The 114,733-nt window shown below is 69.7% G+C and carries 108 protein-coding genes, 3 pseudogenes and 1 riboswitch (2 of these 112 cut by a window edge); of the genes and pseudogenes, 34 read left to right on the top strand and 77 right to left on the bottom strand.

The annotated features are described in order from the left end of the window. A protein-coding gene (gene pyk / locus SSPN_RS0103330) for a pyruvate kinase (protein WP_010306848.1) crosses the window boundary here: on the bottom strand, positions 1-223 show its start. The gene continues 1,199 nt to the left of window position 1, outside the view; 223 of the gene's 1,422 nt are visible here — the first part of the coding sequence; the start codon lies at positions 221-223; the stop codon falls past the left edge of the window. 74 nt (positions 224-297) lie between these two features. Here pyk and SSPN_RS0103325 point away from each other — a divergent pair, with 74 nt between their 5' ends. Beyond that, positions 298-669 (top strand): VanZ family protein, encoded by a 372-nt coding sequence (locus SSPN_RS0103325; RefSeq protein WP_010306845.1) that lies wholly within the window; start codon positions 298-300, stop codon positions 667-669. Here SSPN_RS0103325 and SSPN_RS0103320 read toward each other — a convergent pair. After that, entirely contained in the window at positions 647-1,312 is a 666-nt protein-coding gene (locus SSPN_RS0103320; RefSeq protein ID WP_010306841.1) for a DUF2461 domain-containing protein, read from the bottom strand. The genes SSPN_RS0103325 and SSPN_RS0103320 overlap by 23 nt on opposite strands. A gap of 385 nt (positions 1,313-1,697) precedes the next feature. Here SSPN_RS0103320 and SSPN_RS57500 point away from each other — a divergent pair, with 385 nt between their 5' ends. The 5 genes from SSPN_RS57500 (at position 1,698) to SSPN_RS0103290 (ending at position 8,591) form a co-directional block, all read left to right on the top strand. Further along, positions 1,698-2,564: a lamin tail domain-containing protein gene (locus SSPN_RS57500; RefSeq protein WP_010306838.1), complete on the top strand. Its 867-nt coding sequence runs from the start codon at positions 1,698-1,700 to the stop codon at positions 2,562-2,564. 69 nt (positions 2,565-2,633) lie between these two features. Further along, a complete protein-coding gene (locus SSPN_RS0103305; RefSeq protein WP_010306836.1) occupies positions 2,634-2,822 on the top strand; it encodes a hypothetical protein in 189 nt (62 codons plus the stop codon). Positions 2,823-2,897: 75 nt separating this feature from the next. After that, positions 2,898-5,246, top strand: coding sequence for a LuxR C-terminal-related transcriptional regulator (locus SSPN_RS0103300; protein ID WP_237710432.1), 2,349 nt, complete (start codon positions 2,898-2,900; stop codon positions 5,244-5,246). Positions 5,247-5,347: 101 nt separating this feature from the next. Continuing rightward, positions 5,348-6,064 carry a transglycosylase SLT domain-containing protein gene (locus tag SSPN_RS0103295; protein WP_010306831.1) on the top strand — a complete coding sequence of 239 codons (717 nt, stop codon included), beginning with the start codon at positions 5,348-5,350 and terminating at the stop codon, positions 6,062-6,064. 238 nt (positions 6,065-6,302) lie between these two features. Next, positions 6,303-8,591, top strand: a complete 2,289-nt coding sequence (locus SSPN_RS0103290) for a HelD family protein (protein WP_010306828.1) — start codon at positions 6,303-6,305, stop codon at positions 8,589-8,591. Positions 8,592-8,724: 133 nt separating this feature from the next. Here the strand turns inward: SSPN_RS0103290 and SSPN_RS48595 are convergent, their stop codons facing one another. After that, the gene (locus tag SSPN_RS48595) at positions 8,725-10,266 is read right to left on the bottom strand and encodes a hypothetical protein (RefSeq protein ID WP_237710431.1); all 1,542 of its coding nucleotides are present in this window, start codon (positions 10,264-10,266) and stop codon (positions 8,725-8,727) included. A gap of 4 nt (positions 10,267-10,270) precedes the next feature. On the opposite strand from SSPN_RS48595, the gene SSPN_RS0103280 reads away from it, so the two are divergent. After that, the gene (locus tag SSPN_RS0103280; RefSeq protein ID WP_010306823.1) at positions 10,271-11,020 is read left to right on the top strand and encodes a WYL domain-containing protein; all 750 of its coding nucleotides are present in this window, start codon (positions 10,271-10,273) and stop codon (positions 11,018-11,020) included. A 160-nt stretch (positions 11,021-11,180) separates the two neighbouring features. Here SSPN_RS0103280 and SSPN_RS0103275 read toward each other — a convergent pair whose 3' ends face one another. Continuing rightward, complete coding sequence (locus tag SSPN_RS0103275; RefSeq protein WP_010306820.1) at positions 11,181-12,683, bottom strand: glutamate synthase subunit beta; 1,503 nt, start codon at positions 12,681-12,683, stop codon at positions 11,181-11,183. After that, positions 12,676-17,226: a glutamate synthase large subunit gene (gltB, locus tag SSPN_RS0103270; protein WP_010306815.1), complete on the bottom strand. Its 4,551-nt coding sequence runs from the start codon at positions 17,224-17,226 to the stop codon at positions 12,676-12,678. The genes SSPN_RS0103275 and gltB overlap by 8 nt, the downstream gene beginning before the upstream one ends. 518 nt (positions 17,227-17,744) lie before the next feature. Between gltB and SSPN_RS0103265 the strand changes: the two genes are divergently transcribed. The 5 genes from SSPN_RS0103265 to SSPN_RS42250 all read left to right on the top strand — a co-directional run bounded on the left by SSPN_RS0103265 (position 17,745) and on the right by SSPN_RS42250 (position 21,397). Further along, positions 17,745-18,770: an ABC transporter substrate-binding protein gene (locus SSPN_RS0103265; protein WP_337466312.1), complete on the top strand. Its 1,026-nt coding sequence runs from the start codon at positions 17,745-17,747 to the stop codon at positions 18,768-18,770. Beyond that, positions 18,767-19,798: a FecCD family ABC transporter permease gene (locus SSPN_RS0103260; protein WP_010306808.1), complete on the top strand. Its 1,032-nt coding sequence runs from the start codon at positions 18,767-18,769 to the stop codon at positions 19,796-19,798. The genes SSPN_RS0103265 and SSPN_RS0103260 overlap by 4 nt, the downstream gene beginning before the upstream one ends. After that, entirely contained in the window at positions 19,795-20,568 is a 774-nt protein-coding gene (locus tag SSPN_RS0103255) for an ABC transporter ATP-binding protein (RefSeq protein ID WP_010306803.1), read from the top strand. Before SSPN_RS0103260 ends, SSPN_RS0103255 begins: the two co-directional genes overlap by 4 nt. 178 nt (positions 20,569-20,746) lie before the next feature. Next, entirely contained in the window at positions 20,747-21,025 is a 279-nt protein-coding gene (locus SSPN_RS0103250) for a type II toxin-antitoxin system RelE/ParE family toxin (RefSeq protein ID WP_237710430.1), read from the top strand. A gap of 27 nt (positions 21,026-21,052) precedes the next feature. Further along, positions 21,053-21,397 carry a helix-turn-helix domain-containing protein gene (locus SSPN_RS42250; protein ID WP_010306795.1) on the top strand — a complete coding sequence of 115 codons (345 nt, stop codon included), beginning with the start codon at positions 21,053-21,055 and terminating at the stop codon, positions 21,395-21,397. A gap of 36 nt (positions 21,398-21,433) precedes the next feature. Here SSPN_RS42250 and lgt read toward each other — a convergent pair whose 3' ends face one another. From lgt to SSPN_RS0103210, 6 genes are all read right to left on the bottom strand, one after another. Further along, entirely contained in the window at positions 21,434-22,513 is a 1,080-nt protein-coding gene (gene lgt / locus SSPN_RS42245) for a prolipoprotein diacylglyceryl transferase (RefSeq protein WP_010306791.1), read from the bottom strand. 145 nt (positions 22,514-22,658) lie between these two features. Next, positions 22,659-23,450, bottom strand: a complete 792-nt coding sequence (trpA, locus tag SSPN_RS0103235) for a tryptophan synthase subunit alpha (protein WP_010306788.1) — start codon at positions 23,448-23,450, stop codon at positions 22,659-22,661. Next, positions 23,447-24,715, bottom strand: a complete 1,269-nt coding sequence (gene trpB, locus SSPN_RS0103230; RefSeq protein ID WP_010306784.1) for a tryptophan synthase subunit beta — start codon at positions 24,713-24,715, stop codon at positions 23,447-23,449. The genes trpA and trpB overlap by 4 nt, the downstream gene beginning before the upstream one ends. A 51-nt stretch (positions 24,716-24,766) precedes the next feature. Next, entirely contained in the window at positions 24,767-25,576 is an 810-nt protein-coding gene (gene trpC / locus SSPN_RS0103225; protein WP_010306780.1) for an indole-3-glycerol phosphate synthase TrpC, read from the bottom strand. A 277-nt stretch (positions 25,577-25,853) separates the two neighbouring features. Continuing rightward, positions 25,854-26,474 (bottom strand): Trp biosynthesis-associated membrane protein, encoded by a 621-nt coding sequence (locus tag SSPN_RS0103215; protein ID WP_010306771.1) that lies wholly within the window; start codon positions 26,472-26,474, stop codon positions 25,854-25,856. Then, a complete protein-coding gene (locus tag SSPN_RS0103210; protein ID WP_010306769.1) occupies positions 26,452-28,029 on the bottom strand; it encodes an anthranilate synthase component I in 1,578 nt (525 codons plus the stop codon). Before SSPN_RS0103210 ends, SSPN_RS0103215 begins: the two co-directional genes overlap by 23 nt. An 89-nt stretch (positions 28,030-28,118) precedes the next feature. Here SSPN_RS0103210 and SSPN_RS42240 point away from each other — a divergent pair, with 89 nt between their 5' ends. Continuing rightward, positions 28,119-28,742: a TetR/AcrR family transcriptional regulator gene (locus tag SSPN_RS42240; RefSeq protein WP_010306766.1), complete on the top strand. Its 624-nt coding sequence runs from the start codon at positions 28,119-28,121 to the stop codon at positions 28,740-28,742. A gap of 3 nt (positions 28,743-28,745) precedes the next feature. Here the strand turns inward: SSPN_RS42240 and hisI are convergent, their stop codons facing one another. From hisI to SSPN_RS0103165, 7 genes are read right to left on the bottom strand one after another with little or no spacing between them, the layout of a single operon-like run. Continuing rightward, entirely contained in the window at positions 28,746-29,096 is a 351-nt protein-coding gene (hisI, locus tag SSPN_RS0103195) for a phosphoribosyl-AMP cyclohydrolase (protein WP_010306762.1), read from the bottom strand. Next, positions 29,093-29,848: an imidazole glycerol phosphate synthase subunit HisF gene (gene hisF, locus SSPN_RS0103190; protein WP_010306759.1), complete on the bottom strand. Its 756-nt coding sequence runs from the start codon at positions 29,846-29,848 to the stop codon at positions 29,093-29,095. The genes hisI and hisF overlap by 4 nt, the downstream gene beginning before the upstream one ends. Positions 29,849-29,903: 55 nt before the next feature. Further along, positions 29,904-30,635 carry a bifunctional 1-(5-phosphoribosyl)-5-((5-phosphoribosylamino)methylideneamino)imidazole-4-carboxamide isomerase/phosphoribosylanthranilate isomerase PriA gene (priA, locus tag SSPN_RS0103185; protein WP_010306756.1) on the bottom strand — a complete coding sequence of 244 codons (732 nt, stop codon included), beginning with the start codon at positions 30,633-30,635 and terminating at the stop codon, positions 29,904-29,906. Between the two features lie 32 nt (positions 30,636-30,667). After that, positions 30,668-30,868, bottom strand: a complete 201-nt coding sequence (locus SSPN_RS0103180) for a hypothetical protein (RefSeq protein WP_010306755.1) — start codon at positions 30,866-30,868, stop codon at positions 30,668-30,670. Beyond that, the gene (gene hisH, locus SSPN_RS0103175) at positions 30,865-31,494 is read right to left on the bottom strand and encodes an imidazole glycerol phosphate synthase subunit HisH (protein WP_029534925.1); all 630 of its coding nucleotides are present in this window, start codon (positions 31,492-31,494) and stop codon (positions 30,865-30,867) included. Before hisH ends, SSPN_RS0103180 begins: the two co-directional genes overlap by 4 nt. 51 nt (positions 31,495-31,545) lie before the next feature. Beyond that, positions 31,546-32,478: a transketolase family protein gene (locus SSPN_RS0103170; protein ID WP_010306749.1), complete on the bottom strand. Its 933-nt coding sequence runs from the start codon at positions 32,476-32,478 to the stop codon at positions 31,546-31,548. After that, entirely contained in the window at positions 32,475-33,182 is a 708-nt protein-coding gene (locus SSPN_RS0103165) for a thiamine pyrophosphate-dependent enzyme (RefSeq protein ID WP_010306745.1), read from the bottom strand. The genes SSPN_RS0103170 and SSPN_RS0103165 overlap by 4 nt, the downstream gene beginning before the upstream one ends. A 95-nt stretch (positions 33,183-33,277) precedes the next feature. On the opposite strand from SSPN_RS0103165, the gene soxR reads away from it, so the two are divergent. Beyond that, positions 33,278-33,736 (top strand): redox-sensitive transcriptional activator SoxR, encoded by a 459-nt coding sequence (gene soxR, locus SSPN_RS0103160; RefSeq protein WP_010306742.1) that lies wholly within the window; start codon positions 33,278-33,280, stop codon positions 33,734-33,736. A gap of 16 nt (positions 33,737-33,752) precedes the next feature. Here soxR and SSPN_RS0103155 read toward each other — a convergent pair whose 3' ends face one another. Then, positions 33,753-34,433 (bottom strand): response regulator, encoded by a 681-nt coding sequence (locus tag SSPN_RS0103155; protein ID WP_010306740.1) that lies wholly within the window; start codon positions 34,431-34,433, stop codon positions 33,753-33,755. After that, complete coding sequence (locus tag SSPN_RS0103150) at positions 34,430-36,055, bottom strand: sensor histidine kinase (protein ID WP_010306734.1); 1,626 nt, start codon at positions 36,053-36,055, stop codon at positions 34,430-34,432. Before SSPN_RS0103150 ends, SSPN_RS0103155 begins: the two co-directional genes overlap by 4 nt. 142 nt (positions 36,056-36,197) lie before the next feature. On the opposite strand from SSPN_RS0103150, the pseudogene SSPN_RS42235 reads away from it, so the two are divergent. Then, positions 36,198-37,557, top strand: a pseudogene (locus SSPN_RS42235) (cation:dicarboxylate symporter family transporter). 307 nt (positions 37,558-37,864) lie between these two features. On the opposite strand, the gene SSPN_RS62430 reads toward SSPN_RS42235, so the two are convergent. The 6 genes from SSPN_RS62430 to hisD all read right to left on the bottom strand — a co-directional run bounded on the left by SSPN_RS62430 (position 37,865) and on the right by hisD (position 42,114). After that, the gene (locus SSPN_RS62430; protein ID WP_010306725.1) at positions 37,865-38,194 is read right to left on the bottom strand and encodes an alkaline phosphatase family protein; all 330 of its coding nucleotides are present in this window, start codon (positions 38,192-38,194) and stop codon (positions 37,865-37,867) included. Positions 38,195-38,257: 63 nt separating this feature from the next. Further along, positions 38,258-38,449, bottom strand: coding sequence for a hypothetical protein (locus SSPN_RS62425; RefSeq protein WP_029534923.1), 192 nt, complete (start codon positions 38,447-38,449; stop codon positions 38,258-38,260). Positions 38,450-38,470: 21 nt separating this feature from the next. Then, positions 38,471-38,938 carry an alkaline phosphatase family protein gene (locus tag SSPN_RS62420; RefSeq protein ID WP_029534922.1) on the bottom strand — a complete coding sequence of 156 codons (468 nt, stop codon included), beginning with the start codon at positions 38,936-38,938 and terminating at the stop codon, positions 38,471-38,473. Positions 38,939-39,059: 121 nt separating this feature from the next. Continuing rightward, positions 39,060-39,677 carry an imidazoleglycerol-phosphate dehydratase HisB gene (hisB, locus tag SSPN_RS0103120; RefSeq protein ID WP_010306722.1) on the bottom strand — a complete coding sequence of 206 codons (618 nt, stop codon included), beginning with the start codon at positions 39,675-39,677 and terminating at the stop codon, positions 39,060-39,062. Further along, positions 39,674-40,762 (bottom strand): histidinol-phosphate transaminase, encoded by a 1,089-nt coding sequence (locus SSPN_RS0103115; RefSeq protein ID WP_029534921.1) that lies wholly within the window; start codon positions 40,760-40,762, stop codon positions 39,674-39,676. Before SSPN_RS0103115 ends, hisB begins: the two co-directional genes overlap by 4 nt. Before the next feature lie 35 nt (positions 40,763-40,797). Further along, positions 40,798-42,114 (bottom strand): histidinol dehydrogenase, encoded by a 1,317-nt coding sequence (hisD, locus tag SSPN_RS0103110; RefSeq protein WP_010306714.1) that lies wholly within the window; start codon positions 42,112-42,114, stop codon positions 40,798-40,800. A gap of 205 nt (positions 42,115-42,319) precedes the next feature. On the opposite strand from hisD, the gene SSPN_RS0103105 reads away from it, so the two are divergent. Beyond that, on the top strand, positions 42,320-43,585 hold the full coding sequence (locus tag SSPN_RS0103105; RefSeq protein ID WP_010306710.1) for a M14 family metallopeptidase: 1,266 nt from the start codon (positions 42,320-42,322) through the stop codon (positions 43,583-43,585). Positions 43,586-43,683: 98 nt separating this feature from the next. Next, positions 43,684-44,367: a YqeB family protein gene (locus SSPN_RS42225; protein WP_010306706.1), complete on the top strand. Its 684-nt coding sequence runs from the start codon at positions 43,684-43,686 to the stop codon at positions 44,365-44,367. Positions 44,368-44,434: 67 nt separating this feature from the next. On the opposite strand, the gene SSPN_RS0103095 is transcribed toward SSPN_RS42225, so the two are convergent. Continuing rightward, positions 44,435-44,827, bottom strand: a complete 393-nt coding sequence (locus SSPN_RS0103095; protein ID WP_010306702.1) for a VOC family protein — start codon at positions 44,825-44,827, stop codon at positions 44,435-44,437. Between the two features lie 130 nt (positions 44,828-44,957). Here SSPN_RS0103095 and SSPN_RS0103090 point away from each other — a divergent pair, with 130 nt between their 5' ends. Then, positions 44,958-46,250 (top strand): hemolysin family protein, encoded by a 1,293-nt coding sequence (locus SSPN_RS0103090; protein WP_010306700.1) that lies wholly within the window; start codon positions 44,958-44,960, stop codon positions 46,248-46,250. A 147-nt stretch (positions 46,251-46,397) separates the two neighbouring features. Here the strand turns inward: SSPN_RS0103090 and SSPN_RS57495 are convergent, their stop codons facing one another. The 7 genes from SSPN_RS57495 to SSPN_RS0103055 form a co-directional block, all read right to left on the bottom strand. Continuing rightward, positions 46,398-46,556, bottom strand: a complete 159-nt coding sequence (locus tag SSPN_RS57495; RefSeq protein ID WP_010306696.1) for a hypothetical protein — start codon at positions 46,554-46,556, stop codon at positions 46,398-46,400. Positions 46,557-46,623: 67 nt separating this feature from the next. Continuing rightward, positions 46,624-47,265, bottom strand: a complete 642-nt coding sequence (locus SSPN_RS0103080; RefSeq protein WP_029534920.1) for an ABC transporter ATP-binding protein — start codon at positions 47,263-47,265, stop codon at positions 46,624-46,626. Further along, positions 47,259-48,203: an ABC transporter ATP-binding protein gene (locus SSPN_RS0103075; RefSeq protein WP_010306690.1), complete on the bottom strand. Its 945-nt coding sequence runs from the start codon at positions 48,201-48,203 to the stop codon at positions 47,259-47,261. Before SSPN_RS0103075 ends, SSPN_RS0103080 begins: the two co-directional genes overlap by 7 nt. Next, positions 48,200-48,994: an ABC transporter permease gene (locus tag SSPN_RS0103070; RefSeq protein WP_237710429.1), complete on the bottom strand. Its 795-nt coding sequence runs from the start codon at positions 48,992-48,994 to the stop codon at positions 48,200-48,202. The genes SSPN_RS0103075 and SSPN_RS0103070 overlap by 4 nt, the downstream gene beginning before the upstream one ends. A 277-nt stretch (positions 48,995-49,271) precedes the next feature. After that, positions 49,272-50,246, bottom strand: a complete 975-nt coding sequence (locus tag SSPN_RS0103065; RefSeq protein WP_010306683.1) for an ABC transporter permease — start codon at positions 50,244-50,246, stop codon at positions 49,272-49,274. Further along, entirely contained in the window at positions 50,243-51,832 is a 1,590-nt protein-coding gene (locus SSPN_RS0103060; protein ID WP_010306680.1) for an ABC transporter substrate-binding protein, read from the bottom strand. The genes SSPN_RS0103065 and SSPN_RS0103060 overlap by 4 nt, the downstream gene beginning before the upstream one ends. 156 nt (positions 51,833-51,988) lie before the next feature. After that, positions 51,989-52,666, bottom strand: a complete 678-nt coding sequence (locus tag SSPN_RS0103055; protein WP_029534919.1) for a DUF2848 domain-containing protein — start codon at positions 52,664-52,666, stop codon at positions 51,989-51,991. Between the two features lie 105 nt (positions 52,667-52,771). On the opposite strand from SSPN_RS0103055, the gene SSPN_RS0103050 reads away from it, so the two are divergent. After that, on the top strand, positions 52,772-54,061 hold the full coding sequence (locus tag SSPN_RS0103050) for an MFS transporter (RefSeq protein WP_010306674.1): 1,290 nt from the start codon (positions 52,772-52,774) through the stop codon (positions 54,059-54,061). A gap of 62 nt (positions 54,062-54,123) precedes the next feature. On the opposite strand, the gene SSPN_RS0103045 is transcribed toward SSPN_RS0103050, so the two are convergent. After that, on the bottom strand, positions 54,124-54,750 hold the full coding sequence (locus SSPN_RS0103045; protein WP_029534917.1) for a GntR family transcriptional regulator: 627 nt from the start codon (positions 54,748-54,750) through the stop codon (positions 54,124-54,126). Between the two features lie 231 nt (positions 54,751-54,981). Between SSPN_RS0103045 and SSPN_RS0103040 the strand changes: the two genes are divergently transcribed. Then, positions 54,982-55,773 carry a carbon-nitrogen hydrolase family protein gene (locus SSPN_RS0103040; protein WP_010306668.1) on the top strand — a complete coding sequence of 264 codons (792 nt, stop codon included), beginning with the start codon at positions 54,982-54,984 and terminating at the stop codon, positions 55,771-55,773. Between the two features lie 74 nt (positions 55,774-55,847). Here the strand turns inward: SSPN_RS0103040 and SSPN_RS0103035 are convergent, their stop codons facing one another. Beyond that, entirely contained in the window at positions 55,848-56,768 is a 921-nt protein-coding gene (locus SSPN_RS0103035) for a CPBP family intramembrane glutamic endopeptidase (RefSeq protein WP_044572504.1), read from the bottom strand. 382 nt (positions 56,769-57,150) lie between these two features. Here SSPN_RS0103035 and SSPN_RS54220 point away from each other — a divergent pair, with 382 nt between their 5' ends. Further along, positions 57,151-57,450, top strand: coding sequence for a hypothetical protein (locus SSPN_RS54220; RefSeq protein ID WP_044572501.1), 300 nt, complete (start codon positions 57,151-57,153; stop codon positions 57,448-57,450). Between the two features lie 218 nt (positions 57,451-57,668). Continuing rightward, positions 57,669-58,244, top strand: a complete 576-nt coding sequence (locus SSPN_RS0103025; RefSeq protein ID WP_029534915.1) for a Uma2 family endonuclease — start codon at positions 57,669-57,671, stop codon at positions 58,242-58,244. Positions 58,245-58,373: 129 nt separating this feature from the next. Here SSPN_RS0103025 and nadC read toward each other — a convergent pair whose 3' ends face one another. From nadC to nadA, 3 genes are read right to left on the bottom strand one after another with little or no spacing between them, the layout of a single operon-like run. Next, entirely contained in the window at positions 58,374-59,222 is an 849-nt protein-coding gene (gene nadC / locus SSPN_RS0103020; protein ID WP_010306650.1) for a carboxylating nicotinate-nucleotide diphosphorylase, read from the bottom strand. Further along, positions 59,219-60,823, bottom strand: a complete 1,605-nt coding sequence (locus SSPN_RS0103015) for an L-aspartate oxidase (RefSeq protein WP_010306647.1) — start codon at positions 60,821-60,823, stop codon at positions 59,219-59,221. The genes nadC and SSPN_RS0103015 overlap by 4 nt, the downstream gene beginning before the upstream one ends. Beyond that, positions 60,820-61,836, bottom strand: a complete 1,017-nt coding sequence (gene nadA, locus SSPN_RS0103010; RefSeq protein ID WP_010306643.1) for a quinolinate synthase NadA — start codon at positions 61,834-61,836, stop codon at positions 60,820-60,822. The genes SSPN_RS0103015 and nadA overlap by 4 nt, the downstream gene beginning before the upstream one ends. A 151-nt stretch (positions 61,837-61,987) precedes the next feature. Between nadA and SSPN_RS0103005 the strand changes: the two genes are divergently transcribed. From SSPN_RS0103005 to SSPN_RS0102995, 3 genes are all read left to right on the top strand, one after another. Next, a complete protein-coding gene (locus tag SSPN_RS0103005; RefSeq protein ID WP_010306639.1) occupies positions 61,988-62,638 on the top strand; it encodes an NUDIX hydrolase in 651 nt (216 codons plus the stop codon). Positions 62,639-62,815: 177 nt separating this feature from the next. Further along, positions 62,816-63,493: an LON peptidase substrate-binding domain-containing protein gene (locus tag SSPN_RS0103000; RefSeq protein WP_010306635.1), complete on the top strand. Its 678-nt coding sequence runs from the start codon at positions 62,816-62,818 to the stop codon at positions 63,491-63,493. Positions 63,494-63,607: 114 nt separating this feature from the next. Then, entirely contained in the window at positions 63,608-64,603 is a 996-nt protein-coding gene (locus tag SSPN_RS0102995; protein WP_029534914.1) for a DUF8017 domain-containing protein, read from the top strand. Between the two features lie 145 nt (positions 64,604-64,748). On the opposite strand, the gene SSPN_RS0102990 is transcribed toward SSPN_RS0102995, so the two are convergent. Beyond that, positions 64,749-65,369, bottom strand: coding sequence for a DUF2567 domain-containing protein (locus tag SSPN_RS0102990; RefSeq protein WP_010306626.1), 621 nt, complete (start codon positions 65,367-65,369; stop codon positions 64,749-64,751). On the opposite strand from SSPN_RS0102990, the pseudogene SSPN_RS62055 reads away from it, so the two are divergent. Then, positions 65,338-66,072, top strand: a pseudogene (locus tag SSPN_RS62055) (arabinofuranosyltransferase); the annotation flags it as partial. The gene SSPN_RS0102990 and the pseudogene SSPN_RS62055 sit on opposite strands and share 32 nt — an antisense overlap. Before the next feature lie 59 nt (positions 66,073-66,131). Further along, on the top strand, positions 66,132-67,514 hold the full coding sequence (locus SSPN_RS42205) for an arabinofuranosyltransferase (protein WP_237710428.1): 1,383 nt from the start codon (positions 66,132-66,134) through the stop codon (positions 67,512-67,514). A gap of 36 nt (positions 67,515-67,550) precedes the next feature. Here the strand turns inward: SSPN_RS42205 and SSPN_RS0102980 are convergent, their stop codons facing one another. The 3 genes from SSPN_RS0102980 to dnaE all read right to left on the bottom strand — a co-directional run bounded on the left by SSPN_RS0102980 (position 67,551) and on the right by dnaE (position 71,278). Beyond that, positions 67,551-67,793, bottom strand: coding sequence for a hypothetical protein (locus tag SSPN_RS0102980; RefSeq protein ID WP_010306622.1), 243 nt, complete (start codon positions 67,791-67,793; stop codon positions 67,551-67,553). Between the two features lie 45 nt (positions 67,794-67,838). Then, positions 67,839-69,059, bottom strand: coding sequence for a cytochrome P450 family protein (locus tag SSPN_RS0102975; protein WP_010306617.1), 1,221 nt, complete (start codon positions 69,057-69,059; stop codon positions 67,839-67,841). A gap of 383 nt (positions 69,060-69,442) precedes the next feature. Continuing rightward, the gene (gene dnaE / locus SSPN_RS42200; protein ID WP_420187325.1) at positions 69,443-71,278 is read right to left on the bottom strand and encodes a DNA polymerase III subunit alpha; all 1,836 of its coding nucleotides are present in this window, start codon (positions 71,276-71,278) and stop codon (positions 69,443-69,445) included. Positions 71,279-71,397: 119 nt separating this feature from the next. Here dnaE and SSPN_RS0102965 point away from each other — a divergent pair, with 119 nt between their 5' ends. The 4 genes from SSPN_RS0102965 to SSPN_RS0102950 all read left to right on the top strand — a co-directional run bounded on the left by SSPN_RS0102965 (position 71,398) and on the right by SSPN_RS0102950 (position 75,475). After that, entirely contained in the window at positions 71,398-72,366 is a 969-nt protein-coding gene (locus SSPN_RS0102965) for an AsnC family protein (protein WP_029534913.1), read from the top strand. Between the two features lie 229 nt (positions 72,367-72,595). Next, positions 72,596-73,696 (top strand): NAD(P) transhydrogenase subunit alpha, encoded by a 1,101-nt coding sequence (locus SSPN_RS0102960; RefSeq protein WP_010306605.1) that lies wholly within the window; start codon positions 72,596-72,598, stop codon positions 73,694-73,696. Between the two features lie 94 nt (positions 73,697-73,790). Further along, positions 73,791-74,096 (top strand): NAD(P) transhydrogenase subunit alpha part 2, encoded by a 306-nt coding sequence (locus SSPN_RS0102955; RefSeq protein WP_010306600.1) that lies wholly within the window; start codon positions 73,791-73,793, stop codon positions 74,094-74,096. Continuing rightward, on the top strand, positions 74,093-75,475 hold the full coding sequence (locus SSPN_RS0102950) for an NAD(P)(+) transhydrogenase (Re/Si-specific) subunit beta (protein WP_010306598.1): 1,383 nt from the start codon (positions 74,093-74,095) through the stop codon (positions 75,473-75,475). Before SSPN_RS0102955 ends, SSPN_RS0102950 begins: the two co-directional genes overlap by 4 nt. Before the next feature lie 48 nt (positions 75,476-75,523). Here the strand turns inward: SSPN_RS0102950 and SSPN_RS0102945 are convergent, their stop codons facing one another. From SSPN_RS0102945 to ftsZ, 12 genes are all read right to left on the bottom strand, one after another. Then, a complete protein-coding gene (locus tag SSPN_RS0102945; RefSeq protein ID WP_010306595.1) occupies positions 75,524-75,823 on the bottom strand; it encodes a hypothetical protein in 300 nt (99 codons plus the stop codon). Between the two features lie 45 nt (positions 75,824-75,868). Then, positions 75,869-76,753, bottom strand: a complete 885-nt coding sequence (locus SSPN_RS0102940; RefSeq protein ID WP_044573269.1) for an RluA family pseudouridine synthase — start codon at positions 76,751-76,753, stop codon at positions 75,869-75,871. Between the two features lie 41 nt (positions 76,754-76,794). Further along, positions 76,795-77,445 (bottom strand): signal peptidase II, encoded by a 651-nt coding sequence (lspA, locus tag SSPN_RS42195; protein ID WP_083821817.1) that lies wholly within the window; start codon positions 77,443-77,445, stop codon positions 76,795-76,797. Between the two features lie 354 nt (positions 77,446-77,799). After that, complete coding sequence (locus SSPN_RS0102930; protein ID WP_010306588.1) at positions 77,800-79,137, bottom strand: aminotransferase class V-fold PLP-dependent enzyme; 1,338 nt, start codon at positions 79,135-79,137, stop codon at positions 77,800-77,802. Positions 79,138-79,176: 39 nt separating this feature from the next. After that, a riboswitch (SAM riboswitch) is annotated at positions 79,177-79,292 on the bottom strand. Between the two features lie 296 nt (positions 79,293-79,588). Continuing rightward, positions 79,589-82,741, bottom strand: a complete 3,153-nt coding sequence (ileS, locus tag SSPN_RS0102925; protein ID WP_010306586.1) for an isoleucine--tRNA ligase — start codon at positions 82,739-82,741, stop codon at positions 79,589-79,591. A 355-nt stretch (positions 82,742-83,096) separates the two neighbouring features. Further along, positions 83,097-83,519, bottom strand: a complete 423-nt coding sequence (locus tag SSPN_RS0102920; protein WP_010306583.1) for a hypothetical protein — start codon at positions 83,517-83,519, stop codon at positions 83,097-83,099. 89 nt (positions 83,520-83,608) lie between these two features. Further along, positions 83,609-84,442: a DivIVA-like cell division protein Wag31 gene (gene wag31 / locus SSPN_RS0102915; RefSeq protein WP_010306579.1), complete on the bottom strand. Its 834-nt coding sequence runs from the start codon at positions 84,440-84,442 to the stop codon at positions 83,609-83,611. A 48-nt stretch (positions 84,443-84,490) separates the two neighbouring features. After that, a complete protein-coding gene (locus SSPN_RS0102910; protein WP_010306574.1) occupies positions 84,491-84,775 on the bottom strand; it encodes a YggT family protein in 285 nt (94 codons plus the stop codon). 19 nt (positions 84,776-84,794) lie between these two features. Next, the gene (locus tag SSPN_RS0102905; protein ID WP_029534911.1) at positions 84,795-85,424 is read right to left on the bottom strand and encodes a cell division protein SepF; all 630 of its coding nucleotides are present in this window, start codon (positions 85,422-85,424) and stop codon (positions 84,795-84,797) included. Positions 85,425-85,492: 68 nt separating this feature from the next. After that, positions 85,493-86,227 carry a YggS family pyridoxal phosphate-dependent enzyme gene (locus SSPN_RS0102900; protein ID WP_010306567.1) on the bottom strand — a complete coding sequence of 245 codons (735 nt, stop codon included), beginning with the start codon at positions 86,225-86,227 and terminating at the stop codon, positions 85,493-85,495. After that, the gene (gene pgeF, locus SSPN_RS0102895; RefSeq protein ID WP_083821584.1) at positions 86,224-86,943 is read right to left on the bottom strand and encodes a peptidoglycan editing factor PgeF; all 720 of its coding nucleotides are present in this window, start codon (positions 86,941-86,943) and stop codon (positions 86,224-86,226) included. Before pgeF ends, SSPN_RS0102900 begins: the two co-directional genes overlap by 4 nt. 107 nt (positions 86,944-87,050) lie before the next feature. Beyond that, entirely contained in the window at positions 87,051-88,481 is a 1,431-nt protein-coding gene (gene ftsZ / locus SSPN_RS0102890; RefSeq protein ID WP_010306556.1) for a cell division protein FtsZ, read from the bottom strand. A gap of 563 nt (positions 88,482-89,044) precedes the next feature. On the opposite strand from ftsZ, the gene SSPN_RS0102885 reads away from it, so the two are divergent. Next, a complete protein-coding gene (locus tag SSPN_RS0102885; protein ID WP_010306552.1) occupies positions 89,045-89,962 on the top strand; it encodes an SDR family oxidoreductase in 918 nt (305 codons plus the stop codon). Between the two features lie 41 nt (positions 89,963-90,003). On the opposite strand, the gene SSPN_RS0102880 is transcribed toward SSPN_RS0102885, so the two are convergent. The 16 genes from SSPN_RS0102880 to SSPN_RS42185 form a co-directional block, all read right to left on the bottom strand. Continuing rightward, a complete protein-coding gene (locus tag SSPN_RS0102880) occupies positions 90,004-90,996 on the bottom strand; it encodes a helix-turn-helix transcriptional regulator (protein WP_083821583.1) in 993 nt (330 codons plus the stop codon). Positions 90,997-91,077: 81 nt separating this feature from the next. Continuing rightward, positions 91,078-91,878, bottom strand: coding sequence for a carbohydrate ABC transporter permease (locus SSPN_RS0102875; RefSeq protein WP_010306544.1), 801 nt, complete (start codon positions 91,876-91,878; stop codon positions 91,078-91,080). Further along, positions 91,871-92,761, bottom strand: a complete 891-nt coding sequence (locus SSPN_RS0102870) for a carbohydrate ABC transporter permease (protein ID WP_010306540.1) — start codon at positions 92,759-92,761, stop codon at positions 91,871-91,873. Before SSPN_RS0102870 ends, SSPN_RS0102875 begins: the two co-directional genes overlap by 8 nt. Beyond that, positions 92,758-94,098 carry an ABC transporter substrate-binding protein gene (locus SSPN_RS0102865; RefSeq protein ID WP_044573264.1) on the bottom strand — a complete coding sequence of 447 codons (1,341 nt, stop codon included), beginning with the start codon at positions 94,096-94,098 and terminating at the stop codon, positions 92,758-92,760. The genes SSPN_RS0102870 and SSPN_RS0102865 overlap by 4 nt, the downstream gene beginning before the upstream one ends. A 161-nt stretch (positions 94,099-94,259) precedes the next feature. Next, positions 94,260-95,432, bottom strand: coding sequence for a nitric oxide synthase oxygenase (locus tag SSPN_RS0102860; RefSeq protein WP_010306534.1), 1,173 nt, complete (start codon positions 95,430-95,432; stop codon positions 94,260-94,262). Then, positions 95,386-96,954 (bottom strand): FtsK/SpoIIIE domain-containing protein, encoded by a 1,569-nt coding sequence (locus SSPN_RS0102855; protein WP_010306530.1) that lies wholly within the window; start codon positions 96,952-96,954, stop codon positions 95,386-95,388. Before SSPN_RS0102855 ends, SSPN_RS0102860 begins: the two co-directional genes overlap by 47 nt. Before the next feature lie 25 nt (positions 96,955-96,979). Further along, the gene (locus SSPN_RS0102850) at positions 96,980-97,588 is read right to left on the bottom strand and encodes an FtsK/SpoIIIE domain-containing protein (protein ID WP_237710426.1); all 609 of its coding nucleotides are present in this window, start codon (positions 97,586-97,588) and stop codon (positions 96,980-96,982) included. 244 nt (positions 97,589-97,832) lie between these two features. Then, the gene (locus tag SSPN_RS0102845; RefSeq protein ID WP_010306522.1) at positions 97,833-98,579 is read right to left on the bottom strand and encodes a cell division protein FtsQ/DivIB; all 747 of its coding nucleotides are present in this window, start codon (positions 98,577-98,579) and stop codon (positions 97,833-97,835) included. Then, positions 98,576-100,015, bottom strand: coding sequence for a UDP-N-acetylmuramate--L-alanine ligase (gene murC / locus SSPN_RS0102840; protein ID WP_010306518.1), 1,440 nt, complete (start codon positions 100,013-100,015; stop codon positions 98,576-98,578). The genes SSPN_RS0102845 and murC overlap by 4 nt, the downstream gene beginning before the upstream one ends. After that, positions 100,012-101,127, bottom strand: coding sequence for an undecaprenyldiphospho-muramoylpentapeptide beta-N-acetylglucosaminyltransferase (gene murG, locus SSPN_RS0102835; protein WP_044573260.1), 1,116 nt, complete (start codon positions 101,125-101,127; stop codon positions 100,012-100,014). The genes murC and murG overlap by 4 nt, the downstream gene beginning before the upstream one ends. Before the next feature lie 35 nt (positions 101,128-101,162). Continuing rightward, entirely contained in the window at positions 101,163-102,578 is a 1,416-nt protein-coding gene (ftsW, locus tag SSPN_RS0102830; RefSeq protein WP_010306511.1) for a putative lipid II flippase FtsW, read from the bottom strand. Between the two features lie 6 nt (positions 102,579-102,584). Continuing rightward, positions 102,585-103,985: a UDP-N-acetylmuramoyl-L-alanine--D-glutamate ligase gene (gene murD / locus SSPN_RS0102825; protein ID WP_010306507.1), complete on the bottom strand. Its 1,401-nt coding sequence runs from the start codon at positions 103,983-103,985 to the stop codon at positions 102,585-102,587. 76 nt (positions 103,986-104,061) lie between these two features. Continuing rightward, positions 104,062-105,135: a phospho-N-acetylmuramoyl-pentapeptide-transferase gene (gene mraY, locus SSPN_RS0102820; protein WP_010306504.1), complete on the bottom strand. Its 1,074-nt coding sequence runs from the start codon at positions 105,133-105,135 to the stop codon at positions 104,062-104,064. Next, a complete protein-coding gene (locus SSPN_RS0102815; protein WP_010306501.1) occupies positions 105,132-106,598 on the bottom strand; it encodes a UDP-N-acetylmuramoyl-tripeptide--D-alanyl-D-alanine ligase in 1,467 nt (488 codons plus the stop codon). Before SSPN_RS0102815 ends, mraY begins: the two co-directional genes overlap by 4 nt. Continuing rightward, positions 106,595-108,163, bottom strand: a complete 1,569-nt coding sequence (locus tag SSPN_RS42190; protein ID WP_010306498.1) for a UDP-N-acetylmuramoyl-L-alanyl-D-glutamate--2,6-diaminopimelate ligase — start codon at positions 108,161-108,163, stop codon at positions 106,595-106,597. Before SSPN_RS42190 ends, SSPN_RS0102815 begins: the two co-directional genes overlap by 4 nt. A 489-nt stretch (positions 108,164-108,652) precedes the next feature. Beyond that, positions 108,653-108,907, bottom strand: a complete 255-nt coding sequence (locus SSPN_RS42185) for a hypothetical protein (RefSeq protein ID WP_010306494.1) — start codon at positions 108,905-108,907, stop codon at positions 108,653-108,655. Between the two features lie 704 nt (positions 108,908-109,611). On the opposite strand from SSPN_RS42185, the gene SSPN_RS50290 reads away from it, so the two are divergent. Both SSPN_RS50290 and SSPN_RS50285 read left to right on the top strand, forming a co-directional pair. Beyond that, positions 109,612-110,463 carry a helix-turn-helix domain-containing protein gene (locus SSPN_RS50290; protein ID WP_010306491.1) on the top strand — a complete coding sequence of 284 codons (852 nt, stop codon included), beginning with the start codon at positions 109,612-109,614 and terminating at the stop codon, positions 110,461-110,463. Then, on the top strand, positions 110,441-110,626 hold the full coding sequence (locus tag SSPN_RS50285) for a DUF397 domain-containing protein (protein ID WP_083821581.1): 186 nt from the start codon (positions 110,441-110,443) through the stop codon (positions 110,624-110,626). Before SSPN_RS50290 ends, SSPN_RS50285 begins: the two co-directional genes overlap by 23 nt. Before the next feature lie 210 nt (positions 110,627-110,836). Here SSPN_RS50285 and SSPN_RS49885 read toward each other — a convergent pair whose 3' ends face one another. The 6 genes and pseudogenes from SSPN_RS49885 to ftsL all read right to left on the bottom strand — a co-directional run. Beyond that, positions 110,837-111,358, bottom strand: coding sequence for a DUF3558 domain-containing protein (locus SSPN_RS49885; RefSeq protein ID WP_143539745.1), 522 nt, complete (start codon positions 111,356-111,358; stop codon positions 110,837-110,839). Next, positions 111,355-111,789: a hypothetical protein gene (locus tag SSPN_RS0102790; protein ID WP_010306485.1), complete on the bottom strand. Its 435-nt coding sequence runs from the start codon at positions 111,787-111,789 to the stop codon at positions 111,355-111,357. The genes SSPN_RS49885 and SSPN_RS0102790 overlap by 4 nt, the downstream gene beginning before the upstream one ends. A 105-nt stretch (positions 111,790-111,894) precedes the next feature. Continuing rightward, complete coding sequence (locus tag SSPN_RS62415) at positions 111,895-112,017, bottom strand: DUF397 domain-containing protein (protein ID WP_394378943.1); 123 nt, start codon at positions 112,015-112,017, stop codon at positions 111,895-111,897. Further along, a pseudogene (locus SSPN_RS62410) lies at positions 111,990-112,058 on the bottom strand (DUF397 domain-containing protein); the annotation flags it as partial. The pseudogene SSPN_RS62410 and the gene SSPN_RS62415, both read right to left, overlap by 28 nt. 237 nt (positions 112,059-112,295) lie before the next feature. After that, positions 112,296-114,149, bottom strand: coding sequence for a peptidoglycan D,D-transpeptidase FtsI family protein (locus SSPN_RS0102785; RefSeq protein ID WP_029534906.1), 1,854 nt, complete (start codon positions 114,147-114,149; stop codon positions 112,296-112,298). After that, positions 114,149-114,733: the 3' portion of a cell division protein FtsL gene (gene ftsL, locus SSPN_RS54215; RefSeq protein WP_010306481.1), read on the bottom strand. It continues 201 nt past the right edge of the window; only the last 585 of its 786 coding nucleotides appear in the window; its start codon lies off the right edge, out of view; the stop codon is at positions 114,149-114,151. The genes SSPN_RS0102785 and ftsL overlap by 1 nt, the downstream gene beginning before the upstream one ends.

Below are 114,733 nucleotides of genomic sequence, written 5' to 3'. Positions count from 1 at the left end.
GGCGGATCTTCGGCCCCTGCAGGTCACCGAGGATGCCGACGGCGCGACCGGTCTCCTTGGCCGCGGCCCGCACCATCTCGTAGACCTGCTGGTGGTCGGCGTGGCTGCCGTGGCTGAAATTCAGCCGGGCGACGTCCATTCCGCTGCTGACGAGCTCGGCCACCTTGTCCGGCGTGGCGGTGGCTGGGCCCATAGTACAAACGATCTTGGCTCGTCGACTCACGTTATGCCAGCGTAGTCTGTTGACCGACGCGCGCAGCACTCAGCCGTGCCTGTCGACGTCGATCGGGGAGATCGTTGCTGGATCATTACAGAACGCAGCTCACCCGGCTGCCGTTCGGGATCGCGGCGCTGGCCAGCCTGGTGATCATCTTCATGCCGGCGTCGGGAGTACCGACCGCGCCGCCGGGCACCGACAAGGTGGTGCACTTCGTGCTGTTCGGCACGCTGGCGGCCACCGGCCGCATCGCCGGATTCCGGACCTCGAGGCTGCTGCCTGGCGTGGTGGGCTATGCGGCCGCCTCGGAGATCCTGCAGGGGCTGCTGCCGATCGGCCGCAGCTGCGAGGTGGCCGACGCGCTCGTCGACGTGGCGGGTGCGGTGGCGGGCTGGGCGGTCGTGGCGGCCGTGCGGCGGATGCGGCAGGTCAGCGGCGCTTCTTCTCGGTGACTCCGATGTGGTCGGCGCACCACTGGTTCAGTTCGCACACCGCCACCCAGGACTGCCGAACCCGGTCCAGGCAAGCGCGCTCGTAGAGGATGTCGTCGGACTCCCAGGCGCGGAACGCGTAGAGCGTGCGGTGCCGCAGCAGGTCCAGCCGGGGATGGTCGGTGGCGAAGCCGCGCGGCCGGCTCTTGAGGGTCTCCCCCGCGATCTCAAACCCCTGCCCGACGAGCGCGGCCAGCAACGCCCGCAGCCGCTCGCCGTGGATGTCGGCGTCGACCGCGGTGCGGAACCTGGCCAGCTGGTCGGACTCGGTGTGGTAGCAGCCCCCGGCGACGAGCATCCCGTCCGCGCCGACCTCGACGTAGTAGGCGCCGCTCCCGCGCCCCTGCTCGATCACGGCGCCGCAGTGCGTCTTGTAGGGCGACTTGTCGGCGCTGAAACGCACGTCCCGGTAAGGCCGGAAGACCTTGCCCTTCCCGAACCCGGTCGCGAACTCGGGCTCCAGCTCAGCGAGCAACGCCTCCATCGGAGCCCGAACGTGCTCCTGGTAAAGAGCGAGGTTGTCGCCCCAATAAGCCTTGGAGTTGTCGGCCCGGAGACCGTCGAAGAACTCCAGCGCACCTTCCCCGAAACCTTCGAACCGCACACCGCCACCCTATGACCGGCGGATGGCAGAACGCGGAGCGGTGTGCGGAAAACCCGCGTGACTGCGGCGTTAGCTTCGATGCATGGACGACGATGCGGAGGCGGTCATCAGCAGCGAGCTCGCCTTGCTCACCCCCGACGTCCGCACGCGGCTGCCGTCGGGGCGTGACCAGTTTCGGGCTCTTGCAGGTTGGCTTCATGCGGTTGTGCGCTCTCGGAGCCACGTTCGTGGGCAAGCAGTGGTGACCATGAAGCTGTGACCAGACCGTAGATGACGAGCCTGTCGAGAACCGTCCAACACGTGCGCCGCCGGAATCAACGAGAACTCGGCGCTTCTCTTCAGGTCGCTTCTCAACGAATTCTGCTCGCATTTAGGAGATGCACCTATGAGCACGGCTACTACTTCGGGCACCTGGTCGTCGATCAGCCTCCCCGCCACGGAAGCATCAGGCCTGGACACCGAGCACGTGACGTGGGGCGATGGCGGGAGCGGATACGAGTTCCGCGGCGGCAGGGTCGACATGCGGCTCGACGGTCAAGAGTTCACGTTGGGCATCTTCACCCACCAGAACTTCCCGACCACACCCATGTCATCGAACCAGTTCGACGTGGATCTCAAGGTCGAAGTCGAATTCGACGACGGAACCAAGGGGGACTTCAGCTTCCGCTTCCACCACTTCGAAACGCCGAACGACTCGGCGGCCCCGGCGGACTTGGTCGACCTGCCGGCGTTCGTCTCTCCCGAGACGGTGAAGGTCAACGGCGCGGAATATGCAGTTGTAATCAGCGGGTTCAAGCAGGACGGGCAGATCGTCAGGCAGTTCAAGAGCCCCGAGAACGGATCGAACAGCGCTCACGTAATCGCCATGTTCTCCCGGATGGGCAAGCCGGATGTCGTGGTGACCGAGGTGGTCTACAAGGGGAAGTTGAAGGGAACCCAAGCCGACCAGTACGTCGAGATCCAGAACCGGGGCACCGTGAGCGCTGAGATGTCCGGCTGGGTGCTGGGGGCCGACGCCCCCGGGCAGGACTTCGCCTTCCCGCCCGAGACGGTGCTGCAGCCGGGGCAGCGGATCCGCGTCTACACCAACGAGATGCACCCCGGTTACGGCGGCTTCTCCTACGGCAGCAAGCGACCGATTTGGAACGACAAGGGCGATGTCGCCAGGCTGCGCGACGCGAACGGGCACTACGTCTCCGACTTGGCGTACGGCGACGAGGCTCTCGTTGGGGTGAAAAGGACTGACCGGTAGTCCCGAGGGCAATTGAGCTGAACGCGCCCGCCCCCGCTGGCAGCGCTCGACGAGGAGCCGGGTCTGTTCGTGCAGGTCAGCCAGTGGTTGGTCGAGGGTCAACGCGCTCACGGCCTCGACGGTGCCATGCGCGAGGACGTGCCGTTCGTCCTCACCTCCGTGCTGACCGGGGACCGCACCATCGGGCTGCCGGCCGCCGACGACCAGCGGCGGCGGAACCTGCGCATCGTGCTCGCCGGACTCCGGGATACCGGCTAGCCTGGACCAAGATCCCAGGTCAGGCACCGCACAGCGGGTTAAGCTCGAAGCGTGGTCTCCACTGTGCGAGCCCGTGTGCGGGAGCCAGCGGGCAACCTCCCGGCCGACGTCACGAGCTTCGTCGGCCGACGCCGTGAGATCACCCTCACCAAGCGACTGCTGGCCGAATCCCGGGTCGTGACCCTCACCGGCCCCGGCGGCGTGGGCAAGACCCGCCTGGCGATGCGGGTCGCGGGCAACATGCGCCGCTCGTTCCGCGGCAAGGCGTGGTGCGTCGAACTGGAGGACATCCGGGACGGTTCGCTGGTGGTCGACGCGGTCATCGAGCAGCTCGGCATCGGCGGCCCGTCCGGCGGGGAGGACATCGACACCGTCATCGAGCAGCTCAAGTCCCGCGAGATGCTGCTCGTGCTGGACAACTGCGAGCACGTGATCGAGGACGTCGCGCTGCTGGTGGACGCGGTGGTGCGCTGGTGCCCCGGGGTGCGGGTGCTGGCCACCAGCAGGCAATCGCTCGGCGTCGCCGGTGAGGCGACCATGGTCGTCCCGCCACTGCAGGTGCCCGACATCGAGCACCTGCCGCCACCGGAGTCCTACGAGCAGTTCGCCTCGGTGCGGCTGTTCATCGAACGGGCCAAGGCCGCGGTCCCCGGGTTCGAGGTCACCAACGACGAGAACGCCATCGCCCTCATGCGGCTGTGCCACCACCTCGACGGCAACCCGCTGGCGATAGAGCTGGCGGCGGTCCGGCTGCGGTCGTTGTCGCTCCAGCAGCTGGAAGAACGCCTGGCCGAGCGCTACGACCTGCTCACCGAGGGCCGTCGCGGCGCTCCCGCCCGGCAACAGACGCTGCGCGCGTTGATCGACTGGAGCTACGAACTGGCCACCACCCAGGACCGGATCACGTGGGCGCGGGTGTCGGTGTTCTCCGGCTCCTTCGACCTCGCGGCCGCCGAGCACGTGGCCGGCAACGGGCTGTCGGACGCCGATGTGCTGGGCGCCATCCACTCGCTGGTGGACAAGTCGGTGCTGATGCGCGAGGAGGAAGGCAGCGAGGTCCGCTTCCGGCTGCCGCACACCCTGCGCGAATACGGCCAGGACAAGCTCGTCGAGTCCGGCGAGCTGGCGACCATGCGGCAGCGGCACTGCGCCTGGTACTCCGATCTGGCCGGGCGCTTCGCCGCGGAGTGGATCGGCCCGGACCAGGTCGCCTGGGTCAACCGGCTGCGCAGCGACCAGGGCAACCTGCGCGTCGCGCTGCACACGGCCGCGGCGAGCCCGGAAACGGCCGGGGTAGCGCTGCAGATGTGCACCGACCTCTGGCAGTACTGGGGCATCCGCGGTCTCAACGGCGAGGCCCGGCACTGGCTCGACCAGGCGTTGGCCATCGCGCCCACCGAAGTGCCCGAGAGGGTGCGCGCGTTGTGGATCAGCGCGTGGTTCGCCCTGTTGCAGGGCGATCTCGACAAGGTCCTGCCGACGGCGGAGCAGGCCACGGTGCTGGCCACCCAGCGCGGTGAGGAGACGGAGAAGGCGTACCTGGCGCTGGTGCGCGGGCTGGCGGCGTTCTTCCTGAACGACTCGCCGCGCGCCGCCGGGCTGGCGGAGGACGCGCTCAGCCGGTTCCGCAAGCACGACGTGCTCGTCGGCGAGCTGTTCGCCCTGTTCGGGCTCGGCCTGATCAAGGGCTTGGGCGGAGATCACGAGTCCGGGCTGGAGCTGCTCTCGGAAGGCATCCGGTCGTCGACCGAGCTCGGCGAGCTGTACTGGCGCTCCTACTCGCTGTGGGCGTCGGCGCAGGTCGAGGCGCGGCGGGGCGAACCGGAGCGGGCCGAGGCCGCGGCGAAGGAGGCGCTGCGGCTGCAGCGCGAGCTGGACAACCGGCTGGGCATGGCCTTCAACATCGACACCCTCGCCTGGATCGCGCAGCAGCAGGGCAGGAACGACCGCGCCGCCCGGCTGTTCGGCGCGGCCTCGGCGGTGTGGGACGCCGTGCGGGCGGCACCCGGCTTCTGGGCGAGGTTCGCCGGAGACCACGACGAGCACGAGGCGCAGACCCGCTCCGGGCTCGGGGATCCGGACTTCCAGTCGGCGTTCGACCGCGGCCGCCAGCTGTCGTTGGCGGACACCATCGACTTCGCGCTGGAGGTCAAGCGGCACGCGCGGCCGCGCACCGACGACAACGTGCACCCGATGCCGTTGACCCGGCGCGAGCGTCAGATCGCGGGGCTGGTCGCGCAGGGCAACACGAACAAGGAGATCGCCGAGAACTTGGTGATCGCGCAGCGCACCGTCGAGGGCCACGTGCAGAACATCCTGACCAAGCTCGACTTCTCGTCGCGGGCGCAGATCGGCGGCTGGGTGGCCGCGCAGAAGACGAGTGACACGAGCGACACCATTTCCAGGCAATCTCGCTTTCCGTAATCGAGTCGCCTCGAATCGTCGCCCAATTGGTCGAACCTAGGTACTCGTGTACGTACAAACCTCGGTGCGCATGCACTCTCCGTCCCGGATTCTCGGTTCTCGTGACCCCCGACCAACCGAACATCCCCGACCAGAACATCCCCGACCGAAGTACCCGCCTCGCCGACCGGCACCGCGTTCCCCTGAAGTCGCGGTCCCTGCAGCTCGGTGTGGCCGTGGCCGCGTTCGGCGTGATCGGCGTGTTCACCTCCGCCGCAGGCACGAAGACCGAGGCCCCCCCGGTGCAGGCCACCGCGTACGTCACCGCGCTGGCCGCTGAGCAGCTCCCCGTCCAGGCGGCGCCCGCGCAAGCCCCCGCCCTTGAGGTCGCCCCCGCTCCCGCCGCGCAGCCCGCCCCCGAAGCTGCCCCCGAACCAGCGAAGCAGGAGCCGCCCGCCGAGCAGGTGGTCGAGAAACCCAAGGACCAGATCGGCGGCTGGATCAACGAGGCGATCGGCGTTCTGGAGAAGAACGGCATCCCGCGCGACCAGATCGACGGCGACGCGATCCGCATGATCATCATGCACGAATCCAACGGAGACCCGAACGCCACCAACAACTGGGACTCCAACGCGGCGGCCGGCACCCCGTCGATCGGTCTGATGCAGACCATCGAGCCGACCTTCCAGTCCTACGCGCTGCCCGGCCACGGCGACATCTACAACCCGGTCGACAACATCATCGCGGCCACCCGGTACGCGATCACGACCTACGGCTCGGTCGGCGACGTCCCCGGCGTCGCAGGCATGAGGTCCGGCAGTAGCTACTCGGGCTACTGAGCCCGCCCCAGCCCCTGAAGACCTGGTCGGGGATGGAAACGCTGCTGTCGGTGACCTCCTTCGTCGTGATCCTGGGCCTGTCCGCCGTGCTGTGACCCGGGTCGTGGGTGCGAAGACCGGCTCCAACCGGTTTTCGCACTCACGACCGCCCACGCCGGGCGCGGTATATTGGCAGGTCGGGTCTGCGCGCAGATCGCAGGCCCGCCCCAACGAACCCGCCTAGGCACGAGGTGGCGAATTGTCCAACGCCCGAGTAGATCGGGATACCGTCCGCGCCCAGGAGATCACAGCCGAGCAGCAGTACCTCTCGATGCTGTACGCGAAGCTCGACGCCCTGCGGCAGGAAACCACGCAGCGGCTGAAGGAAACGCTGCGGGCCAGCGGCGGCACGCCGCAGGCCCGCACCGAACGCGACATCTCCACCCGGATGTACACCGACAAGCTGACCCAGCTGAGCGCGGTGGAGCACGGGATGTGCTTCGGGAGGCTGGACCTCGACAGCGGCGAGACGTTCCACGTGGGACGGCTCGGGTTGTTCGACGAGGACCACGAGTACGAGCCGCTGCTGGTGGACTGGCGGGCCCCGGCGGCCCGGCCGTTCTACCTGGCCACCGCGGCGGCGCGGGACGGCGTGGGCCGCCGGCGGCACCTGCGCACCAGCTGGCGGAAGGTGCTGGACTACGAGGACGAGGTACTCGACCTCGACGCCGCCGAGCAGGGCAGCGACCTGGGGCTGGCCGGGGAGGCCACGCTGCTGGCCCGGCTCGACGCCCGCCGCACCGGGCAGATGCAGGACATCGTCGCCACCATCCAGGGCGAGCAGGACCGGATCATCCGCGCCGGGATGAACGGCGTGCTGGTGGTGCAGGGCGGCCCCGGCACCGGCAAGACCGCCGTCGCGCTGCACCGCGCCGCCTACCTGCTGTACACCTTCCGCGAGCAGCTGTCCAAGCGCGGCGTGCTCGTGGTCGGGCCGAACCCGACGTTCCTGCGCTACATCGGGCAGGTCCTGCCGTCGCTGGGTGAAACCGGCGTCCTACTGTCCACTGCGGGCGGTCTGTACCCGGGGATCACGGCCACCGGCGAGGAATCCGCGCGGACGGCGGAGATCAAGGGCCGCGCGAGCATGGTCGACGTGCTCGCCGCCGCGGTCCGCGACCGGCAGCAGGTGCCCGCGGACTACACCGAACTCACCTTCGACCACGAGGCGCTGCGCATCGACCGGCGCACCGCGACCCAGGCTCGCACCCGCGCCCGCCGGTCCCGCAGGCCGCACAACCTGGCCCGGCGGATCTTCCGCAACGAGATGTTCTCGGCGCTGACCCTGCAGGTCGCCGACCGACTCGGCCGCGACCTGCTGGACCGCCGCGACCTCGACGACATCAACCGCGAACTGCGCGCCGATGCGGTAGTCAGCAAGGCGCTGGATGAGCTGTGGCCGGAGATCACCCCGCAGGAGCTGCTGGACGACCTGCTGTGCTCACCCGAGCGGTTGGCCACCGCAACCCGCAAGCACCTCGACGACGATGAACGCGACGAGCTCCTGCGCCTGCCGGGCACGACATGGACGCCCGCCGACGTGCCCTTGCTGGACGAGCTCGCCGAGCTCCTCGGCGCGGACGACGCCCAGGAGCGGGCCGAGCGCGAACACCAGCAGCGCGAGGAACTCGCCTACGCGCAAGGCGTTCTGCACATCATGGAGCAGGACGAGGAGCTCGCCGACGAGGAACGGCTGCGGGTCTCCGACGTGCTGGACGCCGAGCTGCTGGCCGAGCGGTTCCGCTCCACCAGCGACCTGACCGCAGCCGAGCGCGCGGCCGAGGACCGCACCTGGACCTTCGGCCACGTCATCGTCGACGAGGCGCAGGAACTGTCCCCGATGGCGTGGCGGGTGCTGATGCGGCGCTGCCCGAGCCGGTCGATGACGCTGGTCGGCGACGTCGCCCAGACCGGCGCGCTGGCCGGGGCCAACTCCTGGCACGACGTGCTGCACCCGTACGTGCAGGACCGCTGGAAGCTGGTCGAGCTGACCATCAACTACCGCACCCCGGCCGAGATAATGGCCATCGCCGCCGACGTACTGTCCGAAATGGACACCGACTTGGTGGTGCCGCGCTCGGTGCGCACCAGCGGGCACCGGCCGTGGACCCGCCGGCTCCCCTCCGACGGGCTCGCCACCGAGCTGCCCGCGATGATCATCGACGAGTTGCACGAGGTCGGCGACGGCCGCCTCGCGGTGCTGATGCCGCCGGAGCTGCTGGCCGGAATCGGGCCGCGGCTGGCGGAATCCCTGCCGGACGCGGCGATCGGCACCCGCCCGGACGACCTGGAATCACCATGCGTACTGCTGACCGTCGACCAGGCCAAGGGCCTGGAGTTCGACTCCGTCCTGGTGGTCGATCCGGCGACGATCGTGGCGGAATCCGAGCGCGGCCTCAACGACCTCTACGTGGCGCTGACCCGAGCCACCCAGCGCCTCGGCGTCGTCCACCCCGACGAGCTCCCGGCGGTGCTGCGCGGCATGTGAGCCGACGGTCTGGCACTGACCGCCGGATGGGAGACTTGGCCGGATGGAATCCGATCTCGTCCAGTGGCTCCGCGACCTTGGCCAAGACGGCCTGGCAGCAGTCCTGAAGAACCGCCCCGAGTCAGCCGCCCGGTCACTGTCCCACCTGGCGGCAGTGCTCGACTCCCCTGGCGCTGTGCAGCGCGCGTTGGAGAGGCTCGACGCCGGATCCAGTGCAGTACTCGAAGCGCTCTGCATCCTCGGGGACGGCTGCACCCGCGGCGCGATCGAGCAGTTGCTTGGCAACGATCCCGAACTCGATCGCGCGCTGCGGGTGCTGCGGGAACATGCCCTCATTCGGTCGGTTTCGCAGGGAGCGTTCCAGCTTGCCGTACCGCTGCGCGATGCTCGCACTGCGGGACTGGGCCGCCCGGTCGCGACGCTCCTCCGCCCTCATGTGAGCAATACCGTCCGTGGGATCGCCGAAGCGCTCGGGTTGACGCCCGCCAAGCGGAAGGCCGACACGGTACTTCAGATCGAAGAGTTCATGCGGGATCCGGCGAGGGTGGTTGCCGAGCTCGCGAAAACACCCGGCCCCACCCTTGAGCTCGCCATGCAGTTGGCGCACGATGACTCGGTACTCGGTTACGCCTTCGGCGGCCCGTCGCAGCGGCGTCCGGAGGTGCGTTGGCTGATCGACCGAGGCTTCCTGATCAGCCAGAACCAGTACGCCAGCGCCGGCGGCCCATTCGAGATGCCCCGCGAGATCGGGCTCGCGCTGCGCGAGTCCGCCGATCAACCGGCGCTTCGGCCCGAACCCGCGATGCCGGCGATTCACCTGGTCGACTCCATCGAGATCGACAAGGCGGCGTTGTTGGCCGCGATCGGGTTCGTCGACGGGGTGGCTCGACTGCTCGAACACTGCGCCACCAACCCGCTGGCGCAGCTGCAGAACGGCGGTATCGGCCTCCGGGTGCTCAAGCAGGTCGCCAAGACCCTGCGAACGGACCAGCACGAGGTTCGGCTCTGGTTGGAGACCGCCGCCGCAGCCGAGCTGCTCAGCATCGACGGAGCAGGCTGCATTGTTCCGTCGAACCTCGCCGATGACTGGCAGCAGGCACCCCCCGCAAGACGCTACGTCAAGCTGGTGCGCGCCTGGTGGAAGCAGCCGGCCGCAGCCATGTTCAGCAAGGTCATGGACAAGCCCGACCCGGCGCTGCTTCCACGACCCAGCGCGTTCGACCGGCTGTTCCGCATAGACCTGCTGGCCGAGCTTTGCCGTTGGGAAACCGGTTCTGCGTTGGGCGAGCCGAACCTGATCGGTGAAAGGCTGGCCTGGAAACGACCAGTGAACTACTGCTGCGCGGACTGCCTGGTCGACCCCATCCAGGTCAACTGGTCCGAGGCCGAAGCCGTCGGCGCGATCGCCCACGGGGCGCTGTCCGCACTGGGCCGGTGCGTGGACGACGAGGAAGCTCTGCTGTCGGCCGCCGCGCAGCTGCTGCCCAGCGCGCAGGAAACCGCGCTGCTGCAGGCGGACCTGACCGCGGTGGTGGCGGGTACGCCCAGCGGCCAGCTCGCTGCGATGCTGAATCTGCTGGCCGACCCCGAAGGCCGGGACACGGCCTCGACCTGGCGGTTCAGCCCCCAAACCCGCAGAGGACTTGCTTGGCAAGCTCACCTCGATAGCCCACACAAGCGTGCCGCAACCGCTGGAATACCTGATCAAGGACGTCGGACGGCGATTCGGCCAACTCCAGGTCCGAAACGTGCGCTGCTGCGTGCTCGGTGCGGAAGCCCTTCTGTTGGAGGTCAGCGGAAACCGTTCGCTGCGCGAGCTGTCGTTGCACGTCTTGGCACCGACCGTGCTCGCATCGAGCAAACCGGCGAAGGAGACCTTGGCCGCGCTGCGGAAGGCGGGATACGCCCCAGTGCAGCAGAAGATCGACGGAACTGTCGCAGTCGAACAAACCGTCGTCGACCGCCCGCCGCTGCTCGTGGAACAGCACTACTACCGGGCTGCGCCGGAACCGCCGTCGCAAGCCGAACTCCGCGAACTCGCCGAGCACCTGCTGGCCCAACCGGACAAGGCTCCGTCCGGCGTTGCACTGCCGGGTAATCCCTGGATCGACATGCAGATCATGCCGCCGGGCTCGCTAGACGAAATGACGGATCCGTTCGACGGCCTGGTTCCCTTCCTCGCCGAACGGACCGCACTGACGGACCCCGAACTCGAACTTCTCGCGGAGGCACTGGAAGCAGGCACCGACGTGGAGATCGAGTACCGGGACGAGAACGGCCGTTCCACGTCGGGTGTCATCACGCCGGACGACGTTGACGAGGTCTACCTGGACGCCTTCTGCCACCTACGCGAAGACGACCGCCAGTTCCGCCTGGACCGAATCCGCTCCGTCGCCGCAGTGAAACGCCGCCGCCGCACGAAAAGTTGAAGACCCGCGACGCCCGGTGGCTAACCAGCCTGCACGCGGACGGGCCCGCAGCCACTAGAAAACACACGCCAACCGCTCCGTGCAGGTACCCGATCGGTTTGAGGTGAGGGGCACCCTTGAGCGACTAGTCCACTCAAGGGTGCCCCTCACCTCGGAAAAATCACACCGCCAGGGGAAGCGCGGTGGGGTGGACCGGGGACGGGAGGCGCGATTCGCCGGTGAGGTGGGCGTCGACCGCGTTGGCCACCGAGCGGCCCTCCGCGATCGCCCACACCACCAGGGACGCGCCGCGGTGCGCGTCGCCGCAGACGAACACGCCCGGGGCCGTGGTCTCCCAACTCGAGCCGCAGCCGATGGTGCCGCGCTTGGTCAGCTCGATGCCCAGGCCGTCCAGCAGCCGCATGGGCTCGACGCCCGCGAAACCGATGGCCAGCAGCGCCAGATCGCAGGGCAGCTCCTGGACCTCGTCGGACACCGGCACAACCTGCCGGCGGCCCTCCGCGTCGCGCTGCACCTTCACCTCGCGCAGCCGCACAGCGCGCACGTTGCCCTCGTCATCGCCGACGAACGACTCGATCGCCACCGCGAACTTCCGCTCCCCGGCCTCCTCGTGCGCCGGGTAGGTGCGCAGGATGTACGGCCAGGTCGGCCACGGCGACCGGTCGTCGTCGCGGGACGTCGGCGGCTGCGGGTAGTTGTCCAGCTGCGTCACCGAAAGCGCGCCCTGCCGGGTCGCGGTGCCATAGCAGTCCGCGCCGGTGTCGCCGCCGCCGAGGATGATGACGTGCTTGCCCTGTGCCGAGATCGGCGTCGGGCCGTCGCCCTCGCACTCCTTGTTCGCCGGCACCAGGTGCTCCATAGCAAGGTGCACGCCCTTGAGGTCCCGCCCCGGGATCGTGGCGTCGTCGCGGCCGCGCAGCGCGCCCACCGCCAGCACCACGGCGTCGTAACCGGCGCGCAGTTCCTCGACGGTCAGGTCGACGCCGACCTCGCAGCCGGTGATGAATCTGGTGCCCTCGGCGCGCATCTGCGCCAACCGCCGGTCCAGGACGGACTTCTCCATCTTGAACTCGGGGATGCCGTAGCGCAGCAGCCCGCCGATGCGGTCGTCGCGCTCGTACACGGTCACCTCGTGCCCGGCGCGGGTCAGCTGCTGAGCCGCGGCGAGCCCGCCCGGCCCGGAACCGACCACGGCGACCCGCTTGCCGGTGTGCGCCTCCGTCACCTGCGCGGTGACGTACTCGTTATCCCAGCTGACCTCGGCGATGGTCTCCTCGACCCGCTTGATGGCCACCGCGCCGCCGGCCGCCGGCGAGATCGCCAGCACGCAGCCGGCCTCGCACGGGGCGGGGCACAACTTGCCGGTGAACTCCGGGAAGTTGTTGGTGGCGTGCAGCCGCTCGCTGGCGTCCTGCCACTGGCCCCGGCGGACCATGTTGTTCCACTCCGGGATCAGGTTGCCCAGCGGGCAACCGGCCGAACCGGAGTGGCAGAACGGGATGCCGCAGTCCATGCACCGCGCGGCCTGCGTGGCGGTCTCCGCCTTGCGGTCCGCAGGGGACAGCGCGGCGTAGACCTCGTGCCAGTCGCCCAGCCGCTCGTCGACGGAGCGCTTGGGGGCGTCGGCCCGCGCGTGCTTCAGAAATCCCCTCGGGTCAGCCACGGGAAGCCTCCATGATCGCCTCGTCCACGTCCCGGCCTTCGATCTTGGCCATCCGCATGGCGTCCAGGACTCGCTGGTAGTCGCGCGGCATCACCTTGGTGAACGCCGCAGAGCGCCGCGGCCAGTCGCCGAGCAGCGAGGCCGCCACCGCCGAACCCGTCAGGTCGCGGTGCTGCTGCACGACCTCGTGCAGCCACTTCAGTTCCTTGGCGCTGGGCCGCTGCAGGTCCACCATCGCGGTGTTCACCCGCACCGGGTCCAGGTCGAGCACGTAGGCGATGCCGCCGGACATCCCGGCGCCGACGTTGCGGCCGGTGCCGCCGAGCACCACCGCGCGACCACCGGTCATGTACTCGAAGGCGTGGTCACCGGCGCCCTCGGCGACCGCGAGCGCGCCGGAGTTGCGCACGCAGAATCGCTCGCCGACCTTGCCGCGCAAGAAGATCTCGCCGCTGGTCGCGCCGTAGCCGATCACGTTGCCCGCGATCACCTGGTCCTCGGCGGCGAACACCGAATCCGGGTGCGGGCGCACGACGATCCGCCCGCCGGAGAGGCCCTTGCCGATGTAGTCGTTGGCGTCACCGACCATGTCCAGCGTGATGCCCGGCGGCAGGAACGCGCCCAGTGACTGCCCTGCCGAACCCTCCAGTTCCACGTGGATGGTGTCCGCCGGCAGGCCGGCGCCGCCGTAGCGGCGGCTGACCTCGGCGCCCAGCAGCGTGCCGACGGTGCGGTTGACGTTGCGCACCGGCAGCTCCAGCCGCACCGGGCGGGCGTCTTCCAGCGCTGCCTCGGCGAGCTGGATGAGCGTGCGGTCCAGCGCGTGGTCCAGGCCGTGGTCCTGCTCGCGGACCCGGCGCCGCACCGGCGAGTACGGGGTCTGCGGCTCGGTGAACACCGGGGTCAGGTCGAGGCCGCACGCCTTCCAGTGCGCCATCGCCTCGTCCTTGCCCAGCGCCGAGACCTGGCCGATGGCCTCGTCCAGGGTGCGGAACCCGAGCTCCGCCAGGTACTCGCGAACCTCCTGGGCGATGAACTCGAAGAAGTTCACCACGTGATCGACCTGGCCGGTGTAGCGCTTGCGCAGCTCCGGGTTCTGGGTGGCGACCCCGACCGGGCAGGTGTCGAGGTGGCACACGCGCATCATCACGCAGCCCTCGACCACCAGCGGCGCGGTGGCGAAGCCGTACTCCTCGGCGCCCAGTAGCGCGGCGACGACCACGTCGCGGCCGGTCTTGAAGCCGCCGTCGACCTGCACCGTGATCCGGTCGCGCAGGCCGTTGAGCAGCAGCGTCTGCTGCGCCTCGGCCAAGCCGACCTCCCACGGCGTGCCGGCGTGCTTCAGCGACGTCAGCGGCGCCGCACCGGTGCCGCCGTCGTGGCCGGAGATCAGCACCACGTCGGCGTGCGCCTTGGATACGCCCGCGGCGACGGTGCCGACGCCGATCTCGGAGACCAGCTTGACGTGGACCCGGGCGTGCTCGTTGGCGTTCTTCAGGTCGTGGATGAGCTGCGCCAGGTCCTCGATCGAGTAGATGTCGTGATGCGGCGGCGGGGAGATCAGCCCCACACCCGGCGTGGAGTGCCGGGTCTTCGCGATCCACGGGTACACCTTGTGCGCGGGCAACTGCCCGCCCTCGCCAGGCTTGGCGCCCTGCGCCATCTTGATCTGGATGTCGGTGGCGTTGACCAGGTATTCGCTGGTCACGCCAAACCGGCCGCTGGCGACCTGCTTGACCGCCGAACGGCGCTCCGGGTCGTAGAGCCGGTCGACATCCTCGCCTCCCTCACCAGAGTTGGACTTGCCGCCGATCCGGTTCATCGCGATGGCCAGCGTCTCGTGCGCCTCCGCGGAAATCGCGCCGTAGCTCATGGCTCCGGTGGAGAACCGCTTCATGATCTCCGAGATCGGCTCGACCTCGTCGATGTCGATCGGCGCCCGGCCGCTGTCCAGCTTGAACAGCCCGCGCAGCGTGCCGCCCTCGGCCGCCAGCCGGTCGCACTCCGCCGTGTACTTGCGGAACACGTCGTACTCGCCGGTCTTCGTGGAGTGCTGCAGCAGGAACACCGTCTCCGGGGTGAACAGGTGCAGCTCACCCTCGCGCCGGTAGGCGTAGTCGCCGCCGATCTCCAGCTTGCGGTGCACCCGCTCGGTCGGGTTGTCCGGGTGGGCCCGGCGGTGCCGCAGGGCGACCTCCTCGGCCAGCACGTCCAGCCCGACGCCGCCGAGCTTCGAGGTGGTGCCCTCGAAGTACTCGTCGACGATCTCACCGGAGAGGCCGACGGCCTCGAAGACCTGGGCGGCGGTGTAGGCGCCGACGGTGGAGATGCCCATCTTGGACATCACCTTCAGCACGCCCTTGACCAGCGCCTGCATGTAGTTGCGGATCGCCACCTTCGCCCGCGTGCCGGTGATCTGGCCGGTGGCGATCATGTCCTCGATGGTCTCGAACGCCAGGTACGGGTTGACCGCCGCGGCACCGTAGCCGAGCAGCGTGGCGATGTGGTGCACCTCGCGGGCGTCACCGCTCTCCACCACCAGCGCGACCCGCAGCCGCTCCTTGGTGCGCACGAGGTGCTGGTGGACCGCCGAGACCAGCAGCAGCGACGGGATCGGCGCCATCTTGTGGTCGGAGTCGCGGTCGGAGAGCACCAGCACGCGCGCCCCGGCGGCGATCGCCTCGGACGCCTCCTCACGCACCCGCTCGATGGCCTCGGCCAGCGCCTCGCCGCCACCATCCACCTCGTAGAGGCCGGACAGCACGGCGGAGGCGAAACCGGGCAGGTCGCCGTCGTCGTTGACGTGGATGAGCTTGGCGAGCTCGTCGTTGTCGATAACCGGGTTGGGCAGCACAATGTGCCGGCAGGACGCGGCCGAAGGGGCCAGCAGGTTCTGCTCCGGGCCCATCACGCGGGCCACCGAGGTGACGATCTCCTCCCGGATCGCGTCCAGCGGCGGGTTCGTGACCTGCGCGAACTGCTGCACGAAGTAGTCGTAGAGCATCCGCGAGCGCTGCGACATCGGCGCCGTCGGCGTGTCCGAGCCCATCGAGCCCAGCGGCTCGCCGCCGACGGTGGCCATCGGCGCCAGCAGCAGGCTGAGCTCCTCCTCGGTGTAGCCGAAGGACAGCTGGCGGCGCACCACCGACTCGTGGGTGTGCACCACGTGCTCGCGGTCCGGCAGTTCGTCGAGGTTGAGCAGCCCGGCGTGCAGCCACTCGTCGTAGGCGTGCTCCCCGGCGAGACCGGCCTTGACCTCCTCGTCGTCGACGATGCGGCCCTGCGCGGTGTCGATCAGGAACATCCGGCCCGGCTGCAGGCGGCCCTTGGCCACCACCTCTTCGGGCTTGAGGCTGAGCACGCCGGTCTCGCTGGCCAGCACCACCCTGTCGTCGGCGGTCCGCCACCAGCGGGCCGGGCGCAGCCCGTTGCGGTCCAGCACCGCGCCGACCAGCGTGCCGTCGGTGAAAGTGACGCACGCCGGGCCGTCCCACGGCTCCATCAGGCTGGCGTGGAACTGGTAGAAGGCCTTGCGCTTGGGGTCCATCTCGGCGTGGTTCTCCCACGCCTCCGGCACCATCATCAGCACGGCGTGCGGCAGGCTGCGGCCGCCGAGGTGCAGCAGTTCCAGCACCTCGTCGAAGGAGGCGGAGTCCGAGCCGTCGCCGGTGCAGATCGGGTACAGCCGGGAGAGGTCGCCCGGCATCAGGTCGGAGGCAAGCAGCGCCTCGCGGGCCCGCATCCGGTTGCGGTTGCCGCGGATCGTGTTGATCTCGCCGTTGTGCGCGACGTAGCGGAACGGGTGCGCCAGCGGCCACGACGGGAAGGTGTTCGTGGAGAACCGGCTGTGCACCAGCGCGATCGCGCTGACCAGCCGCTCGTCGGTGAGGTCCGGGAAGAAGGCGGGCACCTGCTCGGTGGTCAGCATGCCCTTGTAGACCATTGTGCGGCTGGACAGCGACGGGAAGTAGAGCTCCAGCCCTTCCCGCGCGGCCTCCCGCTCGGCGCGCTTGCGCAGGCAGAACGCCAGCCGATCCAGCTCGACGCCGGCCTCGTCGTGGTGCCCGGCGACCAGCAGGATCGCGAAGTGCGGCATGCACTTCACGGCGGTGCTTCCGACGCCGGCCCGCTCCGGGGTCACCGGCACGTCGCGCCAGCCCAGCACCCGCAGGTTCTCGTCGGCGGCGACCCGCGCCACCAGCTCCTCGGCCTGACGACGCTGCTCGGCGTCGGTGGGCAGGAACGCCATACCGGCCGCGTAGCGGTTCTGCCCGGCCTCGTCGGGCTCCGGCAGCTCGACACCAGCCTCGGCGCGCAGCAGCTCGTCCGGCAGCTGCAGCAGGATGCCCGCACCGTCGCCGCTGGTCGGTTCGGCACCGGCAGCACCCCGGTGCTCCAGGTTCGCGAGCGCGGTCAGCGCGTCGGCGACGATGCCGTGCGAACGGCGGCCGCGGATGTCGGCGACCATGGCGACACCGCAGGAATCCTGTTCCGCAGCCGGGTCGTACAACCCCTGGGCTGCTGGTACGGCGGAGAAGACCACTGCGCAGACCTCCCTCGTCATTTCTCGTGCTGGAAGCCCACGGTCAATCGCAGACCTGACTTCATGACTTCTGAGCACGGGACGACGCTGGCCCGCAGATGGCTACCGGTGGCACGACAGAAGTTTTCGGGCTTCCTAAAGCCCGCTCGTGACCGGAGCGTTTAGAGAACTTTAACAGCCGCGATACCCGGAAGCAGCATTCTGCACGTGATGCTGACCATCTTGTAGTAACGCACCCGGTTGGGTTACCACGCCTGCGGACGCGCGTCGCCGAACACAGTTCGTCGTCAAATTTAACCGCTGGGTCGCGCGCGGGGTAGTCCCAGTGCCGCAGGACACCCACGCGCGGCTCGGAGACCGATCTTCTCCTGATATCTTTCCAGCTCAGAGTGCCCGCGCTGCGGGTGCTCGCGGGACGCCAGCGCCAAGCGAAACCGGTGTGAACCCGGTGCTGTGCCGCAACTGCGATGGCCTGCTTCCAGGCGGGCACGAGCCAGGTCGCCTTGCGCGTGGCGTCGATGTCCGCCACCCCCGGTGCAGGGGTGCGGCGTCGGCTGCCCGGCCACGCCTGCCCAACCGCACCGGCCGATCGTAGGGAAGACATGACCGGGTTCCGCCGACTCGCCGCCCTGCTGCTCGCGATGCTCGCCCTGCTCGCCGGGGTCACCGCGTGCGCCACCCGCCCCCGCTCCGATGCACCCGCCCCGGCCGACGACCCGGCCGCTGCCTTCCCGGTCAAGGTCGAGCTGCCCGGCGCGCCGCCGGTGACGCTCCCGCAGCAGCCGAAGCGGATCATCTCGCTGTCCCCGACCGCCACCGAGACGCTGTACGCGATCGGCGCCGGCGACCAGGTCATCGCGGTGGACCAGTACTCCAACTTCCCGGCGCAGGCGCCGCGCACCGCCCTCACCGGCTTCACCGCGGACGCGGCCGCCGTCGGGGCGCACACCCCCGACCTGGTCATCGCCCCGGACAACGCCGCGAAGCTGGCGGAGGGGCTGAAGGTGGTCAGCGTGCCGACGCTGCTCACCCCGTCGGCGGCGACGCTGGAAGACGCCTACAAGCAGATCGAGGTCCTCGGGCAGGCCACCGGGCACACCAAGCAGGCCGCGCAGCTGGTCGGACGGATGCGCTCGCAGATCGACGAAATCGTCCGCAACACGCCGCGCCCGCCGCAACCGCTGAGCTACTTCCACGAGGTCAGCCCGGACTACTACACCGCGACCTCGCAGAGCTTCGTCGGCAGCGTCTACGGCCTGTTCGGGCTGCACAACATCGCCGACCCGGCTGGCGGGCCGTTCCCGCAGCTGTCCGAGGAGCACGTCGTGCAGGCCAACCCGAACCTGATCTTCGTCGCGGACACCAAGTGCTGCCAGGTCAACGCGGCGGCCGTGGCGGCCCGGCCGGGCTGGCACACCCTGGACGCGGTGCAGCACGGCCGCATCATCGAACTCGACGACGACATCGCCGGCCGGTGGGGTCCGCGGGTGGTCGACCTGGTGCGCGCGATCGGCGACAGCGTCGCCAAGGCGCAGCACGGGTGACCGAAGCGCTCAGCCCGGCCCGCGCGCGCCTGAGGCAGACCAAACTGCGCCCGCGCCACCTGCTGGTCGCGTTGGTGGTGCTGGTGGCAAGCATCCTGCTGTCGGTGGTGCTCGGCGCCGCCGAACTCGGCTGGCAGCGGGTGCTCGGGGAGATCGTCGCGCAGCTGACCGGCGGCATGTCGCCGCTGTCCGAGCGGGAGGCGGCGATCCTGTGGCAGCTGCGGGTGCCCCGGGTGATGCTCGGCGTGCTGGTCGGGGCCGCGCTGGCGGTGTCCGGCGCGGCGTTCCAGGGCGTGTTCCGCAACCCGCTGGCCGACCCGTACCTGCTGGGCGCCGCGTCCGGGGCCGGGTTGGGCGCCATCTTGGTGATCACCACCACGCTGTCCGTTCCGGTGCAGCTCGCGGCGTTCGCGGGCGCGCTCGGCGGCGTGGGCCTGACCTGGCTGGTCGGCCGCTCCGCCGGCCGGGACACCGCGACGCTCGTGCTGGCCGGGGTCGCGGTCGGGGCGTTCCTCACCGCCGGGCAGACGTTCGTGCAGCAACTGCGAGTGGAGACGCTGGAGCAGGTCTACATGTGGATCCTGGGGCGGCTGACCACCACCGGCTGGCGGGAAGTGCTGGTCGTGCTGCCCTACCTGGCGATCTCGGCGGTCGTGCTCTGCACCTGCGCGCGGCTGCTGGACCTGCTGGGCACCGGCGATGAGGAGGCGGCCGCGCTGGGCGTGCACCCGGGGCGGGTGCGGCTGCTGGTGCTTTCGGCCGCGTCGCTGGCCACCGCCGCGGCGGTGTCGGTGGCCGGGCTGATCGGCTTCGTCGGCCTCGTGGTGCCGCACCTGGTGCGACTGGCGATCGGCGGCAGCTTCCGGATCATCGTGCCGATGTCGCTGTTGTTCGGCGGGGCGTTCCTGGTCGTCGCGGACACGCTCGCCCGAACCGTGCTGGCACCGGCCGAGATCCCGATCGGCGTGATCACGGCATTCACCGGCGCACCGTTCTTCGCGATTTTGCTGCACCGGAGGCGCGCATGAGCACCCTGGAGGTGCACGAGCTGTCGGCCGGATATCGCCGCAGCACGGTGCTTTCCGACGTTTCGACCACTGTGGACAACGGCGGCTGGCTGGGCATCATCGGGCCCAACGGGTCGGGCAAGTCGACGCTGTTGAAGGCCGTCGCGGGACTGGTGCGGCATCACGGCCGGGTGCTGGTCGACGGCCGCCCGCTGGCCTCGCTGCGCCGCCGCGAACGCGCCCAGGCGGTCGGCTACGCGCCGCAGATCCCCCAGCTGCCAATCGGCCTGACCGTCACCGACTACGTCCTGCTCGGCCGCACCCCGCACCTGGGTGTGCTGGGCCGGGAAGGGCCCGCGGACCTGGACGTGGTCGGTGCCCTGCTGGAGCGGCTGGACCTGACGCGACTCGCGGACCGAGCCCTGTCGACGCTGTCCGGCGGCGAACGCCAACGGGCCGTGCTGGCCCGAGCCCTCGCCCAACGGGCCGGCGTCCTGCTGCTCGACGAGCCGACCACGGGCCTTGACGTCGGACACGCCCAGGCCCTGCTCGACCTGGTCGACGAACTGCGCCGGGAGCTGGGCACGACGGTGGTCATGACGCTGCACGACCTCACCCTCGCGGCCCAGTACGCCGAGCGCCTTCTCCTCCTCGACGCGGGGCGCGTGGTGGCCGAGGGGACCCCGGCGGAGGTCCTGACCCCGACAGCCCTGGCGGAGCGCTACACGGCCCGGGTCGCGGTCCTGCACACCCCCGACGGCTCCCCGGTCATCGCCCCGATCCGCGCGTGACAGGCGCCCGCCAGCGCAGCTTCGACCCCTTCCTCCGAGCGCGCCACCCGCGCTGCCAAGTCCGCGTTCCCGTCACTCGAATTGATCATATCCACAATATAGCATCGACACGATATCGCGTGCGCGCTATTTTCGAGGCGTGTCCGAGAAAAGCGGAGGTGGACGATGGATCATCGTGGTGTCGCCAGACGTCGAACGCTGGTACTGCAGCTTGAAGAACCGGGACCGCGCCGTGACAGACCGAATGTTCAACCTGCTCGCAGAGTTCGGACCGCTGCTGGGCATGCCGCACAGCAGGCATCTCAGTGGCGGATTGCGCGAACTGAGGTTCCACTGCGAAGGAGTCGAACGCCGGGTGACCTACTTCCTCGACCACGACCACCTCGCAATCGTCTTGACGACGTTCCGGAAGCAGCGATCGAACGAACGGCGCGAGGTCACTCGCGCGCCCGGTTAGCCATGAGGCACAAACGGAGGCCGTGAGATGACCTGGAAGAAGCTCGATCAGATTCGCCGGGAGAATCCGGTGACCGACGAGGAGGAGTACGGCCAGGCGTACGCCGAGGCGTCACTGGCTTTCGAGCTGGCGCGGCTGGTGTACGGGTTGCGCACGCAAGCCGGGCTCACGCAGACCGAACTCGCGCGACGGATGGGGACCACGCAGTCCTCGGTGGCGCGTTGGGAGAGCGGCGGCAGTCTGCCGACCATCGATCTGCTCGACCGGCTCGGGCGGGCCGTCGACGTCCGGCTGGAGCTAGTGGCATCGCATCACGACCCCACCAGCTCCAAGGATTCGCCAAGCTGCGCAGTCGCTTTCGGCGCTCGGTAACCGTCCGGTCGACGACGCCCTCGGCGCGCCTAAAGGTCAGTCCTTCGCGTCCTTGGCGCCGTCGACGCTTCGCGCCTCCGCGCGCTCGCCCTCCGGGCCGTCGTCCTTGCCCTCGGGGCCGTCGTCCTTGCCCTCCGGGCCGTCGCCTTTGCCAGCGTCGGTCGTCGCCTTCGACTCCTCGGCGTCAGCATGCTCCGGCGTCGCAGCGGTGTCGTCGTCGCCGGGCATCGGCTTGCCGCGCAGTAGCTCGGGGTCCTCGCGCTTGCCCCGCACCAGCACCAGGTACAGGACCGCGAGGGCGAAGACGATCAGGGAGGTGAAGACGTTGATTCGGATGCCGAGGATGTGCGTGGCGTCGTCGGTGCGCATCATCTCGATCCACAGCCGGCCCGCCGTGTAGCCCGCGACGTAGAGCGCGAACACCCGGCCGTGGCCCATCCGGAATTTGCGGTCCGCCCAGATGACCAGGAGGAAGACACCGAGGTTCCACAGCAGCTCGTACAGGAACGTGGGGTGCACGACCGTGATCGGCGTGCTGTCCGTCGCCACACCGGTGATGGGGTCCGCGAGCCCGGTCGCCGGGTCGATGCGCCGGTAGATCTCCAGGCCCCAGGGCAGGTCCGTCGGCGCACCGTAGAGCTCCTGGTTGAACCAGTTGCCGAGGCGGCCGATCGCCTGCGCCAGGATGATGCCGGGCGCGACGGCGTCGGCGAACACGGACAGCGGCACGCCCCGGCGGCGGCAGCCGATCCAGGCGCCGACCGCGCCGAGCGCCACCGCGCCCCAGATGCCCAGGCCGCCTTCCCACACCTTGAGGGCGTCCAGCGGGTTGCGGTCCGGCCCAAAGTACTTGTACCAGTCGGTCGCGACGTGGTAGAGCCGACCGCCGACCAGCCCGAACGGCACCGCGAACACCGCGATGTCGATGACCGTGCCCTCGCGTCCGCCGCGCGCCACCCAACGGCGGCTGCTGATCCATACGGCCGCGATGATGCCGGCGATGATGCACAGCGCGTAGGCGCGCAGCGGGATCGGGCCGATGAACCAAACCCCCTGCGGCGGGCTGGGGATGTTGGCCAGGAACGGACTCGCCAAGGCTGCAACCGGGGCACTCACGCCGCTACCGTATCGGTCGCTCGACGAAAGGTGCGCACCACCCGGTATCAACGAGGTGAACGGTCCGTTCGCTCCGACTGGGGAGCGAACGGACCGTTCACACCAGTCCCAAACTGCTCAGAGTTCTCGACGAGCGCTCGCCGGATCAGCGCGACCGGACGCCGCGGGCAAGCTCCGCGGCGAGCTCGCGGACGCCCGCCGGGCCGTCCTCGGCGCGGGTGACGAAGGCGGAGCCGACGATGACGCCGTCGGCGAAGCCCGACACCTCGGCGGCCTGCTCGCCGGAGCGCACCCCGAGCCCGACGCCGATCGGCAGGTCGGTGTGCGCGCGGGTGCGCTGCACCAGTCCGGCCGCGGCCTCGCCGACGCTCTCGCGCGCGCCCGTCACGCCCATCACGGACGTGGCGTAGACGAAGCCGCTGGTGGCCTTGGCGGTCAGCGCCAGCCGCTCCTCCGTCGACGACGGGGCGACCAGGAAGATCCGGTCCAGGCCGTGCGCGTCGGTCGCGGCGATCCAGTCCTCGCCCTCGTCCGGGATCAGGTCCGGCGTGATCACGCCGAGCCCGCCGGCCGACTTGATGTCGCGGGCGAACGCGTCCGGGCCGTAGTGGTGCACCGGGTTCCAGTAGGTCATCACCACGGCGTGGCCACCGGCGTCGGCGATCGAGGACACCACGTCGAATACGTCCCGCAGCCGGAAGCCGGCACGCAGCGCCTTGTCGCTGGCCGCCTGGATGGTCGGTCCGTCCATCACCGGGTCGGAGAACGGGATGCCGACCTCGACGATGTCGCAACCGGTCGAGCCGTCGGTGCCGGTCAGCATCGCCGAGAACAGTTCCTTGGACTCCTCGACGGTCGGGAACCCGGCTGGCAGGTAGCCGATCAGGGCCGCCCGCTGCTCTTCCCGGCAGGCCTGGAAAACCTCGCGCAGGTTCACCGCGATTCCTCCTCGCTCTCGTCGACGAGCCCGAAGTACTTCGCCGCGGTGTCCATGTCCTTGTCGCCCCGGCCGGAGAGATTGACCAGGATGATCGTGTCCGGGCCGAGCTCCTTGCCGAGCTTGATCGCGCCGGCCAGCGCGTGCGCCGACTCGATGGCGGGGATGATGCCCTCGGTGCGCGACAGCAACCGGAACGCCAGCATGGCCTCGTCGTCGGTGATCGAGCGGTACTCGGCGCGCCCGATGTCCTTCAGGTAGGAGTGCTCGGGCCCCACGCCCGGGTAGTCCAGCCCGGCGGAGATCGAGTAGGCCTCGATGACCTGGCCGTCGTCGTCCTGCAGCAGGTACGAGCGGGCCCCGTGCAGCGTGCCGGGGGTGCCTTCGCAGAGGGTGGCGCCGTGCTCGCCGGAGGCGATGCCGTGCCCGCCGGGTTCGAAGCCGACCAGCCGCACGCCCGGGTCGTCGATGAAGCCGTGGAAGATGCCGATGGCGTTGGAGCCGCCGCCGACGCAGGCCGCGACCACGTCGGGCAGCCGACCGGTCAGTTCGAGCACCTGCCGACGGGCCTCGTCGCCGATGACCTTGTGGAAGTTGCGCACCATCATCGGGAACGGGTGCGAACCGGCGGCGGTGCCCAGCAGGTAGTGGGTGTGGTCGACGTTGGTGACCCAGTCGCGCAGCGCCTCGTTGATGGCGTCCTTGAGGGTCGCCGAGCCGCTGCGGACCGGGATGACCTCGGCGCCCAGCAGCCGCATCCGGGCGACGTTGAGGGCCTGCCGCTCGGTGTCCACCTTGCCCATGTAGACGACGCATTCGAGGCCGAGCAGCGCGCAGGCCGTCGCGGTGGCGACGCCGTGCTGCCCGGCGCCGGTCTCGGCGATGACCCGGCGCTTGCCCATCCGCTTGACCAGCAGCGCCTGCCCCAGCACGTTGTTGATCTTGTGCGAGCCGGTGTGGTTGAGGTCCTCGCGCTTGAGCAGGATGCGTGCGCCGCCGGCGTGCTCGGCGAACCGCTTCGCCTCGGTCAGCAGCGACGGCCGCCCGGCGTAGTTGCGCAGCAGGTCGTCGAGTTCGGCGAGGTACTGCGGGTCGCTTTGCGCCTTGGCGTACTCGGCGGCGAGCTCGTCCTGGGCGGCGATCAGCGCCTCCGGCATGAACCGGCCGCCGTAGACCCCGAAGTGCCCGCGCTCGTCCGGTTCGTGCCCCTCCGGCACGGGCTTGCCCGGGCGGTGGGCGCGCGCGGTCTCTGCGCCTACGGTCATTGCCTTACCTCCTGTGCCTCGCCGACCCCTGAACCCGTGGAACCGGTCCGACTACCGGCTCGGCCGCGGGCACGCGGGGTGCGACCCGGCGGTCACCAGCTGGGTGACGGCCGTCTTGGGATTGTCGCTGGTCACCAGGCCCTCGCCGACCAGCACCGCGTCCGCACCGGACCCCGCGTAGGCCATCAGGTCGCTCGGCCCGCGGACCCCGGACTCGGCGATCTTGAGGATCTCCTGCGGCAGTCCCGGAGCGATCCGGCCGAACACGTCGCGGTCGACTTCGAGCGTATGCAGGTTGCGCGCGTTGATGCCAATTACTTTCGCGCCGGCCTCCAGCGCGCGGTCGGCTTCCTCGGCGGTGTGCACCTCGACGAGCGCGGTCATGCCCAGGGACTCGACCCGGTCCAGCAGCGCTTCCAGCGCGTTCTGCTCCAGGGCCGCCACGATGAGCAGCACCATGTCCGCGCCATGCGCCCGGGCCTCGTGCACCTGGTACGGGCTGATGATGAAGTCCTTGCGCAGCAGGGGCGTGTTGACCCTGGCGCGGACCGCGTCGAAGTCGGCCAGCGTGCCGCCGAAGCGGCGCTGCTCGGTGAGCACGCTGATCACGCGCGCACCTGCGGCGGCGTAGTCGGCGGCGAGATCGGCCGGCTCGCCGATCTCTGCCAGCTCGCCCTTGGACGGGCTGCGCCGCTTCACCTCCGCGATGACGCCCACGCCCGGCGCCCGCAGCGCGGCGAGCACGTCGTGCGGCGGCGCCGCGGCAGCTGACAACTGCTTGATCTCGTCGAAGGGGATCGCGGATTCGCGAACTGCAAGATCTTCGCGAACACCTTCGATGATGGATTCCAGAACGGTCACGCGAACACCTCGCAGGCCGTGCCCCGCACACTCACCTTCACGTCGGTCCGCAAACAACTGGATGCGCAGATGAACTCATTGCGCTCGATCACGACACTCCCCTTCCCGCCGTGCCGTCGCATGGCCGATGCTAAACCTCACCGGCCACCGGTCCCACCAAGGGGGTGGCCCAACGTCCCTGCACAACAAGGACCTTCGGCCCTGGTGGCATGGTCGGGCACCCGTTCGGAACCGTCCCGAACTGGCTTTTCCACCCCTCGGTGAATTTGAAATACGTTCAACGATCCTGGTCGTCAGTTGGATCGCGCCCGGCGTCCAAGTCGTTCCACATCTGGCGGTCCGGATCGTGGGATTCCTGCTTCGCGGCACCCGGAGCCGAATATTTCGCACCCATCGCAGGCATTCTGCCCGCGCGGAACGCCACCAGCAGCCCGGCGACGAACAGCAGCAGCGCGCCCGCTGCCATCAGCAGCGGCCCGTACGGCTGGCTGAGCAGCTCACCGATCGGCGTGCTGCCCGGCGGCACGTCGTCGGGCTTCCCGGTCGCGAACCAGCCGGAGGTGTAGAGCTCGACCGCCCGCCAGACCAGCAGGCCGCCCGCGACCGCGATGAGGACGCCCACCACGCGCCGGAACACCCCGCCGGTTGCCAGCACCGCCGCGACGGCGGCGAGTGCCGCGAGCGCCATCGGCACCAGTTCCGGGCGCAGGTCCTCGCCGGTGAACCCGCCCGTGACCTCGGTGCCGAACGGCGTGCGGTAGCGCTGGCCAAGCCAGGTGAGCGCGCTGGCACCCCACAGCAATCCGGCTGCGACCAGCGCCAGCAGCACCACCGACCACAGCAGGCCCTTCGACCGCGCGGGCGGCGCTGTCGTCTCAGATCCCGGCTCGGTGGTCAACTCGCTCCCCCGCCGCCTGATCGCTGGTCGGCGGCGACAGCGTCTCCGCCGTCGCCACTGCGTTGAGCACCGCGCGCGCTTTGTTCAGGCACTCCTGGTCCTCGGCAACCGGGTCGGAGTCGGCCACGATGCCGCCGCCGGCCTGCACGTACGCGGTGCCGTCGCGCACCAGCGCGGTGCGGATCGCGATCGCGGTGTCGGCGTCGCCGGCGAAGTCCAGGTAGCCCACGACGCCGCCGTACTGGGCGCGCCGGGTCGGCTCCAGCTCCTCGATCAACTCCAGCGCGCGCGGCTTCGGCGCGCCGGAGAGCGTGCCCGCCGGGAAGCACGCGGCGATCGCGTCGAACGCCGTACGCCCTTCGGCGAGCTGCCCGGTCACGGTGGACACGATGTGCATGACGTGGCTGTAGCGCTCGATGCGGAAGAAGTCGACGACGTGCACCGAACCCGGCTTGCAGACCCGGCCCAGGTCGTTGCGGCCGAGGTCGACGAGCATCAGGTGCTCGGCGCGCTCCTTATCGTCGTTGATGAGCTCCTTCTCCAGCAGCGCGTCCTCGTCCTCGTCGGCACCCCGCCAGCGGGTTCCGGCGATCGGGTGCGTGGTCGCCTGCCCGTCGCGCACCGTGACCAGCGATTCGGGGCTGGAGCCGACGATGTCGAACGGCGCGCCGCCGTCCGGTGCCTCCAGCCGCAGCAGGTACATGTACGGGCTGGGGTTCGTCGTGCGCAGGACCCGGTAGATGTCGAGTGCGTCTGCGCTGGTCGTCATCTCGAAACGCTGCGAGACCACGACCTGGAACGCCTCGCCGTCCCGGATCGCCTCCTTGGCCTTTTCCACCGCCGCGTAGTGCTCGTCGGGCTGGCGCCGCCGGACGAACTGCGGGCTCGGCCGGGAGAACGAGGCGATCGTGGGCGCGGCCAGGGTGCACAGCCGCTCGGTCATCTCGTCCAGCCGGCGAACCGCGTCGTCGTAGGCCGCGTCCACGCCCTCCGGGCTGTCGTCCCAGTTCACCGCGTTGGCGATGAGCGTGATGCTGCCCTCGTGGTGGTCCAGCGCGGCGAGGTCGGTGGCCAGCAGCATCACCATCTCGGGGATCTGCAGGTCGTCCTCGGTCAGGTTCGGCAGCCGCTCCAGCCGGCGGACCGCGTCGTAGCCGAGGTAGCCGACCATGCCGCCGGTCAGCGGCGGCAGCCCGGGCAGCGGATCGGTGTGCAGCAGCCGGACCGTCTCGCGCAGCGCCTGCAGCGGGTCGCCGCCGTCCGGCAGCCCCACCGGCGGCTTGCCCGTCCAGTGCGCTTGGCCGTCGCGGACGGTCAGCGCGGCCGCGCAGTGCGCACCCACGAAGGACCATCGCGACCAGGAACGACCGTTCTCGGCGGACTCGAAGAGGAACGTTCCGGGGCGGTCCCCGGCGAGCTTGCGGTACACCCCGAGCGGGGTCTCGTCGTCCGCGAGCAACCGCCGCACCACCGGGATCACCCGGCGGTCCGCCGCCAGGGCGCGGAACTCCTCGCGTCCAGGGCTGATAGTGCCGATTTCACCGTCGCCGACCATGTCGTCATTGTGCCGCCCACCCGTTCCGGTCCGCGCGGGACCTCCGCACCGCTTTGCCCCCGGGCCGCTGCGGCAGCCAGGATGGGCGGGTGAGCAGTGGAATCGACCAGAGCGGAACCGAGCCGAAGCGCCGCGGGCGGCGGCGCAGCGGAGCCGACACCAGGGCTGCGCTGCTCGCGGCGGCGCGCGAGGTGTTCACCGAGCAGGGCTACGACTCGGCGACGGTGCGCGCCATCGCGGGCCGGGCCGGGGTCGATCCGGCGATGGTCAACCACTGGTTCGGCGGCAAGGAGGGGCTGTTCACCGCGGCGGTGCACATCCCGATCAACCCGGCTGAGGTGGTGCCGGAGTTGCTGGCGGGCGATCTGGAGCAGCTGGCCGAGCGGTTGCTGCGGCGGTTCCTGACCGTGTGGGACAACGCGGAGGGCGGCCAGTTCGCGGCCCTGGTCCGCAGCATCGCGGCCAACGAGAACGCGGTGGCGATGCTCCGGGAGTTCATCCAGAACGTGATGTTCAACCGGCTGATCAAGGTGCTGGGCGTGGACCAGCCGGAGCTGCGCGCGGCGCTGTGCGGGTCGCAGATCGTTGGGCTGGGAATGGCCCGCTACGTCGTCCACCTGGAGCCGCTGGCCTCGGCCGACCATGACACCGTCGTGTCAGCGATCGGCCCCAACCTCCAGCGCTACCTCACCGGCGACATCTCGGGCCGGTGACCGTCAGCCTTCCGCTTCGAGCAGCACGTCCGCGTCGAAGCAGGTGTGGTCGCCGGTGTGGCAGGCCGCGCCTTCCTGGTCGACGACCAGCAGGATCGTGTCGCCGTCGCAGTCCAGGCGGACCTCGTGCACGTACTGGGTGTGGCCGGAGGTCTCGCCCTTGATCCAGTACTGCTGGCGGCTGCGGGAGTAGTAGGTGCCGCGGCGGGTGGCGAGGGTGCGGTGCAGGGCCTCGTCGTCCATCCACGCCATCATCAGCACCTCGCCGGTGCCGCGCTGCTGTGCGACCGCCGCGACGAGCCCGTCCGGGTTGCGCTTGAGCCGAGCCGCGATCGCCGGGTCCAGACCGCTCATCGAACCGTGATCCCTTCCGCCCGCATGGCGTCCTTGACCTCGCCGATCCGCAGCTGTCCGAAGTGGAACACGCTGGCGGCCAGCACCGCGTCGGCCCCGGCGCGCACCGCGGGGGCGAAGTGCTCGACCGCGCCGGCCCCGCCGCTGGCGATCAACGGCACGTCGACGACCTCGCGCACCGCGCGGATCATCTCCAGGTCGAAACCGGCCTTGGTGCCGTCGGCGTCCATCGAGTTCAGCAGGATCTGGCCCTTCGCGGCCCACTCCACGGCGCAGATCCCGGTGCCGCGCCGACCGCCGTGCGTGGTGACCTCGTAGCCGGACTGCGTCGGCTGGCCGCCTTCGGGCACGCGCCGCGCGTCGACGGACAGCACGATGCACTGGGCGCCGTAGCGCTGCGAGGCCTCGCTGAGCAGCTCTGGCCGGGCGATCGCCGCCGTGTTCAGGCTGACCTTGTCCGCCCCGGCGCGCAGCAGCCGGTCGATGTCGTCGGTGCTGCGCACGCCGCCGCCGACGGTCAGCGGGATGAACACCTGCTCGGCGGTGCGGCGGACCACGTCGAAGGTCGTCTCCCGGTCCGCCGAGGACGCCGTGACGTCGAGGAAAGTGAGCTCGTCGGCGCCCTCCGCGTCGTAAGCGCGGGCAAGCTCCACCGGGTCGCCGGCGTCCCTGAGGTTGGTGAAGTTGACACCTTTGACGACCCGCCCCTGATCGACGTCCAGGCAGGGGATCACACGCACCGCAACGGCCATGTCTCCAGGGTAGAGACACGGCCGTGCGGTGCGGTGACCCGGGCTGTCCGGGCGCTCAGCGCACGGCGGCGAGGGCCTCTTCGAGCGTGAAGTTCTGGGCGTAGAGCGCCTTTCCGACGATCGAGCCCTCCAGCCCAACCGGCGCGAGCTTCGACAGCTCCACCAGGTCGTCCACACTGGACACACCGCCGGAGGCGATCACCGGCGCTTCGGTACGGGCGCAGACCTCGCGCAACAGCGCGACGTTCGGCCCCTGCAGCGTGCCGTCCTTGCTGACGTCGGTGACCACGTAGCGGCGGCAACCGGCGGCGTCCAGCCGGGCCAGCACCTCCCACAGGTCGCCGCCGTCCTTGGTCCAGCCGCGCGCGGCCAGCCGGTGGCCCTGCTCGGTGATCCGCACGTCCAGCCCGACCGCGACCCGCTCGCCGTACTCGGCGACCACCCGGTCCGCCCACTTCGGGTTCTCCAGCGCGGCGGTGCCGAGGTTCACCCGCACGCAGCCGGTGGCCAGCGCGGCCTCCAGCGAGGCGTCGTCGCGGATGCCACCGGAGAGCTCCACCTGCACGTCGAGCTTGCCGGTCACCTCGGCCAGCAGCGCCCGGTTCGAGCCCCGGCCGAACGCGGCGTCCAGGTCGACCAGATGGATCCACTCCGCCCCCGCGCGCTGCCAGGCCAGCGCGGCCTCCAGCGGATCTCCGTAGGAGGTCTCGGTACCGGCGGCACCCTGCACGAGGCGGACTGCCTGACCGTCGGCAACGTCAACAGCGGGAAGTAGCGTGAAAGTCACGCCCCAACCCTACGACGCCGCCCCTGCCCTGCTCAGCGGCGGGTGCGGTCGCCTCGGGCCACGGCGACGACGGGCACCGCAAGCACGATCAGCACTAGCAGCAGCACCGCCCACAGCGGCACCCCGGCCTGCAGCAGGTAGGGCGCGCCGAGACCCGCGATCATCCCCAACGCCAGGACCAGGGCGATCACCCGGACCGCTCGCGGCCCCAGCAGGCCGTGCCGCCGCGTCACAGGCTGTCCAGCCAGTTCCGCAGCAGCTGGGCGCCCGCCTCCCCAGACTTCTCCGGGTGGAACTGGGTCGCCGTCAGCGGCCCGTTCTCCACTGCGGCGACGAACGGTTCGCCGTGCTCGGCCCAGGTCACCAGCGGCGGCGCGATCGCGTCCGACGGCGGCAGCTGCCACTTGCGGACGCCGAAGGAGTGCACGAAGTAGAACCGGGTGCCCGGCTCGATCCCGGCGAACAGGGTGCTGCCCGCTGGCGGCTGCACCTCGTTCCAGCCCATGTGCGGCAGGATGTCGGCCTGCAGTCGCTCGACGGTGCCCGGCCACTGGCCGCAGCCGTTGGCCTGCATGCCGTGCTCGACGCCCTCGTCGAAGAGCACCTGCATGCCGACGCAGATCCCCAGAACGGGGCGGTCGCCGGCCAGCCGGTGGTCGATGATCTTGTCCCCGCCGACGTGGAGCAGGCCCGCCATGCACGCGGCGAACGCCCCGACACCCGGTACGACCAGCCCGTCTGCCTCCATCGCGGCACGATGGTCGGCGGTCACCTCGACGTCGGCCCCGACGCGTTGGAGCGCGCGTTCGGCGGAGCGGAGGTTGCCTGATCCATAGTCCAAGATGACGACTCGTGCCACGGCCCTAGGCTACCGGGATGGCGCATCAGGCCACGTCGCGGGCGGCGCAGGTCACCTCGCCGCAGCGTCCAGGAAGTTCCGCACCGCCGCGCCGATGCCGGTCGGGCCAAGGCCGTGCGCTGCTTCGTGTTCGTCGGCCGTGCCGTAGGCCCGCAGTTCCACCTCGCGGCGGACGCCCAGCGCCAGCACCCGGTGCGGCGTGTCGGCGAGCGCGTCGTTGACCGCGTGCGTCGACGTGCCGCGCAGGTAGGGCTCCACCAGCACCACGTCGGCGGTCGCCGACCGCACCGCTTCGCGCAGCCCGGCGGCGTCGAACGGCCGGATGGTGGCGGTGTAGAGCACGGTCATGTCGAGCGTCGCGGTCGCGGCCAGGACCGGGCCGAGCATCGGGCCGACGGCGAGCACCACGCCCCGGCTGCCGCGCCGGATGGTGCGCCAGCCCGGCCCGGTCACCCACGGCTCGGCGTTGACGCGCTCGGAAAGCCGCAGGTAGACGAGATCGTCCCCGGGCAGCGCGGACCGCAGCAGCGCTTCGGCCTCGGCCGGGTGGCCGGGGATTTGCACGGTCCAGCCGGGCAGCGTGTCGATCAGCGCGACGTCGCCCGGCGCCATGTGCGTGCGCCCCGAGGACGGGTAGTCGTAGGAGGCTCCGGTGCTGACCACGAGCGCGCCGACGCCCTGGTGGTTGAGGTCCAGCTTGAGCTGCTCGAAGGGCCGCTCGACGAGGAACGGGGTGATCGTGTGCACCACCGGCCGCAGCCCGGTCAGCGCCAGCCCACCGGCCACGCTCACCAGCGCCTGCTCCCGGATGCCGACGTTGAGCACCCGCTCGGGGTGGCGGGCGGCGGCGTCGACGAACCGGTCGGCGGAGATCTCGGCGAGCACGAGGGCCACCCGGGGATCGGTGTCGAGCGCTTCGGTGACGGTGTCGACGAATGCCTCCCGCATCGTCGACTCGGTCGTTCCCACGGCGAGTGTGGTCATGACAGCTCCTCGGTCTCGACCTCGGCGACCACCGCGAGCGGGCGGTCCGGGTGGGTGTCGGTCAGTGCCTGGTGCAATGCCGCGTGGTCGCGGCCGTCGACGGTGTGCGTGACCCAGCCCTCGCGGGCGAACCGGTCGGCGATGCCGCCCGGCCAGCCGGTGCTGGACGAGCGGTTGTCCACCACGACAGTGGTCAGCCGCCCCAACCCCCAGCGGCCGGCGACGTGGATGGCCTCGTGGTTGCTGCCCTCGTCGAGTTCGGCATCGCCGACGAGGACGACGACGCGCGGCCGGTCGCGGCCTTGCGCCCGCAGGCCGAGCGCCACGCCGAGCCCGAGCGACAGGCCGTGGCCGAGCGAGCCGCTGCCGATCTCGACGCCGGGCACCAGCACGCGGTCCGGGTGGAAGCCGAGCCGGGAGTCGAACTCGCCGAAGCGGGGGAGTTCCGCCGGGTCCAGGAAACCCCTGGCCGCCAGCACGGCGTAGAAGGCCATCGGGCCGTGGCCCTTGGAGAGCAGGAAGCGGTCGCGGTCGGGATCGTCGAGGCGCTGCGGGTCGACCGACAGGACCTGGTCGTAGAGCACCCACAGCACATCGAGCGTGGAGGTGGCGGCGAAGGAGTGCTTCTCGTCGCCCGTCATTTCGCTCATCAGCGGCCGGAGGTCGGCGTAGCCGAACCCGGTCGGCGGTGCGGTGATCGTCATACCGACCAGCGTGGAACTTCGAGCACACTGGAAGTCAAGGCCGCAGAAGGGAAAATACCTGCACCATGCTCTAAGTTTCGGCTAGCCTGGCGGACGTGTCCAAGCTTCCGAAACTGTTGACCATCGGAGAGGTCGCGCACCGCAGTGGCGTCGCCCAGACCGCACTGCGCTTCTACGAGCAGCGCGGCCTGATCGCCACCACCCGGACCTCCGGGAACCAGCGCCGCTACGACCGCTCGGTGCTGCGCCGGTTGGCGTTCATCCGCTCCGCGCAACGGGTCGGCCTGAGCCTGGAGCAGATCGCCGAGGCTCTGGCGGCGCTGCCCGAGGACCACGCTCCGACCAAGGCGGACTGGGCGCGGCTGTCCCGCCGCTGGCGGGACGAGCTGGACGCCCGGATCGACGGCCTGCAACGGCTTCGCGACCGCTTGACCGGCTGCATCGGCTGCGGCTGCCTCTCACTGCGCACCTGCGCCCTGCACAACGCAGACGACAAGCTCGCGGAATTCGGCCCGGGAGCACCCCTCCTCCGCCCCACAGCCGACCGCCGCTGACCGGACCGCGCGAAGCTCAGGCTTCGCCGATCCAGCGGTAGGCCATCTCGGGGCGGCCGACCGCGCCGTAGAGCGGGCGGCGCTCGGCCATGCCCTTGTTTACCAGGTATTCCAGGTAGCGGCGGGCGGTCACCCGGGACACCCCGACGGCTTCGCCGACCGCACCCGCCGGAGCTCCCTCGGGGTTGGCGCGCAGCGCCGAGACGACCGCCCCGAGCGTCTCCTCGCCCATGCCCTTCGGCAACGCCGCCCGGTCGACGCCGCGCAGCGCGGAGAACGCCCGGTCGATCTCGGCCTGGCTGTTGACCTCCCGATCGTGCCCCAGGCTGGCCCGGAAACGCGCGTAATGCTCCAGCTTCTCCCGCATAGCCGCGAACGTGAACGGCTTGAGGAGGTACTGCACCACGCCGCTGGAGACCGCGGCCCGGACCACCTTGAGGTCGCGGGCCGAGGTAACCGCGATCACGTCGGCGTTGCTGCCCGCGGTGCGCAGCGCCCGCGCGACCTGCAGCCCGTCCATGTCGGGCAGCCGAAGGTCGAGCAGTACCAGGTCGACCGAGGTGCGTTCGACGAACCGCAGGGCTTCCTGGCCGGTGCGGACCCGGCCGGCCACCGCGAAGCCGGAAACCCGGTTGACATAGGTCTCGTGCGCCTCACCCACCAGCGGGTCGTCTTCGACGACGAGGACCGAGATCACCGCGCCACGTCCGCTCCGGCGGGCAACAGCACGGTGAACACCGCGCCGCCCTCGTTGTGCACGTCGATGCTGCCGCGGTGGCGGCGCACGCTCTGCCCGACCAGCGCGAGCCCGAGCCCGCGGCCGCGGCCGTCCTCCTTCGTCGACCAACCGCGCTGGAAGACCCGCTGCGCGCTCCCTGGATCGACCCCCGGCCCGTTGTCGGCGACCCGGATCAGCACACCATCCTCCGTGGACCGGATGGTCACTTCCACTCGCGGGCGCGCGCTTTCCATCGTCGCCTCGACGGCGTTGTCGATCAGGTTCCCGAGGATGGTCACCAGGTCCCGGGAGTCGATGTGCCCCACATCGACGTCGTCGATCTCGGTGTCGGCGCTCAGCACGACCTCCACGCCGCGCTCCCCCGCCTCGGCGCTCTTGCCCAGCAGCACCGCGGCGAGCACCGACTCACCGACCGCCCCGACCACCCGATCGGTCAGCTGCTGGGCGAGCCGCAGCTCGGCGGTGGCGAACGCGACGGCCTCCTCGGCGCGGCCCAGCTCGATCAGCGACACCACGGTGTGCAGCCGGTTCGCCGACTCGTGAGCCGCAGAGCGCAGCGACTCGGCGAACCCGCGCATCGAATCGAGCTCGCCGCTCAACGCCTGCAGTTCGGTGTGGTCGCGCAGCGTGACCACGGTGCCCAGGTCGCGCTCGCCGCTGCGGATCTGCGAGACGTTGACCAGCAGCACGTGGTCGTCGGTCAGGTGGACCTCGTCGCGCACCGCCCGCCCCGTCGCGAGAGTCTCCACAAGGGACTGCGGGAGGCCGAGCTCGGACACGTGCTTGCCTTCGGTTTCGACGGGATCCAGCGAGAGCAACACAGCGGCACCATCGTTGCACAACGTGATCTGCCCGGACGGCGCCACCAGCAGCAATCCCTCGCGCACCGCGTGCAGGATCGAGTCGTGGTACTCGTACATGCGGCTGAGCTCGGCGGGCTTCAGCCCGTGGGTGTGGCGCCGGATCCGGGCGCTGACCAGGTACGTCAGCAGCCCGCCGACCAGCAGCGCCCCCACCGCGACCACGACCAGCACGGTCAATCGCTCGCGCAGCTCGGCGGTGAGCATCAGCACCGTGATGCCGTCGGACACCAGTCCGACTAGCCGGTGCGCGTCGTCGTATACCGGCACCACTGCGCGCACCGACGGGCCGAGCGTGCCGCTGTAGGTCTCGGTGAACACCTGCCCGGCCACTGCCTGCTCGATGTGCCCGATGAACGGCTGCCCGATGCGCGTCGGGTCCGGGTGCGTGTAGCGGATGCCGGCCGGGGACATGATCGTGATGAAATCGACGCCGGTCTCGGCCCGGACGCGTTCGGCCAGCGGCTGCAGCGTGGCCGTCGGGTTCGGCGCGGTCAGCCCGTCGCGGACCGCGGGCTGCGCGGCCAGGACGCGGGCCACCGTGACGACCTTGTCCGCGGCCTTCTCCTCGTTGCGCCGCCCCGCGTCGTACCAGGCCAGCAGGGCTCCGGTGAGCACCACGACGGCCACGACGAACACCTGCAGCACGAACAGCTGGCGGGCCAGGCTCCAGCGTGGCCGGACGCGGCCGAACCAGTTCCGGTCATCGGCGGAAGGCATGAAAAACCCGTGTCGGATAGGTGAACACAATGAACAGAAGCGTGACGTAGACGATACCTGGCGCAGATAGTCTCTTCCGGCCGGACCGTGACCTGGGACACGGCTGGTACGAGTGACCCGGTATCCCAGTAGGAGTGCAACAGTGGCAAGCAAAGACGCTGCGCAGACACACCGTCGGGATCGAACGCATTACCTGTACATCGCGGTGATCGCCGCAGTCGTGGCAGGGATCGCCGTTGGCTTCCTCGCGCCCGACCTCGGCAAGGCCCTCAAGCCGCTGGGTACCGGGTTCGTCAACCTGATCAAGATGATGATCTCGCCGGTCATCTTCTGCACCATCGTGCTCGGCGTGGGCGGCGTGCGGAAGGCCGCCAAGGTCGGCAAGGTCGGCGGCCTCGCGCTGGCCTACTTCATGGTCATGTCCGTGGTGGCACTGGTCATCGGCCTGTTGGTGGGCAACGTGCTGCACCCCGGTGAGGGCCTGCACATCACCGACTCGCTGCGCGGCCAGGGTGCCCAGCAGGCCGGTGACGGCGCCGAAAGCACCACCGACTTCCTGCTCGGGATCATCCCGCACACCCTCGTTTCCTCGTTGACCGAGGGACAGGTGCTGCAGACGCTGCTGGTCGCGTTGCTGGCCGGTTTCGCGCTGCAGGCGCTGGGCGACAAGGGCGCGCCGGTCCTGCGCGGCATCGAGCACATCCAGCGACTGGTGTTCAAGATGCTGGCGATGGTCATGTGGGCGGCGCCGGTCGGCGCGTTCGGTGCGATCGCCGCGGTCGTCGGCGCGACCGGGGTGCAGGCGCTCAAGGGCCTGGCCGTGATCATGCTCGGCTTCTACACCACCTGCCTGCTGTTCGTGTTCCTGGTGCTGGGCCCGGTCCTGTGGACGTTCGCGCGGGTCAACATCTTCTCGCTGCTGCGCTACCTGGGACGTGAGTTCCTGCACCTCGTCGTCGGAGGCGGCGCTGCCGCGGCTGATCGCGAAGATGGAGCACCTCGGGGTGAGCAAGCCGGTGGTGGGCATCACGGTGCCGACCGGCTACTCCTTCAACCTCGACGGCACCATGATCTACCTGACAATGGCGTCGCTGTTCATCGCGAGCGCGATGGGTGACCCGCTGTCGCTGGCCGAGCAGGTCGGTCTGCTGCTGTTCATGATGATCGCCTCGAAGGGCGCGGCGGGCGTCAGCGGCGCCGGGCTGGCCACCCTGGCCGGCGGGCTGCAGTCGCACCGGCCGGAGCTGCTGGACGGCGTCGGCCTGATCGTGGGCATCGACCGGTTCATGTCCGAGGCGCGGGCGCTGACCAACTTCGCGGGCAACGCGGTCGCGACCGTCCTCATCGGGGCGTGGACCAAGGAGATCGACCGCGACCAGATGAAGCAGGTGTTCGCGGGCGAGAGCCCGTTCAACGAGCAGTCCTTCGTCGACGATGGTCACGGCGGCGCCACCCCGGCCGACGAAGAACCCGAAAAGGTCACGGCCGCAACGAAGAGCTGACGTAGGCAGCAGGGCCCGGTCCTCTTGCAGGGACCGGGCCCTGCTGCGTTTCGCCTGATCAATCTCTCGGATCGACGATGCGCAGCATCCGAACGAACCCGTTCGAAGGTGCCCTTCAGCCATTTTCGAGACCGGGTGCGCCGTAGATCATCCAGCCGATGCCGCCGGCGATGGCCATCAGCGCCGCGACCGCCAGCAGGATGATCGGCAGGTAGCTCTGCATTGCCACTCCCCTCAACCACGGCCAGGGTACCGAGGCGATGCCGGACCAGGTGACCGTGCGGGCTACGCTCGAATCCCCTCGCGGTCAGCACATCTCGGGGTTGCTCAGCCGGTGAGGCCCGGTGCGCCGTGCTCGACACCGGCACGTCCACCACCTGCTCGCCGCGGAGGTCCACATGGGTCGGTTCGAGCAGTTCTCCCGCGTACGGGTAGATCGTGAAGTGCGCGAAGCCCGGACCGGCATTGCAGCCGCAGCCCGATCGGCTGCCCCTCGAAAGTAGTCGTCGCCGTTGCCGGACTCCGGCTTCGGCGGCACCGGCGGCGGCACGTGGTCGAAGAAGCCGTCGTTCTCGTCGAAGTTGAGCAGCAGCGCGGTCATCGACCAGATCTTCGGGTGGGCGATGGCGTCCAGCATCTCGCCTACCGGGCGATGGCGCGAACGGACCGTTCACCGCAATAGACGGCACAAACAGGCCGTTCACACCAAACCCCAAACGCTGCCGACCGGCGTGGAGCTGCCCGGGTGCAGGGAGTCCACAGCGGACGGAGCCAGCCAGACCACCTTCGGCAGCCGCTTCGCATTGATGTCGTCGCGGAGCCGCTGGACGGGCGTACCCGGCTCGCTGCGGTACATCGCGCGGTCGAACAGGCCGCGCTCGGCGTCGGTCAACGCCGCGCGACCGGCTTCCAGCTACTTGAGCAGCCGCTGCTGCTCCGCGGCGGGCTTTTCGAAGAGGGCGGTGTAGAACTCCTCGGTGGTGCGAAAGTTCCCGTCCACCGAGGCGAGCAACTTGTAGCCGATCGCCTTGAACGTCTTGAAGTACTCGACCGCGTTGTCGGTGAAGTTGTCCCACTCCTGGTAGATCTGCCAGGAAAGTCCGGCCTTCTCAAGCCGCTCCGGGTACGTGGTCCACTCGTAGCCGGCGGGGTCGTAGCTGTAGCCGACGTGGTCGTAGCTGTAGGCGGCGTTGGTGACGGCGCGCTTGGTGCTACCCGGCTCGTAGCCGGTGGTGCCGGTCCACAAGTAGTTGCGGTTCGGGTTGGTGGAGCCGAAAACCGAGCAGTGGTAGGCGCTGTGGTCGAGGTCGCCAAGGTACTGGATGTCCGACACCGGCCGCCCTTCGCGCTCCGCGCCCTGCCGCAGCGAGAACGGCAGCACCTCACCGCCGCGACGCCGTCAACCGGCTTCTGGTTACCCGACCGGTTTGAGGTGGGGCGTCGTTAGTGCGTACCCGGGCTCCGGCTCGGTGCTCCGGGCTCGGTTGCGCACTCACGACCTCTTACAGGGCGCCCTTCGTGGACGGGACCACGCCGGCGAAGCGGGGGTCGGGTTCGACCGCTGCTCGCAGGGCTCGGGCGATCGCCTTGTACTGGGCTTCCGCGATGTGGTGCGGGTCACGGCCGTGGATCACCCTGGTGTGCAGGTTGATCTGGGAGTGGAACGCCAGCGACTCGAACACGTGGCGGTTCAGGACGAACGGGTAGTTGCCGCCGATCGTGAAGCTGTTGAACTGCTCCGGTTCGCCCGTCATCACGCAGTACGAGCGGCCCGATACGTCCACCGCCGCGTGCGCGAGGGTCTCGTCCATCGGGATCCACGCGTCGCCGAAGCGGCGGATGCCCTTCTTGTCGCCGAGCGCCTGGCGCAGCGCCTGGCCGAGCACGATCGCGGTGTCCTCCACCGTGTGGTGCGCGTCGATGTGGATGTCGCCGGTCGACTTCACCTTCAGGTCGAAGGCGGCGTGGGTGCCCAGCGCGGTGAGCATGTGGTCGTAGAACGGCACCGTGGTGTCGATGTCGACCTTTCCCGTGCCGTCGAGGTCGAGCTCGACCAGCACCGAGGATTCCTTGGTGGTGCGTTCGACCCGGCCGACCCGGGTCGCGGGCTGGAATGTCACTTGCTGATCTCCTCGCTCACGACCTTGCTCGCCGCCAGGAAGGCGTCGTTCTCCTCCGGCGTGCCGATGGTGACCCGCAGGTGGCCGGGGATCCCGACGTCGCGGATCAGCACGTCGGCGTCCAGATAGCGCTGCCACGCGCGGTGCGCGTCCGCGAACCGTCCGAAGAGGACGAAGTTGGCGTCGCTGGGCACCGGCGAGAAACCCTGCTCCCGCAACGCTTCCACGACCCGCCCGCGCTCGTCGACTAGTGCCTGCACCGAACCGAGGGTGGCCTCGGCATGCCGCAGGGCCGCCCGCGCGGCGGCTTGGGTGACCACCGACAGGTGGTACGGCAGGCGCACCAGCAGCAGGGCGTCGATCACGGCCGGGGACGCCGCCAGGTAGCCGAGCCGACCGCCGGCGAACGCGAACGCCTTGCTCATCGTGCGGCTGACGATCACCTTCGCCGGGTACTGCCCGATCAGCTCGATCGCGCTGGGCTGGGCGGAGAACTCGGCGTACGCCTCGTCTACCACGACCACGCCGGGGGCGACGTCCAGGATCGCACGAAGGTCGTCCTGCGACACCGACTGCCCGGTGGGGTTGTTCGGGCTGGTCACGAACACCACGTTGGGCTGCTTCTCGGCGACGATGCGGGCGGCCTGCACGCCGTCCAGGCTGAAGTCGGCGCGGCGCGGCGCGGGCAGCCAGTCGGTGCGGGTGCCCGCCGCCAGGATCGGATGCATCGAGTAAGACGGCACGAAGCCCAGCGCGGTGCGGCCAGACCCGCCGAAGGCCTGCAGGATCTGCTGCAGGACCTCGTTGGAACCGTTGGCCGCCCACAGGTTCTCGGTCGCCAGCTGCACGCCGGTGGCCTTGGTCAGGTACGCGGCGAGGTCGGCGCGCAGCGCCGTGGCGTCCCGGTCCGGGTAGCGGTGCAGCGCCGTGGCGGCTTCCTGCACCGCGGCGGTCAAGTCGTCGACGAGTTCCTGCGGCGGCGGGTAGGGGTTCTCGTTGGTGTTGAGCCGAACCGAGACGTCCAGCTGCGGCGCGCCGTAGGGGCTGCGGCCGCGCAGATCGTCTCGAAGCGGCAGGTCGGCCAGCGTCGTGGGGTTCTACCTTCGGTTGTTCCGGGTGCTCAGCGGGAGAAGCGGGCGGTGACCGCCTGACCGTGCGCGGGCAGGTCCTCGGCGTTGGCCAGCGCCACCACCTGGTCCGCGACGTCGCGGAGTGCCTGCTCGCTGTAGGAGATCACGTGGATGCCGCGCAGGAAGCTCTGCACGCTCAGGCCGGACGAGTGCCGCGCGCAGCCGCCGGTGGGCAGCACGTGGTTGGAGCCCGCGCAGTAGTCGCCCAGCGACACCGGCGCGTACGGGCCGACGAAGATCGCGCCCGCGTTGCGCACCCGCGCGGCGACCGTTTCGGCGTCCGCGGTCTGGATCTCCAGGTGCTCGGCGGCGTACGCGTCCACTACCCGGAGGCCGTCCTCCACAGTGGACACCAGGATGCAGCCGGACTGCTCGCCGGCCAGCGCGGTGCTGATCCGCTCGACGTGCTTGGTCTGCGCCACCTGGCGCTTCAGCTCGGCGTCGACCGCGTCGGCCAGCTCGACCGAGGTGGTCACCAGCACGCTCGCCGCGAGGGTGTCGTGCTCGGCCTGGCTGATCAGGTCGGCGGCCACGTGCGCCGCGTCGGCCGTCTCGTCGGCCAGTACCGCGATCTCGGTCGGCCCGGCCTCCGAGTCGATGCCGATCAGGCTGCGCAGGTGCCGCTTGGCGGCGGTCACGTAGACGTTGCCCGGCCCGGTCACCATGTCCACCGGCGCCAACTCGGCGCCGTCGGTGTCGTGCCCGCCGTAGGCCAGCAGCGCCACCGCCTGCGCGCCGCCGACCGCCCAGACCTCCTCGACGCCGAGCAGTTGCGCGGCGGCCAGGATCGTCGGGTGCGGCAGGCCTGCGAACTCCGCCTGCGGCGGGCTGCACACCACCAGCGACTCCACCCCGGCGGCCTGCGCCGGGACCACGTTCATCACCACGCTGGACGGGTAGACCGCCAGCCCGCCCGGCGCGTACAGGCCGACGCGGGCGACCGGCACCCAGCGCTCGGTGACCGTGCCACCGGGCACGACCTGCGTCGTCGTGTCGATGCGCCGCTGGTCGTCGTGCACCTTGCGGGCGCGGGCGATCGACTCCTCCAGGGCTGCGCGCACCGGCGGGTCGAGCTCGTCGAGGGCCTTCCGCAGCTCACCAGCCGCCACCCTCACCCGTTCCGGTCGGACGGAATCGAACTTCTCGGTGAATTCGAGGACGGCTTCCACCCCGCGGTCGCGGACCGCTTCGATCACCGGCCGGACCCGATGCAGCACGTGCTCAACGTCCATCTCGGCGCGCGGCAGCGTCGCGCGCAGCTCGACGGTGGACGGAACGCGACCGCGCAGGTCGGTACGGGTGAGCATGTGCGTCCTTCCAATACCCGGGGGCTTCACCGACCAGGGTAATCGCCGCGGGATGCGGCCGTCCTCGAACCCGGTCGCAGTCACCCCGGACGAGGTCCGGAATGGGAAAACGTCAACGGTAGGCCATTGTTCGCCAGTGGCTTGCCAACATCGGGCGGCTCCTAGAACCTGCCAACATCACCACCAGTGATCGATCGGAGACCCGATGTTCAGCTCACGGCGCAAGGCAGTGACCGTGGCAGCCGCCGCGTGCCTGGTCCTGCTGGCCCCAATCCAGGCCAGCGGGTCCGCGGAGCCGACCGGGGCGACCGCCGCCCAGGACTTGGCCACCTACACCGTTCCCAACACCGACAGCAAGGCCCGAACCGAGATCAACCGCATCGGCGCCCAGGTCATCGCGGTGTCCGGCGCGGTGGCCACCGTGGAGGCCACCCCGGCGCAGGCCGAGCAGCTGCGCGCTGCCGGGTTCGTGCTCAACGACGAGACCAAGGTCGCCGACTCGCTCAAGCGGATCAACCCGGCGCAGCGGGTGCCGGGCGACTTCCCGCCCGGGTACGAGGGCTACCACAACCTCGACGAGATGAACGCCGAGCTCGACGCCGTGGTGAAGGACCACCCGGACATCGCGGCGAAGTCCAGCATCGGCAAGTCCTTCCAGGGCCGCGACATCCCGGTGCTGAAGATCAGCGACAACGTCGGGCAGGACGAGGACGAGCCCGAGGTGCTGTTCGACTGCAACCAGCACGCCCGCGAACACCTGACCACCGAGATGTGCCTGCGCATCGCCAACCGGCTCACCGACGGCTACCCCGGCGACCAGGCGATCAAGGACTCGGTCGACAACCGGGAGATCTGGATCATCCCGGTGGTCAACGCGGACGGCTCGTCCTACGACGTGGAATCCGGCGAGTTCCGGGGGTGGCGCAAGAACCGGCAGGACGCCGGCACCGACCTCAACCGCAACTGGGGATACAAGTGGGGCTGCTGCGGCGGCTCCGACAACGACCCGAACGGCGAGACCTACCGGGGACCGGCCGCGTGGTCGGCGCCGGAGACCGCGGCGATGCGCGACTTCATCGACTCGCGGGTGGTCGAAGGCGTGCAGCAGATCAAGGCCGCGATCGACTTCCACACCTACTCCGAGCTCGTGCTGTGGCCCTTCGGGCACACCCGCGACGACGTCACCGAGGGCATGACGCAGAAGGAGTACGACCGGTTCGCGCGGGTCGGCGGCGAGATGGCCAAGACCAACGGCTACACCCCGCAGCAGTCCAGCGACCTCTACATCACCGACGGCGACAGCCTGGACTGGATGTGGGGCCAGCACAAGATCCTGGCCTACACCTTCGAGATGTACCCGGCCAACGGCGGCGGTATCGACGGCTTCTACCCGCCCGACGACGTCATCGAGAAGGAGACGGCGCGCAACGACGCCGCGGTCGACATCCTGCTCCGGGAGGCAGGAGCCTGATCCGGTGGGAGAGGGGGAACGGGCTCGGGCGCTTCGGCACCCCGGGCCCTCTGCCGCACCAGCGGCCCCAGCTCCCGGCCGGTGGCGATAATGGCGGCATGGCCGCAGAACCCGCCGCGACGACCGTCACCGAGCACCGCCTGGTCCGGCACGGTTCGTGGATCGTCTGCCCGTTGCTGGGAGCGCTGATCGTCTGGTTGTTGCGGCTGGCGTCTGCCTGGGTCGCCGGGTTGCCGTGGGCGCCGTTCCAGGGCGTCTTCCAGCTCGCCGCGTCGGTGCCCGACCCGTGGGGCACGGTCGGCGCCATCGCCATCGGCGTGATCCTCGGGCTCGGCTTCGCCGGGCTGATGGCGCAGGAGCGGCTGGCTGTCACCGTCGAACCGGAGCAGGTGGTGCTGACCGTCGGGCGGTCGCGGCAGCACATCGCGCGTGCCGAGATCGGTTACGTGTACGTCGAGGGCAAGAACCTCGTGGTGCTGGACGAATCCGGCGGCGAGCACGTCCGGCAACCGTCCGATTTGGACAGGTTCGCGCTGCGCCGGGCCTTCACCGACCACGGCTACCCGTGGCGGGACAAGGACCCGTTCACCGGTTCCTACAGCCTGTGGGTCGAGGACACGCCGGAGCTGTCGCTGCGGATCAACTCGCTGATGGCGGCCCGCGAACGCGCACTGCGCAAGCGCGCCGGGAAGGAAGCGGCGCTGCTGCGCACCGAACTGGTCAAGCACGGAATCCTCGTGCGCGACGAGAAGAAGCGCCAGTACTGGCGAACCACCGACTGAGCGCAGTCGCGGAATTCGCGCGCCTCCACCACCCGCACCGCCGCGCAGCACGAGCCTGGGAACGCTTCTACTCGGGGCGTTGCTGGAGGGTGAAGCGGTTGCCCTCGCTGTCGAGGAAGGTCGACCACCAGCCCCACGGCTGCCGGACCGGTGGCTCCGGGAACTCGACGCCGTTCGCCGACAGGTCTCGGTAGGTCTGCTCGATGTCGTCGGCGTACAGGAAGAAGGTGGCCGACGGGACGCCGTCGTAGACCGGGAAGACCGCCTGGTCCGTCGCGCTGGCGCTCAGGATCAGCGTGGAGATGCCGTTGGGCGCCGTGACCTCGACCCAGCGGTTGCCCTCGTCGTCGTACGGGGCGTCGGTGGTAACCGTGAACCCCAGAGTCTCGGTCCAGAACTGCTTTGCGCGCTGCTGGTCCCGCACCGGGACGACGACCTTGCTGACGCCTTCGACGGCCATGAAATCTCCTTTCGCCTGATCGTGCCCATCATGGCCGTTCGTCCGGGTGACCGCAGCGAGTTTCGGCGGAACCCGTTCCCGGACGGCGGCGTGGAGGGCTCGCGAAGGCCGGGAATGGAACAATCGGTAAATGGACGGTGTCGCTTGGAACATCGCGCTGGTGCTGGTGTTCGTGCTGCTCGGCGGCTACTTCGCCGCCGCGGAGATCGCGCTGGTGTCGCTGCGCGAGAGCCAGGTCCGCAAGCTCGCCGAACGCGACCGACGCGGCGCGCGGGTGGCCAAGCTGCGCGCCGACTCCAACCGGTTCCTGTCGGCGGTGCAGATCGGCGTCACCTTCGCCGGGTTCTTCGCCTCCAGCTACGGCGGCGCGACGATCGCCGTGCGCCTGGAGCCGGTGCTGGCCGGTTGGGGCCTGCCGATCGGGGTGGCCGCGTCGGTGGCCCTGGTCCTGGTGACGCTGTTCGTGTCGTACCTGTCGCTGGTGCTCGGCGAGCTCGCCCCGAAGCGGCTGGCGTTGCAGAAGTCCGAGGGCGTCGCGATGGTCACCGCCGGGGTGCTGGACCGGCTGGCGACGCTGTCGCGGCCGTTGATCTGGTTGCTGTCGAGGTCCACCAACGCGGTGGTCCGGTTGCTCGGCATCGATCTGCGCGCCGACGAGGACAAGGTCAGCGAGGAAGAGCTGCGGGACATGGTGCGCACCAACGAGCAGCTGACCATCGAGGAGCGGCGGCTGCTCAGCGACGCGTTCCGGGCCACCGACCGGGTGCTCGGCGAAGTGATGGTGCCGCGCACCGAGGTCGACTTCCTGGACCGCACCACGCCGCTGGCCGAGGCGGTCGCCGAGGTGGCCGGCAAGCCGCACTCGCGGTACCCGGTCATCCGGGACACCGCCGACGACATCGTCGGTTTCATCCACGTCCGAGACCTGCTCGCCACGACGCACGGCGGACGCGAGGCGGCGCGCACGGTCGGCGACCTGACGCGGCCGGTCACCGCCCTGCCGGCGAGCAAGCCGGTGCTGGCGGCGCTGTCGCAGATGCGGCGGCGGGGCGGGCACCTGGCGGTGGTGGTCGACGAGTACGGCGGGACCGCGGGCATCGTCACCGTCGAGGACCTGGTGGAGGAAGTCGTCGGCGAGATCTGGGACGAGTACGACCCGAGCACGGCCCCGGTTCGCCCCAAGGGCAACGGCAGCTTCGAGACCGACGGGCTGCTGCACCGCGCCGAGTTCGAGCAGCAGACCGGGATCGCACTGCCCGACGGTCCCTACGACACGGTGGCGGGATTCGTGGTGAGTCGGCTCGGGCGCGTCCCGGCGGAGGGAGATTCGCTGGAGGCCCTGGGCCACCGCTTCACGGTCCGCGCGATGGACGGCCACCGCGTGTCGCGCCTGCTAGTCACCAAGCTCCCCGCCCGGCAGTGACCCAACCCGGGTTCGATCACCGCGATTCCAATGGAAATTGTGGACCTCCGGCGTGTCGGTCCACGACACGCCGGAGGCTGTGGATAACTCCCGCAATTTCAATGGAAATCTGACATCCGATTTCCATTGAAATCGCGGACGCCCGCATCAGGACAGCAGCAGGATCACGGATCCCACGATGATTCCGACGAGCACCACGACCGCCGCGGTGATCATGACCGCCCGCATCTTGGGCCCGTCGTCGCGAACCTCGGTCTGGGCCCGCTCCCGCCACTGCATGAAGGTGGTGCCTTCGCCCTCGCTCAACGTCGACTCCTCGGGTCCGTCGTCAGTACCGAGCGGTCCCCCGCGACCGCGTTTCGGCCCCACCATGTCATATCGACCCGCAGAGGCGAACCACGTGCACCGCCCAATACCGCAGCAGGTCCTCGTCGTGGCTGATCGCGAGCACCCCCGTGCCGTGCTCGTTCACCCGCCGGTCCACGACCCGCACCAGCGCCGCCGTGGTGGACGCGTCCAGCATCGCGGTCATCTCGTCGCAGATCAGGTAGCCCGGCCGCAACGCCAATGCCCGCGCCAGGCAGGCCCGTTGCAGTTGCCCGTCGCTGACCTCGTGCGGCCGCCGCGACAGCAGCTCCGCGGTCAGCCCCACCTCGTCGGCCAGCTCGTCGACGTCGCCGGCGGCTCCGGTGGCCCGCAGCGGTTCGGCGACGATCTCGCGGAGCGTGAAGCGCGGGTCGACGGCGGGTCGCGGCTGCTGGAAGACGATGCCGATCGCCTTGCGCTGCTCTCGCGGCGTCGCGTGCCGGAAGCCGCTGACCGGCTCGCCGTCGAGCGACACCTGCCCGGACCACGGCTCGTGCAGCAGCCCGAGCACCCTGGCCAATGTGGACTTGCCGCACCCGCTCGGCCCGGCCAGCCCGACCACGGCACCGCCCGGGACGTCCAGGTCGACCCCGTCGAGCACCGGTTCGCCGCTCCGGTAGCCGGCGACCAGGCCGGTCGCGCTCAGCACGGCGGGTGCGCGGCAACCCACCGGTCGCCGAGGTCGAGCAGTTCCGGATCTCCCGTGCACGGCCCGAATCCGGGCACGTCCGGGCAGCGTTGGCAGAACACGCAACCCCATTCCTGTTCGATGCGGGCCAGTTCGGTGAGGGCAGGCGGGTGGCCGGGGATCGGCCGGAAACCGCCGTCGGGCAGCGCCGCGAGCAGCCCCGCGGTGTACGGGTGCCAGGGGTCGGCGAGCACCTGCTCGGCGGGCCCGGCCTCGACGATGCGGCTGGCGTACATCACCGCGATGTCGGTGGCCACCCGGCGGGCGGCGGCCAGGTCGTGGGTGATCAGCAGCACGGCGCGATCGTCGATGGCGGCTTCGGCGAGCAGGTCGACGGTGCGGTGCACCAGCGGCCGGTCCAGCCCGGTGGTCGGCTCGTCGGCGAGGATGATCTGCGGGTTGCCGGCCAGCGCCAGCGTCACCGCGACCCGCTGGGCCATCCCGCCGGAGAGCTCGTGCGGGTAGCGGTCGAGGTCGGCCGGGTCCAGCCCGACGCGTTCGGCGAGCTCGTCCGGCCCGGCGACGCCGCCCAGCGCCCGGATCGCCTCGACGAGCTGGCTGCGCGCGGTCCGCACCGGTGTCAGGTGGGTGCTCGCGGACTGCGGCACCAGGCCGACGTGCCGGCCGCGGACCTGCCCGGCCAGCACCGGCTCCGGCGCCGACAGCAGCTCGATGCCGCCGCGCAGCACGGCTTCGCCGCGAACCTGCGCGTTCCCGGGCAGCAGCCCCAGCAGCGCCGAGGCCAGCACCGACTTGCCGCAGCCGGACTCCCCGACCAGCGCGAGCACCCGGCCCGGCCGCAGTTGCAGCGTCGCGTCGGTCACCGCCCGCACTTCGGTGCCGCGCCCCAGCAGGAAGCGCACCGAGAGCCGGTCCAGTTCGAGCAGCGGTTCGCTCACAGCGCCAACTCCGATCGCCGTCGCGGCACGACCCGATCGCGCCAGGTCGCGGCCAGTCCCGACACCGCCAGCGTCGTCGCCACCAGCAGCACCGACGGGAACAGCACGATCCACCAAGCGCCGAGCAGCACCGCTTCCCGGCCGTCGCCGAGGATGTTCCCGATGCTGGCCAGGTGCGGTGGCAGGCCGAGACCGAGGAAGCTCAGCGCGGTCTCGTGCCACACCGCGTGCGGCACGAGCAGCACTGCCGAGAGCGCCGCCTGCGGCACGATCGCGGGCAGCAGGTGCCGCAGCAGGATCCGCCACCGCGACGAACCGCCCGCGATCGCCGCGTCGATGTAGGGCCGGTGGCGCAGCGACAGGACCTCGGAGCGCACGATGCGTGCCACGGTCGTCCAGTGCGTGAGGGCGATGGACAGGATCACCGCGACCAGGCTGCCCCGGTACAGCGCGACGATCACGATGCCCAGCAGCAGGTGCGGCACCGAGTTGATGGTGTCGACCAGCCGCATCAGCAGCCGGTCCGGCCAGCCGCCGACGCCGCCCGCGACGGCGCCCACCAACGAACCGAGCACAGTGGACACCACCGCGCTGAAACCGGCCACCAGCAAGGAGATCCGCAGCCCGGCGAGGGACTGCACGAACAGGTCCCGCCCGCCGGAGTCGGTGCCGAACGGGTGCGCCGGGCTCGGCGCGAGCCGGATCGAGTCGTAGCGCACCGATTCGCTGCCGAACAGCGCGGGCACCGCGATCGCCGCCAGCACGAGGACCGCGAGGCCGCCTATTGACACCCACAAACGCGCCCGGGTCCGCGGCACCCCGGCGCGCCTGCGGCCGGCGAATCGCCACGGTCCGACCGATGTGAACTCGTTGGATGTCTTTAAAAAGCCGCGAAGCCGCTTGCGGTGAGCCACGACACTTGCACCGCCGCGGTTTCTCAGAGGTCGCCTCGCGAGGACAGCCCCGATGCCGTGTATTGGATATACATAAGTCGGGGATCCCGGAGTCGAGGCGGAGTCTGAGGCTCCAGCACCGGCACCGCTACGCAAATCACGTTGCGTATCTTCTTCAGCCATCGGTCGCCACCCTCGGGTCTAGCACGATCGCCGCGATGTCGGCGAACAGCGAGCCGATCAGCACCGCCGCGGTCGCCACGAGCGTCAGGATCGCCAGCAGCGGGTAGTCGACCGCCATCGCGGCGGTGACGACGGCGGCGGCCAGGCCTGGCCAGGAGAAGACCTCCTCGACCAGCACCGCCCCGGTGACCAGTTCCGGAACCCGCGCGCCGATCAGCGTGACGAACGGCAGCAGCGCAGTCGGCAGCGCGTGCCGCAGCACGACGGTGCTCTCCGCGAGCCCGCGCGCCCGCGCCCCGGTCACGTGGTCCTCGGACAGCGACGTCAGCATCGACTGCCGGACGTGCAGCACCAGCCACGGCGACTGGGAGATGCCCAGCACCAGCGCGGGCAGCGCCAGGTGCTCGGCGACCTGCCCGAACGACACCGGAGCGCCCGCGTCGGTCAGGCCCGCCACCGGCAGCCAGCCGAGCCCCAGCGAGAACACCGCGATCGACAGCAGTGCCAGCACGAACGGCGGCACGCCCTCCAGCGCGTGGCCGATGGCGGTGACGAACCGGTCGATCCAGCCGCCCTGCCGCCAGGCCGCGACGGTGCCCAGCACCAGCGCGATCACCACGGCCAGCGCGAGCCCGGTCGCGGTCAGCAGGAGCGTCCACGGCAGCCGTTCCGCGACGACCCGCGCGACCGGCTGCCGGAACGACCGCGACGCCCCGAGGTCGCCACCGAACACGCCGGTCGCCCAGTGCCAGAACTGCACCAGCACGGGGTCGTCGAGCCCCAGCCGGGCCCGCACCTGCGCGACGTCGGCCGCGGACGCCCCGAAGAGCTCCACTCCGTAGTACTGGTGGACCGGGTCGAATGGGGACGCCGCGGCCAGCAGGAACACCCCGAACGCCACGACCACCAGCACCGGTACCGCGAACCCGATCCGCCGCAGCACCAACCGGCCGATCGCGCGGCTCATGCCTGCGGTTTCCAGGCCTCGACGTTCCACCACGGGCCCCAGGTGGTCCCGTGCACGTGTGGCTCGACCGGCGGCTGGTAACCGGACCACTTGCCGTCGCGCATCACGTAGCTGTGGTCGATGAACGCCAGGTACACCAGGCCCGGGTCGGCGACGTAGGCGCGCTGCGCCTGCTTGTAGAACTCCGCCCGCTTCGCCGGGTCCACCTCCTGCCGACCGCCGTCGAGCGCGGCGTCCACCTCGGCGTTGCGGTACTGGCCCGGGTTGTTGTAGGTGCCGGTGCCGATGACCGACGAGTGCAGGCCGGTGTAGACCTGCGGGTCGGGGTCGATGGGGTCGCCACCGCCGAGCACGAGCCCGTCGGTTGCCAGCCGAGCGGGCACGGCCGCGCGGTCCACCCCGGCGAGCTCGACCTGGATGCCGATCGCCTTGGCGTCGGAGGCGAACGCGCGGGCGAGGTCCTTGCGGAGGCTGTCGTCGGCGAAATACATCACGGTGAACTGGGCGCGGACGCCGCCCCGCTCCCGGATGCCGTCGCCGCCGACCCGCCAACCGGCCTCGTCGAGCAGCTTCGCGGCGCGCTCGGGATCGAAGTCGAAGCGGGCCGTGGGCTCGAAGTTGGCACCCATCGACTCCGGGATCGGGGCGTAGGCCGGCTTTCCGTGCCCGCCCAGCAATGCCTGGATCATGCCCTCGCGGTTGACCGCGAGGTTCAGCGCCAGCCGCACGGCTCGGTCGCCGGCGACCGGGTGCGTGTTGGGCAGCGCGATGCTGCGGAAGTCGGCGGTGCGGTGGTGCACCGTCCGGTAGCCGTCGTGGCCGACGCTCTCGGCCAGCACCGGGGGCAGCACGGTGCCATCGAACTCACCGGAGGCCAGGCGCTGCGCACGGGTGTTGTCGTCCTTGGCGAAGACGACGGTGACCTTGCCTACGGCGGGCGCACCGGCCCAGTAGTCGGGGTTGGCCTCCCAGGTCATCTGGTCGCCCTGGCGCCATTCGACGAGCTTGTAGGGCCCGGTGCCGAGCGGCTTGGTGTTGAGCGGGGAGCTCTCCTGCGACTTCGGCTCGGCGAGCTGCTCGTTCGGCATGATGCCCAGCACCAGTTTTGACGGCCAGGCGGCGTAGGGGATCTTGAGGTCGAACTGCACGGTGTGCGGGTCGAGCGCGCGGACGTCGGCGAGCATGTCGAAGTCCGAGGACACCGTTGCGGCGTAGGAGGGGTCGGTCGCTGCCTTGTAGGTGGCGACGACGTCTTCGGCGTCGAAGGGCGTGCCGTCGTGGAAGCGGACGCCGTCGCGGAGCTTGACCGTCCAGGTCTTGGCGTCGGGCGTGGCCTGCGGTGCCTCGGTGGCCAGCGCGGGGCGCAGCGCGGACTGGCCGTCGAAGGCCAGCAGGCCGTCGTAGAACTTCGCGGCACCCTCCACGCCGTAGCCCAGCAGCGGGTTCAGGCTCTCCGGCTCGTAGCCGTCGGCGAGCAGCATCGACCCGGGGTCACCGGTGCCCGGCGCGGACGGCGCGGCGCACCCCGCCCCGAGCAGGCTCAGGGCGACCGGAACAGCGACGAATGAAGCACGACGATTCAGCACCCCTGAACAATAGATGCTATTGCAAGTTTTTCTCAATAAGTTCAAAATCTTGCTCGGCAGGAGGGCGCGGCGGCGCCGGTTCGCGAGCGTTTTGGGCCGCTGCGGCTGCGGCGACCCAAAACGCGTACGAGAACCGACCAGTGGAAACCCGCTGGTTCACTCCACCGGCTCGGGCATGCGGCGGACCTGGTACTCGCAGGCAAGGACGTCCCCGGTCTTCGGGTCGCCGAGCTCGACCCGCCAGGTGTCGGCGAACTGGTCCACCGCGGCGTCCATCGGGATGGTGCCGGACAGCAGCACGGTGCCCGGCTGCAGCAGGCCTCGTTCGCGCAGGTCGTCGAGCCAGAACTGCGGGGCGAGCAGCTCCGCCAGGGTGCCCCGCTGGATCACCTCGCCGCCCGCCCAGGCGGTCAGCGTCAGCTCGTCGAGCCGGTCGGCGACGTCGACCAGCCGCCAGGCCTTGCGCCCCAGCACGTCCGGCCCGGCCTGCTTGCTCCACGCGACGCCGTGCACCTCCAGCTGGCGGTCGGTGTGGTCGCAGGCCACCGTCAGCAGGACGTCCCGCTCCTCCGGCCCGGCGACGATCAGCGCCCACTCGGCCTCGCCGGAGGTGCGGCCGTGCTGCACCGGCACCTGGTCGGGCTGCATCGCGAGGTAGGGCGCCACCGGGTACAGGCAGGGCGTCCTGGTCGGCGCGGGCACGCCGAGCTCGGCGAGCTCGGCGACGTGCGCGGCGACGTCCTCCTGGCTGCGCCCGGCATAGCCGCCGTTGAGCAGCGTCGTCACCGGCACCTCGACGACTTCACCGTTGACATCGAAACGCAGCGGAAACAAGATGTCCTCCAAAGTACGCATACTGATTGTATACATTTGGTATCACAGTACCCCGGTGGTTGGCACCCACGACCGACCGGAAGCCCCAGCAAGAGAAGGACCCCGATGACCCAAGCCCTACCCGCAACGGCCCGGCCGCCCCGCAAGGACCTGATCAAGGCCTTCGTGGCGAGCCTCAGCGGAACTTCCCTGGAGTGGTACGACTTCGCCGCGTACTCGGTGGCTTCGGCGCTGGTGTTCGGCCAGCTGTTCTTCCCGAGCCACGATCCGCTGTCCGGCACGCTGCTCGCGTTCTCCACCTACGCCGTCGGCTACGTCTCACGGCCGCTCGGCGGTTTCGTGTTCGGCCGGCTCGGCGACGTGCTGGGCCGCAAGCAGGTGCTGGTCATCACCCTGCTGATCACCGGTATCTCCACCGTCTTCATCGGGCTGCTGCCGACGCACAGCCAGGTCGGCGCGCTCGGCGCCGTGCTGCTGGTGGTCCTGCGGTTCGCCCAGGGCGTGGGCATCGGCGGTGAGTGGGGCGGCGCGGTCCTGCTGTCCAGCGAGTTCGGCAGCGACAAACACCGGGGCTTCTGGGCCTCGGCCGCCCAGATCGGCCCGCCCGCCGGCAACCTGCTGGCCAACGGCGTGCTGGCGGCGCTCGCGGCGCTGCTCACCCAGGAGCAGTTCATGTCCTGGGGCTGGCGGGTCGCGTTCCTGCTCTCCGCGGTGCTGGTGCTGTTCGGCCTGTGGATCCGGGTGAAGCTGGAGGAGACCCCGGTTTTCAAGGAGCTGCAGGAGAAAGGCGAGCAAGCCGGGGCACCCGTGCGGGAGGTCTTCACCCGCGAACCCCGCGCGCTGGTGGCGGCGATCCTGTCCCGCGTCGGCCCGGACGTGCTCTACGCGCTGTTCACGGTCTTCGTGCTCACCTACGCCACGCAGCAGCTCGACATGCCGAAGAGCTGGGCGGTCACCGGTGTCATGCTGGGCTCGACGCTGCAGCTGGCGCTGATGCCGCTGGCTGGCGCGCTGTCGGACCGCTGGGGCCGGCGGAAGGTCTACGCGGTGGGCGCGATCGGCGCCGGGGTGTGGCCGTTCGTGTTCTTCCCGATGGTCGGTGGAGGCTCGGCGGGGCTGCTGATCGTCGGCGTCATCGTCGGCCTGATCTGGCACGCGCTCATGTACGGGCCGCAGGCGGCGTTCGTGTCCGAGCAGTTCAGCCCGGCGCTGCGGGCCACCGGATCGTCCCTGGCCTACACGCTGGCGGGCGTCATCGGCGGCGCACTGGCCCCGCTGCTGTTCACGTACCTGTTCGCGTCGTTCGGGAGCTGGCTGGCCCCGGCGTGCTACCTCGCGGCGACCTGCGTGGTCACCCTGATCGGCCTGTCCGCCGGGCGCTCGAACCCGCGGTGAGGTTCAGATTTCGCCCGGGCCGTGGGGTTTTCCGACCGGAACGCCCCACGGCCCGGTCCGCCTCAGCCCGCCAGCAGGACCTGCTGCGTCGCGGACAGGTGCTCGGTGATCGCCGCAGCCGCGGCCTCCGCGTCGCGCGCGGCGAGCGCAGCCAGGATCGCCTCGTGCTCGACGAGCACCGCCTTGCGCCGCCCGCCGCTGCTGAACAGCGCGACGATGCCCGCGCGGATCTGACGAGCCCGCAACGCGTCATAGGTCTTGCTGAGCATGTCGTTGCCGACCGCGCACACCAGCGCGGCGTGGAACCCGTGGTCGCGGTCGATGAACGCGCGGGCCTGGTCGTCGCCGCTGAGCTCGCGCTGGGCCGCCAGTTCGGCACGCATCTGCTCCACCGGCACCGCGTCCAGCTCGATGGCGCGGCGGGCGGCGTAGCACTCGATCATCGCGCGGATCTCGAACAGCTCGCGGATCTCCCGGCCGCCGACCGGGGCGATGTAGGCGCCGCGCTTGGGCACGAGCTGCACCAGTTCCTCGGCTGCGAGCAGCAGCAGGGCCTCTCGGATCGGCGTTCGGGACACCCCGATCTCGTCGGCCAGCGCCTGTTCGTTGACGAACTGCCCCTGCATCGAGGGGTCGCTGAGCACTGTGTCCTTGAGATGGCCGTAAGCCAGTTCTCGTCCCGACGGCAACGAAGACCCCCTGTGTGAATTTAGCTGTGCGACTCCAGCCGGGTGCATATCGCTGGTATACAAACATGGTAACGGGTGAGCGCCAGAGGGTGTTCTTTGTCTTTGAAGCGGCGCGGCCGCTTGGCCTCGCTACTCGCGCCGCCGCGGGTTCAGGCGGCCTCTGAGGTTCCGCACTTGTGCCGCTACGCAAAACGAGTTTGGAAAACAGTCCATAGAAGGATGGTTGTGGTTATGCGGACCGCTTTGTGCCAGATCGTGTCCGGCCCGGATCCCAAGGCAAACCTGGAACTGGTGGCCGACGACGTCCGGAAGGCCGCCGAGGCGGGTGCCGACCTCGCGGTGTTCCCGGAGGCGACGATGGCCTGCTTCGGGATCAAGCTCGGGCCGCTGGCCGAGCCCCTGGACGGGCCGTGGGCCACCGAGGTTCGGCGGCTTGCCGAAGAGACCGGCATCGCGGTCGTGGCGGGTATGTTCACGCCCACCGAGGACGGCAGGGTGACGAACACGCTGCTGATCACCGGTCGCGGCCTGGACACCTCCTACGACAAGATCCACCTGTTCGACGCCTTCGGCTTCGCCGAGTCGAACACCGTCGCGCCGGGCGCGCAGCCGGTCGTGGTGGACCTCGACGGCACCAAGATCGGCCTGACGACCTGCTACGACGTGCGGTTCCCCGGCCTGTTCACGACGCTTGCCGACCAAGGCGCGTCGGTGATCGTCACCTCGGCGTCCTGGGGTTCCGGCGAGGGCAAGCGCGAGCAGTGGGAGCTGCTGGTGCGCGCCCGCGCGCTGGACTCGACGTCGTGGGTGGTGGCCTGCGGCCAGGCCGACCCGCGCAGCATCGGCCGGGAGCCGAGCGGCAAGGCACCGACCGGCATCGGCTACAGCCTCGTCGCGACCCCGCTCGGCCAGGTGCACGCCCAGCTCGCCGACGCCCCCGAGGTCCGGGTCGTCGACATCGACGCGGCGGCGGTCGACCAGGCCCGGCAAGCGGTCCCGGTCCTCGCAAACCGCCGCTTCTGACTCGATCGTCCCGAGGTGAAGGGCACCTTTTGCCGACTTGCTCGGCTGCCGATTCGCTCGGCACAAGGTGCCCTTCACACTTCGCTCGAACGGTTGAGGTTGTGCCGGAAGGCGAGGGCGGCGAGCAACGTGGCGACGGCGAGCGCCGCGGTTGCGAGCAGGCTGCCTTCGACGCCAAACCCGCCGCCGGTGAGGAAGGTCGCACTGCCCGGCGCGCCGCCGATGTCCAGCACCGTCGTGCGGATGTCCATTCCGGACACTTCGATGCCGTACACGTTGCCCTGGAACCAGTTCCACACCACGTGGAACGCGCAAACTCCCCACAGGCCGCCCTCCGCGAGCGCCCAGAACGCCAACAGCAGGGCGATCAGCAGGATGTTGACCAGGGCGATCACGCTGACGTTGGCGTTGACTCCGTGCAACGCGGTGAACACCACCGCTTGGAAGGCGATCGCGGCCGTCAGGCCCCACTTCCGGTAGGTGACCTGCATCAGGTAGCCGCGGGTGACGACCTCCTCGGTGCTGGCCTGCACGATGAACCCGATCAGCGCCACGAGTGCGCCGCCGACCTGCGCGGCGCGGACCGAGCCGACCTCGAACTGTCCACTGAGGATGTTCACGCCGACCGGCACGGACAGCAGCACCACCGCCACCCCGGCGCCCAGCGCCAAGTGCGCGCCGACGCGCGACGCGGGGAAGAACCCCACGCTGCCGAACGACCGGCGCTCCTTGCCCCAGAGCCACAGCGCCAGCAGACCGGCAGACCCGCCGAAGCTGAGCATCATCGCCAGCTGGTCGATCAGCCTCATGGCGCCGCCGAGCAGGGCTTCCGGCGAAGCCCCGAGCACCGGGAACAGCACCAGCACGGCGATGGCCTGCCCGACGATCAGGCAGCCCAGCACGACGACCAGCCCGACAACGGGCCCGGTGGGCCGCCTGGCCCGGTAGATCCCGCCCAACAACGGCGAAGGCAGAACAAACAGGGAATTTGTCATCTCCACCCCACGGTTTTGTATCAGACCGCACCCGTGCGGTCAGGTCCCCCGACAGCTCAGAACAACATCCTCAGCCAAGACAGGTAGCTACCTCGCCACACCAAGGAGCTAGCAGAAACGGCCATCACCTCCTGCTAGCATCTTCCTTCATGAGGACGACGATCTCGCTCGACTCCCAGCTGTATGAACACGCCCGCCGCTGGGCCGAAGCCGATGGCATCTCAGCCAACGAGTGGATGGTCCGAGCGTTAGAGAGAGAGGACACCCGACGGCGCCACATCGCTCACAACGAGTGGCACCGTACTCACCGCGACCTCATTGACGCGTGGGATGCCGACCTTTTCGGCGACCTAGACAGCACAGAACAGGAGGCCGGGCACGAATGAGCCCGCTTCGCGGTGAAATCTGGGATACGAATCGGCCACACCTCACCCAGGTGCTTGTCGTATCCGGCGGGATGTACAACGCATTGCCAGATGTACCCCAAGTACTGGTCGTTCCTGTGGTGCAAGATGATTTTCCAGGAGGCTGGTCGGTCGCCGTCGGCGAGGGCAGTTTCGCTGTCGTGGACAGGATCAGCCCGTTCCGCAAGGCCTGGCTGACAAAGCAGAAGCGCCGGGTTGACACAGGAGCCCTGACTGATGTGAACAACGCATTGTTCAAAATCCTCGCTACCGAGTGACCACATGTCCAGGCCGAACCCGCTCGGCCTGCACAGTGCTCACCAGCGCCTCACCCCGATCAGCTCCAGCCATGACTAAATCATGCCCGACATCCACAATACGAACACCATCGGTAGCATTCCGTAACTCCAGGTGACGGATCGTCGCGCGAGGTCCCCGGCGACGAGGCGCTATAGCTGCGCTGGTCCGGTACTCGCACAGGGAGAGGGGCTCGACAATGACCGCACTTCCTGACTGGATGGCGCTACCACCGGAGGGGCTGAGCACCGCGGAGTACGAGGCGCTGCCCGAAGAAGTGTGCAGCCGCATCAAGATTGTCGATGGAGCCATCCTCGTGGCTCCAACCCCCCGCCGCTCGCATCAGAGGATCGCACGGCGCCTCGCGAACGAACTTGAGCACGCCGCTGGACCCGAGCTCACCGTTGCCACGGATGTCGACCTTCGACTACGGGACGTACCGCTACTCAACCGACGGCCGGACATCGCCGTCTACGACTCCACGCTGCCGGACGAGGTCGTGCTTCTTCCCCAGCACTGCCTGCTGGTGGTCGAAGTGATGTCGCCGGGCTCCGTCACCGCCGATCAGACCGACAAGCCAGCCGAGTACGCCGCCGCAGGCATCGAGCACTTCTGGCGCTTCGAGAGCGACCGCCAAGACGACCGGCGTTTGACCGCGTTCCGCTACCGGCTGGATCCGACGACGCGGCTCTACGCACCCGCCGGGGTCGACACCGACAAGCTGGCGGTGTCCGACCCCGGCGAGTTGCGCATCGATTTCGAATCGCTGTTGTGACCGAGCACGACGCGCTACGTCGGGCCGACACGCTTCGGTGCTGCCTTGAGCACAGCGGTATCGCGCTCATCGGGCACTCGTCGAGCAGTGGGACGTGGACCTGTTCAGCAAGCCTTCGCCACCGGGTGACTACATGTCCAGGCCGAGGTCGAGGGCCGGGGAGGAGTGGGTGAGGCCTCCTACCGCCAGGTACTGGACTCCCGTTTCCGCGTAGGCGCGGGCCATTTCGAGGACCAGGCCCCCCGATGCTTCGAGTTCCGTGGCCGGCGACGTCTCCCGGACGCGGCGGACCGCTTCCGCGCACTGCTGCGGGGTGAAGTTGTCCAGCAGGACCAGCGCCACGTCCTCCGCCAGCACCTCGTCGAGTTCGTCCAGCGTGGACACCTCGACCTCCATCGGCAGGTCCGGCGCGTGCTCGCGGCAGGCCCGCACCGCCGCCACCACCGAGCCCGCCGCCACCACGTGGTTGTCCTTGATCAGCACCGCGTCGCCGAGGCCCATCCGGTGGTTGACCCCGCCGCCGCAGCGGACCGCGTACTTCTGCAACTCCCGCAGGCCCGGCAGCGTCTTGCGGCTGTCCCGGATCCGGCAGCCCGTGCCCGCGACCGCATCGACCCACGCCGCCGTCGCGGTCGCGATGCCCGACAGGTGGCACAGCAGGTTCAGCGCCGTGCGTTCCGCCGTAAGCAGGCCGCGGACCGGTGCTTTCACCTGCAGCACGCAGTCGCCGGGCGCCAGCACCTCACCGTCGGAACGCTCGGAGAGCACGGCGTAGGCGTCCGCGCCCAGCACCTCGTCGAGCACGAGGCGCACCAGCGGCAGACCCGCGACGACCCCGGCCCGGCGGGTGTTGAACGCGGCCTCGGCGATCGCGCCGACCGGAACCGTCGCCTCGGTCGTCGCGTCCGGCCCGTAGCGCAGGTCCTCGGCCAGCGCCGTGCGGACGACCTCGCGGGCCTTCTCCAGATCGATGCTCATGCCGCTGTCCTCGCAATCCCGGCGGCGGTGTGGATGAGGCACCCCGAGGCGTCCAGCCGGAGCACCGTGCTGCGCCGCCAGCGCAGGTCGTCGGTGTCCGGGAAATCCGTTCGGCGGTGGCAGCCGCGCGACTCGGCGCGTTGCCTGGCCGACGCCAGCAGCGCCTGCGCGGTCAACGCCAGCGACGAGTCCTCGACGGCCTGCCGGGTCCGCAGTGGACGGACGATGGCCGCCCGGTCCAGGACCCGGGTCGCTGCCGCGAGCCCCTCGTCGTCGCGCCCGATGCCGACGTAGCGGCTCATCGTGCGCTGCAACAGGTCCCGGTCGACCACCGCCATCGCCGGTTGCACCGCCGCACCGGGGGCCTTGCGGTTCAGCAGTCCGCAGCACAGGTCCTTGGCCACCGCCTCGGCCGTGCGCCCACCGACCACGAGGCCTTCCAGGAGGCTGTTGGACGCCAGCCGGTTCGCGCCGTGCAGCCCGGTGCACGCGACCTCACCGGCGGCGTAGAGCCCGGTCACGGTCGTTCGACCATCCACACTGGACACCACGCCGCCGCACGAGTAGTGCGCCGCGCTGGCCACCGGGATCGGCTCGCGGACCGGGTCGATGCCGGCCGCCTGGCACGCCGCGTACACCGTCGGGAACCGCTCGACGAACCCCGGACCGATGCTCGTCGCGTCGAGGAACACGTGCTCCGCGCCGGTTTCGGCGGCCCGCTTGTTGATCGCCGCAGACACCACATCGCGTGGGGCGAGGTCGGCCAGCGGGTGCTCCCCCTCCATCACGCGCCGCCCGTGCACGTCGACGAGCACCGCGCCTTCCCCGCGCACCGCCTCGGTGATCAGCGGTCGCCGCCCTCGCGGCCCACCCGGCGTGTAGAGCACCGTCGGGTGGAACTGCACGAACTCCAGGTCCGCGACGGACGCACCGGCCCGCAGCGCGAGCGCGATACCGTCCGCAGTGGACACTTCGGGGTTCGTGGTGGCGGCGTAAAGCTGACCGAGGCCCCCGGTGGCCAGCAGCACCGCCGGGGCGTGCAGCACACCCGCCCTGCTTTCGGCGTCCATCGCCAACGCCCCGACGACGGCGCCGCTGTCGCCGCGCAGCAGCTCGACGACGCAATGCCGTTCCAGCACCGGAATTCCGCCGCCGCGCACGGCTTCGGACAACGCGCGCTGCACCTCCGCACCGGTCGCGTCCCCGCCGGAGTGGATCACGCGGAACGCGCTGTGCCCGCCCTCGCGGGTCCGCGCCAGCTCGCCGTCCGCGCCCAGATCGAAGCGGGCACCAGCCGCGCGCAGCCGCGCGATCGCCTCGGCACCGTCGGCGAGGATGTCCCGCACCGCCGGGCGCGAGCACAGTCCGGCGCCGGCGGTCAGCGTGTCCTCGACGTGTTTGCGCAGGCTGTCGCCCGGGTCGAGCTCGTCCGGCCGGACCACGGCGATGCCGCCCTGCGCCCAGCTGGTGTTGCCCGCCGACGCGCTGTCCTTGCTGACCACCAGCACCCGCAGGCCCAGCTCGCGGGCCCGCAGCGCCGCCGTCAGGCCGGCGACGCCGGTGCCGACGATCAGTAAGTCCGCGCCTGCTTCCCAGCTCATTCGCCGCCTCCGGGCTTGCCGATGGCGATCATCCGCTCGACCGAGGCCCGCGCCAGGTCGGCGACGTCCGTCGGCACGTGCACCTCGTCGGCGCCTTCCCGCAGGCAGCGCAGCAGGGCCGCCGGGGTGATCATCTTCATGTAGCGGCAGGACGCGCGGTCGTTGACCGCCCGGAAGTCGATCTCGGGTGCGGCGCGGCGCAACTGGTGCAGCATGCCGACCTCGGTGGCCACCAGCACCGAGCGGGCGCCGGTCTCCTTCGCCGCGGTCAGCATGTCGCCGGTGGACAGGATCTTCACCCGTTCCTTGGCGACGGTGCCCTCACCGGCCAGGTAGAGGGCCGAGGTCGCGCACCCGCACTCGGGGTGGATGAACAGGTCGGCGTCCGGGCTGGCCGCCGCGCGCTCGGCGAGCTCGGGCCCGTTGATCCCGGCGTGCACGTGGCATTCCCCGGCCCAGATGTGCAGGTTCTCCCGGCCGGTTTCGCGCTTGACGTGCGCGCCCAGGAACTGGTCCGGGCAGAACAGCACCTCGCGGTCCGCCGGGACGGAGCGGACCACGTCCACCGCGTTCGACGAGGTGCAGCAGATGTCCGTCTCCGCCTTCACGTCGGCGGTGGTGTTCACGTAGGACACCACGACGGCGCCCGGGTGCTCGGCCTTCCAGGCCCGCAGCTGGTCGGCGGTGATCGAGTCGGCGAGCGAACATCCCGCCCGCGCGTCCGGGATGAGCACCGTCTTGTCCGGACCGAGGATCTTCGCCGTCTCGGCCATGAAGTGCACGCCGCAGAAGACGATCGTGCTGGCGGAGCTGTTCGCCGCGATGCGGCTCAGCGCCAGCGAATCGCCGGTGTGGTCGGCGACGTCCTGGATCTCCGGCAGCTGGTAGTTGTGCGCCAGCAGCACGGCGTCCCGCTCGTCGGCCAGTTCGCGCACCTCGCGCGCCCATTCGGCGGTGGGTGCCACCCCGGTGTAACCGGCGTCGGTCCGCTCCCAGGTTGCAGTCGCGGCCATGTCGTCCTCCTCGCCGGACCTCCGGGAGAACCCGCCCGGAGGCTCCGCTAGCACCCCGGATCAAGCTCCCCGAGGTTTTCGCCTTAGAATCGAAAACGTGACACATCCTAACACCGCGAGTTGTGCGGACAAGGGCGACGCTCGTCACGAAGTGCTCGCCGGCGTCCTCCAGGTCCGGGATGACCGGCTGCAGGTGCTGCTGTGGCAACGCGCTCAGGAACCGGACGTGCACCGCTGGTCACTGCCCGGTGGACGGCTGGCCGCCAACGAGGACGTGGAGACATCGATCCGGCGGCAGCTGGCCGAGAAGGTCGACGTGCACAAGCTGACCCACGTCGAGCAGCTCTCGGTGTTCAGCAGCCCGGACCGGGTGCCCGGCCGCCGCGTCGTCGCCACCGCCTTCCTCGGGCTGGTGCCCTCCGACATCGACCCCGAGGTCCCAGCCGACACGGCGTGGCACCCGGTCGACGCGCTGCCGCCGACCGCCTTCGACCATGAGCTGATCGTGCTGGCCGCGCGGGACCGGCTGCGCGCCAAGCTGTCCTACACGAACATCGGTTTCGCGCTGGCCCCCGCCGAGTTCACCGTCTCGGAGCTGCGCCGGATCTACTCCGCCGCGCTCGGCTACCAGGTCGCGGCGACCAACCTGCAGCGCGTGCTGTCCCGGCGCGGTGTGCTGGAACCCACCGGCCGAACGGTGCCCGCGGGTCCGGCCGGTGGTCGTCCGCCCGCGCTGTTCCAGTTCACCTCCCGGGACCTGGAGGTCACCGACCCCTTCGCAGTGTTCCGGCCCCCGAGCTGAAGGGAATGCATCCAGAATCGCGCGCAGCGGCGCAGGTCGGCGCATTCGGCGCACAGGCTGAGAAATCGCCAGCGCGACGGGCAACGGCGTACGACAAGACCACACCGCCGCGAAAAACGAGCCTGGAATTCCTTGAACGCTGCTTCCGGGGCATTCGCGACGTAGGTTTGGGGCGTGATGGACGTGCTGCCGCTCTTCCCGCTCGGTTCCGCCCTGCTGCCGGGCAGCCACCTGCCCTTGCACATCTTCGAGCCGCGATACCGGCAGCTGGTCACCGACCTCGTCGGCGAGGACCTGCCGCACCGCCGGTTCGGCGTGGTCGCCATCCGGCAGGGCTGGGAAGTCGGCGAGGACAACGTCGACTCGATGTACGACGTCGGCTGCTCCGCGCTGCTGGACCAGGTTCGGCAGCTACCCGGCGGGCGGTACGACGTCAGCGCCAACGGGGAGCGCCGGTTCCGGCTGTTGCAGATCGACCGGAGCGCGGCTCCGTACCTGATGGCCGACATCGAGTGGCTGCCGGACACCGCCCCGGAGAACGACTCACCGGCGCGCCGCGAGCACCTGACGACCGCCGCCCGCGCGGCGTACCAGCGCTACCACGACACCGGATTGCGCGGCGGGCAGCGCGAAGCCCCGGCCGAGGACGCCGACACCGCGACGCTTTCGTACCTGCTGGCCGACGATTGCGTGCTGACCGTGGAAGACCGGCAGGAGCTACTCGAAGAAACCGATCCCCTGGAGCGGCTGCGCAACATCCGGCGGCTGCTGCTGCGGGAAACCGAGTTCCTCCGCGAACTGCGCGCGGTTCCGGCGCCCCTCACGGATTTCGCCCAGCACACCAGCGTGAACTGACCAGGACGATGCACGGCTCGTCCCGCGCGCGGGTGCGAGCTGCGTGCGGCTGCGCCGCTTCGAAGGCGAAAGACGTGGCGTTGGGCGGTCTTGCGGCATCGATAAGATCTCCGCATGTCGTCACCTGGTAATTGGGGCTCGAACGAGTACGGGCACTACGATCCGAACACCGGGCAGCCCGGCGCATCGGGGCCCCAGCCCGGCATGCAGTACCAGGGTTTCGGCGCGTTCTCCCAGCCCCAGCCCCAGCAGCCGCAGCCGCCCCAGCAGCCGCCACCGCCGCCCCAGCAAGCGCCCTATCCCGGCATGGTCAGCGGCTACCCGGTGCAGCCCACGCCGACCCCGCCGGGCAAGAGCCGCGGGCCGATGATCGCGGCGATCGCGCTCGCCTCGGTGGCCGTGATCGCGATCGTCACCACGATCGTCGTGCTCAGCACCTCCGGCGGTGGATCGCAGGCGGCACCGCCGCCGCCCACGCGCACCAGCACGCCGTCCAAGCCGACCACCAGCGCGACGTCCGCCGCGCCGCCGACGGCGGCCAACCCGCAGCTGACGCCGCTGGTGCCCGGCTGGCAGGTGGTGACGGTGCCGAAGCGGGGCGCGGTCTACGACGTGCCGACGAACTGGAAGCTGGACTCCAACCCGGAGGGCGTGCACGGCTTCGGCCCGCCCGACGACCCGGTGACGATGACCGGCGTGGCCGAATACCAGAAGGGCTTCTGCACCGGCGCTCCGACCAGCTACCGGGCGGTCTCGGGCGCGACCGCCCGCAGGGGGCCGGACGACACCGCGGTGGCCACCGAAACGCTGCAGAAGTTCGCTGCGGTGGCCCACACGCGCGCCGGCCAGGCACCCGTGGTCCTGCCGGGCCCGCCGGAGCAGCTTCAGCTCGCGGGCGGTGTTCCTGCCGTCCGGATCACCGCCCAGATCACGATGCCATCCCCCGAGCCCTGCGACTCCGCAACGGTCGCGGTCAGCGTGCTCGCCACCAACAACGACGGCGAGAGCTCGGTGGTCTTCATCGCCGCAGCCGATCAGAACGTCCCGGACGCGGTTCCGGTCGACACGCTGAAGCAGATCACCCAGTCCTTCCGCGGCGCACCGAAGTGATCGAAGAAGGATGCCCGACACGTCGCGCGTAGCGGTGCGGGTAGCCGTGCGGGTGGCGGAACCTCAGAGGCCGCCTCGACTCCGGGATCCCCGACTTGTGCCCGACCAGTCGGGGACAGCCCCTGTCACGGCCCCTAACGGCCTGTCAGCCGAGGCGGCGGCCGAGGTCGTCCAGGCCGTTCCAGGAGGCGGCGAGGCCGTAGCCGAGCGCGACCGCCAACGGCTGCACCAGCAGCACCCAGTAGGTGCCGACCTCCGGGGCGACCGTGATCAGGTCACCCAGCTGCGGGTTCGCCGGTATCGCGTACAGACCACCGGCGAACGACGCGCCCAGCTGCACGCCCAGCCAGGACGCGACCACCGACCCGAACGCACCCGCGATGAGCAGCACCGGGCCGCGCCGCCTGCGAGCTAACCACAGCACCGAAGACGTCAGCAGTCCGGCGGCGAAGGCGAGCAGCGCGAAGATCGCGATGGTGTCGAAGCCGTGGTAGCCCTCCACCAGCAGCGGGGTCAGCCTGCCCTGCGGGCCGAGCACGCTCTGCTGCGAGGGCGCCAGCCGCGACCACACCCAGCCGATCGGCAGGCCCAGCAGCGAGATCAGCGACACCGCACTTACCGCGGGCAGCAGGTCGGCCTTGACCACCACGCGGGGCGGCGGCGCGACCAGCTGCGGAACCACGGGTTCCGCCTCGGTTCCGGCCGCGGCTTCGATCCGCTCCGGGGCGGCGCGCGTGCCGCCGGGCTCCACCGGGCTGTCCGCCACCCGCCAACCTCCTACCGGCCGCCACAACCGTCTGCTGCGTCACCCTAGCGCTACAACGCGTCGTGCCCGCATCACCCGATGGCCGGGGGTGCAGCGCACATCAACTATCCTGCGCGAGCCCCCATGCCAGCTACTCCGAAGGACGCGCGAAGTGGCGGGAATCCTGCCGAGTCCGCTGTTGACCGGACCGAGCCCGATCGACGAACCGCGCCGGGATTCGGCCGTTCGGCTACCGCTGCGCAGCACTGTCGTCGAGCTGCTGCTCAGCGCGTTCGTGGCGGCGGTCGTGAGCCTGGTGCTGCAGTTCGGCATCGCCCGGCTGAGCATCAGCGAGCCCAGCTTCGCACCGGAAGCGCTCGCGGCCATCAGCAGTGCGCTGGTGCTGGCCGTGCTGTTCCTGCTGCTGGCGTTCGGACATCGCCGCTCGCCGCGCTGGCTGCGGTTGTTCGGCGCCTGGGTGGCGCTCAGCGCGTTCAGCACGTTCGCGCTCGCAATCCCCTTGCAGGCCACCAGGTTCTACTACGGCGGCTCGTCCGTGGACAACGGGTTCCGCCTGCAGTACATGACCCGGATGGCCAGTACTCCGGGCCTGGCCGACCTGAACTACGCCGACACGGCTCCCTACTACCCGGCCGGTTGGTTCTGGCTGGGCGGCCGGTTCGCCAACCTCATCGGCTGGGAGGGCTGGGCGGCGTACAAGCCGTACGCGCTGGCCTGGGTGGCGGTGACCACCGTCGTCGCGTTCACGCTGTGGAGCGTCGTGTGGTGCGACGCCGGCTGGCGCTACTCGCGGCGGTCGCGACGGGGCTGGCCGGGATGCTGCACGGCATCGAGGAGCCCTACGCCTGGCCGTCGGCGGCGTGGCTGGCACCGATCGCCGTGCTGGCCTGGCACGCGCTGCGCCGCCGGGACCACGCTCCACGGTGGACACTCGTCTGCATCGGCGGCTACGTCGGTTTCGCGGCCATCACCTACACCCTGCACTTCGGGTTCGCGGTGCTGATGGTCGTGCTGATGGCGGTCATCACCGGGGTATTCCGGGTGCACCAGGGGGAACGGCTGTGGCCGACGGTGCGGCAACTGTTCTTGCGGCTGCTGCCAATCGGCATCGTCAGCCTGGTCATCGCGCTGCTGGCCTGGCTGCCCTACCTGCTCTCCACCCACTTCCTGCTGGACAACCCGCGCAGCGCGGCGCAGCACTACCTGCCCGAGGACGGCGCGTTCCTGCCGGTGCCGATGATGGAAGGCACCGCGTTCGGGGTGCTGTGCCTGGCCGGTCTGGTGTGGCTGCTGTTGCGGTGCCGGCGCAGCGAGGTCGCCGCCTCGATGCTGAGTATCGTGCTCGCGGTCTACGGCTGGTTCGTGCTGTCGACGCTGGCGCTCGTCGCCAAGACCACGCTGCTCGCGTTCCGCCTCAACGTGATCCTCGACGTGACATTGGCCGTCGCCGGCGTCTTCGGTCTGCTGGAACTCGTCGGCTACCTGCGGCAAAAGCTGGACACGCGGTACGCGCTGCGGATCAGCATGGTCGCCACCGCGCTCGGGCTGCTCGGCGCGATCACCATCAACCAGGGCGCGATCGGGTTGGCGCTGCAGCCGTCCGTCGAACGCGCCTACGCGGACTACTACCCCACCGGCGACAACGCGATGGGGCAGCGCGACCCGGCCAAGCCCGGCTCGTGGACGGATGCCGAGATCCGCGCGATAGCCGAACTGACCGGCCGCAAGCCGGTGGACAACGTGCTGCTCACCACCGACTACAAGCTGATGTCCTTCCAGCCGTACTGGGGCTTCCAGCAGGAGACTCCGCATTACGCCAACCCGCTGGCGGACTACGACGAGCGCGCCGCCGAGGTCCAGGAGTGGACCACCGCGAAGACCCCCGACGAGCTGCTGCGCATGCTGCGCAAGAGCCGGTTCAAGACGCCCAACGTCTTCGTCCTGACCAACCCGGTGAGCCCGCACTCCGATGTGGAGCCCCCGGCGGACCAGTCGGGCAAGCTGGTGCTGCAGTTGAAGGGCGACGCCTTCCCACAGCTGCCGAACGTCCGGGACTACGACGTCTACTTCGACCCGGCGGTGTTCGACTCGCCCGCCTTCGCCAAGCGCGAGGTCGGCCCCTACACCATCGTCGCGCTGCGCTGATGGGTTCCGCCGCGGTGCTGCGGCGGATGCGGTATTTCACGGCGGCCAGCGCGAGGGCGACCGACCACCCGCGACGAACACCTCGGTCGGCCGGACCCGCCGGAACACCAGGCACGCGGTGAGCCCGGCCGAAACCCCGAGGATGCCGTACCACAGCAGCGGGCCCGCGCCCCGGACGGCGACCAGCGAAGTGCCGCCCGCCAGCGCGAAGACCCAGCAGCGCCAACACGCCGTCCAGCACCAGCCGGTGGTCCGGCCACGAGATCCGCATCGGACCACGGTCGCCGCTCAGACCTGGACGAAGCCTCCTCCTCGAGGAGGAGTTCAGCGCACCCCAGGGCGGACCGGGAAGCTCTGCAGGCCGTGCATCAACGTGCTGAAGCGCCACTGCACGTCGTCCAGCGAACCGGCCGCGCGGAGGTTCGGGAAGCGTTCGACCAGGTGCCGCACCGCGATCTGCCCCTCCAGGCGGGCCAGCTGCGCCCCGAGGCAGAAGTGGATGCCGTGGCCGAAGGCCAGGTGCCCGTGCGCGTCGCGGGTGATGTCGAAGCGCCCCGGCTCGGCGAAGCGGTCCGGGTCGTTGTTCGCCGACGCCAACCCCACCCAGACGATCTCGCCCGCCGGGATCTGCACGCCGCCGTACTCGACGGGTTCGGCGGTGTGCCGGAACGTCCCGTGCATCACCGGGCCGTCGAAGCGCAACATCTCCTCGACCGCGGCGGGCACCAGCCCCGGGTCCGCCACGAGCGCCGCCCACTGGTCGGGGTTGCGCAGCAGCGCCAGCACCCCGTTCCCGATCAGGTTGACCGTCGTCTCGTGCCCGGCGACCAGTAGCAGGAACACCATCGAGATCAGTTCCGGCTCGCTGAGCCGGTCCTCGTCCTCGGTGGCCTCGATCAGCCCGGTGAGCAGGTCGTCGGCGGGTTCGCGGCGCTTGGCCTCGATGAGCTGGACCAGGTACTGGGCCATCGCCACGGCGGCCTGCTGCGAATCGTCCGGTGCGTCCACCAGGGCGTTGGTCCAGGCCCGGAAATCGTCCCGGCGGCTCTCGTCCACCCCCAGCAGCTCGGAGATCACCTGGATCGGCAGCGGGAAGGCGAACGCGTCCAGCAGATCCACTTCGGACTCCTCGGCCATCGCATCGAGCAGCCCCGCGCTGATCTCCTCGATGCGCGAGCGCATGCCCTCCACCCGACGCGCGTTGAACGCCTTGACCACCAGCTTGCGCAGCCGGGTGTGGTCCGGCGGGTCCATGTTCAGCATGTGCTCGAGCAGCCCGTCGACGAACTCCCGGCGGTCCGCGTCCGCCGGCAGCTTCGCCTGGATCACCTCCTGCATGCGGTCGTTCTTCTTGCTCAGTCGGGGATCCGCCAGCGCGGCGCGGGCATCGTCGTACCGGGTGATCACCCAGACCTCCAGGCCGTGCCTGGTGACCATGCGCTGGACGGGCGTGGCGGCCCGAATCCGGTCGAACCCGGCGTGCAGGTTCTGCACGAAGTCGTGGTCGAAGACGGGAAGATCGGTGTGCGCCTCGGTGGTGGACATCGGATTCCTTCGCGTTCGGCAGCGTTGACCCTGACTCCAGTGAACCCTTTTCGCATTGAGCTGTCACGCCGATCTGAGAACCGCCTCAGCCAACGCACTCCACCAGAGCCGTGAGCGTTTTCGGACGCTGTGGCACGAGGACATGGGCATGATGGCCACCTTCGAAACGGTGTGGCCGAACGGGCTACTCCCCGGAACGTCCACTCCGCAACGGCGGCCACGCCAACTACCAACCCGAGGTGGACCGCCTGCGCACGGCGAGAACCAACCAGGGTGAAGCGAACGGACTGTTCACGTCGATAGACGGCACGAACGGTCCGTTCGCTTCAACCAGAACCCTCCAAAACAGCCCCTCCAGCAACCAAACCGCTCACGCGTCTGGGTCAGTACGCCTCGAAGCAGCCTGCGCCGAGCAGGCCCTTCAGCTCGCCTTGCAGGCCGTTCTCGGTGGACACGAAGTAGTCGCTCGACAACGCGAGCCGGGTCGTACCGCGCGGGCTCTGCAGCTTGAGCTGCACCGGCGTGGTTCCCGTGTGCGCCCGCAGCGTCCGCTTCAGCTCCGCCACCAGGGACTGGTTGACCCGGCCCACCGGCACCTTGATCACGAACGCCGGGTCGGTGCCCGGGTCGGTTTCCGCTGCGGAGATGTCCACTGGCACCGCATCGGAGGCGAACACGCTGATCGTGCCTTCGCGTTCGTTGATGCGGCCTTTGACTGCGAGCGCGGTGTCTTCCATCAGGCAGTCGGCGAACATCTCGTAGGACTTCGGGAAGAACAGCACCTCTACGCTGGCGTCGAGGTCTTCGAGTGTGACGATGGCCCAGGGGTGGCCGTTTTTGTTGATGCGGCGTTGGATTCCGGAGATCATGCCGGCGATCTTGAGTTGTTCCTTGCCGTTGCCGAACTCTCGTTCGCCGCCGACGAGGTCGGCGATCCCGGTGTCCTGGTAGGGGGCGAGCAGTCGTTCCGCGCCGTCGAGGGGGTGGGCCGAGACGTAGAGGCCCAGCATTTCCCGCTCGTAGGACAGCAGCTGTTTGCGTGGCCATTCCTCGTGGGTGAAGTGCAGGTGTGCCAGGGGTGAGGCGTCGGCGCTGTCTTCGGAGGTGTCCGCGCCGAAGAGGTCGAACTGTCCCATCGCCTGCTGCCGCTTCAGGCCGATCACGGCATCGACGGCGGCTTCGTGGTGCTGGACCAGGGACATGCGGGTGTGGCCCAGGGAGTCGAAGGCACCGGCCTTGATCAGTGATTCGATGACCCGCTTGTTGCAGGCCAGGATCTCGGATTTGTCGAGGAAGTCGGTGAAGGAGGTGTAGCGGCCCTTTTCCTTGCGGGTCGTGACGATCGAGGCGACGACGTTGGAGCCGACGTTGCGGATCGCGCTCATGCCGAAGCGGATGTCGGAGCCGACGGCGGCGAAGGTGTCGCGGGAGTCGTTGACGTCCGGGGAGAGGACCTTGACACCCATCCGGCGGCATTCGGCGAGGTAGACCGCCATCTTGTCCTTGTTGTCGCCGTTGGAAGTCAGCAGCCCGGCCATGTACTCGGCCGGGTAGTTGGCCTTCAGATACGCCGTCCAATACGCCACCAGGGCATAACCCGCCGCGTGCGACTTGTTGAACGCGTAGCCGGCGAAGGGCAGCACCGTCTCCCAGAGCTTGGTGATGGCCTCGTCGCGGTAGCCGTTGGCCCGCATACCGGCCTGGAAGCCCTCGAATTCCTGGTCCAGGACCGACTTTTTCTTCTTGCCCATCGCGCGGCGCAGGATGTCCGCTCGGCCGAGGCTGTAACCGGCGACCTTCTGCGCGATCGCCATGATCTGCTCTTGGTAGACGATCAAACCGTAGGTTTCGTCGAGGATGTCGCGCAGATCGTCCTCGAGATCGGGATGGATCGGCTCGATCGCCTTGCGACCGTTCTTGCGGTCGGCGTAGTCGAGGTGCGCGTTGACATCCATCGGCCCCGGCCGGTACAGCGCGTTGGCCGCCACCAGGTCGCCAATACCCACCGCGGGCATCCCCAACCGTTCGGCTTCGGCGAACAACGCCCCCACCTTCGCCGCACCGTCGAGCATCGAGTACTCAGTGTGCACATGCAGGTGAACGAAGGGGTCGACAGGCACGGGGAAGTCCTCCTTCGGCAGGTTCTGGGAGAGTTGCCAGCCTAACTCGCGTCCCCGACGCGATCGGAGATTCCCCCGGCGTTGCGCGGTGCTTCCCACAAGACCTGGTGTGACCCGCCACTCGACGCCCGTCCCGGGCGCGGTGCGGCCGGACGCGCGGGATCAAAACCACGTGCCGTTTACGCATGGGAAGACCCGAGCGGGTAGCGTGGCACGACGTGGCTGGCCCTGATCCCGTGGACGTGCGTCTGCTGAGCGTCGTCGCCGAGATGGGCCGTGCGGCGGTTCCCGAGATCGCCGGTCGGCTCGGCATGGATGTGCGCGACGTCGCCGCACGTCTTGCTGTCCTGTCGACGACGGGCCTGCCGCTGATCGTCGGCGTCGAATGCGATCCGCAACCCATCCGCAACGCGGTCGCCGCCGCGCAGCACTGGGCGGCGCAGCAGAGCATGGCCAGCGGGCCGTACCAGGTGCCCGCGCCGGGCACCGGTGCCCACCCGGCTCAGCAGTCCGGGCCCTACCCGCAGCCGACCGGCGGCTACCCGATGCCCAGCGGCGCCTACCCGGGACCTGCTTATGGCGGCCCGAGCGGCCCGCAGCCGTTCGCCCCGCAGGGTCCGCCGCCGGCGTCCTTCCAGCAGCAGGCGGCCCCGCCGGCGCCGCCGAACCCGATGAACGTCTGGGGCCCGCCGGGGTCGGCCGCGTGGGCGCGCGGCGACCAGCAGTGGCCGGGCGCCCAGCCCGGGCCGCAGCAGCAGCCGGTGCGCAGCGGCAAGGTGGGCACCAAGCTGGACATCGAGGGCCTGGAAGGCGAGCGGATCACCATCCTCCTCGTGGAGGTCGTGGACCCGGCCGACTTCCTGTTCACCGCCGCAGGCTACGAACTGCAGGACGGCGAGCGCGCGGTAGTCGTGCACACCGAGCTGACCAACCGCGGGGCGACGCCGTTCGCGTCGCTGCCCGACCTGTACCTGGAGCTGATCACCAAGGACGGCTCTGCGGTGTCGAAGGCGCCGGTGTCGCTGTCGTCCCGACCCCCGCACCGCATCGGCGTGCAGCCGGGCGAGACCGTGGGCGGACACACGGTGTACGTGCTGCCGGAGTCCACCGAGCTCACGACGGTGCGCTGGACGCCCCGCCCCGGGGACGAAAAACGCACCCTCACCTGGGACATCACCGACCTCTGACGAGCGGTCGGGTGCCGCGGTTGCCCAGATGCCCTCGACTTCCGTCTCGCGCGCAGCGGTGTGCCGCCGATTTCGCCCGAAATCGGCGCCCGGCCGACGGGGTAAACGCGGTCCGAGCGAGGCGCTCGGCCGGTAATTCCGGGACGGCTTTGCGTCTGTCCTAGTGATCCGCCGGGGCGAACGGGCGTGTGGCCTTGCGGTTTGCGCTGCGGTGTGGAGAGCTGGAGTCATGACCTCTCCGGAGAGCGGTCGCACCAGCGTCGGTGTCCCGCGCGAAACGGTGCCCGGCGAACGCCGGGTCGCGCTCGTCCCGGGCGTGGTGGAGCGGCTGTGCGCGCAGGGGCTCGGCGTCGTGGTCGAGACCTGCGCCGGGCAGGCCGCGCTTATCCCGGACGAAGCGTTCACCAAGGCCGGCGCGACCATCGGTGATCCCTGGTCCGCCGATGTCGTGGTCAAGGTGAACGCGCCGACCGAAGCGGAGATCGGCCGGCTGTCCCCCGGCTCGGCGCTGCTCGGCTTCCTCGCGCCGTTGACGGACCCGGACATCGCCGGACGGCTGCGGGCCGCCGGGGTGCTGGGCTTCGCGCTGGAGTCGGTGCCGCGCATCTCCCGGGCCCAGTCGATGGACGCGCTGTCCTCCCAGGCCAACGTCTCCGGGTACCGGGCTGTGCTGCTGGCGGCGAGCGAGTGCACCCGGTTCTTCCCGATGCTGACCACCGCGGCGGGCACCGTGAAGCCCGCGTCGGCGCTGGTGCTCGGCGTGGGGGTGGCCGGGCTGCAGGCGCTGGCGACCGCGAAGCGGCTCGGCGCCCGCACCACCGGCTACGACGTGCGACCGGAGGTCGCCGACCAGGTGCGCTCGGTGGGCGCGAAGTGGCTGGACCTGGGCGTTTCGGCGGTCGGCGAGGGCGGCTACGCCCGGGAGCTGACGGCTGCCGAGCGCGCCGAGCAGGCCCACCGCCTCAACGCGGCGATCGCGGGCTTCGACGTCGTGATCACCACCGCCCTGGTGCCGGGCCGGCCGGCCCCGATGCTGGTCCCGGCCGACGCGGTGCGCCGAATGCGGCCGGGCAGCGTGATCGTCGACCTCGCGGGGGCGGCCGGCGGCAATTGCGAGCTCAGCGAGCCCGGCAGCACCGTGGTCCGCCACGAGATCACCATCGCCGCCCCGCTGAATCTTCCGGCCGCGATGCCGGAGCACGCCAGCGAGCTCTACGCCCGGAACGTGCAGGCACTACTGGAGCTGATGATCGTCGACGGGCGCTTCGTACCGGACTTCACGGACGAGATCCTGGCCGCTACCTGTGTCAGCCGACCGGACCCGACATGACCGTCGACGACGAGGTGAGGGGCACCCGTGGCCCAGTTGCCCGGTCACGGGTGCTCCTCACCCGACCACTTCCAGGCGAACGGGAGGAGGAGCGATGTTCTTGGCAGATCTGGCCGTTCTGGTGCTGGCGGGGTTCGTCGGCTTCGCGGTGATCTCGAAGGTGCCGAACACACTGCACACCCCGCTGATGTCCGGCACCAACGCGATCCACGGCATCGTGCTGCTCGGCGGCGTGCTGGTGCTCGGGTCCGGTGTGGACAGTGTCGCGTCGCAGCTGCTGGCGTTGCTGGCCATCGTGTTCGGGACCATCAACGTGGTCGGCGGTTTCCTGGTCACCGACCGGATGCTGGGCATGTTCAAGCGAAAGCCCGCCGCAGTGCGGAAGGGTGCCGAAAAGTGATCACGCTGCGAGCGGTGCTCTACATTCTGGCGTTCGCGCTGTTCATCTACGGCCTGATGGGGCTGACCGGCCCGCGCACCGCGGTGCGGGGCAACGCCATCGCCGCGGCCGGCATGGTGGTCGCCGTCGTCGCCACGCTGCTCACCCCGGGCCTGAGCAACTGGTGGCTGATCGTGTTGGGCCTGGTGATCGGCACGGTCATCGGCGTACCGGCCGCGCGGCGGGTGAAGATGACCGCGATGCCGCAGATGGTCGCGCTGTTCAACGGCGTCGGCGGCGGCGCGGTGGCGCTGACCGCATGGGTGGAGTTCCGGGAGACCACCGGTTTCCAGGGCGAACCCGTCAACGTGGCGATCGCGACGCTGTTCGCGGCGATCATCGGATCGATCTCGTTCTGGGGCTCACTGGTCGCCTTCGGCAAGCTTCAGGAGATCGTGCCGGGCCGCCCGATCACCGTCGGCCGCCTGCAGATGCCGCTGAACGTGCTGCTGCTGGCCGGGGCGGTCGGCTGCGCCGTGGCGATCGGGCTGGGCGGCAGCGCCGAACTGCTGCTGGTGGCGGTGCTGGTGCTGGCGGGGCTGGCCGGGATAGCGGTGGTGCTGCCGATCGGCGGGGCCGACATGCCGGTGGTGGTGTCGCTGCTCAACGCGTTCACCGGGCTGTCCGCGGCGGCGGCCGGACTGGCGTTGAGCAACACCGCGATGATCGTGGCGGGCATGCTGGTGGGTGCGTCGGGTTCGATCCTCACCGACCAGATGGCCAAGGCGATGAACAGGTCGATCCCGTCGATCGTGGCCGGTGGGTTCGGCGGCGCCGAGACGGCGGCACCGGCAATCACCGGCGGCGGTACGGTGCGCTCGGTCAGCGCGGCGGACGTGGCGGTCCAACTCGCCTACGCGGGTCAGGTGATCGTGGTGCCGGGCTACGGCATGGCGGTCGCGCAGGCCCAGCACGCCGTGCAGGACATGGCGAAGTTGTTGGTGGACAAGGGGGTCGTCGTCGACTACGCGATCCACCCGGTCGCGGGCCGGATGCCTGGCCACATGAATGTGCTGCTCGCCGAAGCGGACGTGCCCTACGAGCAGCTGAAGGAGATGGACGAGATCAACGACGAGTTCGCCCGCACCGACGTCGCGCTGGTGATCGGCGCCAACGACGTCACCAACCCGGCGGCCCGAACCGACCCGAACTCGCCGATCTACGGCATGCCGATCCTCAACGTCGACCAGGCGAAGGCGGTCATCGTCCTGAAGCGCTCGATGCGAGCGGGTTTCGCGGGAGTGGACAACCCGCTCTACACCGACCAGAAGACCGCGATGCTCTTCGGCGATGCGAAGTCCTCGGTCCGAGAAGTGGTCGAAGAGCTCAAAGCGCTGTAGGCGGTCGCAGCCGTGAGCCACTTGGGCTGCTGCGGCTGCCCGGAAGGCTCACGCGTCCTTGTTCCGGCGGAAGAAGTTCAGCGGGTTGTTGCGCTTGGGGCGTTCTGGCTTGTTGCGGCTGCGGTACTCGAGCTTCGGCCAGTCCCCCGCGTCGCCCCGCGAACCCTCCGGTTCTGGGGCGCCGAACACCGACGGCGGCGCCGTGCCGATGTCCTCCGCGCTGATGACGTCGCCGAGGCCGGTGAAACCGGTCGGCGGGGTCTCCGCGTCGGGTCCCGGGTCGACCACCGGGATGCCCGTAGGCGGCGTCGGCTCGTCCGACCCCTCGAACGATCTCGACTGTGCCATCAAGCCCCCTTGCTCGTAACAGGCTTGCCCGACACCGTACCCGGCTCAACCGTCCTGGTCGCGGAGCTCGTCCAGCGCGTGCTGGAGATCGGCGGGGTACTGGCTCTCGAAGGTGGCCCAGCCGCCGGACGGGTGCTCGAACGAGAGGCTGCGCGCGTGCAACCACTGCCTGGTGATGGCGAGCCGCCGGGCCAGCACCGGGTCCGCGCCGTAGGTCAGGTCGCCGACGCAGGGGTGCTTGATCGCCGCGAAGTGCACCCGGATCTGGTGCGTGCGCCCGGTTTCGAGCTTCACGTCGACCAGTGATGCCGCGCGGAAGGCCTCCACCGTCTCGTAGTGGGTGATGCTGGGCTTGCCGCCGGTGACGACCGCGAACTTGTAGTCGTGGCGCGGATGCCGGTCGATCGGCGCGTCGATGGTGCCGCGGCTCGGGTCCGGGTGCCCCTGCACCACCGCGTGGTACCGCTTGTCGACGGTGCGTTCCTTGAAGGCGCGCTTGAGCACTGAGTACGCGTTCTCGCTCTTGGCGACGACCATGACACCGGTGGTGCCCGCGTCCAGCCGGTGCACGACGCCCTGCCGCTCGGAGGCCCCGGAAGTCGCGATGCGCACGCCAGCCGCGGCGAGCCCGCCGACCACCGTCGGCCCTTCCCAGCCGGGGCTCGGGTGCACCGCGACGCCGACCGGCTTGTCCACCACGACGATGTCGTCGTCCTGGTGCAGGATCCGTAGCCCCTCCACCGGCACCGCGACGACCTGCAGCGGCTGTTGCGCCGGCGGCAGCGTCACCTCCAGCCACGCCCCGGCGGCCAACCGGTCCGACTTGCCGGCCGGGTTGCCGTCGACGAGCACGTCACCGGATTCCGCCAGCGAGGCGACGGCACTGCGGGACAGGCCCAGCAGCTTCGAGAGGCCCGCGTCCACCCGCATGCCGTCCAGCCCCTCGGGAACCGGCAGCGTTCGGAGGTCGCTCACGACTCCGAAGCCTTCTTCTTGCGGTGCACCGTGCCGTCGTAGTCGCGGCCCAGCAGCGACATCAGCACGACCAGGATGCCGCCGCAGACGATGCACGAGTCGGCGACGTTGAACACTGGCCACACCGTGCCACCCGGCGCGAACACCGACAGGAAGTCCACCACGTGTCCCTGTAGCGGGCCGGGGGCGCGGAAGATCCGGTCGACCAGGTTGCCGCAGGCCCCGCCGAGCACCAGGCCGAGGCCCACCGCCCAACCCGGCGAGCGCAGCTTCGGCGCCAGCCAGATGATCACCCCGACGACGGCTATCGCGAGCACCGCGAGCAGCCACGTCATGCCGGTGGCCAGCGAGAACGCGGCACCGGGGTTGCGCAGCACGTCGAGGTAGAGCAGGCCGCCGAACAGCTTGACCGGCGGGTTGCCCTCCAAGTTCGCTACGACGGCGACCTTGGTGAGGATGTCGACTCCCAGGGCCACCACGGCGACCCCGCCCAACAACCCGAGCAGCTTCCCGGACCCGCGTTTGGGCGACTCCTCCGCCGCCCCGGTCGGCGTCTCGGACGCCTGTTCCGCGGCGGTCGGCTCGGTGCCTGCCTGCTCTGCTGAGGACTCCCTCGGGGAGGACTGCTCGGTGCTCACGACCACCATTGTCCCTGAACCCGCCCGCACCCGGTTCGGCAGGACCACTCCCGCGATCCGCCCGTTAACCGTTGGGCTGTTTCCCAACTCATTTGCGCGGCGGTGCAGGTAGCGGAACCTCAGACGCCGACAGGACTCCGGGAACCCCGACTCATGCATGACCACTACGCCACGCCGGGGACTGGCCTCGCCAAGTACCCCGACGGGATGGGCACGGCCTGAGAACCGCGGGGGTGCAAGTTGCGAGTGTGGGCTAAGCGCCTTCGGCGCTTCAAAGACAAAGAACAGGACCCGTGAGTGCTTTCGGGTGCTATGACGCCGAAACTCACTCACGGGTCGTGACCAGGCGAAGCGGAGCCCCGGTCAGTCGAGGAAGGCGGGCGCGGGGCGCGGGTCGTCGGCTGGCACCCAGCGGCCGTCGACCTGCTCGTAGCGCCACGTCGGGCCTTCGGTCACCAGCCGCCGCAGCGCGTTCACGAGGCGGTCGACGTGTTCCGCCGTGCTGCCCAGCCCGACGCTGACGCGGACCGCGCGCTCGGTGTCCGAGCCCGCCTGCGAGAGCAGCCGCCGCGTGGCCACGTGCGCGCAGAACAAGCCGTCGCGGACGCCGATGCCGTGCTCCGCGGAAAGCGCCGCAGCCAGCACGCCCGGGTCCTGACCGTCGACGGTGAAGCTCACCACGCCGACCCGGTCGTGATCGGCGTCGAACAGGCGGAGTTCGCGCAGCCCCGGCACACCGCGCAGCCCGGCCCGCAGCCGTTGCAGCAGCGCTTCCTCGTGCTCGATGACGTCCGTCCAGTTCGCCGCGAGCGTCTTGCAGGCCTTGGCCAACGCGTGGACGCCGACGGTGTTCGGCGAGCCCGCCTCGTGCCGCTCCGGCCCGGTCGTCCAGCTGACCGACCGCTCCTGCACAAAACGGGTCGCGCCGCCGCCCGCCAGGTACGGCTCGGCGGCGTTGAGCCAGTCCGCGCGGCCGATCAGCGCGCCCGCACCGAACGGCGCGTAGAGCTTGTGCCCCGAGATCGCCACGTAGTCGATGTCGAGCTCGCTGATCCGGACCGGCCGGTGCGGCGCGAGCTGCGCGGCGTCGAGAACCGTGCGAGCCCCGCGACGGCGAGCCACCCGCGCCAGCTCCGCGACGGGCCACAGCTCCCCGGTGACGTTGGAGGCACCCGTGATCACCGCGAGCCGCGGTCCTTCTGGGCAGTCGGCCAGCGCGGCGTCGAGCGCGGCGATGGCATCCGCCGGCGTCTCCGGCGCGGGCAGGCGGCGCACCCGTGGGCCGGTCCAGGGCAGCAGCGCGGCGTGGTGCTCGGTGTCGAAGACCACGACGGACGTGCCGCGCGGCAGCGTGCGTCCCAGCAGGTTCAGGGCGTCGGTCGTGTTGCGGGTGAAGATCACCGAGTCGGTGTGACGGGCGCCGACGAAGTTCCGCAGCTCGTCGCGCGCTCCCTCGTAGACCCGGGTGCACACCTGGGAGGCGAACCCCGCGCCGCGGTGCACGCTCGCGTACCAGGGCAGCAGCTCGTTCACCGCCGACTGCACGGACTCGAGACATGGCGCGCTGGCCGCGTGATCGAGATTCGCGTATCCGATGCGCTGGCCGTTGACCAGCGGGACCTGCAGCGCACCGCCGACCACGGCGGGAATCCGGTAGTCCACATTGGACTGCACCGGGATTTCGATGACGGCGGACGACATGACGGCCTCCTCGGGGGCCTCATCGGACCCGCCCAGAGGGGTCCGCGCTTGCCGGATCGCCCTGCACGACCGGCCAGGTCTTCACCCGGGGCACCCCACCGCGGTTGGAGGGTTGCCGGCCAGCAAGCCGGGGCTTGACGCTGGCGCTCATGACCTTCGACCCAGCACTTTAGGAAACCGCCCGCACCGCAGGCAACACCATTCCCGAACCGTGGGAGCGATCTCCGTCACACGGCGCCCGCGTGGCGATCTCGACACCCGCACGACGGTCACAGCTGCACGCCCGGGTGGCGCCACCCTCGCCAACGCCACCCGAAACACCGGGAGTGTTGATGTGAAGCGAACGGCCTGTTCGCGTCAGTAGATGGCGCGAACAGGCCGTTCGCATCAACCACCACCACGACACCCAAGCGACACCGCGCTCGTCGCCGGTGCCACCCGGGCGTGCAGATCAGACCTTGGTGACGGCGACCTTGATCGCGGTGCCCTCACCGACACTGCCGGTGAAGCCGTCCGCCACGTCGCCGGATTCGACGGCGTCCGCCAGGGTTTCGCCCGCGATGAAGTCGCGGTGCGACTCGACGGCCGCCAGAACCTCGGCCGGCGCCGAGATCGCCACCGTGATCCGGTCGGAGACCTGGAAATCCGCCTCCTTGCGGGCCTGCTGGACGACCCGCACCACGTCGCGGGCCAGGCCTTCGGCCGCCAGTTCCGGGGTCACCTCGGTGTCCAGCACCACCAGCCCCTTGCCGCCGGGCAGCGGCGAGGCCGCGCCGGGATCGGTGGAGACCAGGCGCTCCTCGAACTCGCCGTCCTGCAACTCGATACCCGCCGCGACCACGGTGCCCCCGGTGCGCTGCCACTCGCCGGACTTCACCGCCTTGATCACCTTCTGCACGTCGCGGCCCAGCCGCGGACCGGCGGCCCGCGCGTTAACCGCGATCTCGAAGTGACCGTGCGCGGCGACGTCGGTGCTCAGCTCTAGGTCCTTGACGTTGACCTCGTCGCGGATCAGGTCCGCGAACGGCCGCAGCGCCTCCGCGTCCGGGGTGGCGACCACGAGCTTGGCCAGCGGCAAACGCACCCGCAGCTTGTTGGACTTGCGCAGCGCCGACGCGGCCGAGCACACCTGGCGCACCTCGTCCATCGCGGTCACCAGCGCGGCGTCCGCGGGCAACTCGTCAACCAGGGGCCAGTCCGCCAGGTGCACCGAGCGGCCGCCGGTCAGCCCGCGCCAGACCGCCTCGCCGGTCAGCGGCAGCAGCGGCGCCACCACCCGGCAGGTCACCTCCAGCACGGTGTGCAGCGTGTTGATGGCATCCTGGTCACCGGCCCAGAAGCGGTCGCGCGACCGCCGCACGTACCAGTTGGTCAGCACCTCGAGGAAGTCGCGCACCTCCGCGCAGGCCCCAGCGAGGTCGAAGGTGTCCAATGCGGACTGCACGTCGCCGACCAGCTCGTGGGTCTTGGCCAGGACGTAGCGGTCCAGCACGTGCTTGCTGCCCACTTCGAACTCGCCCGAGATGCCCTCGGCGTTGGCGTACAGCGCCAGGAAGTACCAGGAGTTCCACAGCGGCAGCACCGCCTGCCGCACCGCGTCCCGGATGCCGCGCTCGGTGACCACCAGGTCGCCGCCGCGCAGGATCGGGCTGGACATCAGGAACCAGCGCATCGCGTCCGAGCCGTCGCGGTCGAAGACCTCGTTGACGTCCGGGTAGTTGCGCTTGGACTTGGACATCTTCAGTCCGTCGTGGCCCAGCACGATGCCATGCGCCAGCACGTTGGCGAAGGCCGGGCGGTCGAACAGCGCGGTCGCCAACACGTGCAGCGTGTAGAACCAGCCGCGAGTCTGGCCGTTGTACTCGACGATGAAGTCGCCCGGGTAGTGGTGCTCGAACCACTCCGAGTTCTCGAAGGGGTAGTGCACCTGGGCGAACGGCATCGAGCCGGACTCGAACCAGCAGTCCAGCACCTCCGGCACCCGGCGCATCGTCGACTTCCCGGTCGGGTCGTCCGGGTTCGGCCGGGTCAGCTCGTCGACCTCCGGGCGGTGCAGGTTGGTCGGGCGCACCCCGAAGTCGCGTTCCAGCTCGTCCAGCGAACCGTAGACGTCGGTGCGCGGGTAGGCCGGGTCGTCGGAGATCCAAACCGGGATCGGCGACCCCCAGTAGCGGTTCCGGGAGATGTTCCAGTCGCGGGCGTTCTCCAGCCACTTGCCGAACTGCCCGTCCCGGATGTGCTCCGGCGCCCAGTTGATCTGCTGGTTCAGCTCGACCATCCGGTCCTTGAACTGGCTGACCGCCACGAACCAGGACGACACCGCCCGCTGGATCAGCGCGTTGTCGCAGCGCCAGCAGTGCGGGTACGGGTGGTCGTAGGTCTCGTGCCGCAGCAGCAGGCCCGTCTCCTTGAGGTCCCGGACGATCTGCTTGTTGGCCTCGAAGACCTGCAACCCCTCGTACGGCGGGACCTCGGTGGTGAATTTGCCGTGCGCGTCGACCGGGATCACCGGCTCGATGTTCGCGGCGTCGGTGACGACCTTGTCCTCTTCACCGAAGGCTGGCGCGATGTGCACCAGACCGGTGCCGTCCTCGGTCGTGACATAGTCGGCCGCCAGCACCTGGTGCGCGTTCTCCCGCCCCGCGAAGAAGTCGAACGGCGGCGCGTACTTCGTACCGAGCAGCTCGGTCCCCTTGAACCGGGCCACGACGTGCTCGACCACATCCTCGCCGAGCTCCCGCGCGTACGCGCCGAGCCGGGCTTCGGCCAGCACATACCGCTCGGCACCGTTGGCCGGCGCGACGAGCACGTAGTCGACCTCGGGGTGCACTGCGGCGGCCAGGTTGGACGGCAGCGTCCACGGCGTCGTCGTCCACACCAGGGCCAGCGCGCCGTCGAATGCCTTGCCCGGGGCGTTGAGCCGCAGGCCCACGGTCACCGCCGGGTCCTGCCGCTGGCGGTAGACGTCGTCCATCCGCGTTTCGGTGTTGGACAGCGGCGTCTCGCAGCGCCAGCAGTACCAGAGCACCCGGAAGCCCTCGTAGACGAGACCCTTGTCCCAAAGGGTCTTGAACGCCCACATGACGCTTTCCATGTAGTCCAGGTCGAGCGTCTTGTAGTCGTTCTCGAAGTCCACCCACCGGGCCTGCCGGGTGACGTAGGCCTCCCAGTCGGAGGTGTAGCGCAGCACCGAGGTCCGGCACGCCTCGTTGAACGCGGCGACGCCCATCGTCTCGATCTCGGACTTCGAGGTGATGCCGAGCTGCTTCTCCGCCTCGACCTCCGCGGGCAGCCCGTGGCAGTCCCAACCGAACCGGCGCTCCACCCGGCGGCCGCGCATCGTCTGGTAGCGCGGCACCACGTCCTTGACGTAGCCGGTGAGCAGGTGCCCGTAGTGCGGCAGTCCGTTGGCGAACGGCGGCCCGTCGTAGAAGACGAACTCGTTGGCGCCGTTGGCGCCGGTCTCGCGAGCCTGTACTGAGGCCTGGAAGGTCTTGTCGTCGGCCCAGAAATCCAGCACGTGGCGCTCGATCTCGGGGAACGCGGGCTGGGCAGCCACGCCGCGCTCACCGGCGTCGCCGAACCGAACCTTGGGATAAGCCATCGCGGATGCGCTCCTCGCGGTGTGTTGTTTCCGCCGCACGGTCACCGAAACCTCGGTGTCCACGCGGGGACGACACCTCGCGCGTATGCCCGCACGAGATCCGCGGTACCACCCCGCTTGCCGCCGATCGACGCCGACGACCACTCGTTGCCAGCTATGACGGGCTGGACCCGTCCGGTTCTACTGAGGTGCCCAGGCCGGGCACCCGTTCTTCCGGAGGCTCCCCGGTGATGGCCGGATCATCGCCTGGTCGTTCCAGAGTACCGGGCGCTCGCCACCGGCTTTCACCGGTGTTCAGTTTCAATCGAAGCTGTTCCCAGGAACTCGCGGACGACAGTTTCAATTGAAACTGCGGTCAAACCTGGCGGACCTCGGCGGCCAGCGTGGCGTTCGGCGCGCAACGGGCGCACGGCGTGAAGCCGAGGTCCCGCGCCTCGCGCAGCGGCAGGGCGATCGTCTTCCGCTCGCCGAGCCACTCGCAGGTCCGCACGTGGTAGCGCGGCCGTTCGTCGAGCACCAGCACCTCGGCGTCCGGATCCGCAGCTGCCGCGGCGTTGCTGCGCTCCTCGCCCGGTTCCTTGCCATCGGCAGAAGCCGACGCGGCCCCCGGACGCTCGCCCGCTCCGGTCCGGCGCCGCCGCTGATCTGCGACCAGCAGGCCCACACCGACGGCGCTCGCAAGCACCGACAACCATGCCAGGTCCGGTTCGCCAGCGACGACCGCGCCAGCCAGGACAGCGCCGGCCATCAGGACCAGCACCAGCACGATCAACAGCACGCGATCTCACGTCCCTCGCCGAATGGTCCGGATGCACGTCGGCGGCGACGGGCGTTTCGTCCCGTCGCCGCCGATGCGAACGAACTTGATCAGCCGGCTTCGGCCGCACGCGCCCCGAAGCTGTAGCTGGCCTGCTGACCGGACGACCGGCTGCCGCTGTTGTCGGCGGGCGCGGCCGAGCCCCGGTCCTGCAGTTCGCGCAGCTGCGACTCCAGGTAGGTCTGCAGTCGAGTGCGGTACTCGCGCTCGAACGTGCGCAGGGTCTCGATCTTCTTCTCGAGGGCGTTCTTCTCCGACGTGATGTTGCCCATCACTTCGGCGTGCTTGCGCTGCGCGTCGCGCTCCAGGCTGGCGGCCTTCTCGCGCGCCTGCCGCTCCAACGTCTCGGCCCGGGTGCGGGCGTCGTTGAGCATCGTCTCGGCCCGGGTCCGGGACTCGTTGACCATGCTGTCGGACTTCGAGCGCGCTTCGGACAGCAGCTGCTCGGACTTCGTCCGCGCCTCGGACAACATGCCGTCGGCCTCGGCCTTGGCTTCGCCGGTCAGCCGGTCGGCCATCTCCTGCGCGAGGCCCAGCACCTTGGCGGCCTGCACATGGTGATCACCGCCCGGGGAAGTCTGCTCGACGGCGGTCGGCGCCGGAACCGGGGTGAGCCGGCGCGGTTCCTCCGGTGGGGCGGCTGGGGTCGAGGGAACGGACGCCGCCTGGCTGCGGGCTTCGTCTAGGTCGACCTGCGCGGTCTGCAGCTGGGACTCCAGCTGCTCCACCTGGCTACGCAGTTCGCTGTTCTCCTCGACCAGCCGGGCAAGCTCGGCTTCAACCAGGTCGAGGAATGCGTCTACCTCGTCCTCGTTGTAGCCCCGCTTACCGATCGGCGGTTTGCTGAACGCGACGTTATGCACGTCCGCGGGGGTCAAGCCCACAAGATCACCTCACGCACTCCCTCGGCTGCGGGTAGCCCGGGTTCCCCGTCACCCGGGTTGCACCAGTCGCATCAGTATGAACACGACCAGCAGCAGCACCATAATCGATAGGTCCAGTCCGACGCCGCCGATCCGGACCGTCGGAATCACCCGACGCACCAACTTTACGGGTGGGTCGGTCACTGTGTAGATGCTCTCCAACGCGATTGCAACCCCCCCAACCGGCCGCCAATCGCGAGCGAACACCCGAACGAGTTCGATCACAATACGGGCCGTGAGCAGCAGCCAGAAGAAGAACAGAACGTAAAACAGGACGATCTGCACCAGGTTCACGCTTCAACTGTGCCACCACTCACCCGTAGTTGAAAAAGGCACCCTCGGCCAAGCGCCGCTTGTCCTCCGCCGCGACGTCCACGTTCGGCGGTGAGAGCAAGAACACGCGGTTCGTGACCTTCTCTATCGAGCCCCGCAACGCGAATGCCAGACCGGCGGCGAAGTCGACCAGGCGCTTGGCGTCGGCCTCCTCCATCTCGGTCAGGTTCATGATTACCGGCGTGCCGTCCCGGTACTGCTCGCCGATCGTGCGGGCCTCGCTGTAGCTGCGCGGGTGCAGGGTTGTGATCTTGCTCAAGTTGAACTGGGTGCCGGTGTCGGTCACAGCGCGCAGCCGCGAGACCGACTCCCGTGGCGGATCCGCGGGTGCCGCGCTGCGCACCGGTGAGTCCGGTGTCCACTGCCTGCGCGGCCGCGGCGCCGGATCGCGGTACTCCTCGACGAAGCTCTCCGATTCCGCTTCGGCTTCCGCCTGGTAGCCGCGGGTGCCGACCCGCCGGCGGGTCGGCACCCGCTCGGCCGGGCCGTCGTAGACGTCGCGGTCGGCGTCGGAGTACCGGTCGCGGTATCCGGCGTCGTCGTCGTATTCGTCAGCCTCGTCGGCCGGGACCATGCCGAAGTAGGCCTTCAACTTGTGCAAAGCGCTCATCGGCATGCCCTTCCTCTGAGACTCCTAGCACCGAGCACGAGGCCAGCCTTCGACCCCCCTGTTTACGGCTACGGCGAGGTTAACCGCCGCCCACCGAGCAACGCGGTTCCGACACGCACCCGGGTCGAGCCGTGGGCAACGGCACTTTCCAGGTCGCCGGACATGCCCGCCGACACTTCGACAGCTTCGGGGTGATCTCTACGCAGCCGCTCGGAGATCACGGAAAGTGTGGCAAAAGCCACATCGGGTTCGCCACCCAACGGGGCGACGGCCATCACACCACGCAGCCTAAGATCACTCGTCCGCATGATCATATCGGCCAGCGCGGGCACGTCCTCCGGGCGACAGCCCCCGCGCCCGACCGCCTCGTCCAGGCTCACCTGCAACAAGACGTCCAACGGCCGCTGCCGCTCGCCCGCGTCCAGGGCGTTCGCGGTGGCGCGGGCGAGCGCCTCGGCGAGCCGCTCGCTGTCCACCGACTCGACCACGTCGGCCCACCGGACCACCGCCCGGGCCTTGTTCCGTTGCAGCTGCCCAACCATGTGCCAACGCGCCGTCGTCTCCGGCCGCAGCGCGACGAACTCGGCGACCTTGCCGCGCGCCTCCTGCTCCCGGTTCTCGGCGAACTCGGTCATCCCGAGATCGGCCAGCAGCGCCGCGTCTGACGCCGGGAAGGTCTTGGTCACCGCGAGCAGCTCGACTTCTTCGGGCTGCCGCCCGGCCGCGCGGCAGGCCCGGTCGACCCGGTCGCGGACCTCCCGCAGCGACTCCGCCAACTCGGCCCGCCGCAATTCCTCGCTCACTCGGTCTCCTCCGGCTCGGCCCAGATCACCGCGGCGAACCGACCGGTGCGCCCTTGGTCGCGGCGATGGCTGTAGAGCTCCGGGGATTCCGTGGTGCAGCGCGGGTCGACGCCGATCTTGGCGATCCCGGCGGCGGCCAGCTGCTCCCAGAGCCCCGCCCGCAGGTCGAGTCCGGTGGTGCCCTTGCGGGTCTTGCACGCGCTGCCGGGCAGGTGCTTCTCGACGTCGGCCTGCATCTCTGCGGGCACCTCGTAGCACTCGCCGCAGGCCGCCGGGCCGAGCAGCGCCTCGATGCGGTCCAGCCGGGCACCGGCCTCCTGCATTGCCTTCAGCGCCGCGACGAGGACTCCGACGCGAGCGCCGACCCGTCCGGCGTGGACCGCGGAGACCACGCCGGTTTCCGGGTCGCCGAGCAGCACCGGCACGCAGTCCGCGGTGAGCGCGATCAGCGCCAGGTTCGGCTCCGCGGTCACCAGCGCATCGGTGGCTTCCACCGGCTCGGGCTGCGGCCCGTCCACGACAGTCGCGGTGCGCCCGTGGATCTGCTCCATCCACACCAGACGGTCCTCGGGGAGGCCGATTCCGTGCGCCAGCTTGCGCTGGTTCGCCGCCAGGGCGGCGGGGTCGTCGCCGACCCGGCCACCCAGGTTGAAGGAGTCGAAGGGCGGCCGGGAACTCCCGCCCTCCCGCGTGGTGATCACGCGCCGAATCCGCACTGCTGCTCAGCCTCCCGCACATACAAGTCGACACCGGAAACGAAGGCGTTTCCGGTGTCGATTCTCGCTCATGTGCCGCACGGCGCGGGGACGCACCTTCTCGTGCTTCAGCGGCGCATGAAAGGTGGTATGTCGACGTCGTCGTCGGTGTCGTCGTTCACCGGGATGCCCCGGTTGGGCAGCGCGCCGGTGCGACCGGTGGTGGAGGGGCCGCCGTGCGTCGGGTAGCCGCCGCTCGCGCGGGTGGGCACCGAGACGCTCTGCTGCCCGGTCGAGGAGCCGTCGCCACCGAACAGCCCGGACCGCTGGCCCAGGTTCGGCCGCTGCTGCGGTTCCGGCTGCGCCGGGGCCTCCTGGACGGGCGGCGCCGTCGGCTGGGCGACCGGCTGTTCCGCCTGCGGGACGGGGGCCGGGGTCGGTTGCGCCGTAGGAGCGGGCTGCGGTGCCGGAGTCGGCTGGTATGCGGATTGCGGCTGCTCGGGCCGGGTTTCCGCCACCGGCTGCGGCACGGGCTTCGCCGCGGCCGGAGCGGGCTCGGGTTCCTCGGTGCGCGCGCCGACCTTGGTCGGTTCGAGCTTCTTGTGGGTGGGCGTGCCAGCGTCGAACCCGGCGGCGATCACGGTCACCCGCACCTCGTCGCCCAGCGAGTCGTCGATGACCGTACCGAAGATGATGTTGGCTTCGGGGTGCGCGGATTCCTGCACCAGCGACGCCGACTCGTTGATCTCGAACAGGCCGAGGTCGGAACCACCGGCTATGGCCAGCAGCACGCCGTGCGCGCCCTCCATCGACGCTTCCAGCAGCGGCGAGTTGATCGCCTTCTGCGCGGCCTGCACCGCTCTGCCCTCACCGCGCGCCGAGCCGATGCCCATCAGGGCACTGCCCGCGCCGGACATGACGCTCTTGACGTCGGCGAAGTCGAGGTTGATCAGACCCGGCGTGGTGATCAGGTCGGTGATGCCCTGGACACCGGAGAGCAGTACCTCGTCGGCGGACCGGAAGGCGTCCATCAGGCTCACCCCGATGTCGCCGAGCTGCAGCAGCCGGTCGTTCGGGATCACGATGAGGGTGTCGCAGCATTCGCGGAGTTCCTGGATGCCCTTCTCGGCCTGGGCCGCGCGGCGCTTGCCCTCGAAGGAGAACGGCCGGGTGACCACGCCGATGGTCAGCGCGCCGAGCTTGCGCGCGATCGACGCCACGACCGGTGCGCCGCCGGTGCCGGTGCCGCCGCCCTCGCCGGCGGTCACGAACACCATGTCGGCGCCCTTGAGGACCTCTTCGATCTCTTCCTTGTGGTCTTCGGCGGCCTTGTGGCCGACCTCCGGCGCGGCACCGGCCCCGAGGCCGCGGGTCAGCTCGCGGCCGATGTCGAGCTTGACGTCGGCATCCGACATCAGCAGGGCCTGCGCGTCGGTGTTCACCGCGATGAACTCGACACCTTTGAGCCCGACCTCGATCATGCGGTTCACGGCGTTGACGCCGCCGCCACCGATGCCGACGACCTTTATCACCGCTAGATAGTTGTGCGGGGGCGTCATCGGATCCGCCTTCCTGATCGTGGCTCTGTGCTCTCTGCGTCGACCGCCTGGACGGCCGCAGTACCGGTCGTCGCCGACGCGGGTTCCCTCGGTCGCTGTCGGCGCGGGATGCGAGGTGCGGCCGATCCCGTGCCCGGTCCGGACGGTAGGCAAGCAACTGCCTTCGCGTCCAGCAGCCACGCCGGGAGCCGTAGCAGGTGTTTTGTGCCGCGCACCTCGTCGCTTCCGTCCCGACCGCTTTCGCCGTCGCCCAGCGGGTCCGTCCGCCGCAGCGAGCCCAGTCTTGTTCCTCCCCTTGTGTGGTGGTCACGTCGCGAACGTGATCACCACCAACACCGTACCCCGAGCCCTGCACATCCGGTCGAGGCAGGCAGAAATGCCTGTCCATTCGCTCCCCCTGCGCAGCGCTGCGGGTGGCGGAAGCTCAGACGCCGCCTGGTCTGCGGAATCCCCGATTCGTGCAGGTCCAGATTCGAACTCGCCGGGAAATCACGACCGCAGGTGTCCGGATTCGCTGGCATGGTCTCTTCTCGACCGATTCGGGAACAGGAGGAATCCCAGGCATGACTGGACAACTGCACGGCAAGGTCGCGCTGGTGGCCGGGGCGACCCGCGGCGCGGGGCGCGGCATCGCCGTGGAACTGGGGGCGGCCGGCGCGACGGTCTACGGGAGCGGGCGCAGCACCCGGGAGCAGCGCTCGGACTACGACCGGCCGGAGACCATTGAGGACACTGCCGAACTGGTGACGCAGGCCGGCGGCCAGGGCATCGCGGTCCGCTGTGACCACACCGATCCAGACCAGGTCCGCGAGCTGGTCCGGCGGATCGAGGCGGAGCAGGGGCGGCTGGACATCCTGGTCAACGACCTCGGCGGCGAGCACCTGATGGACTGGCACAAACCGGTCTGGGAGCAGGACCTGGACAAGGGCCTGCAGCGGCTGCGGGTCGGCATCGAGGCGCACCTCATCACCAGCCACTTCGCCCTGGATCTCCTGCGCAAGCAGCCGGGCGGGCTGGTCGTGGAGCTCACCGACGGCACCGCCGAGGTGCACGAGCAGTACTACCGCAGCGAGGGCGGCGCGTTCTTCGACATCGTCAAGGTCGCGGCGCACCGCCTCGCCCGCGCCCAGGGCGAGGAGTTGAAGAAGCACGGCGGCACGGCGGTTTCGCTGACGCCGGGCTGGCTGCGCTCGGAAATGATGCTCGAGATCTTCGGCGTCACCGAGGAGAACTGGCGGGAGTCGGCCACGGCGCCGGAGGGCTTCGGCATCTCGGAGTCGCCGCGGTTCGTCGGCCGGGCCGTGGTCGCGTTGGCGACGGACCCGGACGTGGCCCGCTGGAACACCGAGTCGCTCTCGAGCGGCTACCTGGCGAAGGTCTACGGCTTCACGGACGTGGACGGCTCCCGGCCGGACGCCTGGCGCTACATCCTGGAAGTCGAATGGCCCGGCAAGCCGGGCAAACCCGAGGACTACCGCTGACGAACGGCGTGAAGGGCACCTCCGACCGACTTCGCCAGCTGTCAGAGGTGTCCTTCGCCCGGGTCGCGATCGGCGTAGAGGGTGGCGAGGCGGGTCGCCGCTCCGGCCAGGCGGTTGCGGAGGTCCGGTGGGGCCAGGACTTCGGCTTCCGGGCCCAGGTTGAGGATCTGGTCGTACGCGACGTCGAGGGACTCCACCGGGAAGTCCGCGGTGACCCAGCCCTGGGCGTCGGGTTCGCTCGCGGCGGCTTCGGCCTCGCGGGCTGCGGTGCCTTCCGTGGTGGCGTGCAGTTTTCGCAGGCCCGCCGGGCTGATCCGGATCCGGATGCGTTCGGTCAGCAGGGAGCGGTTGAACTCGTCCGACTTCTCCTCCCAGAAGGTCGGGAGGTCGAAGGTCTCGTCGCGGGTGAACTGCTCGTCGGCGACCTCGACGTGGCTGAAGCGGTCGACCCGGTAGGTCAGGAACCGCTGGCCGCGGCGGGCCGCCAGATACCAGACACCGGCCTTGAGCACGAGCCCGTGTGGTTCCAGCTCGCGCCGCACTTCCAGGTCGCCGCGCCGGTACCGGGCGACGACCTTGCGGTCGCGCCACACCGCGCGGCTCAGTTCGGGCAGCACCGCAGGGGTTTCGGCCTCGCGGAACCAGCGGGGCGCATCCAGGTGGAACCGTTGCCCCACCCGTTGCGGCGCATCGCGAAACGGCGGGGCCAACGCCGCCGAGGCCTTGAGCCGCGCGGCGGTGACGGCTTCGCCGAGGCCCATTTCGATCGCCGGGCCCGGCACGCCGGCCAGGAACAACGCCTCGGCTTCGGCCTGGTGGAGCCCGGTCAGCTTCGCGCGGTAGCCCCCGAGCAGCCGGTATCCGCCGGTCCGCCCGCGCTCGGCGTACACCGGAACCCCGGCGGCGGCCAGCGCGAGCACGTCGCGGGCCACGGTCCGCTCGGAAACCTCCAGTTCCCGGGCCAGCTCCGGCCCGGTCATGACCTCCCGGACCTGTAACAAGCACAGCAACGAAACCAACCGCGACGCTCGCACTCCCCAACCCTACGGCGAGCCGACGACTGCTGGCCGCGCACGCGGCGGCGGCACGGTTTCCGCTGCTCGTGGCCGTGAGCCTCAGCGGAGGCCGGTGGTCTTCAGGGAAGCGACCAGCCAGCGCTGACCGAGGAGGAAGACCAGGACCGTCGGGATGGCCGCCAGCATCGCCGCCGCGATCACGTAGTGCTGCTTCGAGGCGTACTGGCCCTGCAACGACGCGATGCCGACCTGGACCACCCGCAGGGACTCGTCCTGCGCCACCGCCAGCGGCCACAGGAACGAGTTCCAGTTCGCCAGGAAGAACAGCACGGCCAGGGCCGCCAGCATCGGGCGGCTCAGCGGCAGGATGACGTGCCAGTAGATCCGCCAGTGCCCGCAGCCGTCCAGGTGCGCCGCCTCCTCCAGCTCCTTCGGGACCCCCAGGTAGAACTGGCGGAGCAGGAAGATACCGAAGGCGTTGAACAACCCCGGCACGATCAGGCCCGCATAGGTGTCGACCAGACCCAGCCCGCGCACCACGATGAACAGCGGCACCAGGATCACCGGCAGCGAGATCAACAGCGTCGCTACCACCGAAGCGAACGCGAATCCCCTGCCCCGGAACGACAACCGCGCCAGCGCGTAGGCCGCCATCGAGTGCAGGAACAGCGCGATCACAGTGACGGTGACAGCGACGAAAGCGCTGTTCGCCAGGTAGCGCAGGAACGGCACCTCGGTCAGCACGTAGGCCACGTTGGACAGCGTCAGCTCGCTGGGCCAGCCGGGGTCGTAGAGCTCAGACGCCGGCCGGAACGCGCTGAACAGCAACCAGAGCAGCGGCGCGACCGTCACCAGCGCGGCCAGGTAGGCGAGCGCCGCCCGCCCGGGGATGCTACGCATCGAAACGACCTCCCCTGGTCAGGGCGAACATGGCACCGGTGACCGCGCCGAGCGAGACCACGAGCAGCGCGCAGATCGCCGCCGCGTAGCTGAACCGGCCGAACTGGAAGGCCTGCTGGTAGGCGTAGTAGACGACCGTCGTGGTGGCGTTGGCCGGGCCGCCGGAAGTGGTGACGAAGACCAGGTCGAACGCCTGCATGCCGGTGACCGCGTTGACCGTCGAGGTGACCAGCACGAAGAAGCTCGTCGGGCGCAGCATCGGCCAGGTCACGTGACGGAACCGCTGCCACGGCCCGCTGCCGTCCACGATCGCCGCGTCGTACAGCTCACGCGGGATGTCCTGCAGGCCGCCGAGGAAGATAAGCATCTGGTAGCCCATCAGGAACCACACGCTGATCAGCACCAGGGTTACCAGCGCCAGATTCGGGTCACCGAGCCAGGAAACCCCGTCCAGGCCGGTCAACCGGCTGACCGCGCCGGTCTTGTCGGTGAGCAGGAACTGCCATAGCAGGCCGATGACCACCAGGCTCACCGCGTTCGGCAGGAACAGCGCGGCGCGCACCACCCCGACGCCCGGAAAGTGGTCCTTGACCAGCAGCGCCAGCCCGAGCGCGGCGGCGAACGCCAGCGGCACGAACAGCACCGCGTAGGTGGCGGTGATGCCGAAGCTGCGCCACAGCAGGCCGTCGCCGGCCATCAGCCGGAAGTTGTCCAGCCAGGCCCAGGAGATGTTGCCGAAGCCGTCGACGTCGAACAGGCCCACCACCAGCGCCAGGGCCGTGGGGATCGCGACGAACAGCAGCAGTCCGAGCCCGTCGGGGGCGAGGAAGGCGAACGCCGCCGCGGCGTCGGATCGGCTGTCTCTCGTTCGTCGGGGGCTCAATGGATCGGCGCTCCGTCGTAGGTGGACAAGAACGTGTCGATCTGCTCGGCGGCGGCACCGGCGGCCGACGCCGGGTTCCCGCCGTCAAGCTGGCAGGACTGCAACGCGTCGGAGATCGCCCGGTAGACCTCCGGTGGGAACCTCGGTTCGGGCCTGGCCTCGGTCATCACCTCTTCGGCGAACACCCGCATCGGACCGCCGTCAAACGCGCCGTGCTCCTGGGCGGCGCGCTGGACCGAGTAGCGGGGCGGGAGGTTCGTCTTGGCGACGGTGTTCCACCGCCGCATCCGCTCGATGCAGGCCGGATCGGTGGAACCGAGCGCCCACACCACGAATTCGGCCGCTGCCTCCGGGTTGGCGCCCTTGGCGTTGGCGACCATCGCCCAGCTGCCCAGCGACGTGGTGTAGGCGCCGCCGGGCGGGGCCGGCATGGGGGTGACGCCGTAGCGGAAATCCGGGGCCTGCTCGGCGATTTCGGCGATGCCCCAGATCCCGAGCTGCTGCATCGCGCAGTACCCGTCGGCGATGTTGGAAATCGAGTCGTTGCCGCCCGAACCCCGCACGCGGCGCGGCGCGACCCCGGCGGTCACGGCGTCCTGCCAGAACTTCAGGGCCGCGTGCACGCCTCCGCTGTCGAAGACGACGCGGCGCTGGTCGGGCGCGAACACCTCGCCACCTGCCATCCACATCGCCTGGTACCAGGTGAAGTTCTGGTAGTAGCCGGGGTTCGTCTCGAACAGCATCCCGAAGCGGTCGGGGGTGGTCAGCCGCTCCGCCACCGCGATCAGGTCGTCCCAAGTGCGCGGCAGGTCGCCCTCGGCGAGCCCGGCCTGCTCGAAGGCGGTCTCGCTGTAGTAGAGCGCGAGCGGCTCGATCTCCATCGGCAGGCCGTAGACCCGGTCGTCGACCAGCCGGGTCTGCAGGACCTGCGGCAGGAAATCGGCCCGCACCGCGGGATCCAGGTACGGGGTGAGATCGGCCAGCGCGTCGCCGTTGTAGTAGCGCAGGAAATCGCCCGGGCTGAGCAGGAAGACGTCCGGTCCCGCGCCCGCGCTGAACGAGGTCTGCAGCGTCGGTCCGGAGGTGTAGTCCTTGGTCGGCACGTAGCGCAGCCGGACCTTGATGTCGTAGGTGGCGTTCCACTCGGCGGCCAGCTGGACGACCCAGTCGCTCTGGGACTTCTGCTGGCCACCGGGCCCGTAAAAGTTCCAGAAGGTGATCTCGCGGGGGTTGCTCGCCGGAGCGCAGCCGACCAGCGCGGGGGCGGCGAGGGCGGCGGCGCCCACGCCGCGCAGGAACCCGCGTCGACTGGTCTGGCCGGCACCCGGACGAGCCAAGCCGATCACCCCCGGTAAGCTGCCCCGGAAAACGATTGCTGACGCTATTGATCACCCACCGATCAAGTCAATGCGCCATTAGGGGCGGACCGGACCCGACGGCCACTTGAGCTCAGCGGCGGAGCTTCGTCCCTGCGAGATGCGGCCGACCAGCTGCCGGACTACGGCTTCGCGCCGGTGCCGAAGCGGGGTGGGGCGCCGTCGAGGGCGCGGCGGGTGGCGTCCTCGTCGAGGAGGAAGTCTGGGCGTTGCCGGCCTTCGGCGTAGTAGCGGTGGAACACCGGGGTCTGCGAGCCCGACATCGGCGGCACGATCCAGGACCAGTCCACCGGGCACTTGCGGCCCGCCGACTCCTCCTTTGCCAGGTGGGTCAGGAAGCGCTGCGACTCGGTGTGGTGGTCGCTGATGGTCACCCCCGCCTGCCGATAGGAGTGCAGCACCGCCCGGTTGAGCTCGACCAGCGCGCGATCCCGCCACAGCGTGTCCTCGCGCGAGGTGTCCAGCCCCAGCTTCTCGGCCACCTCCGGGACGAGGTCGTAGCGGTCGGTGTCGCCGAAGTTGCGGGCGCCGATCTCGGTGCCCATGTACCAGCCGTTGAACGGCGCCGCCGGGTACGACACCCCGCCGATGCTCAGCCGCATGTTGCTGATCACCGGGACCGCGTGCCAGCGCAGCCCGAGCTCGGCGAACCAGGGCAGCTCGGGGTGGCTCATCGGCACTTCTTTGACCAGCTCCGCGGGCAGCGCGAACATGTGCGGCCCGTCCTCGGCCGTCTCCACCACCAGCGGCAGCACGTCGAACGCGCAGCGCTGCGCCGGCGGTCGCCAGCCGAACCTGGTCAGCGCCTCGGTGAAGCGCACGTAGCGCGGGTCGCCGAGCACCGAGCCGTCCCGGTTGCGGTACCCGGCATAGCGGACGAGCTGCTCGTTCCAGATCCGCGGGGCCGGGCGCTGCGGCGTCTCCGGCGCGAACACGCTGATCACCGGGCGGATCTTGCCGTTGTTGGTGGCCATCCGCAGGTGCTGCACGCAGTGCGCGGCAACTCCGGAAACGTCGTTCACGTCGCGCAGGTCGCGCACCTTCAGGCTTCGCCAGTACAGCCGCCCGATGCAGCGGGCGCTGTTGCGCCACGCCACCTGGGCGCCGAAGGTCAGCTCTTCCGGCGTGTGCCGATAGGTGCCGACGGTGTCGATCTCGTAGCGCACCCGGTCCAGCCGCTGCTGCAGCGACCCGGCGTCGCGGTTCTCGGCGTGGAAGAGCCGCAGGAACTCCTCGGCCTCCCGGACGTCAACCGGCGGCGCGGAGCGAGCCAGCGGCCGGCGAACTGCGTGCAACCGCCTGGTCCGCTGAGCTCGCCCCGAGAAGACTGACTCCGGCGCATCGCCGCTGACCCTGAACACATTCACACGTTAGCGTGGCGAAGACGATCTTGATCGAGTGACTGGCCATCACGACGCCGTCGTAGGAACGGCTATTACCACTCACGATGGTCGCAGTGCGCGGTCGAGCACTTCCAACGCTCGCCGCGCCGCGACGTGCGGGGCCATGCGGCTGGACACCGTACTGCGCCGCGATACCAGACACCGCAGCCTGCCGTTCACCGGCGTCGGTTCGATCATCGCTCGGACTGGCTGTTCGGCCGCCCGTCCTTCGAGAACACCGTCCCTTACTCAGGCGCGATGAATCGTCTGGATCATCTGCGGGCCCGGCGCGCAGGCTGCGGCTGACCAACGTGCCCCGACCAGGCGGCAACGGCCGCGACTTGATGTTGGCGACCAGCTGACCGTCGTCCTTGTTCGCACTCATCGCCAGACCAGGCGCCGACGTCTCACGCATCTTGCCGATGATCGGCTCGTACAAGGACTTACTGCCACCACCGGAGTTACGCGCCAGCACAATGTGCAGACCCACATCGTTGGACACCGGCACGAACTCCGCCAGCGGCGCCAGCGGGTTGTTGCCCTGCGGCGCGACCAGTTCGTAATCATCAACGATGACGAACAACTCCGGGCCCTTCCACCAGGAGCGGTCCTTCAACTGCTCCTGCGTCACATCCGGCCCGGGCAACCGCTTCTTCAACGACGCCGCGATGTCCTTGACATTGCCCTTCAACTGATCCGCACCGACCGCATACTCCAGCAGATGCCCGGTGTTGAGGAACCCGAGCATCGTGCGCCGGTAGTCGACCAGCAGGATCAGCGCCTCCTTCGGCGTATACCGCTCAGTGATGCCACGGACGATCGTGCGCAACAGCGCCGTCTTGCCCGACTCCCGCTCACCGAAGGCATAGAAGTTCGGCTCGGAATTGAAGTCCAGATACACCGGATGCAGACCATCCTCGTTGATGCCGACCGGCACCAGCTTCGGCTTCGGCTGCTGCTCCGGACGCGGCAACTGCTGATACGGCAGCATCTCCGGCAGCAAACGGACCTGCGGCGCCGGACGCCCCTTCCACGAACTCTTGACCCGGTTGACGAAATCGGCGACACCATCGGAGACATCGTCGTTATACAGCTCCCAGCCCAGGCGAGGCGCGCGGACCGGCTTACCCTCGTCGATCTCCCGCTTGACCTGCTCGTGCTCAGCCTCGACACGATCACCGATGGTCTCGCTGTCCACCCGGGGCAGCGCGGTCAGGAAATGCAGCTTGCTGCCGTGCATACCACGACCCGGGCGACCCTGCGGGACCTTCACCGCGAACTTCCGGTCGATCTCCGACTCACTCGGGTCACCGAGCCGCAGCTCGATGCGGGTCTGCATCAGGTCCTTCATCGCCGGGCGGATCTCCGCCCAACGCGCGGCGGTGACGAACACGTGCACACCGTAGGCCAGGCCGTTGGCCGCCAGGTTCAGCACGTCCTGCTCCAGCGACTCGAACTCCTCACGGCCGCGACTTGATGTTGGCGACCAGCTGACCGTCGTCCTTGTTCGCACTCATCGCCAGACCAGGCGCCGACGTCTCACGCATCTTGCCGATGATCGGCTCGTACAAGGACTTACTGCCACCACCGGAGTTACGCGCCAGCACAATGTGCAGACCCACATCGTTGGACACCGGCACGACCCCCGCCAGCGGCGCCAGCGGGTTGTTGCCCTGCGGCGCGACCAGTTCGTAATCATCAACGATGACGAACAACTCCGGGCCCTTCCACCAGGAGCGGTCCTTCAACTGCTCCTGCGTCACATCCGGCCCGGGCAACCGCTTCTTCAACGACGCCGCGATGTCCTTGACATTGCCCTTCAACTGATCCGCACCGACCGCATACTCCAGCAGATGCCCGGTGTTGAGGAACCCGAGCATCGTGCGCCGGTAGTCGACCAGCAGGATCAGCGCCTCCTTCGGCGTATACCGCTCCGTGATGCCACGGACGATCGTGCGCAACAGCGCCGTCTTGCCCGACTCCCGCTCACCGAAGGCATAGAAGTTCGGCTCGGAATTGAAGTCCAGATACACCGGATGCAGACCATCCTCGTTGATGCCGACCGGCACCAGCTTCGGCTTCGGCTGCTGCTCCGGACGCGGCAACTGCTGATACGGCAGCATCTCCGGCAGCAAACGGACCTGCGGCGCCGGACGCCCCTTCCACGAACTCTTGACCCGGTTGACGAAATCGGCGACACCATCGGAGACATCGTCGTTATACAGCTCCCAGCCCAGGCGAGGCGCGCGGACCGGCTTACCCTCGTCGATCTCCCGCTTGACCTGCTCGTGCTCAGCCTCTCAGGGCAAAACCTCAGGCCACCGTCGGAAGGGCGGGGGTGGTCACGTCGTAGACCTTGCCCGGGCGGGTGAGCAGGGGTGGGAGGATCGCCGCCTTCCGGGGGGTTTCCTCCAGCGAACCCCAGGCGACCTCGCGGTCGCCCTTCAGCAGCAGGCGGACCTCGTTCGGACGTGCCGCGACCACCGCCGTGACCTCCGCGCGGACCGGCTGCGCGAGGGCCATCAGGACCGTCATCGCCGCTTCGGTCGCCGCGTCGTCCTGGGACGCCGCCTGCACCTGGAGTTCCGGCAGGTCGGCCGGGCGTTCCGGGACCACCTCGAACGGCACGCCGCCGGCGTCGACGAGCTGAATCCCGTTGCGGGCCACCATGAACGCCACCGGCACCCGCTCGGTCACCTCGACCTGCACCGTCGACGGCCAGCTCAGCGACACCTGCGCCGCCGCGATCTTCGGCAAGGCCTGCAGGCGGCCGCGGATCTCGTCGACGTCGACCTGCAGCATCGGCGTGCCCGGCTCGATGCCCGCCGCCTGCACCACCTGTTCCTGGGCGAGCGTCGCATTGCCGACGACCTGCACCGAACGGACGCCCAGCAGGGGCGTGAAGTACAGCAAGAGCGCCACCACGGTCACCGCGGCCAGCACAGCCGGGAGCGCCCAGCGGCGCCACTTCGGCGGCGCCGTCGCGCCGCCCCGCACCGGGCGGCCCCGGGTGCTGCGCAGCCCGGGACGCTCCGTTGCGAGGCGGCGCGGGGCGGTCACCCCTGCTCCTCCACGGCGTCGCGGTCGATCTCGCGGAGGATCTCCGGGCCGAGCATGGTCACGTCCCCGGCCCCCATCGTCAGCACCAGGTCACCGGGCCGGGCCAGGCCCGCGACCAGCGGCGCGGCCGCCGTGAAGGACGGCTCGTAGTGCACCTTCCCGCTCGGCAGCGGAACTTCGCCGGCGATCAGCTCGCCGGTGACGCCGGGCTGCGGATCCTCCCGCGCGCCGTAGACGTCCAGCACGACGACCTCGTCGGCCAGGCCAAGCGCCGTCGCGAACTCGCTCGCGAACGCCGCCGTGCGGGAGAACAGGTGCGGCTGGAACACCACGATCAGCCGGCCGTCGCCGACCACCGGCCGGGCCGCCCGCAGCTGCGCCTCCACCTCTGTGGGGTGGTGGGCGTAGTCGTCGTAGACGCGGACGCCGTCGGCGCGGCCCTTGAACTCGAACCGCCGCCGGACCCCGCCGAAGGCGGCGAGCCCATCGAGCAGGCCGTCGAGGGGCGCGCCGAGTTCCAACCCGGCCAGCAGCGCCGCGACGGCGTTGCCGGCCATGTGCTCGCCCGGCACCGAAACCTGCACGTCGATGGTCTTGCCGCCGAGTTGCACGGTCGCGACGCCGGAACCGTGCTCGGGCTGGTAGCCGACCAGCCGCGCGTCGGCGTCTCCGGTGACCGACTTCCCGTAGCGCCGCACCCGGACCCCGGACTTCTCCGCCCTGTCTGCCAGCTCGACAGCGCCCGGGTCGTCGGCGCAGGCGATCAGCACCCCGCCCGGCTCGATCCGCCGCACGAACTCGTCGAACACCGCGAAGTACGCCTCGGCGGTGCCGTGGTGGTCCAGGTGGTCCGGCTCGACGTTGGTAACCACCGCCACCGACGGCGCGAACACCAGGAACGAGCCGTCGCTCTCGTCGGCTTCCGCGACGAAGATGCTGCCGTCGCCGTGGTGCGCGTTCGCGCCCGATTCGTTGAGGTCGCCGCCGATCGCGAAGGACGGGTCGAACCGGCAGTGCTGCAACGCCACGGTCAGCATCGACGTCGTGGACGTCTTGCCGTGGGTGCCCGCCACGCAGGCCACCCGGTGCCCGGCCATCAGCGCGGCCAGCGCCTCGGCCCGGCGTAGCACGGTGATCCCCCGCCGCTGCGCCTCGACCAGCTCGGCGTTGTCCAACTTGATTGCCGTGGACACCACGACCGCCGTCGGGTCCGCGTCGAACTGGTCGAGGTTCTCCGCCTGGTGGCCGATCCCGATGTGCGCGCCCTGCGCCCGCAGCGCCAGCACGGTGCGCGAGTCGCGGGCGTCCGAGCCGGACACCTGCTGCCCACGGGCCAGCAGGATGCGGGCGATGCCGCTCATCCCGGCCCCGCCGATGCCGACCAGGTGCACCCGCGCCAGCACGGCGTCGAAGTCCGAAGTAGACGGTCCGGTCATCGTCCAGCAACCTCCAGCACGATCTGCGCCAGCACCTGGTCCGCCTCGCGGTGGCCGCTGCCCAGCGTTGCCCTGCTCATCTCCTGCAAACGCTGGGCGTCCAGCGCCAGCGGCAGCACCTCGTCGATGACCCGCTGCGTGGTCAGGTCCGCGTCCGCCACCAGCCGCGCGCCACCGGCGGAGACCACCGGCTGCGCGTTGAGTGCCTGCTCGCCGTTGCCGTGCGGCAGCGGCACGAACACCGCGGGCAGCCCGACGGCCGAGACCTCGGCGACTGTCATCGCGCCGGACCGGCACACCACTAGGTCCGCCGCCGCGTAAGCCAGGTCCATCCGCTCCAGGTACGGCACGGCCGTGTACGCCGGTGCGCCCGGAACCTGTTGCACCGCAATGGTGTTCTTCGGCCCGTGCGCGTGCAGCACGCCGATCCCGGCGCTCCCCAGCGCTTCCGCCGCGCCGGAGAACGCGGTGTTCAGGGTGCGAGCGCCCTGCGAACCGCCGAACACCAGGATCGTCGGGGCGTGCGGGTGCAGCCCGAAGTGCTGGCGGCCCTGCATCCGCAGGCCCAGGCGGTCCAGCCGGGTGATCGACTCGCGCAGTGGGATGCCGATGGTCTGCGCCCCGGCCAGGCCGCTGTCCGGGGTCGCCGCCAGCACGCGTTCCGCGAACTTCGCGCCGACCTTGTTCGCCAGCCCGGCGCGCGCGTTCGCCTCGTGCACCACGATCGGCACGCGGCCGCGCGCGGCGAGGTAGGCGGGCAGCGAGACGTAGCCGCCGAAGCCGATCACCACGTCCGCGCCGACGCGTTCCAGCACCTCGCGGGTCTGCTTCACCGAATTCCGCACCTTCAGCGGCAGCTTCAGCAGGTCGATGTTGGGCTTGCGCGGCATCGGCACCGGCGGGATGAGCTCCAGCGGATAGCCACGGGCCGGCACCAGCCGGTTCTCCAGGCCCCGCTCGGTGCCCAGCGCGGTCACCCTGGCGTCCGGGCGCAGTCGGCGCACCGCGTCGGCCAGCGCCAGCGCGGGCTCGATGTGCCCGGCGGTGCCGCCCCCGGCGACGACCACCGACAGCGGCCGCCGGTCCACGGCGGCACCCCGAGGGTCGGCCATCGCGCCCTGGTCGATGCGGACCGTCTGGTCCCCGCTCAACGGTGTCCTCCTCGTGTCTGCGCCCGGGATCCGGGCCCGCTGCGCGTGCCACGCGCCCGCGTGCTCCCGCCTCCCCGGCGAGTTGCCGCCGCCCCGGAGCTCTTCGCGCCGGGCCGGCTTCGTGGGGTCTGCCGTGCCGGACGCCGCTTCGCCGGTGGCCGGTACGGCGCCGGGGTCGGCAGCCGCAGCAGCTTGCCGACCCGACCTGGTCCCAAAGACCGTAGCGCGGCGATCGCCTCGGGCTCGTGCCGGGCGAAGTTCGCCAGCAGGCCGAACACCAGCATCGTAGTGACCACCGACGATCCTCCGGAGGAGATCAGCGGCAGCGGCAGCCCGGTGGTGGGCAGCAGGCCCACGACGTAGCCGACGTTGATGATCGCCTGCCCCACCAGCCACACGGTCAACGTCGCCGACACCAGCCGGATGTACGGGTCGGTGTTGCGGAACGCGATGCGCATGCCCACATATGCGGTGGTGGCGAAGAGCATCAGCACGATCGCGCAGCCGACGAACCCGAGCTCCTCGCCGATCACCGCGAAGATGAAGTCGTTGTGCACGTTGGGCAGGTACTGCCACTTCGACCAGCCCTGCCCCAGCCCGCGGCCGAACAGCCCGCCGTCGGCCAGCGCGAACAATGACTGCCGCGCCTGGTAGCCGTTGCCGGACGGGTCGCCGAGCGGATCCAGGAACGCGGTCAACCGCGCCATCCGGTAGTCGGCGACCATAGCCAGCGCCACACCGCCCGTCACCGCGCCCAGCAGCATCACCACGAACAACCGCAGCGGCGCGCCCGCGAACCACAGCAGCGCCAGCAGCACGATGAACAGCGTGACCGTCGAGCCCAGGTCCGGCTGCATCATCACGAGCGCGAACATCACCAGCGCCGCCGGCACCACCGGCACCAGCAGGTGCCGGTACTGCGTCATCAGGCCGCGCTTGGTGACCAGCACGTGCGCGCCCCACAGCGCGAAGGCGATCTTGGCGAACTCCACCGGCTGGAAGGACACCCCGGCGACCACGAACCAGCTCTTCGCCCCGTTGATGTTGGCGCCGAGCGGGGTCAGCACCGCCACCAGCAGCCCCAGGCAGATCGTCAGCAGGATCAGGCTGTACCGGCGCATCAGCCGGACCGGCACCCGCAGCGCGGCGTAGAACAGCACCAGCCCGGCCAGGCAGTACATCACCTGCTTGCTGAACACGCTGTAGGACGAGCCGTCCTTGTTGAACGCGTCAACGCTGGAGGCCGAGAGCACCATCACCAGGCCGAAGATCGTCAGCAGGCCGAAGACCGCCAGCAGCAGGTGGAACGAGGCCAGCGGCCGGGTCAACCAGGCGGTCAGCGGCGACAGCACGCCCAAACCCGCGCGCTTGCTCGCAGTGCGCTTGGGCGCGGGCTTGGTCGCGGTGGTCACTGCGGATCACCGGCCGTGCGTGGCAGCCGTAGCGTCCGCCAGCACCGCGCGCACCGCGTCGGCGAAGGCCCGGCCCCGGTGGGCGTAATCGGTGAACATGTCCATCGACGCGGCGGCCGGGGCGAGCAGCACCACCGAACCCGGCCGCGCGAACCCGTTGGCCACGCGAACAGCTTCCAGCATGCCCGCATCGTCCCCTGCCGCGACCTCGCGGACCGGCACATCCGGGGCGTGTCGGGCCAGAGCGGCCGCGAACCGGTCCCGATCGCGCCCGATCAGCACCACTGCCGCCAGCCGATCGGCGTTGGCCGCGACCAGGTCGTCGACCTCGGCGCCCTTGAGCAGCCCGCCCGCGATCCACACCACTCTGGGGTGCGCACGCAGCGCGGCGTCCGCCGCGTGCGGGTTCGTCGCCTTCGAATCATCCACATAGGACACACCGGCGGCCTCGGCCACCGGCACCGAGCGGTGCGCCCCCGGCTCGAACGACCGCAACCCCTCGGCCACCGCCGCCGCCGCGACGCCGTGGGCCCGGGCCAACGCCGCCGCGGCCAGCGCGTTCGCCACGTTGTGCGGGCCCGCCGGATGCACGTCCGCGAGCGATGCGAGCACCACACCGTCGCCGAAGGCGCGATCCACCAGCGAGGCGTCCTCGACGCCGAGCTGGTTCTCCTGCGGAACGCCCAGCGTGAAGGAGACCCTCCTGGCGTCCGCTGCGGCAGCGGCGGACAACCGGGTCGACCACGCGTCGTCGGCGTTGGCGACGGCAACGGAGTTGCCGGCGTAGACCTTCGCCTTGGCGTCGCCGTAGGCGACGAGGGAGCCGTGCCAGTCCAGGTGGTCCGCGGCGAGGTTGAGGACGACGGCGGCGAACGCCGCCACGGAGTCCGACCAGTGGAGCTGGAAGCTGGACAGCTCCACGGCGAGCACCTCGTGCCCGGCGCGGACCGCGTCGACCACCGGAAGCCCGACGTTGCCGCAGGCCACCACGTCGACCCCGGCGGCGAGCAGGATCGACTCCAGCATGCTGACCGTGGTCGTCTTGCCGTTGGTCCCGGTGACCGCCAGCCAGGTGGCCGGCGTCGCCTTGTCCTGGTCCAGCCGCCAGGCGAGCTCGACCTCGCCGATCACCTCGACCCCGGCCGCGACCGACACCGCCAACAGCGGCGAATCCGGCCGCCAGCCGGGGCTGGTGACGACCAGATCGGTGCCCGCCGGCGGCTCGCTCAGCCCGGCGACCAGCTCCGCGCCCTGCGCCTGCAGCGACGCCAGCGCGGCCAGCCGGTCGGCGGAGGCGTCCGTGACGGTAACCGCCGCACCCGCCGCAAGCAGCGCCTCGGCGGCCGAGCGGCCGGACACCCCGGCACCGGCCACCAGCACGTTCCGTCCCTCGAACCGCCCTGCCACCGAGTCGTCTCCCTAGTCTCCTCGTCCGCCGCGCGTCACCGCCGCGCGGATCGGAAGCCCTGCAACGGCACCGGCGTCAGGGGTTGGCCAGCGCCAGCCAGTCCGCGTAGAACAGGCCCACGCCGAACATGCAGCTGATCCCGGCCAGCACCCAGAACCGGATAATCACCGTGGTTTCCGCCCACCCGGCGAGCTCGAAATGGTGGTGGAACGGCGCCATCCGGAACAGCCGCCGCCTGGTGGAGCGGAACACCACGATCTGCAGCACCACCGACAGCGCCTCGACCACGAACACACCGCCGATGACGATCATCAGTAGCTCGGTGCGGGTGACCATCGAAAGCCCGGCCAGCAGGCCGCCCAGCGCCAGCGAACCGGTGTCGCCCATGAATATCTTCGCGGGCGCCGCGTTCCACCACAGGAAACCGACGCAGGCCGCCATCGCCGCTGCGGCGACCACCGCGATGTCCAGCGGGTCCCGCACCGTGTAGCAGCCCGCCGTCGGGCCGGCCTCACCGAAGCAGTCGTTGCGCAGCTGCCAGAACGAGATCAGCACGTAGGTCGCCAGCACCATCGCCGCGGTGCCGCCTGCCAGTCCGTCCATGCCGTCGGTGAAGTTGACCGCGTTCGACCAGCCGCTGATCGCCACGTAGGCGAAGATCACGAACCCGATCGCGCCGAAGGAGATCACCGAGATGTCGCGCAGGAACGACAGTTCCACCGACGCGGGTGTGACGCCGTGCTTGTTGGCGAACTGGATCGCCAGAATCGCGAACAGCACCGAGGCGATCAGCTGGCCGACCAGCTTCGCCGTCTTGTTCAACCCGAGGTTGCGCTGCTTGCGGATCTTGATGAAGTCGTCCAGGAACCCGACGATGCCCAGGGCCGTGGTCAGCCCGAGCACCAGCAATCCGGACGCGGTCATGGGGTCGCCGCCCATCAGGTGGCTCACCAGGTAGCCGACCCACATGGCCACCAGGATCGCCACGCCACCCATAGTCGGGGTGCCGCGCTTGGCGGCGTGCTGGCTCTGCACCTCTTCCCGGATCTCCTGGCCGAAGCCCTGCTTGGAGAACACCCGGATCAGGTACGGGGTGAAGAGGATCGAAACGACGAGCGACACGGCGGCCGCCACCAGGATTGGTTTCACGGCTTGCGTCCCCCTGCATCTCCCTCGGCCAGCAGGGCTTCGACGACCCGCCACAGCCCGGCGGAGTTCGACGCCTTGGCGAGCACCACGTCACCGGGACGCAGCTCGGCGCGCAGCAGCGCGACGGCCGCATCGATGTCCGGCACCAGAACCGACTCCTCTCCCCACGACCCTTCCAGCGATGCCGCCTGGTGCATCGCCCGGGCCTGTTCGCCGACCACCACCAGCCGGTCGATGTTCAGCCGGACGGCCAGCCGCCCGATTTCGTCGTGCGCTTCGACGTCCAACTCGCCGAGTTCGGCCATCGGCCCCAACACCGCCCACGCCCGGCCCGGGCGCCCACGGGTCATCGCGGCCAGCGTCTTCAGCGCCGCCCGGACCGATTCCGGGTTGGCGTTGTAGGCGTCGTTGACGACCGTGACGCCGCCCGGTGTCTCGGTGACCTCCATGCGCCGCGCGGACACCCGGCGCACCGAGCCGAGCCGCTCGGCCACCTGCCCGACGGTCGCGCCGAGCTCCAGCGCGATGGCGGCCGCGCTCAGCGCGTTGCCCACGTGGTGCTCGCCGAACAGCGGCAGCGTCACCCGGGCCTCGCCCTGCGTGGTGACCAGCGTGAACGTCGGTCGCGCCAGCTCGTCGACCTCGATGTCCTCCGCGCGCACGTGCGCGTCGGGGCTTTCCCCGACGAAAACCACGCGGGCCTTCGTCCGGTCGGCCATCGCCGCGACCAGCGGGTCGTCGGCGTTGAGCACCGCCACGCCGTCGGCTGGCAGCGCCTCGACCAGTTCGCCCTTGGCCTGCGCCACGGCCTCCTGCGAGCCGAACTCGCCGAGGTGCGCGTGGCCGACGTTGAGCACCGCGCCGATGCGCGGCGGAGCCACCTCGCACAGGTTCGCGATGTGCCCGACGCCGCGCGCGGACAGCTCCAGCACCAGGTGCCGGGTGCCCTCGTCGGCGCGCAGCACGGTCCACGGATGGCCGAGCTCGTTGTTGAACGAGCCGGGCGGCGCGACCGTCGGCCCCATCGGTTCCAGCAGCTGCGCGATCAGGTCCTTCGTGGACGTCTTGCCCGACGAGCCGGTCACGCCGACCACGGTGAGCTGCGGCAGCCGGTCGACCACGTGGCGGGCCAGCTTCGCCAGCCCGGCCAGCACCGCGGCGCCGGAGCCATCCACGTCACCGGCCAGCGCCAGCGCGCCCCGTTTGCTGCTCACCGGCGGCACGATCACTGCCGGGGCGTCGACCTCCCGCGCGGCGAGCACGCCCACCGCACCATTCGCGACGGCCTGCGCCGCGAAGTCATGCCCGTCGACCCGTTCCCCGGGCACGGCCACGAACAGCCCGCCGGGTTCGATCTTGCGCGAGTCGAACTCGACACCCGCGCTGACGATCTCCGAGCTTTCCGCACGATGAAGCCTGCCGCCCACCGCTTCCGCGATGTCGGCGAGGCTGAGCCGGATCAACTTGCCTCCTCGTCGCCCTGCCCCCGACGAACATCGGTTTCCTCTGGCTCCTTGGGCCTTTGGCCCAAACATAGACGGAGCGCGGCGGCGAGTTCCTCCCGGTCGGAGAAGGGGTGCACCACGCCCGCCACCTCCTGCCCCGTCTCGTGGCCCTTGCCCGCGACGACGACGATGTCGCCCGGCTCGGCCCGTTCGACCGCGGCGGCGATGGCCGCGCGCCGGTCGCCGATCTCGATCACATCGCCGCGCTGGGCGGCCGGCACCTCCTGCGCGCCGGCCAGCATGGCTGCCCGGATGTCGGCCGGGTCCTCGCTGCGCGGATTGTCGTCGGTGACGATCAGCAGCTCGGACCGGCGGGCGGCCGCCTCGCCCATCAACGGCCGCTTCGCGACGTCACGGTCGCCTCCGCAACCTAGGACGACGATCACCTTGCCGTCGACCTGCGCGCGGGCCGCGTCGAGCACTGCGGCCACCGCTCCGGGCTTGTGCGAGTAATCCACCACAGCGGTGAAGTCCTGCCCGAGTGCGACACGCTCCATGCGACCCGGCACGTCGACCTCCGCGAGCCCGCGCTCGATCGCCCAGGTGGGCACCCCGGCGGCGTGCAGGATCCCGATCGCGAGCAGTGCGTTTGCGACGTTGAACGGGCCGGGCAGCCGCAGCCGGACGTGCATCTCCAGGTCGTCGGGCCCATGCGCGGTGAAGGTCTGTTCCCCCGTGGGGTACGCCCGCACATCGGTGGCGGACCAGGTCGCGTCGCCCGCAGTGGACACCGTGATGGTGTGCGGCCTGACCAGCCGCTCGCCCCACTTGGTATCGATGCAGACGACCTCGTGCTCGGCACGGCCGTCGAACAGCAGGGCCTTGGCCTGGAAGTAGTCCTCCATGTCGCGGTGGAAGTCCAGGTGGTCCTGGGACAGGTTGGTGAACGCGCCGACGGCGAACTTGGTGCCGGAGACCCGGCTCATGGCCAGCGCGTGGCTGGAGACCTCCATCGGCACGTAGGTCACCCGGTGCTCGACCATCACGGCCAGCAGCGCCTGCAGGTCCGGCGCCTCCGGCGTGGTGAACGCGCTGTCCAGCCGGTCGCCGGCGATGCGGGTCTCGACGGTGCCGACGAGCCCGGTGCCGAACCCGGCGGCCTGCAGCGCGGACTCCAGCAGGTAGGTGGTGGTGGTCTTCCCGGAGGTGCCGGTCACGCCGAGCACCTTCAACCGGCTCGACGGGTCGCCGTAGATCAACGCCGAGGCCGCGCCGAGCACGCCCCTCGGATCGTCGTGCACGAGCAGCGACACCCGGCCCTCGCGGACGGCGGGGTGCTCGATGAGCGCAGCCCGGTCGATCCCGGCCTGGTCGGTGAGCACGGCGACGGCGCCGGAATCCAGCGCGTGCTGCGCGAAGTCGGCGCCGTGCACGCGGATGCCCGGCAGGGCGGCGAACAGGTCGCCGGGGCGCACCTGTTGAGCACGCAGGGTCGCCCCGGTCACCGGCGCTGCGGCAGCGCTGTGACCTGGGGCACGAAGCACATGCGCGCCGATGACATCGGCGAGCTTCTCGATCTCCACCGGCTCGACGTGGGCCGGGCGAGGTGGAGCTGTTGCGACCGCGGAAGGCACGTCGCGACAGGCTACCCGTAGCACCTGAGGGAGGATCCCGATGGTCGGTCACCTGATCGGTCTAGCAGTGACTGAGCTGTTCAGCGCGACTCGTGTTCGTCGGAGTCGCGGCAGCGGGGCGATCAAGTAGAAATTCCCAGACTCGGTTTTCAGGAGGAGGAAACGAGGAAAACTATGTCGCTGGAGTTCGGCTCAGATCCAGCGCAGGCGGAACGCCGCACGCCCGGATGTCGCCGGTGCGTGTTGCGGGAGATGTTCGGCGAGATCGAGCCGGGTCTTGCAGGGCGCGTAGGCGTTGGATGATTCGGTCTCTGAGCTGTCGGTCGATGTGGGTCCAGAGGGTGGATGCGTTGAACACCCAGGTGTGGTCCTCGACCGTGAGGCTGCCGTCCGGTCCGGGGGTGACGGGGGTGCCGTCGGGCCAGTGCAGAGGCGCTGTCACGTCGGAGATCCCTTCGTCTGCTTCAGCAACGTGTTGCAGTCCTGGCAGGTTTTGGCGTGAATCCAGTCCATTTCGGACGGTCGGGCCAAGGCGAAGGTGATGCCGCAGAACGATTCACCGGCTGCGCCCGCGTCCAGGCGTGTACCGGCAAAAGCGTGGCGTGCCAGGCCGTAGTCGCTGGACTCGTCTGGCACCGGCAGCCAGAAGTAGCGCTGCTGGTTCGGTGTCGTGCTCAGGTGCGGTGTTGCCATGATCAACCTCTCAATGTGTGAGGTGGGGTGGCGGGCGGCGCGCGGAGCCCGAGGGAGTGTGCGGCGCTTCGGGGGCACCGCTCGGTCTCGACACTGCGCCGCCCGCCTCAAGTGCCCGGTCCGTCCCGACGGGAGACCACGGGACGGACCGGGCAGGTCTCAGCGCCGGATGAACGCGACGCCTCGCCGATCGAAAACCCGCCGTTCGGCGTCGATCGCTTCCGCGTGGTCACGCAAGTTGTCGGCCAACCTGCGGGCGGCTTCGGACGTCATCAGAGTCGCCTCGGCCGATGGAGCCGCCAGCATCACTCGACCATCGCTGATCCACGTGGAGACACTTTCCGGACACTGAAAACCGTTGCTGCAGGTGACATTCCGCCTGGTCGGATGCGAGTACGCCGGGGCTGTGGGCGCGGGCATATTGGATTTCCTCGTGACCGGAAAAGCTTCGGCGACGGCCGGATGACGCGGGTACCGGAGTGCTCGCACTACGCCCGTGGCGGGAGGCGCCTCCGCATTTCGGCATTCCGACACTGGCAAACTGCCCTCACCCGGCATGATTCCTCCAAAGAGTGTTGACCCGACAAGTACGCTAGGTATGCAACGGTTGACCTGCGTTGGCTTGAGAGTGGGTGAGGTAACCACAACCTCGCAATTGCCCTAATCGGGCGATCAACATCCGACAACACGTAAGGATGGATCGCGTGGCTACAGCCAACGGACCGCGCGCCAGAGCGCTAGCCGCTGCTTTGCGTCAAGCTCGCCAGGAACAAAACATGAGTATTCGCGAACTTGGCCGCAAGTTGTCCTTCGACCAATCAAACCTTTCCAAGATCGAAAATTGCAAGAAAGTTCCCAGCATAGAGCTTACGGCCCGAATTTTGGGCGCGCTAGGAGCTAAACCGGATGAGTGCGAGAGGATTCTCGCGCTTGCTCGGAGAGCGAGTGAGCCCAACTGGCTCGCTGTCGGCATACCCGGCCTACCCGAACAACTGGCAGGCGCGATGGAAAGCGAGCGCGAGGCAAAGTCGATAGTCGACTGGGCACCAATGACTCTGCCTGGCCTACTTCAGACCACTGACTATGTCCGTGCGCTAGCGGAAACCAATGAACTCCCCAAGCACGAGATTGAGCGGCGTGTCACTGTGCGGATCGCTCGTCGAGAGATACTTACCCGCCAAGATCCTCTAAAGCTGGAAGCATTGATTAGCGAAGTAGCGTTTCGGGAACCTATGGCTTCTCCTGACGTGATGATCGAACAGCTTCGGCATCTACTTATAATGGCCGACCGGCCTAACGTGGAGATACGCGTGATACCACGCGGCGTTGGTTGGCATCCCGGCTCCGCCGGCCCTTTTATTCTCTATGAATTTTCAGACGCGCCCGCGTTTGTACACTTTGAACATTATAGCTCCGGGGCGTTCGTTACCAACTCCGATGATGTCGAGGCATATCGAATGGCAATAGACACGATCAAGCGACACGCCCTGAATCCTGTCGATTCAAAACGCTTTATCGCGCAAGTTATCGTAGATGATTGGAGCGCAAGTGACTAAACGTTGGCGGAAAAGCAGTTACAGCAACCCTAATGGAAGTTGTGTCGAATTAACCTCGACTCTTGACCAAATCCGGGACTCGAAAGACCCGAACGGCCCCACACTTAAGGTCGATGTTCCCGCGTTCGTTCACGCCGTGAAGAACGGTCGTTTTGACCACTGAATGATGATGCCCCGGTACCTGGTACCGGGGCATCATTGTCTCCAACTCCGGGCCAGCGTCCAGTCCGCCGAAGCCGCACTCAACCGACTGTCACGGCGCTCGAAATAGCTATCGTCTGGGTCTGAACGCGCTAACAGGCGCCGCCCGCCCTTGCGGACCGGACGGCGCCTGTCGAGAAAGGTCAGCCGAAAAGGACTTCGGCCTCACAACTCACTTCGGCATTCTCGGCGCGATCACTTCAGCGATCTTCAACGCCTCACCACACTCGTCCAAACCCAGGTCGCGGAACTCGCTGAGCGTAAGAATGATCACGCCGCCGCCCGCATCAAACAACGCCGAACAGATCCGCGCCTGAGTCGCACTCTTGTCGATCGCACTTGCCGCGGGACGTCCATCGACTTCGAGGCGGTCATACTTGGCCCAGTTGTCCTGCTTGCCGTACAACTCGACCGTCTTCTCCTGGTTCTTGTAGAAGGTGCCCGTAAATGGCCGTCCACTAAAGCGACATCCCGGCTCCGACGACGAGACACCAGCGTCTGGGTCGCCAGGTTCTTTGAACCCGAACGATTTAAGCTCTTCCGGAGTCAGCAACGTGCAGGGATCAATCGCTAAAAGCCCCTGACTCTGCTGCGTAGGAGCAGGAGCATCCGGCCGAGTTAAGCTGCAACCCGCGACTGCCAGCAAGGACGCACCAACACAAGCAGCGAACACCGACCGAGACAGCACCTTCACGCCTGGCTACCCTTCTGCAAGTCCTGACCGATTTGCTCGTCGGTAGCAACGTAGTCCTTTGCTGCCTGGCGGAAGAGATCCGCCTTCCTCAACAGCTCGTCACGCAGCTTCCCCAACAGGTCAGCAGAACCGTTTGGCCCCACGGCCTTCTGCCCAAACTTGGCTGCTAACTCCTGCGCGGAGCGGTACTCACCCAAACCCTCCACACGCCCGAGAGCGTTTGCCTTAACCGCAAGAGCATCGACTTCGTCGGCCGCGCACTCATACGCATCGGCGGCTTTGTTGGCCGCGTCGGGGTTCATCTTCAGCTTGCCAGCCGAAATCTGCTGCGCCAGCTGGTCGTTCTGCTGCGTGATCGCGCCCAGCGCCGCACCGGCACCGGTGAAACCGACAGCCGAGCCCAAATCCCCAGACAAATACGCGTCAGCCATCCCGAGCCCCCTCCGGCACAGATCACCCAGCCGGAGAGAACCCTAGCGAACCGGACATTGAGGTAGCCGATGAACTCGAAAGATGATCACTTGACGGGCCTCGTATCACCCGTTCAGCTCAGCCAGGAACGAACCCCACCGAGCCCGCGAGAACACCAACACCGGCCCATCCGGATCCTTCGAGTCCGAGCCGCAACCACACCATCGTCGAATGCCAGCTCGACACAAGCACCCTGATTCATGCTGCGACTCGACTTTCGCCAACACAAGCGGCGTCTGGCAGAACAGCACTGTGTGCCTCCACGTCAGGTGTCGAGCAGTGCATGTGAGTCGTCCGTCCCGCATGGCAGTTTCCTGAAGGTTCTTCGCAGTCATCAAACAGAAAGAACGACCCGCTCACGGGCGCATGTCGCTGACCGCCCGCCTGCCGGCCTGAGTCCGCAATTTCAATGGAAATCGACGGTCTGATTTCCATTGAAATTGCGGTCAACGCAGCTGGGTGCCGGTCAGCCGGCCTGGAGGAGCTGGAACGGGGCCTGCTCCTTGGACAGCGGGATCTGGTAGCGCTGGGTGAGGAACGCACCAATGTTGTGGAACAGCGGCGCCGCCGAAGACCCCTCGGGGCTGCCGTACGCTGGCTGGTCCAGCATCAGCCCCACCACGAAGCGCGGGTTGTCCGCGGGCACTATCCCGGCGAAGGTGATCCAGTACTTCGACTGGCTGTAGCAGAGGCAGTCCGGGTCGATCTGCTGCGCCGTCCCCGTCTTGCCGGCGATCTGGTAGCCCGGCAGCGCCGCATCCGGACCGGTGCCGCGGTTGGGCTGCGGAGCCTTCTGCACGACCGCGCGCAGCATGTCCTTCACGGTGTGCGCCGTCTCCGGGCTGACCACCTGCACCCCCTCCGGGCGCGGGCGCTCCACGCGCGTGCCGTCCGGCCGGACCTCCGCGGCGATGATGCGCGGCGGAACCCGCACCCCGTCGTTGGCGATCGCCTGGTACATGCCCGCCATCTGCAGCACCGTCATCGAAAGGCCTTGGCCGATCGGCAGGTTCGCGAACGTCGACCCGGACCAGGACTCGCGTGGCGGCAGGCTGCCCGCACTCTCCCCCGGGAGACCGCTGCCGGTCCGCTGGCCCAACCCGAACTTCCGGGCCAGGTCGTAGAACCGTTGCTCGCCGAGCTGCTGCGCGACCATCAGGGTGCCGACGTTGGAGGACTTGCCCAGCACGCCGGTGAAGGTCATCGGGACCGTGCCGTGGTCCCAGGCGTCCCCGACGGTCCGGTCGGCGATCTTGATGGAGCCCGGGACCTGCAGCACGGTGTCCGGTTTGACGATGTCGTTCTCGATCGCCCCGGCCGCGGTGATCACCTTGTTCACCGAGCCCGGCTCGTAGGGCGTGGTCACCGCCGGGTTGGCGCCGGGGTTCTCCCCCCACGATCCGGCGCGCGGATCGAAGGTCTTGTCGTTGGCCAGCGCGTAGATCTCGCCGGTCTTGGCGTCCAGGACCACCGCGCTCGCGCTCCGGGCCCTGGCCTGGCGGGCGTAGTCGGCGAGTTCGCGCTGCAGCATGAACTGCAGGTCCGAGTCGATCGTCAACTCCACGTCGGAGCCCGGGATCGCCGCTTTCAACTCCCGCTCGGTGCCGGGGATGACGAGGTCCGACCCCATCGCGGTGTCGGCGACCTTCGCCCCGTCGGTGCCGGCCAGCAGCGGGTCCAACGAGGCCTCTAGGCCCATCTGCCCCTTCAGCTTCTGCTCGTCCGGCCGCCAGTTCGCCGCACCGATGATGTTCGAGCCCAGGTCCCCGGCCGGGTACTCGCGGGTTCCCCGGTAATCGGCCCCGATGTGCGGGTATTTCTCGGTGATCAGCCGCGCCTGGCTCGGATCGATCGGCGGGCCGAAGTAGGTGAACTGAACGTCCCTGAAGAGCGCGTTGAGCACTTCCTGCTCGGATATCTTCCCCTGCGTGACCTGCGGGATGTAGCGAGCGACCTCCCTCTTGTACTGCTCCGCCGTGGGTTTCGAGGGATCCTTGGCGTGCTCGTCGTCGAAGGTCTTGGTCAGCAGCCTCGGGTTGGCGAAGAGCTGCCGCGCTTCACCGCTGAACGCCAGCACGTTCCCGCTGCGGTCCACAAAGGACCCGCGCTCGGCCTGAATGACCTGGCTGGCCGCCCGCTGTCGCTGTGCCTTCTCGGACAGTGCACTGGCCTCGAACCCCTGCACCTGGATCAGCTTGCCCGCGGTCAGCACGAGCGCGATCACCAGCAGCAACCGGCCGACGAGCAGCCGCCGGTTGCTACCGGCCACATTGGTCCGCGCGGTGCGCCTCCTGATGCCGCTGGTCGCCCCACGGGCCATCAGCGGCCCGCCAATGCGGCCGCGCCCGGCTGCTGGTCCGCTGGCGGCTGCTGCTGGGCCTGGTTCTCCGCCGGAGGCTGACCCGCCGGGGGTTGCTCACCCTGCACCGGCGGGGCGGCCGGCTGGTCCGCCGGAGGTTGCGGAGCGGTGACCTTCTTTGGCTCGCCGACGACGATCACCGAGCCGTCCGGCTGCTGGACGAGGCGCGCCGGAGACGGCGCCGGCCGCAGGCCGGCTTCCTCGGCGCGACGCTGGATCTCCGGTGTCGAGCTCATCGAGCTGACCTCGCGCAGCAACCGCTCCTTGCGCTCACTCAGCGCGTTGAGGTTTTCCTCGCCCTGCTGCAACTGGTAGCTGCCGCTGACCGCCGCGATGGACAGCCACAACGTCGCCGCCAAGCCGGTGGCCAGCACCGACATCACGACGACCACCAGCGGCAACCGCTGGAGCGAAACCCGCTCGTGCAGCTGCTTCGCCCTTGGCTTCGGCTTCGGCTTCGCCGCTGGACGCCGATCCTCCACGCCTTGCCGCACCTGGCGCGGCCGCCTGGCGGCGGGCTCCCGCGCCGACCGCTCCCGCCGCTC

The organism is Saccharopolyspora spinosa NRRL 18395, assembly GCF_000194155.1.
Lineage (GTDB): Bacteria > Actinomycetota > Actinomycetes > Mycobacteriales > Pseudonocardiaceae > Saccharopolyspora > Saccharopolyspora spinosa.
This window is presented reverse-complemented; position numbering and strand designations above follow the sequence as displayed.

Bases quoted from the DNA above. Each gene is read 5' to 3' on its own strand.
- SSPN_RS57500 (WP_010306838.1), top strand. From the start codon at position 1,698: ATGAGCACGGCTACTACTTCGGGCACCTGGTCGTCGATCAGCCTCCCC.
- SSPN_RS0103265 (WP_337466312.1), top strand. From the start codon at position 17,745: ATGTCCGCCACCCCCGGTGCAGGGGTGCGGCGTCGGCTGCCCGGCCAC.
- SSPN_RS0103255 (WP_010306803.1), top strand. From the start codon at position 19,795: ATGAGCACCCTGGAGGTGCACGAGCTGTCGGCCGGATATCGCCGCAGC.
- SSPN_RS42250 (WP_010306795.1), top strand. From the start codon at position 21,053: ATGACCTGGAAGAAGCTCGATCAGATTCGCCGGGAGAATCCGGTGACC.
- trpB (WP_010306784.1), bottom strand. From the start codon at position 24,715: ATGACCGTAGGCGCAGAGACCGCGCGCGCCCACCGCCCGGGCAAGCCC.
- SSPN_RS0103210 (WP_010306769.1), bottom strand. From the start codon at position 28,029: ATGGTCGGCGACGGTGAAATCGGCACTATCAGCCCTGGACGCGAGGAG.
- hisI (WP_010306762.1), bottom strand. From the start codon at position 29,096: ATGAGCGGTCTGGACCCGGCGATCGCGGCTCGGCTCAAGCGCAACCCG.
- hisF (WP_010306759.1), bottom strand. From the start codon at position 29,848: ATGGCCGTTGCGGTGCGTGTGATCCCCTGCCTGGACGTCGATCAGGGG.
- SSPN_RS0103170 (WP_010306749.1), bottom strand. From the start codon at position 32,478: ATGACCACACTCGCCGTGGGAACGACCGAGTCGACGATGCGGGAGGCA.
- SSPN_RS0103165 (WP_010306745.1), bottom strand. From the start codon at position 33,182: ATGACGATCACCGCACCGCCGACCGGGTTCGGCTACGCCGACCTCCGG.
- SSPN_RS0103150 (WP_010306734.1), bottom strand. From the start codon at position 36,055: ATGCCTTCCGCCGATGACCGGAACTGGTTCGGCCGCGTCCGGCCACGC.
- SSPN_RS62430 (WP_010306725.1), bottom strand. From the start codon at position 38,194: ATGCTGGACGCCATCGCCCACCCGAAGATCTGGTCGATGACCGCGCTG.
- hisD (WP_010306714.1), bottom strand. From the start codon at position 42,114: ATGCTCACCCGTACCGACCTGCGCGGTCGCGTTCCGTCCACCGTCGAG.
- SSPN_RS0103105 (WP_010306710.1), top strand. From the start codon at position 42,320: ATGTTCAGCTCACGGCGCAAGGCAGTGACCGTGGCAGCCGCCGCGTGC.
- SSPN_RS42225 (WP_010306706.1), top strand. From the start codon at position 43,684: ATGGCCGCAGAACCCGCCGCGACGACCGTCACCGAGCACCGCCTGGTC.
- SSPN_RS0103095 (WP_010306702.1), bottom strand. From the start codon at position 44,827: ATGGCCGTCGAAGGCGTCAGCAAGGTCGTCGTCCCGGTGCGGGACCAG.
- SSPN_RS0103090 (WP_010306700.1), top strand. From the start codon at position 44,958: ATGGACGGTGTCGCTTGGAACATCGCGCTGGTGCTGGTGTTCGTGCTG.
- SSPN_RS0103065 (WP_010306683.1), bottom strand. From the start codon at position 50,246: ATGAGCCGCGCGATCGGCCGGTTGGTGCTGCGGCGGATCGGGTTCGCG.
- SSPN_RS0103050 (WP_010306674.1), top strand. From the start codon at position 52,772: ATGACCCAAGCCCTACCCGCAACGGCCCGGCCGCCCCGCAAGGACCTG.
- SSPN_RS0103040 (WP_010306668.1), top strand. From the start codon at position 54,982: ATGCGGACCGCTTTGTGCCAGATCGTGTCCGGCCCGGATCCCAAGGCA.
- SSPN_RS0103035 (WP_044572504.1), bottom strand. From the start codon at position 56,768: ATGACAAATTCCCTGTTTGTTCTGCCTTCGCCGTTGTTGGGCGGGATC.
- SSPN_RS54220 (WP_044572501.1), top strand. From the start codon at position 57,151: ATGAGCCCGCTTCGCGGTGAAATCTGGGATACGAATCGGCCACACCTC.
- SSPN_RS0103025 (WP_029534915.1), top strand. From the start codon at position 57,669: ATGACCGCACTTCCTGACTGGATGGCGCTACCACCGGAGGGGCTGAGC.
- nadC (WP_010306650.1), bottom strand. From the start codon at position 59,222: ATGAGCATCGATCTGGAGAAGGCCCGCGAGGTCGTCCGCACGGCGCTG.
- SSPN_RS0103015 (WP_010306647.1), bottom strand. From the start codon at position 60,823: ATGAGCTGGGAAGCAGGCGCGGACTTACTGATCGTCGGCACCGGCGTC.
- nadA (WP_010306643.1), bottom strand. From the start codon at position 61,836: ATGGCCGCGACTGCAACCTGGGAGCGGACCGACGCCGGTTACACCGGG.
- SSPN_RS0103000 (WP_010306635.1), top strand. From the start codon at position 62,816: ATGGACGTGCTGCCGCTCTTCCCGCTCGGTTCCGCCCTGCTGCCGGGC.
- SSPN_RS0102995 (WP_029534914.1), top strand. From the start codon at position 63,608: ATGTCGTCACCTGGTAATTGGGGCTCGAACGAGTACGGGCACTACGAT.
- SSPN_RS0102975 (WP_010306617.1), bottom strand. From the start codon at position 69,059: ATGTCCACCACCGAGGCGCACACCGATCTTCCCGTCTTCGACCACGAC.
- SSPN_RS0102960 (WP_010306605.1), top strand. From the start codon at position 72,596: ATGACCTCTCCGGAGAGCGGTCGCACCAGCGTCGGTGTCCCGCGCGAA.
- SSPN_RS0102955 (WP_010306600.1), top strand. From the start codon at position 73,791: ATGTTCTTGGCAGATCTGGCCGTTCTGGTGCTGGCGGGGTTCGTCGGC.
- SSPN_RS0102945 (WP_010306595.1), bottom strand. From the start codon at position 75,823: ATGGCACAGTCGAGATCGTTCGAGGGGTCGGACGAGCCGACGCCGCCT.
- SSPN_RS0102940 (WP_044573269.1), bottom strand. From the start codon at position 76,753: ATGCGGGTGGACGCGGGCCTCTCGAAGCTGCTGGGCCTGTCCCGCAGT.
- lspA (WP_083821817.1), bottom strand. From the start codon at position 77,445: ATGGTGGTCGTGAGCACCGAGCAGTCCTCCCCGAGGGAGTCCTCAGCA.
- SSPN_RS0102930 (WP_010306588.1), bottom strand. From the start codon at position 79,137: ATGTCGTCCGCCGTCATCGAAATCCCGGTGCAGTCCAATGTGGACTAC.
- ileS (WP_010306586.1), bottom strand. From the start codon at position 82,741: ATGGCTTATCCCAAGGTTCGGTTCGGCGACGCCGGTGAGCGCGGCGTG.
- SSPN_RS0102905 (WP_029534911.1), bottom strand. From the start codon at position 85,424: ATGAGCGCTTTGCACAAGTTGAAGGCCTACTTCGGCATGGTCCCGGCC.
- ftsZ (WP_010306556.1), bottom strand. From the start codon at position 88,481: ATGACGCCCCCGCACAACTATCTAGCGGTGATAAAGGTCGTCGGCATC.
- SSPN_RS0102885 (WP_010306552.1), top strand. From the start codon at position 89,045: ATGACTGGACAACTGCACGGCAAGGTCGCGCTGGTGGCCGGGGCGACC.
- SSPN_RS0102875 (WP_010306544.1), bottom strand. From the start codon at position 91,878: ATGCGTAGCATCCCCGGGCGGGCGGCGCTCGCCTACCTGGCCGCGCTG.
- murC (WP_010306518.1), bottom strand. From the start codon at position 100,015: ATGACCGGACCGTCTACTTCGGACTTCGACGCCGTGCTGGCGCGGGTG.
- murG (WP_044573260.1), bottom strand. From the start codon at position 101,127: ATGGCCGACCCTCGGGGTGCCGCCGTGGACCGGCGGCCGCTGTCGGTG.
- SSPN_RS42185 (WP_010306494.1), bottom strand. From the start codon at position 108,907: ATGGCAACACCGCACCTGAGCACGACACCGAACCAGCAGCGCTACTTC.
- SSPN_RS50285 (WP_083821581.1), top strand. From the start codon at position 110,441: ATGATTGGAGCGCAAGTGACTAAACGTTGGCGGAAAAGCAGTTACAGC.
- SSPN_RS0102790 (WP_010306485.1), bottom strand. From the start codon at position 111,789: ATGGCTGACGCGTATTTGTCTGGGGATTTGGGCTCGGCTGTCGGTTTC.
- SSPN_RS0102785 (WP_029534906.1), bottom strand. From the start codon at position 114,149: ATGGCCCGTGGGGCGACCAGCGGCATCAGGAGGCGCACCGCGCGGACC.